Below are 115,343 nucleotides of genomic sequence, written 5' to 3' on the forward strand. Positions count from 1 at the left end.
TCGCCAAGAGTGCAATGAGATCACCGCCCGCAGCCGTGCCGTCATCCTTGGGCGCAGCTACCTAAGGCTTAACCAACAGGGCCGCAGTCGCTTTTTACTGCTCCTCGCCGAGCACTACGGAATCAATAACGAACAGGTCGAAACCTGTTTCCAACAGTGGCAAAACGCACCGGCAGAACAACGTGCCGAAGCCGTGCAACAATTAAGAGAGTCACTGGACCCACCTCGATTACGCCTACTAACCCAGTTTAATGGTTTACCAGAGGGGGTTAAATTTCTGGTGGATATGCGCGCCGAACTCCTGACGCTGAAAAAAACTTATCCACAGCTAGCCGAATTAGAAGGCGATCTAAAACGCTTACTGATCGGCTGGTTTGATATTGGTTTACTGCAGCTAGAGGAAATTAACTGGCAATCCAGTGCCGAACGGCTAGAAAAACTGATCGCCTATGAAGCGGTACACGAAATTCAAAGCTGGGATGACCTGAAAAACCGACTCGATTCCGACCGTCGCTGCTTTGCATTCTTTCACCCCAACATGCCCAACGAGCCACTGATCTTCGTTGAGGTTGCACTGGTGCAAGGCTTAGCCGATAACATTCAAACATTATTAGATGAAAGCGCGCCTTTACAGGATATACAGCAGGCCGACACCGCGATTTTCTACTCTATCTCGAATGCTCAACAGGGATTAGCCGGTATCAGCTTTGGCAACTTTCTGATCAAGCGAGTAGTTGCCAGACTGCAACAGGAATATCCTCAGCTAACACAGTTTTCAACCCTCTCACCTATGCCCGGCTTCTGTCGTTGGCTAGCTAAACAGGATAGCGCCGAACTCGAACATCTGCCCGGCGGTAAACAATGGCTACAGCTCAGCACCGATCTCGATATCACCGTTGATGAACCACCCGCTGAAGCCCGCGAACCTTTGTTGAATCTGGCCTGCTATTACCTTAGCCAAGCCAAAAAACGAGGCCACTTCAGTGCTGATCCTGTGGCCCATTTTCATCTGACCAATGGTGCTCAGATCGCCCAGCTGAACTGGCTGGCTGATTCCTCTGCAAAAGGCTTACAGCAATCCGGCGGCATCATGGTCAATTATCTCTACCAATTACCGCATATTGAATCGCGCAGTCAGGATTACAACCAGCAAGGTTCGGTCGCACTGGCTCAGAACCTGAAATCAAGACTCAAGCGATAACCTCAATACGCAGCCATAACCAATAAATATAATATCGATAGGAGAACAACATGACCCAACGTATAGCAGTCGTCACCGGAGCCAACGGTGGTTTAGGCGAAGCCATGTGTAAAGCGATGTCCGATCAGGGCCATAAAGTAGTGGGAAGCTACTTACCGGGCACCGATAGTGACGCCAAAACTTGGCAACAAGCGATGCAGACAGCGGGCTATGACATCACAATCTATCCCGTTGATGTCACCGATTACGATAGCTGCTGCAATTTTGTCGCGCAGGTGGAACGCGAACTTGGACCGATCGATATTCTGGTGAACAACGCCGGTATCACCCGTGATGCTCCGCTCAAACGTATGCAGCCAGAGCAATGGCAGGCAGTATTGCGCACCAATCTCGATTCCATGTACAACATGTGTCAGCCGGTGTTTGACGCCATGTGCAACCGCGGTTTTGGTCGTATCGTCAATATCTCATCGCTTAACGGTGAACAGGGTCAGTTCGGTCAAGCAAACTATTCTGCCGCTAAAGCAGGTATCTACGGCTTCACCAAGGCAATTGCCAAAGAAGGTGCCCGCAAAGGCGTTACCGTTAACGCGGTATCACCGGGCTTTATCGATACTCCGATGGTGCGCCAAATTCCGGCAAATGTATTAGAGTCTATTGTCGCTGGCATCCCTGTCGGTCGTCTTGGACAGCCGGAAGAGATTTCCCGCGCGGTGGCATTTTTAACCGCTGAGGAAGCTGGCTATATCACCGGGACGAATCTCTCGGTCAATGGCGGCGAGTATATGAGCTAACCTCAAACCACTAAATTAAGGCGTTCCGCTCAGCTGTAAGGCTGTTACAATTCGCGCATGATATCGTCGAATAAACACCTTACGCTGGACCTACGCAGTTACAGCGCTGAGACTAACTGCCACCAGCATGATTACCATCAGTTGGTGCTACCGGTTGCGGGGTTGTTGGAAATGACCGTTGGTCACCGAGCTGGCAAGGTTTCGTCCCAGTCTGCTGCGATTATTGCGGCGGGAGAGGATCATGGCTTTGCGGCCTCGGATGATAACTGCTTTGTGGTCGCGGATATTCCTGCGGCCTTAGCGCCTGAGCTGGAACGCTTGCCCGCCTTTATTCACCTCACACCGGCGTTAATCCAATATGTAGGTTTCCTGCAGCTGCAATTACAACAATCGAACTCCGCCACCAGCCAACGGCAGATGTTGCTCCTATTGATACAGTTATTGCATGAGCAACAGAACGAACCACTCAACCTTGACCGACGTATCACCACCGCACGCCGCTATCTAGATGAACACTATTGTGAAGCCGTCAGTTTGGCCCAGTTAGCGAGCATCGCAAACCTTAGTCCACGTCAGTTAAGCCAATTGTTTCGACAACAATTGGGCATGACGCCGACGCAATACCTGATCGAAAAACGGATGCAACGGGCGTGGCAACTGCTGGAACAACAAAGCCTCAGTATCCAACAGGTCGCCGATGCCACCGGTTATAGCAATCTCGCAGCCTTTAGCGACCGGTTTCGCAAGCACTTCGATATCCCGCCGAGCTACTTCCGCCGTTTCGGCAAATAAAAACGCCATCCGAACAAAGCCTCTCACCAACGAAGCCGCTATGCTAGTGTCATCCTTTACTGAGTGTTCCTTATGCAAAGCAAAACGATACGTGCCACCCTTATTGGCTCAATCTCCATTTTCCTCTGGGGTACCCTTGCCCTATTGACCCGTTTAACCGAAGGCCGAATACCGCCTTTTCAATTAATGGCGATGACCTTTACCTTGGCATTTCTACTGATGTCCGCTAATTGGTGGCGTCAAGGCCATGTTGGACTGCGCCACCTACGACAGCCTGTATTGGCGTGGGTCTTAGGTGTGGGCGGCTATTTTGGATATCACTTTTGCTATTTCCTCGCCATGACCAAAGCACCTGCGGTGAGCGTTAGTCTGCTTGCCTACCTATGGCCGTTACTGATCGTGTTACTGGCGGGACTACTGCCCGGTGAAAACCTGCTCAAACGGCATATGATCGGCGCAGTCATTGCGCTTTTCGGCTGTTGGTTACTCATCGGCCAGGGTGCTGGTGGCTTTAACCCGCAATATCTTGGTGGCTATCTATTGGCCCTGACCTGTGCCTTCATATGGTCGGGTTATTCGGTACTCAGCCGCTTGGTCAAACAGGTATCCACCGATGCCGCTGGCTGGTTCTGCGCCGCCACCGCACTGCTGGCATTGCTCTGTCATTGGCTCTGGGAAACGACGGTTTGGCCGGCATCGACAAGCCAATGGGTCGGTGTCATAGGGTTAGGGGTCGGCCCGGTAGGCATCGCATTCTTTACTTGGGATTACGGTATCAAACATGGCAACTTGCAGTTGCTCGGGGTATTAGCCTATTCGGCGCCGCTGATCTCGGCGCTACTACTAGTGCTCGCTGGACTCGCCCCAGCGGATATCACCTTAGTGCTGTCCTGCCTAGCAATCGTGATCGGTTCATTGATTGCCGGATATCGCCGCAGCCAACCATAATGCTTATTCTCAGTGGGCTTGAATCGGTTTTTCCGGTACGCCCGCACTATCGTCGGGCTTATCCGGCACCCAGTTAGCAGCCACCATGACCCGTTGCAACATATGCTCGAATGAATAGCGTTGTCCTGGCGGCAAGCTGAGGGTCATACCCTCACCTTCCGCTGGAAGCATCACTAACATCACTAACTTATCGACCGTTTTAATATCGATGCGCTGCACCAAAATACCGTTTTCACCGAGGGGATAATCGGCAGCATCGGACTGGAACGGCGTCGAAAAATCCGCCTGCTGAACCGCACCATGCTTTTCAATATCACCGAGGTTCTGGCGCTGCTCCGGCTGCAGATGGCTAGCGCTATTTTCCGTGGGAAAAGTATGCTCATTGAATAAGTTATGAATCCGTAACGCCAGACGGCGCGTCCACCAAGCCCGATACTCTTTGCCATTTTCATGTGCGCGAATCAAAATCCGATCTTCGACGGAGTTGTAGCTCAGATTTATCTGATTCTGCGTCACCGGCGTCGTCTGGCTAGAGTCGGTCATATAGGCTCCTATAGGGTTGCTCGATGATGGGCGTTAGCGGCAATCTGAGCGATACACTCAGGAATATCCCGTAAACAGGTGACATCACCATCCGCCGGATCGGCCTCGGGCCAGACTCGCTGAGTCAGGTTAACCCAGATCGTCCAAAGCCCAGCGTTTTTTGCGCCAACAATATCGTGATGTGGGTTATCACCAATGTGAATCACTTGCTCTGGACGCAGTTGCTGTTGATGCAGCATCTGCTCAAACATCAAAGGGTGTGGCTTCTCTTTACCAACGCCATCGGCATTGAGCGCAAAATCGAAGATGTCCCCTAAGCCGACCCGATTAACATCGGCATTACCATTGCTCAGTGCCCCGATCAGATAACCACTCGCTTTTAACTGCTCCAGCATCGAGCGGGCATGTTCAAACAACTCAACCTGATTCCGCGCTTCGATAAAAACCTCAAAGGCCTGATGGGATAGCGCCACCGCTTGTTCGGCGCTATAGCCGGCCTCTATTAGACCAATCTCAAGCTGTTTTAACCGTATCTGAGTCACACTGTGGCTGATGTCGGGAAACACCTCTAAGGCCCTATGCTTTAGCTGCTCGAAATCGCTCAACTGATAGCATTTAACGAACAGTTCTGCGTGTTCAGCCAGCCACTGATACAGTGTTTTATTGGCTTCCACAATAACCGGATCAACCGCCCATAGGGTGTCATCCAGGTCGAAGGTTATGCATTTAATCATCGTCTTGTTGCGCCTTCTTTGTTGACTGTTTATGCGCCCTAGGATGGGCCTTATCGTAAACATCCATTAGGTGTCTAAAATCAAGATGGGTATAGATCTGCGTGGTTGAGATATCGGCATGCCCCAATAGTTCCTGCACCGCGCGCAGATCACCACTGGATTCCAACATATGGCTAGCAAAGGAGTGGCGTAAACGGTGTGGATAAACCTTACCTTGGGTATGTTGCTGTTTTGCCCGCTGGTCGATGCGCAGTTGCACACTGCGGCTGCTAATACGGCTGCCTCGCTTACTCACAAACAATGCCATCTCTTCCGGGTGGGCCATGTTGTCACGCAGATCAAGCCAACGATCCAGCGCCTGCATCGCTTGACGACCAATCGGTAGCAGTCGCTCTTTCGAGCCCTTACCCACCACCCGCAAACTCGCATCCTGCCAATCGATGCTGTGCAGATCCAGACTGACTAGTTCGGATAAACGCAGCCCTGATGAGTACAGTAACTCCAGCATCGCCTGATCTCTGCAGGCCAACGGATCAGTGCTATCCGTATCACTTTCCAGCAGATGATTAAGCTGATCAACATCCAATGTTTGTGGTAATCGACGCGGACTTTTCGGGGCTTGAATACCCAATGCAGGGTTTTGCTGTACACGCCCTTCACGATGGAGGTATTTATAGAAACTGCGAATCGCCGAGAGTAGCCGCTGAATACTTTTGCCGCCAAGCCCTTCACGATGAACCCAGGCGACAAAGTTGCGAATATGTTTAGCCTCGATGCGGGCCCAGTCGACCCGGCCATCAGGAAACATAGTGCTGTGTTGCAGATAATCCAGCAGACGCGCTAGATCGCGCTGATAATTGCTGAGAGTGTGGCGCGAGTACTGCCGTTCGCTGCTCAGATAGGTATAAAACCCATCTAAGTCAGCGTTACCTGAACTCATGGATCAGGCCTTTCGTCCTTGCAACAGCGGCGAGACGACACGATTTAGCGCTTGGCCAATATAATCCAGAAACAGAGTACCCTGATTACTCTGGAAATAGCTGGCATCGTAACTGCCGATCGCTAAGATTCCCAGCGTTTCGCCTTTCACCAGAGGTACCGCTGCCGCCGATTTCACTCGGAACGCCTGATCACGAAACAGAAACTGGTTTTGCAGTTCGGTCAGATTGCCACAGCGGGTCTGTGATTGATCTAATAGAGCATCGATCGCCGCTGCGTCAGCGCGCGGTAGTAGGCGCAGGTTGTTCTGCTCTTCCCGTTGCTCGCTGAACAGCACCAATGCCGTGGTATCACTATTGAAATCCTGACAGAGGCTTTCATCGATCGCCACCGCGACATCATCGAGGGTTTCCGCATCCATCAGCGTCAAAATCATCTTTTTGGTTTTACTGAATTGAATATCGTTTTCCCGGGCAACGCCGAGCATATCGCCGAGATAATCGTGTAACTCCCGATTTTTCTCCCGCAACAGGCTGGTCTGACGTTCAACCAATGACACCGTCGAACCCCGCTGATGGGGCACATAGAGTTTTTCGAGTAGGTATTCATTACCACTAAAAAAATCAGGGTGTTGCTTTAAATAGTCCGCCACCTGCTCGGCAGTGATTGCCGAAGCATTAACATCGGTCGCTTGATCGAGCTTAGGCTCGACAGAGTTAGAGTCGCTCATATGAAAATCTGTCCTTCATATACCGTTGTTGCCGGGCCGGTCATCAATAGCGGTTCACCTTCACCGGCCCACTCAATCTGAAGTGTGCCACCGGGTAGGTGGACGGTCACTTTATCATCTAACAAGCCACGCAAACGGCCTGCAACAACCGCCGCACAGGCTCCCGTACCGCAGGCTTTGGTTTCACCCGCACCTCGTTCATAAACCCGTAGACGGATCTCGGCACCGCTAATTACTTCCATAAAACCGATATTCGCTTTTGCAGGAAAGTGTGGATCTGACTCCAGTACCGGCCCCCAGGATTCAACCGGCGCTTTATCCACCGCATCGACCACCAGCACGCCGTGCGGGTTGCCCATGGATACCGCGCTTACCTGCACAGTTTGGCCGTCAACGTCGATGGGATAAGTTACCGCCCGCTGGTCCGCGTTAAACGGAATAGCCTGTGGCTCAAGCACTGGCACGCCCATATCCACAACCACCTGCTTATCATCGGTGATGGTGAGATAGATCGGCCCTTTCTGAGTTTCCACCGCCACGGTTGCTTTAGCTGTCAGGCGCTTATCCCGGACAAACTTAGCAAAACAGCGGGCACCGTTGCCACAATGTTCAACTTCACTGCCATCGGCATTGAAGATGCGGTAACGGAAATCCATATCCGGATTGGTAGGCGGCTCGACCAGCAAGAGCTGATCAAAACCCACGCCAAAATTACGGTCGGCCAAACGGCTCACGATCGCTGAGTTCACCTTCACTTTCTGGGTCACCGTATCGAGCACCAGAAAGTCATTGCCCAGGCCATGCATTTTTGTAAATCTAACTAGCATATTCATCTCGTCAGGCGCACTGTTCGGACAGTGCTTTGCCTCATCTGTCGGGCTGCTCAGCTGATCTTATCCGTTAACCGGTTAAGACCTGAGAATTAGCCCGGTAAAACCGCTTCACCGCGAAGCTGATCAACAATGGTCTCTCGCTTACGAATTAGGTGAATCTGATTATCGTCGACCATCACTTCGGCGGCCCGGTTACGGGTGTTGTAGTTTGAGCTCATACCAAAACCATACGCACCGGCGGAACAAACCGCCAGCAGATCACCGGCTTCAATATTTAAGGCGCGATCTTTACCCAGAAAATCCCCCGATTCGCAGACCGGTCCAACCAGATCAAAACGACGGGCCTCGCCTTCCTCACGCACATCCACCGGAATAATGTCCATATAAGCACTATAAAGCGCTGGACGGATCAAATCATTCATCGCCCCATCAATAATGGCAAAGTTTTTGTGCTCAGTGCATTTCAAAAACTCGACTCGGGTGATCAGAATACCTGCATTGGCCGCAATTGAGCGACCCGGCTCAAAAATCAACTTCAGTGGACGGTCACCCAGCTTATCAATCACCGCCGCAATATAAGCCTGAGGGGTTGGTGGCACTTCATCGGTGTAGCAAACACCCAAGCCGCCACCCAAATCGAGGTGTTTAATGGTAATGCCTTGCTCGGCAAGGTTATCAATCAACAGCAGTAAACGGTCTAAGGCGTCGAGAAACGGCGCAATTTCAGTTAGCTGTGAGCCGATATGGCAATCAACACCCTGCACATCAAGATGGCTCAGGCTATAGGCATAGGTATAGATTCGTGCGGCATCATCAATGGCCACACCAAATTTATTATCCTTCAGGCCTGTGGAGATATACGGGTGCGTACCGGCATCCACATCGGGATTAACCCGTAACGAGATCGCAGCGACTTTATCCAGCTCGCTAGCGACTTTATTCAGTCGATCCAGCTCCGCTTCGGATTCGACGTTAAAGCAGTGGATACCCAGTTCTAATGCACGACGCATCTCATCTTCACGTTTCGCGACACCCGAAAAAACAACTTTTTTAGGGTCGCCACCGGCCTTAATGACCCGCTCCAATTCACCGAGCGAAACAATATCAAAGCCGGCACCTAGGCGGGCCAGCACATTGAGTACGCCAATATTCGCGTTCGCCTTAACCGCATAGCAGACCAATGCATCGCGCCCTTCCAGCGCTTGTGCATAATCCAAATAGGCACGTTCCAGCGCATCCCGAGAATAGATGTAAGTGGGTGTCCCATACTGTTCGGCAATGCGGCTTACCAGGACTTCTTCGGCACATAGATGGCCGTTCAGGTATTGAAAATTATCCATTGTCTACTATCTGCATTAAATAGGGTTACTGCTCAGCAGTGCTGAGCCTGTTTTAACAGCGTTATAACCGCAGTCATAACACCCCGATGATGGGACTGTGACTGAAGTAACGTAATAGCCGTTACTGCTGCGCCTGTGTTGGCGCTTGATCGGGCAGATAAAGCTTACCTTTCTGGCCGCAACCACTGATTAACAAAGCACTGAAAAAAATGGCAATCCAACAGGCTTTCACGGTGTTTATTCCTGATCTTAAGTTAATCGTCCGATTATACAGCGCTGTTGCCTTGATGAGTACCTGAACGAACTGCTATATACTCTGTCCTAATGATAAATTTCGCCTAAGAGTACAACACTGTGAACGAATCTGAATTTAGCCAGAAAGTTGATGACACCCTCGAACAGATTGAAGAGGTTTTAGATACGGCGGAAACCGATATCGATTTTATGAATAACGGCGGCGTGCTCACGGTTGTCTGTGAAAACAAAACCCAAGTCATTTTCACCCGCCAAACACCGGTTAAACAGCTCTGGCTAGCGGCTCGCAGCGGTGGTTTTCACTTCGACTTCAATGGTGAAACTTGGGCCCGCGACAGTGACGGCGCACTGCTGAATGATGTGCTAACCACTATTTTCTCAGAACAAGCTGGCGAACAATTCAGCTTTGACCTGTAAGGATCTAAATCATGTCATTTGAAAGCGCGCTGCAACGTCATATGCAAACGTTTAACCGCATGCCGGAAATCCAAGCCGATATGCAAACCCTAGCCGACCAAGTCGCGGCAACCTTCACCGCCGGCGGTAAACTACTGTTTATGGGTAACGGCGGTAGTGCCGCCGACAGTCAGCATCTAGCGGCCGAATTTGTGGTGCGCTATAAAGCGGAACGGCGCGCGCTGCCCGCTATCGCACTAACGGTGGATAGCTCAATACTGACCGCCCATTCAAATGACTACAGTTTCGATTCGGTGTTTACTCGGCAGATCGAAGCCCTCTGTCAGCCAAAGGATCTGGTTATTGGCCTGTCCACCTCAGGCAATAGCGCGAATGTGATCAACGCTATCGAAGCGGCACAAAAAATCGGTGCCACTTGCTGGGCTTGGACCGGCGAGAGTGGTGGCCAATTAAACGCCATCGCGGATCATCTGATTAAGGCGCCTAGCAGCGAAACGGCAAGAATTCAGGAAGCCCATATCTTTGTTGGCCACTGGCTCTGTGAAGAGATGGATAGACTACTCAGTACCGATTAGGCTGAGCTTGTTGACACGATATTAGCGCAACATAGCTAAACGAGAGTTACTTAAACGAAAGCTGCTTAAACCAAGCCTAGCAGAAAGCAAACTAATGATTTAAACGTGGCCGCTCACTGAATCCCCGCTTGTTGCTTAAGCAAGGCCAATTGCTGATCCAGCGCCCCGCGATTAGCATCAATATAGTTGCGCCCTCGCACCCCCATCGCCCGGGCATGTTCCGGGTGATCCAGCAGTTCGGCCAACACCTGTTGCAACCCTTGCGCGTCGTTAACTACCTGTAGCGCTAACTCTTGCTCCATAGTCGCAACGATATGCTGGAAATTATACACGTGCGGCCCCATCAGCACCGGCTTAGCTAACACGGCAGGTTCCAGTGGATTATGGCCGCCTCGCTCGATCAAACTACCACCGACAAATACGATATCCGCGGCACTATAGAGCATCATTAACTCGCCCATGGTATCGCCCAAATAGACCTCGCAATCAACACTAGGCGCCGACACACTGCGCCGATAGGTGCGAAAACCCGCTTTAACACTCTGATCATAGATCGTCGTAAAACGCTCGGGATGACGGGGCACCAAAATTAATAACAGATTATGATAACGGGACTGTAGGTTAGTAAAAACCTCGAGCAACTGAGCCTCTTCATCCTCATGGGTGCTAGCGCCAATGATCACCGGTCGATCAGCTCCCCAAGCAGCCCGTAGTGTTTCCGCCTCATCCATATGCTCCGGCACAGCGATATCAAACTTAATACTGCCGGTCACCTGCAATGCTTTATCGGCAACACCCAGCGCCATAAAACGCGCACTATCGGTCTGATTTTGCACCGCAATCACGCTGATCTCTTGCAGCATGGGTTTGGTCAGCCATTTAAAGCGCTGATAACCCGCCGCCGAGCGCGCCGATAAGCGCGCATTAGTCACCAACACCGGCACCGCTCGTGTTGCACAACTGTGGATAAGATTGGGCCAGAGTTCGGTTTCGACAATCACACAACTGCGGGGTTGGACACGACGATGAAAGCGACTTAGCGCATCAGGCAGATCATAGGGACAATATGCATGGCCGACCCGATCGCCAAAATGAGTCGTGACACACTCACTACCGGTGGGCGTCATACTGGTGATAAAGACCGGTATCTGTGGATTCTCCGCCAGTAGCCTTTCAACTAGCGGAATAATCGCCATGGTTTCGCCAAAGGACACCGCATGGACCCAGATCGGCCGTTCGCCGATGCAACGGGGCACAAAGCCAAATCGCTCCCTCCAGCGACGACGATAAGCCGGACTCTGACGTCCACGCTGCCAAAGCTTCAACAAGATAAGCGGTGTCAGGCAGTAAAATAATAGCGAATATAACAATCGGGCCATGGAGATAAACGAATTCCAGACATAAAACATCAGTTTACCATTATCAGCCTGTGATACCGAAGGTATAATGACCGCTGTTAACCGGCGGAATATTTCATGCAAACGATAAAGACAGATCTAGTCATTCTGGGGGGCGGTATCGCTGGCCTGTGGCTACTCAACCGCGCTCAGCAACAGGGATTTGACGCGCTATTGCTGGAAACCGGCGACCTCGGCGGCGCTCAGTCGGTTCGTTCCCAAGGTATTATTCATGGCGGTACAAAATATGCGCTCAATGGCGTGCTGACTCAAGCCTCCAGCAGTATTGCCGATATGCCCTCCCGTTGGCGCGCCTGTATTGACGGACAAGGAGAGCTGGATCTAAGTGCCGCCAAGATTCTCTCTGAAGCGCATTATATGTGGTCTAAAGCCTCCTTAGGCTCAAAAATGACTACTTTCTTTGCCAGCAAGGCCCTAAAAGGTCGGGTGGAAACCATCAGCGCCGATGAACGCCCGCTGGTTTTCAAGGACCCTAAGTTTCGCGGCAACCTCTATAAGCTGAATGAGATTGTGCTGGATGTGCCATCGGTCATCGACGCGCTGGCAAAACCACTGTTGCAACGTATTATCAAAGTCACGGCTGAGGATATTCAGTTTGACTCGACAGATTGCGGTATCCAAGCGCTCCAACTGCCACAGTTACGTATCGAAGCCCAACGCTATATCACCACCGCCGGAGAAGGCACCGAGGCGCTCCTGCAGCAGTTACAGATAGACCAACCGCAGATGCAGCGCCGACCGTTACACATGGTGATGGTACGTCATGAAAGCCCGCTGCCCACCTTTGCCCACTGTATCAGCAGCGGTAGTAAGCCAGTGGTCACTATCACCACACACCCGACAAACAATGGTGAACAGGTATGGTATCTCGGGGGCGATATCGCGGAAACCGGGGTTAACCTGCCAGCGGCACAACAGATTCAAAAAGCCGAGAAGTTAATCGCAGAACTACTCCCTTGGATAAAATTGAAAAACCCTCGCTGGGCTAGTTTCCATATTAACCGAGCAGAACCCAAGCAATCATCCCTCACCCGCCCCGATTCTGCCTTTGCCCAAGCGAGAGAAAACTGCATTGTCAGTTGGCCTACTAAACTGGCTCTGGCCCCCGATCTTGCCGATCAGATTCTTGCCATGCTGAACCAGCAGCAGATTACCCCTCAGTACTGCGCCAATACCGCCATACTTGAGCAACTGCCTCGTCCCGCTATCGCACAGCCGGTCTGGGAGACGCTATTTTGCTAAGCCTTAAACAGATTGCCGGCACCGACTTACAGGTCAGCCCCATTGGACTTGGCACGGTCAAACTCGGGCGTGATAAAGGCGTTAAATATCCAGATCAGTTTACTATTCCCGATGACACTGCCGCACGTTATCTACTGGATATCAGCAAAGCGCTTGGCATCAACCTGCTGGATACTGCCCCGGCTTACGGCAATAGCGAGATACGGCTGGGTAAACTATTAAAAAATCAGCGTCATGATTGGCTCATCTGCAGCAAGGTGGGGGAGGAGTTTGACCCGCATACAGGCCAGTCACACTTTGACTTTAGCCCAGAACATATCCGTTTCAGCGTCGAGCGAAGCCTACAACGACTCAACACCGATGTGATCGATATCCTGTTAGTGCATTCTGACGGCAACGATCTAAAACTTATTCAGCAGGACGGCGTGCTGCAACAGCTTGAACAACTCAAAGCTGAGGGCAAAATTCGGGCGGGGGGAATGTCGACCAAGACGGTAGAGGGAGGGATTGAAACCCTAAAACAGTCGGATATCGCGATGATCACTTACAACTTAAATCAGCAAGAAGAGCTGCCGGTTATCGACTATGCCTTAGCACAACAAAAAGGGATTTTTATCAAAAAAGCGCTGGCCTCAGGACATATCACTCAGGGGCTAACAACAGATCCGGTGCGCGCCAGCTTTGATTTAGTGCTAGGACACCCCGGCGTAAGCAGTGCCATTATCGGCACTATAAACCCAGATCATCTGCGGGCTAATGTCAGCGCCGTGGCTGACTGCCTAGCCCGCCACACCGTTTAGTTTAAGCAAACAAGACAGGGCACAGTGTTGGTTTAGTGGCCTTGAATCTTCTCAACGATCGCCGTGGTGGAACAGTTATCGAGGAAGGACAATACTTTCACCTCGCCGCCATAGCTGCGCACAAACTCGCCACCGACCACGCCATCAAGACCATAGTCGCCGCCCTTCACCAGAATTTCTGGACGGACCTGCTCCAGTAAACGCTCGGGGGTATCCTCAGCAAAGCTGACCACCCAATCGACCGCTTCAAGCCCCGCTAGCACCGCTTTACGGCGCTCGACGGGATTAATCGGACGACCTTCCCCTTTCAGTCGTCGCACCGACTCATCATCGTTAATCGCTAATACCAGCCGATCTCCCTGAGCCCTTGCCTGCTCAAGATAGCCGACATGCCCAGCATGTAAGATATCAAAACAACCATTGGTGAAAACGATCTTTTCACCGGCCGCTCGGGCATCAGCCAACGCAATTAAGAGTTGTTCGTCGGTCACAACACCCCGTTCGGAGCCCTGCGCCTGATTCACGGCCCGCCGTAGTTCCGGCCCACTGATCGCCGCCGTTCCCAACTTACCCACCACAATAGCCGCGGCAATATTGGCCAAACCGGTTGCTATCTCAAGGCTTTCACCGGCCGCCAGCGCGGTGGCCAACGTAGAGATCACCGTATCGCCTGCACCGGTAACATCAAAGACCTCACGGGCATGGGCAGGAAAATGGATTTCATTCTGGCCCGGTTTAATCAGGGTCATACCCTTCTCACTGCGCGTCACCAGTATGGCCTCGAGCCCAAGCTGTTGCACCAACAACTGAGCCTTTTCGACCAATTCCTGTTCCGATTGACAGACTCCAACCACCGCTTCGAACTCACCCATATTCGGCGTCAACAATGTCGCCCCACGGTAGCGCTCAAAATCGGTTCCCTTAGGATCGACTAGCACCGGCACACCGACCTTGCGGGCAGCATGGATCAGGCTTTGAGAATCACTGAGTGTGCCCTTATCGTAATCGGATAATACTAACACGCCGACGTTCCCTAACAACGCTTCGACCTGCTGCTGTACTAACGCTCCATGATCGGCACTAAAGCGCTCTTCAAAATCCAGCCGAATCAATTGTTGATGGCGACTCAGCACCCGCAATTTAGTGATCGTAGGCTCTTGCTGGCTATGACAGAACTGGCAATTCACCCGCGCCGACTCTAGCTGCTGCTGTAATGCCTGCCCGGCTTCATCCTCTCCCACAATACCTACTAATGACACACCACCACCGAGGGCGGTGATATTCAATGCCACGTTGGCCGCGCCGCCTGGACGATCCTCCCGTTGATCGACTTTTACCACCGGCACTGGCGCTTCCGGAGAGATGCGCGATGTCGGTCCGTGCCAATAGCGGTCCAGCATCAGATCGCCCACCACCAACACCTGTGCTGTATTTAATCGAGGCATTACCAATTTCATTGTGCGGGCTCCTGATCGGAAGATTGTTCTATCTCTGTGTCGGTGACTACAGCGGCTTCAGAAAACTGTAACCGGTGCAAATTGGCATAGATGCCTTGTTGCAGCAATAACTCGGCATGCGAACCTTGCTCGACAATCCGGCCCGCTTCCATCACCAAAATACGGTCAGCATTCTCAATGGTCGACAAGCGGTGAGCGATCACCAAGGTGGTACGCCCCTGCATCACATTTTCCAAGGCATCCTGAATATGACGCTCAGATTCGGTATCCAGCGCTGAAGTAGCCTCATCGAGAATTAAAATCGGTGCATCTTTAAGAATCGCACGGGCGATCGCAATTCGCTGTCGTTGTCCACCGGACAATAACACGCCATTCTCACCGACCATGGTGTCCAAGCCATCCGGCAGCTGTTGCACAAACTCCGCCACGTGGGCGGCCTCTGCTGCCGCTTCAATCATATCTCGGGAGCAGCCAGCCATGCTGCCGTAGGCAATATTTTCGGCGATGGTGCCATTAAACAAAATCACCTGCTGATTCACTAGCGCGATCTGACGCCGTAAACTGGTCAATTTATACTCTTGTATATTTTGCCCATCGAGGAGGATTTCCCCCTCAGTAACATCATAAAAGCGCGGCAATAACCCGGCCAGAGTCGACTTGCCACTGCCGGACTTGCCTACCAAGGCAATGGTTTCACCCGGTTGAATATTCAGATTAATATTATCGAGTACTTTCTGGCCATCGGCCTCGTAACTAAACCCTAGATCTCTTATTTCCAGCGCACCCTTAACGCTATCAGGATCATGTAACCCAGTATCTTTTTCCGGCGGAGTATCGACAACCTCAAAGACACTTTCAGAGGCCGCGAGCCCCTGCTGCACCATACTGCTGATCTCGGTTAATGAGCGCACCGGTTTTGCCATCAATGCCGCCGCTGAGATAAAGGCAATAAACTGCCCAGTGGACATCTCTTTGATCAACTCAGGGTCCATCGCTAAAAAGGTCATTAGCGCAATGACACCCGCCACCATCATTTGCACTACCGGCGTAGTGACTGACTGAGTCACCACCATTTTCATCACTTGGCGACGATTCTGCTGACTGACTTTCGTAAAGCGATCAATTTCTAGGTCCGTCGCACCAAAGATCCGTACAACCTGATAGCCTTTGATCGCTTCTGAAGCCGACGAGGTAATATCCCCCACGCTTTTCTGTACATGTCCGCTAATACCACGCATACGGCGGGCAGCAAAACCCACCACCACTCCCACCACAGGCCCGATCACCAAGAACAATAGGGTTAATTTCCAATTGAGGTAAAGCATATAGCCAAACAAGCCAAGTACCGTAAAACCTTCACGGATCGCCACTTTAAGCGCATTGGTTGCCGCCCCTGTCACCTGCTCAACGTTGTAGGTCAGTTTAGCCAGTAATTCACCACTGGAGTGCTGATGGAAGTAACTGCTAGGTAGAAGTAATAGATGTTTGAACAGATCGGTGCGTAAATCATGCACTACAAACCGGGCAACATAGGACAGGCCATAGTTGCCTAAGAAGGTGCCTAAGCCCCGAATAAAGAAGATCCCTAACACCGCCAACGCCAGCACGCCGCGGTTGTCTAACTGTCCCGAGCCAACGGTGTCAACAAACGCCTCAAGCCACTTAGCCGAAGCTGTCTGTGAGCCGGCATAAATAGCGAAACCGACCACACTGACCAGAAAGGGCGCCCAATACTTTTTGACATACTGCAGCAGGCGTAGATAAACCTGTACGCTGTTATCTTTTTTCACAAATAAGAAAGCTCTTATTGATTCACTATCACCCCCGAAACAAACACCATCAAGCCTCACAACCAGTAAAGCTGATCTGACTAGATGCTAGTGTTCCTTGAGCACGAACATTATAATTGCCTGATTTTACAGTATCTGGATACATTTGGGATATAAAGATGTCTTTGTAGGTGTGGCTAGCGCCGCCATAAAGATATCAATCGATAGAGGCTGAAGAATATTATGGTTCATCAAAGCATAACGCCCAGCTAAGATGAGCTAAGGTTACCGAACCCAACGTTAAATGATCAGAGTATCTCATGGCAACGATTCGCATATTTCAAAACGAAGGTAACTTAAACTTACTAAAGCACCTTCCTAGCTACCAGCGTTCGTCTACAACAAACACCGGGAACTGGAACGAACACACCTTCATATGTGAAGAAGATGGCCCCTGTGACTATGCGATAGTATTTAACCGAGTGGGTAAAAAAAGCCGCTATATTCATTGTGCGAAAGAAAATGTCTGGCAGGTTACTCAAGAGCCTTTCGTTTTCCATAGCCATGATTGGATGATTGATAACCAAGAGCAGTACAGCCGCGTCTACACGCATTACTTGACCAACGATGCAGCAAAATATGTCAGGTCCTATCCAATGCTAACCTGGCATGTGGATAAAACCTACGATGAACTCAGCTCAATGGAAATACCTGAAAAAGCCAATGATATCTCATGGATAACCAGCACGAAAAGCAGTTATCCAGGACATAAGCGCAGACTTGAGTTTCTTGATTTCATCAGGGCATCAAACTTAGAACTCTCACTTTTTGGTTCCGGTATTCAATATATCGAGGACAAATGGGATGCATTAGTAGGCCATCGATACTCTTTAGCCGTAGAAAACGAATCTCAAGATGATTACTGGACTGAAAAACTAGCCGATTGCTTTCTTGCTTATACTTTGCCCATTTATTACGGTTGCACAAATATTGATAGTTACTTCCCTGCTGAATCTTACATACTTATCGATATCAACAAACCTGAAGAAGCCTTAGACATCATTCAAAAAGCAATCGAAAGCAATGAATGGGAAAAAAGACTGCCCGCGATAATTGAAGCTCGAAATTTAGTACTTAATAAATACAACCCAGCAGCAAATATTGTCAAAGAGATAGAGCGTTCAGCAAACTCACCGTCTAGCCCACAGGTCGATATAGAACTCCGACCGTACAAAAGAACACTAAAACGAAGGCTCGCCAATAAGTGCCAGCAACTATGTGCTCTGCTAAGAGCTTAAGAGCCTATCATTGTTCAGCATTGAGACAAGATCACTTTAGGAGCACTCTTGAATTCAAGTAAAAACACGCCGTCCTGGTCTGATTTTCTAGCGCCTAAGTACTGGCTTATTTGGGTTAGTATCGGCCTTTTACGTTTTTTTCTGCGCTGCCATTCCCTTGGGGACTCGGGTTGGGGAAAAAATTGGTCGTTTGTTATACCGTCTTATGAAGACCCGCAGACACATCACCGAAGTCAATATACGCCTCTGTTTTCCAGAACTCTCGCCAGAACAACAGAATCAACGAGTTATCGAGGTTTTTGAAAACAATGGCATAGGACTTATTGAAACCGGTTGGGCCTATTGGAAAGATGTGGATTTTTTTCGCCAACGAACAGAATTTCGTAACTTTGAACTATTAGATCAACAACTGGCGAAAGGTAACGGCGTCATATTGATGGGCTGGCATTTCTCCTGCCTTGACCTTGCGGGGCTGCTTTTCTCGCTGCATGGAACCCCCTGCAGTACCCTTTACAGAAAGCATGATAACCCCATGCTCGAGTGGTTCTTCACCCGAGGCCGACAACGCTTCAGCTTCCCGGTTGAGCGGAAGAAAACCCGGCAAATGCTGCGGGCCATGCGCAATAATCACTGTATCTGGTATGCACCCGATCAAGACTTAGGACGAAGAAACGCTACTTTTGCACCCTTTTTTGGTCAACCTGCCGCCACAACGCTGGCGACGACAAAGATGCATAGCTTGAATGGATCACCCTTGATTAAACTCGACTGCTGGCGAAAACCAGACAACTCAGGTTATATTCTCGAATGTAGCGAGGTTGCAGGATTCCCGTCGGGCTCTGAAGAAGTTGATGCCGCTTTAATTAACGAAGCCATTGAAGCAGGCATACGAAAAGCCCCATCACAATATATGTGGGTTCATAAGCGTTTTAAAACAGCGCCGGTTCGTGGTGATAATATTTACAAAAGATCAAAATAGATAACCGCATCAGCCAATAAGCCCTATGCATTCTTAACATGGGCTTTATTAACACACACTTTTGGTATTTAACACTAAACTTAATCGTTCAATCTAGCCCATTTACCCAAGATATAATTTTTAACTCGATATTTAAGTACAATATCCATATGGCTAAATAAAGATGATGATCGTAACTCATCATAAGCAACGTAGCCTAGCTTACCTAAATTCAGCTTATACAGTTCATATAAGACATAGGCACATGAGGAGATAAAATGCTCCTCAACAAACTTGCCCGTAGTGCTATTTTTCTCGAGCAACTGACTAACAATAGATATAAAAATTTTAAATTCAGCAAGCCCTTTAAAGCGATAGCCGACATCAAAAAGATCTTTTATATCAAAACCATTATCAAGAAAGCTCATCTGAATAAGCATAATTTTATGTCTATACATCTCTTCACGCTTTTTAGAAAGGTTGTTCCCATGCTTGCGATAATAAAGCAGAATTTCATCCACATTTGAGACTTTAGCGACTTGGCTCATTCGATACCAAAGATCCCAGTCCTCACTCACTTTGAGTGTTTCATTGAAGAGTAGGTTATGGTCATTCAAAACAGCGGTACGCATCATCGCTGAAGGGCAGCAGATAACACTTTGAAATGGCAACCGGGCAGCGATGTAATCGGAGTCGAGAGGAACCTTTTTAACGCTCTGCTTGCCCGTCTTCAGATCCTCTTCAAAGGTGATGAAATGAGAGCTAACCAAGCCAACATCAGGATGCTTTTCTAAGAGGTTAACCTGTGCGGATAACCGATTAGGAAAGCTCACATCGTCACCATCCATCAAGGCAATATATTTCCCCTCAGCCGCTTTTAATCCTCTATTTCTTGTAGCAGCAAGACCGATATTACATTCATTGACAATAATTTTAATCTTATCCGAACAGAAACCCTTAACAATATCGAGACTATTATCAGTAGAGCCATCATTAATGATAATGATTTCTATATTTTCATACGTCTGACTCAGTATAGACTCTACCGCTTCAGCAATATACGCGGCGCCGTTATAGACAGGAATTATCACTGACACTAGAGGAGAACTTACCATATTCATTACCTAAACCTGAACCCAGTCACGAGGAATCATCATTTTACTTAAATACTGTTTCTGTTCATCGGCATACCAATTTTTGGGTGCCACGATGAGTTTATCTACATGCGTGTTGAGCCAAGCGCCCCACCAACTAAAAGAGCTATTCGCTATCACATTATGATCGCACTGACTCATCAAAAACACATCTTCACCGGAAAAACGTTCTTCTTCTGAGTCAATATAGAAAGCATTATCAATAATAAGATTGTTTTTAACCCAATCAATATCATCAGAAAAAATATAATATGAGACATTATCAAACTTAGCATTAACTAACGCTACCGCCTGTTGATAATAATCTAAAGAACATACACCATGGGTTTTAAGTGCTTCAGCGTTAGTAACATAATCACCTCGACGAATATGAACAGACACACTAACTTCAGATTTATTTATACTATCAAGTGTTTGTTTTGTGTAATCTGAAAGAGATTCCTGTAACACCAGAGACTCTAATAACTCACCTCTTATTTTTTGAAAGTATCTCTCACTCTGAAAATAACCAACCAAATAATGATTATCCTCAGGAGATAGCATTTTCTCATCAAATGCGGAGTTTGCTTCCTTGGTAACAGGCCGGCTCTTCTTGCCTTGCAACTGTCGCATCAACTTTTTTACCAAAGCCGATATGAGTCATTGCTGTCACCTCTTCCGAAGAGGCATTATCAACCAGCTTATTATAATGGTTAAGACTGTAGCCACCATGCAATGTATAGGTATCAAATGCTGATGTATCCAACTTTACATCGTAGCCCTTCTTAACTAAAGACAACGCATACGCATACTGAAAGAGTTGGTTACCAAGACCTCCAATCAAACGAACAATAACCATACCAACTCCATCAAAAAAACCATACAAATTCTCAGAAAAACCATCGATAATTAGACACTTTGTCACATTCGACCTAACCTATATCTGACGACCTTTCTACACTATTTTTAGTTAATGAAATTAGCGGCCACTACTGCTAATTAACGTCTGCAATGCCTGCCAAATAACATCACCCGGTAAACTGCCGTAACAAGGGGGAACACCATTTTCAGGACGAGGACAAACTTTCTCTCTACAAGGAGAGCACTCAAACTTAGCTTGTAAATTTGTCACGTTTTTCCCCTGTGCACCGGTCAGAGCAACGCTGGTACTTCCAAAGATCGACACGGTTGGAACCTCCATTGCCGCTGCGACATGCATTAAGCCAGTATCAACACCAACAGCCCCGCGACTTCTTGCAATAATACCGCATAGTTCCCATAGCGGCATTTTGGGCAATACTTCACCCCAGCGAGCCTGACGAACAACTCTCTCGGCACGACTTTTTTCTTCTTCGTTCGCCCAGGGTAACAACACCCCCTGACGCTTATCTCTTGCAAGCTCAAGAAGACGAATCCATTCGCTCTCTGGCCAATGCTTTGATTGCCAGGTAGTGCCATGTAAGAAAATATACTGCCCCTGCCATTGCTCAGGGCATGGAGCGAGCTTCTCAGCATCAATGCCGAATTGAGCGGGGCCAGAGAGCTCATAACCTAAAGACTTAGCAAAAAGCAGACGGACTTTATCAACCGCATTATCAACCGATTGAGTTGCCACCCCCTGCTTATAAAACATTCTTGTTTCTGAATCGGTGGCACTATTTTTATCGGGCCCGTAAACCGGAGCACCGGATAACCAAGCTACTCGTGCAGACTTAATTCGCCCCTGAGCATCGATCACAAGATCATAACGCTGCTGTCTCAATGACTTATAAAACAACCACTGCTCTTTCAGAGTTGCAAAAGCCAAGCGACGTTTCTTCCAACGCAATCGGCCATGAGGGACAACCCTCACGCCAGGGTGCAACCGGGCAATATCAACAAAAGGTTCTTCACAAAGCCAATCAATCTGCAAACCATCGACATTCTCTAAAGCATCACTCACCGCAGGCATCGTATGCAGCAGATCTCCCAAAGAGGACATTTTTACCACGAGTATTTTCTTTATCATCATATAACTTCTATGCAGCAAGGCCGATGGAAGAACAATAAGTATTATCAGAATAGCCTATCAGTTCTCTGACTTATTAGTTTAAGCAGCTTTGGTTATTGTTCGGCAATTATTTTTTCAAGTTCAGCTAAGCGTACATGGCGTCGTTTCAGCAACTCTTCTTTACTAACTTTTAGACCGAAAAATTTCTTAAGTTTGTTTTTAAAACCACCCATTTCATTGCGGCAATATATTTCTCGACTCGCCTGAAGGTGTTCAATAATAGGTTTATCTACCTCATCGTACTGCCGGTCAAATATATAGGTATATGCAGAAGACATACGATGAATTTTTAAACCGTGATCATAATCCTCAACCGCTTTCTGTAAGTTTTGCTGATCGATAAGTTCAGGATTACGCTCAATCAAGCTAATCCACAATTCAATAAATTCAATAACTTTATCATTGTAATCGAAATAAATTGTGCCGGAGAGAAGCTCTTCACCCCCTTCTTTTTTATCGATAAAGTTAACCGCCATATCACACGCCATGCTACTGAAGTGCTCATCAAGGTTTTCATGCACAAAAGCATCAGCATCGATATACAAAACAGGCTCTTTATACTTGTTAAGACTTTCCAATATGATTCTTGGTTTCAAATCAGTCATCGCTTTCCACTCGCTTGGTGGGAAACTATGAAAATCGTACTTATGCCCTAGCCGATCCAATGAACGAGCCAGTAATTTATAAGCTGAGCTATAGACGGGATCCGTTGTATAAAAACCAATAACAATCATATTATGCTCTCATAATTTCTAACAAGCTCACTATAACCTTCATGCCGTATAAAGAGTGCCAGCCTCACGGATTAAAGCACTTCAATATTAAGATCATGGAACAACTGTTCAAACTTCTTGTTCTCGGTGCCATTACGATAGGAGACAGTCTTAATCTCCGGCCTCAACCACCGAGTTAACAACAGGGTTGAGGAAACATCACCCACCACCGTAACGTCACTACTTAATAAAGGCAGAATCGCTTCATAACTAATTGATGACGGTAACAACTGTATGCCCAAGGGCTGCAAATTAAGCGCATCTTCACCACTATTACGAGGGTGATACTTAACGGCAATGCTACCTTCTAGACCATCAATAAGCGCTAAAATCTTGTCTCTGTAACCGGTGTTTTTTTCAAACAACGATTCATGAGGAAGCGTGATTAGCACATCCAGCCCGTAAATCTGTTCTTTAGTAACACCGTTCACCTGTAACATCATCTGTGATAACTGCTGCAGCGCATCCGCTTGAAAGCTCGCGGCGGAAAGACAATGCTTTTCTTTGGCGTAAAGACGGCTATCTATTAGCTCGGGAAAAGCCACATGGATCTCGTTTATCCAACCGGAAGCCCCTACCGTAACGGGATTCCGCCACCACAGACCATAAAACATTTTTTTCAGTAGGTTATCGACTATAACATCACCCACGCCACTAGAGGCTTCTCGACCAACATAGGTAAAAGTACCCTCATCCATATAATGCCCGGTCACCGTTTTACCCTGTGAGCTAGCAATATGCATGGCGTACTGAAACTCGATGCGACGATCATTACCAACAAAAAGATGATCCGGCGCTAAACGTTCAATCAACGCTTTAAGATTATGAAAAAGACGCCGTCGCTTTTTAAGCTTACTCAGTCCTCCTTTTAGACGGCCAAAAAACAGGTGTTGTTCAGCAAAAGGGGATAGTTTCCATTGTTGAACTAGCGTCACAATTTGCGGCGTTGCTCCTTCGGGCTGATCAATAAACACCAAGACCGCTGTTTCATTTTTACGCTCGCCGGCAATGGCGGTCGCGGTAAACAGGTGCAACAGAGTAGAGACGAAATACACAGAGCAGGGCACAGACTAATCCTCAGAGTAAAAACATTGTGAGGTCAGCGTCTGCCACACAATATCTGGCGTAAGGTCGGCAAACACAGCGGGCTCAACCATTCGACCGCTCGACTGTTGCTGGGACGCTTCGAGGCAAATTTGATCTTTACCATAGCCGCCAACAAGCCCAGGATCGGTAGGACCAAATAGGATCACATTGGGGCGATCAAGAGCCGCGGCCATGTGGGATAAGCCCGTATCTACAGAAACACAGGCCGCCGCGCCGGCTAATACCTGAGTCACCTGAGCAAGATTAAGTTTATCTAACACCTCAACGCCACTTTGACCTTGGGCCAGCCTTTCTGCCCGCGCCTTCTCGTTAGCATTACCCCAAGGTAACTTAACAATCCAACCAGCCGCAGTCGCTTTAGCGATCAGTTCCAACCAATACGCTTCTGGCCAGTGCTTATCAAAACGGGTAGTGCTATGTAAAAACACCAGATAATTCGTCCCGTCATGCTGATCAGCCATAAAGTGCTGACGAATCGCAAAATCACCACGACCTTCAAGTTCATAACCCAATGCTTGCGCAAATAACTGCCGAGTGCGCTCCACCGCATGCTGCTGTTTATCAACATGATAGCGACGCTGATAAAAATGGGCGGCCAGCAACTCTCTCACCGAAGCTTTATCATAACCACAGCTCACACCTCGACTATAGCGAGTCACCAACACCGCACTTTTTAACAACCCTTGCGCATCAATCACCAAATCGTAGTTTATCGCCGATAGCGACTGACGATAGCGTTGCCACTCACCGCTGGTAAAGGTTTGCCAAAGATTTTTACGCCAACGGCGAATAGCCACCGGAATAACGCGATCGACCGCCGCATGCCAGCTCGGAATTTCCGCAAAGGCTTCTTCCACCACCCAATCAAAACGGATTCCCGGAATCGCCTTGACGGCATCGGTCAATGCGGGCAGCGTGTGGATAACATCCCCCATGGATGAGGTTTTCACAATCAGAACTTTCAAGGGATCCCTGTCGGCCAAAGAGGATATTTTATAAAGGCGCAGTATAGCATTTCTCGTTAACACGTCACCCATCGGCTGCTTTCACTTAGCACCCGCAGACAGCAGAATCGCCTCATTTATATCAACATAGAGTAACTTTTCTGCCCTTTCACTGATTTTATTATTGGGTAGCCGATTCCCTTTTTCGCGTTTGCTGATTACAATCGTTAGCCTGAAAATTCTCTGAATCACGCTGCGTGCAACAGATCAATCTACTCAGACCCATCAATTTTTATATGTTCGAGGTAACCAATGGCAGCTTTTGGAACTGTGTTTGTACCGGAAATGGCAATCTCCTGGTTTGACGGCAATAGCTGGAGCAAATCAGAGATCGTCAGTAGCGAAAGCCTACAACTGCACCCTGGGGCTCATGTACTGCACTATTCCAGCACCTGCTTTGAGGGCCTTAAAGCATTCCGTCATGCAGACGGATCGATCAATATCTTCCGTATGGACCGTAATATCGCGCGATTCACACAAAGCAGTGAGCTACTGGCACTGCCGGCAATCGACAAAGCGGCAACGGAACAGATGATCATCGATATCGTAAGCCGCTATAAAGACGAAGTGCCCGAGCCTCCAGGTTCGATGTATATCCGTCCGACTCACTTCGGTACCGAGCCGGCTATTGGTAAAGCAGCCTCCCCATCCGTGACCTCGTGCCAATATATTTTATTGTCCCCGGTTGGCGATTACTTTGCAGGGGGCGATACCACCCTACGCCTGTTGCTGGAAGAAAATGGCGCTCGTTGCGCGGCCCATATGGGTATGATCAAGAGTGGCGGCAACTACGCCAGTGCTCTGCGTCCCATCATGAAAGCCAAACAAGAGTTCAATGCGGATCAGGTGCTGTTCTGCCCCAATGGTGATGTACAGGAAACCGGTGCCGCCAACTTCCTGTTAATTGATGGCAATCAGGTCATTACCAAAGCACTGGACGAAAGCTTTTTGCACGGCGTAACTCGTGATTCAATCTTGACTCTTGCTCGGGATCTCGGCATGGACGTTCAAGAACGCCAACTCACCATCGATGAATTGCTTGAGCGGGCCGCTAAGCCCGGTTGTGAAGCAGCACTGTCCGGCACCGCCGCCGTACTGACGCCTGTTGGTACACTGATTCATAATGGCAAAGACTATCCCGTGGGTGACGGCGGCATTGGTGCGACAACGGTTAAATTGCGCCAAGCCCTGAACGACATCCAGTGGGGCAAAGCTGAAGATAAGCATGGCTGGCTAACACGGATCTAATTCGTGTCTGTCGATGAGGGACAATCTGGTTGCAGCAAACCCGCTCGATAACCTCGGTTACCTAAAACCATCCAGTTAGACAAACGTACAAACCCCGCAAATTGCGGGGTTTTCTTTTTAAAAGTCCACCGATATTACCGTCTTTTATATTGCCCTTAAAAGCTGCACAATAACCGCATAACTTAATAATAAACGGATATTGCCATGCGCCCTGCCACGCCCGAGTTGCTCACCATGCTGACCGAACTGATCGCTACCCCCTCTGTGAGCTGTACGGCGGCACATTGGGATCAGAGCAATTTGGCCGTGATTGAAAAGCTCGAGCAATGGTTGTCAGGCTTAGGATTTCACACCGAAATTATGCCGCTCCCCGGACACCCCGAAAAAGCGAATCTTATCGCCACCCTCGGCAGCGGCCCCGGTGGTTTAGTGCTAGCAGGGCATACCGATACCGTGCCATTTAATGCGGAACGATGGAGCAGCGATCCCTTTAAACTGACTGAAAAAAACAATCGTTTCTACGGCCTCGGTACCTGTGACATGAAAGGGTTCTTTCCCATCGCTATTGAAGCCGCACGCAAATTCGTTGATCAAACACTGCAACACCCTCTCATCATCTTGGCGACCGCCGATGAAGAAAGCTCCATGAATGGCGCACGAGCGCTAGCCGAAGCTGGCCGTCCTAAAGCACGCTATGCCGTGATTGGCGAACCCACCAGCTTACGACCGATCTATATGCATAAAGGCATTATGATGGAGCAGGTTAAAATAAAAGGCACCGCCGGTCACTCATCCGATCCGGCATTGGGCGCCAGTGCACTCGAAGCGATGCATTCGGTGCTGGGCCAATTAATCAGCTTTCGGCAGGAACTCCAGCGAGATTATCAAAACAGCGATTTCAAAGTATCGGTACCGACCCTCAATCTCGGCTGCATTCATGGCGGTGATAACCCCAATCGTATCTGCGGTGCCTGCGAACTCGAATTTGATCTGCGCCCATTACCCGGCATGTCTTCCGATCTGTTACGAGAAGCCATTAGTCAACGCTTACAACCGCTGGAAAACCAGTTTGGCGTCTCTATTTCGACCTATCCTTTGTTCCCCGAAGTGCGCCCGTTTAGCAACGATAAACATTCGGAGCTGGTTCGTAGCGCTGAAAAGTTAACTGGCTATCAGGCTGAGGCAGTGGCTTTCGGCACGGAAGCGCCGTTTATGCAGGATTTAGGCATGGATACCATTGTGATGGGGCCCGGTTCAATCGATCAAGCCCACCAGCCGGATGAATATTTGGCTTTTGATCAGATTAAGCCTACAGTAGCGGTATTAGAACAACTGATTGCAAGGTACTGTTTTTAATCGTGAATAATGATAGCAACCAATACGTAAACTGGTTCCGTCACAGCTCCCCCTATATCAACGCTCACCGGGGGAAAACTTTCGTTCTGATGTTAGGAGGAGAAGCGCTCGCCGATCCTAATTTTGCCAACATCATTCACGATATCGCTCTGCTCAACAGCCTCGGGGTCAAGCTAGTTTTGATCCATGGTTCACGACCTCAAATCGGGGCGCGCCTAGAAGAGCAAAACATAGTCGACCGAGTTCATCACCACCTGCGCGTCACCGATACTGAGACCTTACGTTATGTCATCGAATCAGCCGCCAGCCTGCGTACCGAAATAGAAGCCAAGCTCTCCATGGGCCTTGCTAATTCGCCGATGCATGGTGCAAAGATTCGTGTTTGTAGCGGCAATTTCGTCACCGCGCGCCCATTTGGGGTCTATAACGGTGTTGACCTTTGCCATACCGGCGAAGTGCGACGGATTGATCAAGAAGCGATCCGCCAGCAACTCAGCATGAATAATATCGTGCTGTTGTCACATCTCGGCTATTCACCCACCGGGGAGATTTTCAATCTAGCCGTTGAAGATGTAGCGACTCAAGTAGCCATCAGCCTTGATGCTGATAAGCTAATCCTGTTCGGCGAAAATGGTGGGGTACGTGACAGCACTGAAGTCCTGCGATCAGAGCTACTGGCCGATACGGCAGAACGGCTGGTAAGCCAGTATATGACTAAACATAGCGCTCCGGATCAAGTCCCCTCAGAACTTTGTCGTCACCTTCAGGCGGCGGTTAAAGCCTCCCGCCACGGTGTCGCCCGCAGCCACTTAATTAGTTATCGTGAAGACGGCGCATTAGTATCAGAACTGTTCAGCCGTAACGGTATCGGCACCATGGTGATCGAGCAGTCTTACGAACAAGTAAGGCCTGCCACCATTGAAGATGTGGGCGGTATTTTGGAACTTATCCGCCCCATGGAGGAAGCCGGCATTCTGGTTCGTCGCTCTCGGGAATTACTGGAAGCAGAGATCAATCAATTTACCGTGGTCGCCCTCGATGGCGCCATTGTCGGCTGCGCCGCCCTCTATCCATTTCATGAGGAACAGATAGGAGAACTGGCCTGCGTTGCGATATCGCCGGAGTATCGGGGTGGTGAACGCGGAGAATCCCTACTACACGCGATCGAAGCGGCTGCTCGGGCACAACAGCTTAACCGCTTGTTTGTCTTAACAACCCGGACCGCCCACTGGTTTATCGAACGCGGCTTTGAGCCAACCGAGATCAGCAGCCTGCCCAACCGCAAACAAGAGATGTATAACTTTCAGCGCAACTCTAAAGCGTTCTCTAAGCCGCTTTAATCATCATCCAAAGCGGCTATTCAGGGGCGAAACGCTAATTTAATGGCATTCTGATCGAAAACAACGCGCCACCTAATATTGATTCACCTATTGCCAGCTCGCCGTCGTAGCTACTGAGAATATCCACCGCCACCGATAAACCAATCCCTTGTCCCGGTGCGGAGGTATCCGCCCGCTCGCCCCGCTTAAGAATCGTTTGGCGCAGTTCCGGGGAGACTCCCTCGCCATCATCGGCAATATCGATCTGCAGCATCCCGCCGCCGTTACTGAAGCTAACAGCCACTTGATGATGCCCATACTTAAAGGCGTTCTCGAGAATATTGCCCAGCAACTCCATCAGGTCACGCTCATCCGCCGGTAGCTGGTAATCGCCCTCGAGCTGAAGTGTTATCTCGATCTGCTTATCACGATAGACCTTATTCAAAGCCGCCGTCATGCGCTCAATCAAGGGCGCGACCGGCGTTTTTTGCGCCAAGGTTCGTCCCTGGCTCTTAACCGCTCGGGAAAGTTGATATTGAACAATTTGATCCATCCGGTCGGCTTGTTCAGTCACTAAGGCCTGATAGTCATCAAAGCTCAGCTTCTCTTGACTAGCGCCCCGGATAACCGCTAATGGCGTTTTAAGACTGTGGGCCAAATCACCTAAAGTATTGCGATAGCGTTCTCGTTGCAGCCGCTCATTAACAATCAACAGGTTAAGGTTATCGGTAACCGCCTGTACTTCGCTGGGATATTCGCCGGTGAGCTTATCACTCTGCCCAAGCTCAATGCGCTTAAGATCCCCAGCCAAGCGAGTTAAAGGCTTAAGCCCCCAACGAATAAGTGCCGTTTCCACCAGTAAAAAAAGGAAAATCGCAGCACTGAGCCAGCCCCATAAGCGGGTATTGAAGGCATGTTGTTCCGTTTTGACGGCGCTATCGGATTCCAGCACGGTGAATACATAGTTATGTTCGCGCCCGGCGATCTCCCATAACAATGCAAACTGATAGACAAACATATTGTGCTCGGGCAATCGATAGAAGCGTGACTCACCAGTACTCAAGCCTTCGGCATCAAGCTTCTCAAGCAACGCGTCGGTGATGAGCTTGGCCGATTCGGAATACCACACCAGCATGTCATTGCCGTCATTCAGAAAACCATAGAGCCCCGACTCAACTTGGTTATAGCGCGGCTCCTGCAAATCGTCAGGGATCATAATCCGATCCCCTCGCAACTCGGCGGCCCCCAGAATCAAATAGACCTGTAGCTTTAGTCGCTCCTCTTCCGCCGCCTCTAAGCTATGGTGAAACGCCTGCTGCAAAGCAAAACCAGTGAGTCCAAAAAACACCGGAAGTAACAGCAAAGAGGCCAGCATTAGACGGGCGCGAAGCGCTCTAGGCATCATACGGTGTCAACAGCTCCAGCGGGAAGATCGAAGCGATAGCCAAGCCCACGCACAGTCGCAATCGGTTGCAAAGACTGCTGTGGATCAAGTTTCTGTCGCAAACGGCGAATAAAAACCTCTAAAACATTACTGTCCCGGTCAAAATCCTGATGATACAGATGCTCAGTCAACTCACTCTTGGAGATCACTTTTCCGGCATTCAGCATCAAATATTCGAGGGTACGATATTCATAGCTGGTGAGCTTAACCGTAACTTCATTGAGATAAACATTACGACCACTGCTATCGAGCTTTAAAGGGCCAAACTCGAGCATCGGTTTCGCATGCCCCGCCGCCCGACGCAGCAGCGCATTCAAACGCGCCATAAGCTCTTCGATATGAAACGGCTTAACGAGATAGTCATCAGCTCCCGCCTCTAAACCTTCGACCTTATCTTGCCAGTCACCCCGAGCCGTTAAAATAATGACAGGGAAGTTAATACTGCCCTTACGCCAACGGCGAATAACATCAACCCCAGACATTTTCGGCAAACCGATATCCACTACAGCGAGATCATAAGGAAACTCACTCCCCAGATAGAGCCCCTCTTCTCCATCTTCGGCTTCTTCAACGGTGTACCCACTGTCCTGCAGCGCTGTAACCAACTGCCGACGCAGATCACTATCATCTTCTATAACCAGTATTTTCATTCATTTACTCCATGTCCACCGAGGGTGAGGCCACCCTATGGGGATATCTCCTGACCAGTATTTGCATCAATCAGCACTGTTTTAACACGGCCACTATTAATCAACCGGATATGATGCACTAATCGGCCATTACGGTTTTGTGTTTCCGCCTTTACCACTTTGCCCCCGTGATTCTGCTTTGCCATCTTTGCCGCTTGCTGTAACGACACAATATTGCCGGCCAGCATCATCGAGGCAACGCTGAATTCAGGCTTTATCTCAGCCACTCCTGCCGTTGCAATACCGCCTGCCGTCATCGTCAGCAGCAGTGCTAAGAGTGTATATGAGAACGCTCTGAACATTATTATCACCCATTATTTACAACGTAGATTGATCGCTTCTTAAGAAACTGGACTTACATTAACCCGCACAGGAATCCGCTTACCCGGATGATGATCCATACGAGTATTATAGGTGCGGCCATTATAGCGGTATGTCACGTTATAACCGGTGACCGTTTCATAATATTCCACATCGTGCTGCACGTTGCACCGGGTTTCCGTACGATAGCTCACATTATTGCCGCGTGGCTGGTTATGAGAGATATCATTGCCAATCGATGCACCGAGCACCGCGCCGACGACAGCCCCCACCTTTTTATTGTCCTGCCCATGACCTAAGCCATTACCGATGGCTCCGCCGATAATACCGCCAAGTATCGGTGCGGTGTAGGATTTTCGCTGATGCCGAGGGGTTTCATAACGTACCTCTTCTTCCCAGCATTCCCGCCGAGGAGTGCGCCGTTCAGATTGCACCACGATGGGCTTCACCTTGATGACCTGAGCATAATCCTGGTGATGGCGGTTCTCTTTATAACGAGAGTCGGCCTCCACTGAGGTGGCAAAAAGCCCAAGGGCCATCAGGCTGCATGCAATTATCTTTTTCATGATTACTCTCCTTCTCTATGACTGGAGTCTGGCTTCCATTGTCGTGTCATAGGACTGAACCGATCCTGAACTAGATTTACAGGTGTGGGGCTTTACCTATCTTTACAAACACTATAAATATAACCTATTGAATCACAATGAATTTATCTTCAGCACTGAAACGATTATCTGATTAAATAACTTAAGCCTAACCTGTAAAGACAAAAACTCAGGCGAAAAAAACCGACTTTGTGAGCCGGTTTTCTTCATTCGCGTGTTATCCACGCCGTATCTAAATATTATTTAGAGTCACATTTTTTGCAGCTGCTGATTCCTAAAACACGGTATAACGGACACCAGCCAAACAGTGCAATCGCGATGATAGGCACACCGATCCAACCCCACGGGGTTTGAGGACCAACAAATACCAACGCAATCAGGATGAGACCTACGACAATGCGTACGACTTTATCCACAGATCCTATATTCTTATCCATTTTCCTATCCTCTCATCAATCAGGTTTGGATAAAGTATGGTCAGTCCTACGCTTAAAGTCTGTGACAAAGTCACACAGCCCGATGATTGTGTCACTTTAATGATCTAGGGCAGTATTTCGCAGCGCACCTTTATTAAGAAACAGTACCTGATTACGCCCTAGCGCGACCCACTCTTTCTGTTCAAACGCTTTTAGCTGTCGACTGATGACCTCCCGAGCGGTACCCAGCTCGTCCGCGATCTCTTGATGAGAACGTAATAACACGGACCCTGGACCCACATGCTCAATCAGATAACGAGCCAACCGCTTCTCTATTCGCTCGAAAGCGATCTCCTGTACGAGGGTAATCAGTTTAGCCAACCGCTCTCCATAGGAATCAAAGATAAATTGCCGCAGCCCGGAAGAATCCGTCATTGCTCGCTGAAAATCAGACAAGGGCATTAAAAACGCCGTCACATCTGTTTCAGTAATGCCTTCAGCAGGATAGGCTTCACCACCAAGTAAGCAGGACGTGGTTAACACACAGGTACCCTGATTTTCGATACGGTACAGGATCAACTCCCGGCCATTGGCATTACGCCCCAAGACCTTCACCACACCCGAGGTTACGATAATAAAGTGATGACAAGCATTACCCTGCTGAAACACCACCTGACCGGCGGGGAGATCCACCCGCTTTGCTTGGCTCAGAATCTTAACCCCGGCATCGTCTAGCTGTTCTAAGAGCGGAAACGATGCCGTTAGTTGGCTAACATCATTCATGCTCGGTCGACTTATCCACCGCTTGACGTCGTGCCCGCACCGCCAACATTACATAACGAATGTTGTAACTAAAACCAATCACCAGCGCGATAGGCATCGTCACTAAAAATACGCTACCCAGTGCCGGAGATGCCATCAGCTGCCCCAACCACAGGCACAAAATGCTGACTATCGCCACGGGAACCCCAGTTCGCATCATCCTCTTCAGCCAACGGTCAGAACGTATCTGTTTTCTATCGATTTCCATTATTGCCTCCACGGATGTTAATCCGTTAAGAATACGATGTTATAAAGCGAAACAATAGTACTGCTTAGGCTTGTATTCATGCTTCAGACTAAAGAATCGCTGCCGCCCAATAGCCCCATAGTCGATCCGGATACTCGCCACCCGATTCAATCAACCCGGCCGGATATGGGCTAATCAGATCCATTTTCCTGAAACAGACGCACTTATTGTCAGGATTGTTAGGTATTACCGCGCAGAGTTTTGCTATAATCGGCGGTCTTATAGACATACCCACTTCAACCGCAGAGGATCTGTGCATGCCACAATATCGCTCCAAGACCTCCACCGCAGGTCGTAATATGGCCGGTGCCCGCGCACTTTGGCGCGCCACGGGGATGAAGGATGACGATTTTCAAAAGCCCATTATCGCTATCGCCAACTCATTCACGCAGTTTGTTCCGGGCCACGTTCACCTGAAAGATATGGGTCAGCTGGTCGCCCGTGAAATCGAAAAGGCGGGCGGGGTCGCGAAAGAGTTTAATACCATCGCCATCGATGATGGTATCGCCATGGGTCATGATGGCATGCTCTATTCTCTGCCATCCCGAGATATCATTGCAGATTCCGTTGAATATATGGTCAATGCCCACTGTGCCGACGCACTGGTGTGTATCTCCAACTGCGACAAAATCACACCGGGGATGCTGATGGCTGCTATGCGCCTCAATATTCCGGTCATTTTTGTCTCGGGTGGCCCAATGGAAGCGGGCAAAACCAAACTATCCGAGCACAAGCTGGATCTGGTTGATGCCATGGTGCTAGCGGTTGATCCAAACAGCACTGACGAAATGGTCGATGCAGTTGAACGTTCAGCCTGCCCAACCTGTGGTTCATGCTCTGGTATGTTTACCGCTAACTCAATGAACTGTCTTGCCGAGGCCTTGGGCCTTGCCCTGCCGGGTAATGGCACCGTTGTGGCGACCCATGCCGACCGAGAACGACTGTTCTTGGAAGCGGGCCGTAGCATCGTTGAGATGGCGAAACGCTATTACGAGCAGGATGACGACTCGCTACTGCCTCGCTCAATGGGCTTCAAAGCGTTTGAAAACGCGATGACCCTCGATATTGCTATGGGTGGCTCAACCAACACCATTCTGCACCTATTGGCGATTGCGCAAGAAGCCAATATCGACTTCACCATGAGCGATATTGACCGCCTCTCACGCACTGTACCTCAGCTGTGTAAGGTAGCCCCGAATACGCCGAAATATCATGTTGAAGACGTACACCGTGCGGGCGGCATCATGGCGATTCTCGGTGAACTCGACCGGGCTGGCAAACTGCACACAGATACCCCAACCGTTCACGCACCGACAATGAAAGATGCGCTGGATAAATGGGATATTATGCGCAACCCATCACCTGAAGTGATGGAGTTCTATAAAGCAGGCCCTGCCGGCATTCCAACTCAAGTAGCCTTTAGTCAAGCGACGCGCTGGCCAACACTGGATGGCGATCGTGAGCATGGCTGTATCCGCTCTATCGAGAACGCCTATTCACTAGAGGGAGGCTTAGCGGTATTACACGGCAACATTGCGGTCGATGGCTGCGTAGTCAAGTCTGCCGGTGTCGATGAATCTATTCTGGTCTTTGAAGGCCCAGCCCATATTACTGAATCTCAGGATGAGGCGGTTGCCAATATTCTTGACGATAAAGTTAAAGCGGGTGATGTGGTTATCGTGCGCTACGAAGGCCCTAAAGGTGGTCCGGGTATGCAAGAAATGCTTTACCCAACCTCTTACATCAAGTCTAAAGGCTTGGGTAAAGAGTGTGCCCTACTCACCGATGGTCGTTTCTCCGGCGGCACTTCTGGTCTATCTATCGGCCATGTGTCTCCTGAAGCAGCAGCTGGCGGCGCGATCGGCTTAGTCCGTAATGGTGACCGTATCCGTATCGATATCCCTAACCGAACCATCGATGTATTGCTGTCCGATGAAGAACTGGCACAACGCCGTGCTGAACAGGATGCCATTGGTTGGAAGCCCGTCGAGTTCCGTCCTCGCAAGGTATCTGCAGCACTGAAAGCCTATGCGCTGCTAGCAACTTCAGCAGACAAGGGCGCCGTGCGCGACCTCAGCAAGCTAGACTAAGCCAAAAAGGTTAATACCTTGGATCAAAAAAGCAGCCATCTCGGCTGCTTTTTAGTATCCACAGGGCGTCATTAAACGCCGCTATAAACTTGCCAAACCAACCGTAGCGCCAGCGCGGTCACCAACAACCGAAAAATCAGCTGAAACCGCTCAGCAGGTACTTTCTTCAAGATATGCAAGCCAATCCAAGTTCCTGCAAAACCGCCAGCGATCATCAAGATAATCAGCAGTAGCCAATCGCTAAAGGCAAAACCGATCAAACCAAAGACAAACATCTTCAACAGATGCTGGGCCGTCATACAGGCTGCAAAAGTCGCTACAACGCGATATTTCTCATATCCTAAGCGATGAACAAAGGCCGCTACTAATGGCCCCGTGGCGCCGACAAACATGGTTATTAATGTCGTTCCTGCACCGGCCAGCAGCAAACCTGCCGGGGGCATCTCTTGCTTGCCCAATTTCGGCCCCCAGACCAAGAATAAAATAAAACCCGCCACGCAAAGCTGAATCACCTCAACCGGTAGCTGCACAACCACAAAGTAGGCGATCACCGCACCAATAACGGCACCCGCGAAAAACAAACGAAGCAGTGACCAATCGATATGTTCCCGGGTGAGTATGGCTCGATTACCATTCGAGCCTAACTGCACTAAGCCATGCACCGGAATAAGCGCCGCCGGTGGCACAATAGTGGCCATCACGGCGAGTAACAGCACTCCACCACCAATCCCCATGGCGGCCGTCAACATTGAGGTAAGGGTACTGGTAAGAATGAGTAACAGTGCCGTATCGACACCCATAAGATCTGGCAACCCGATCACAATTATTCCTCAAACAGCTATTAATCAGTAAATCAGAAGAGACACCCAACCAGTGTCATGATTAACACCGCACTAAAACCTAAAACGCACGGTCATTACCGTGCGTTTATCTGCCATTGCGCATCACCTAACGCGGCTCACTTTTCTTCTAATGAGGCCAATACCTGATCGGCCCATTGCATACTGTGGCGATAAGCAACTTCGTAAAACGGTCGATCGAGCAGGTTACGCATATCATCCCACTCGCCTCGCTCGTAATGCTGCACTTCCGTTAAAATCTCACCTTTCTGGTTAATCTGCGACAAGATCGCATCCTTGATAGAATCATCCAGTGGGATCTGATCCAACAGCACACGCATATCGGTATCCATCATCGCATCAAGCTGCGATAACAGTCCGACCATAAAGAAATTGATTGTCTGTGGATAACTCAGCATCTCCGCCAACAGTTCGCACATACGCCCACGAATCAACATCACGCGTGTTAACTCTACCGGCTTATCGGATTGACCGCTTAGCAGGAACAGAGTGGCCCATTTCTTCACCTGATCCATGCCAATCAACGATATGGCGTGGGAGATCGACTCAATCTGTTTAGGTGTTCGGAACGCAGCCGAATTAACCAGTCGCAAGATCTTATAGGTCATTGCCGGATCATTGATAACAATCTGCTCGACCGACTCAGCCGTCGCAGCAGGATTATTCAGCTCAGAGAGCAACTCTAGAATCAAAACCTTCGAGCTGCCAAAGCTCTTACCTTTAATGGAAACAGGGCGGCAGAGAAAATAGCCCTGATACAGATTAAACCCTAACCCGATAGCCCGGCGAAAATCCTCTTGGCTCTCGACTTTATCCGCCAGGAGATGAACCCGATATGGTTTACAAAAAGTGACGAGCTGTTTCAGTTCGGCATCATCATGGCGTTGCAGGTCGATCTTTACCACATGCATCAGATCCAGTAGCGGTGTCTGAGCTTTATCACCAGTAAAGTGCGTCAGGGCAAACTTATAGCCTTGCTCTTTGCGTTTGCGTAACACCGCCAACAGCTCTTTAGATATGCCATCCTCACGCAATAGTTCGAAGATGACACTGTCACGGGGCAGGTTCGGCAACATATCCGAAAGTAACATACTCTGGGTTAACTTCACGAACAGCGGCAAGCGCTTAGTTTTTCCACCATTTGAAGCAACCGCATAGTTATTAAGAATAACGGATGCAGTGGCCTGCTCATCGGAAAACTCTAAGGGCATCGTGCCATTATCGGAGCGATATAGCAGGCTGTAGGCTTGCACATCCTGACCTTTATTGAAAATAGGCTGGCGAGCTAACAGAACAGAGCCGTCAGCCAATACATCATCATCTAGCGCAATACTCACAAATTATCCCCTGATCAGATATTACCCCAGTATAACTCAACCTTTTACGGGGTAAGAGGTACCGGTAAAAAAACTATTAACTGTTTATACCATTTAACCCATGCGGGGGCATTTTTCATCTCCCAATTTAGGTACTGATTATATTGACCCAACCACCTATCAGCCATAGTCTGATAGGTGGTTTAAACGGAAATGCTAAATTTTATACCCAAGTTTTGCACTAAACCCATCCAGCTAGGGATTGCGCCTAATATTTTTGACAAAAAGACGCTATGCCACTGAAACCATTTATTATGCTCTGTTTGTTGTTGCTAAGTATTGGACTGCCTCAAACAGTATTATCAGCCGAGCGGCTCGATGTCGAGATTCGCTCAACCGTTCTCAACATCAGACAATCCCGTTCAACAGATAGCCCTGTCGTGGGCATACTCCATAAAGGTGAACGCCTTTCGGTAATTACCACGGATGAACGAGACTGGGTCCTCCTTGAAGATAATCGCGGTTTTATCTCTATTCACTATGTCAACATTCTCTCGAGAAGCCCCACCGAGGCTGAAATAGCATTATCAACAACCACAGAACCGGATCAAGCGACGCAAACGACAAGCACCACCCTCGTCGACTCCCACATACCAGCATCGACACCCCTGACCAATAGCCAACCGCTAATCATTCACTCAGTTAGCAAAACTTGCCGTAAAAACCTACAGACCCAAGGGTATGAACTCTGCCAGTTAATGTTCAAACTTCGGTTGACCGAGCGCAATAACACCTCCGAAACCGCTAAAATAACCTGCTATGCAGAAGCCCTAACAACTGATGACCGTAACATCGAGAAACGTTATGAACTGTCCAATACCCGCACAGTAAACTCCGCAACCTCGGACACTCAGGTTATCCTCGAATGGTTTCCCGCCATTGAACCCGTTGTCATGCAGATCATCCTTCGAGAAGGCACCTGCCACCTATTCCATTAAAATAATGGCCTAAATTCTAGTTCGAGGATTCAATTTTATTCCGGCGGCAGATATAATCCTCAAACAGTTGTTTGAATACATGGAGGTTATTCGTCAATGGAAAAGCAAAGGATTTGCAGCGATTGTTTTATGCTGGTGCAGAACAAACGAACATTCGCACACCCACATCTGGTGGAAATAAATCACGTCTATAACGATACGTTATTTGAATGCAATAACTGTCACAGCTTACTTCGCCTCACCCATGTACCTCATCAATGGCATTTGATCGAGGACGAACAACAAGAGCCAAAACCATCCCCCAAATTTTTTGTTGTCTAAGCCTGTACGCGAAACGACGCGCATACTTCCCGACAGCTGAGTCTCAAGCTGACTCTATCGAACAATGATGAGATTCACACCATGTTGGATCATTAAGAGCAATCCAAAAGACGGTAACCAGTGCCCGCTAGTCGAGTAAAATCCTGACATTTCTTTGCCTATAGGCTTCTGTTAAACTTAGGCCCAATCACGTACCGGCCGATTGCCGGACATTCAACCCGTCAGTCCGGAAATAAAGAATGCCCTCTGCGTCTTCCGTTTCAGCGTCCTCATCACTCTTTACTGCCCATCCATTCCGTTGGTTTCTAGCGCTATTAGCCGTGCTGTTTTTCTATCGTGAGTGGATCGTTATCAGCACCCCTATTACGCTATTTTATGATGAAGCTTACTATCTAGGCTGGGCGCAAACACTCGACTGGGGCTACTACTCCAAACCACCGATGGTGGGGTGGCTCATTGCGCTCACCACTTCGCTATTTGGCAATGCTGAGTGGGCAGTTAAGCTCGCAGCACCGGTACTCTACAGCGGCGCGGCTATCATTATCTATCGCACCGCAGAATATCTATCAGGAAGCCGGGCTGCCCTGATTAGCGGCGCCGTTTTTCTCTTAATGCCACTGGTCGGATTTAATAGTCTGTTTATCACCACCGATGCGCCACTTATCTTTTTCTGGTGCCTATGCTTCTATGCCTTTCTTCAGGCTAAAGACACCAATAACGGTCTTTGGTGGCTACTGGCAGGGGTTGCCGGCGGCCTCGGACTATTATCGAAATATACTTTTATTATACTCCCCAGCACCTTTCTGCTTTATGCCGCCTTAAGCCCCGTCGGGCGGCAATTGCTACTTAACCCTCGGTTTTGGTTCACCTGCCTATTAGCGCTTAGCTTTCTACTGCCTAACCTTTACTGGAATTATCAGCACGACTTCATCAGCTTTCAGCATACCGCTCAGATCTCGCACCAAAATAGCAGTTCAATAAGCCTCTCTCGATTATTGGAGTTTTGGGGCGGGCAATTATTTGTCTTTAGCCCCGTATTACTGGTCTATATGCTACTACGAGGCAAGCGCCGCCAGCCTCGTAGTGAAACTGAAAAGTTGCTTTGGAGCCTCTTCTGGCCCACCTTTGCGGTGCTATCCATACAGGCGCTTATGGCGAAGGCTAACGTCAACTGGGCAGGGCCTGCATATGTCGGCGCTTCGCTACTCACGGGTTATTACCTCAGTCAGGTTAAAGGTTATCGCCTGCTGCTGATCGGCCTATTCGCTAACCTGCTGCTATCCATGTCCTTCTATCATTATGGCGTTGTAACCGACGCCCTTGGTATCGAACGAAAAGCGGGAACAGATCCCTATAAACGTCTGCTTGGCTGGCCCGAATTTGTGCATCAGTTTCAGCCTTGGTTTGATGAATATCCAGACTATAAACTGGCGAGTGACTCACGCAAGCTGTTGGCGTATTTTGGCTATTACATTACCCCACAAGATTTCAAAGGGGTGGCGTTGAGTGACGATAGCTACATCGAAAACCACTACGAGCTTCAGTATCCATTGTCTAATAGTCCGGCGAAACAATTTCTCTTCGTCAGCGAACATGATGCACAAGCAAAATTGATGCGCTATTTCAGTGACGTTACCTTGCTCACCGAACAGGTTTACCCTCTATATAGCAACTTCTCCCGCACAGCACGACTCTATAAAGTCAGCGGTTTTAAAGGCATCCCGCAAGAGGCAACACAGCAAAATCATGAATAACTCATCCCGATTTGCACGGTTGCGCGGCTTTCGCTCATTGATCCTGTTCCTGCTCTGCATGGTCCTGTTTATCGGCTTTCCACAGATCGATTTGTTGGTCGCAGGCCTGTTTTACGACCCTAAGACCCACAGTTTCATTCACAATGACCACCTGCTGATTCAATTTTTCTATCGCCTGTTTGCCGTTATCCATATCCCTCTGCTACTTGGGCTGATCGTTGCCGGACTACTGATCAAGTTTAAAAAACTGAACTTCAAACACTATAAAAAGTGGAGCGTTACCTTCCTGCTCATCGCTCTTATAATCGGGCCGGGCTTGCTGGTTAACACCGTGATAAAAAACAACTCTATCGGCCGACCAAGACCGGTACATGTGGAAAACTTCGGGGGCGAGCAGCAATTCACAGCTGCTTTCGTCTATTCAGGCGCCTGTCGTACAAACTGCTCGTTTGTCAGTGGCCACGCAGCCATGGGATTCTACTTCATGATTCTCGGCTGGTTATTCTCTTCACGCCGAGCCTTCTGGGGCGGTTTTATGGTAGGCGTTGCACTGGGTATTACCCGTATTGTGCAGGGGGGACACTTTCTCAGTGATGTTGTCTTTGCATTCTGGGCAGTCTACTTCGTTATCTGGGCAACCGGCGCAAGACTAGGCTTCAAGCACCCTTTCAGCAGCCAACCAGAGAAGTAAGACTAAGATTCCTCATCCCTAGCGCTCCGGCACATGTGACAAAACGAGATTAATCACTCAACTTGTCACTAATTGATTTCGGCCAAGCCCTTTCGCCTGATACAGCGCTTGATCTGCCCGGTTCACTACCTGTTTGTTAACATCATCGGGCCGAATAGTCGTCATGCCCGCCGTTACACCCACCTCCAGCCCGTCAATTTTCAGATCGACGGCCAACGCGGCAACTTCGGCACGAAAGCGTTCATAAAACAGTATCGCCTGCTTCTTTTTGGTATAGGGCATCAACACAACAAACTCATCGCCGCCGATACGAATCAGCCAATCAGTGCGCCGTAAATGTCGTCGGCATAACCGGGTCATAGCCACCAATACCTCATCACCCTTAACATGACCAAAGGTATCGTTAACCCGCTTGAAACGATCAATATCCCAGATCAACACGGTCACTATCTCAGAATAGCGTTTCACACGATCGAGATACTCCGTTAGTAGTTGATTCAACTGACGCCGATTCGGCAACTGAGTTAATGGATCGGTCATGCTCAGTGCACGTAGCCGCTCCTGCAGTAAGTGCTGCTTAGTCCGATTCGTTGCCACCCAGAGCACCGCATCTTCATCATTCACCTTAAAGCTCAGCGAACTCACTCGCCCTTCAAACCAGATGGTTTCATTCGGCCCATCGCTGCTTTCAAGCCCTTTTATATCGCTATTCGACAGCTCATACTCGATCACCTGCATGCTATTGCGGTTCAACACCCTAGCGATCTCTTTCAGAAACCACTCGGCTTTATCCGGTACCAGTACATCATTAAGACGCTTGCCGATAAGATCTCGTCCATCGTGGTAATAACGTTCATCCCGCCCACCATAAATCGCCGCATAAAGCCCACTACGGGTCATTACAAAGGCCGGATCAGGCAACTGCTCTAGCAGCTCACTCAAATTAAGTTTGTCAAAACTACTCATCCATATGTTCTCTCATAAAGCAGCTCTACACACAGAATAGGCGTTAATTTCAGGCGCAACCATGCTCCTAATACGCAAATAGCAGATCATCAGAAAAACAAACCAATACATTGTCTTGGGGCAAATAGAGTGAGGTATTTAGTTTAACAGCACAGCAAAAAGCCTGAGGTTCTCAGGCATATTCAGCAATACTGTGGTTATCAATTTAGCCCACTTAGGTATTGAAGCGCTGCACACTAACCCGCTGTTCAATCGGGACAACCGCCGGGCCATACTGATTAAAAATAGCCACATCCGCCGCATCACGGCCATAACCAATGGTGACGTAGCCACCTTTACGGTAGGTGTCGTATAGCTCGTGCTGGGTCGCATCGAAGGTATACCAGCGACCATCAATATAGGCCTCAAACCAAGCATGTAGATCCATCGGATATAGATCATGAAGATAGCCCACTACCATCCGGGCGGGAATGCATAAGCTGCGACAGAGGGCGATACCCAAATGAGCCAAATCACGACACACACCGGCAGGCTGTTGATTCACTTCCTGAGCCGATAACAGCAGATCACTGACACCCGGCTCATAACGAAACGTCGTGCGTAACCAAGTCTCAATAGCAGCGACCTGATCATAACCCGGTAAACAGTCGGCGGTTATCTGGCTGGCCATCTGGCCAAATCGATCTGATTCACAATAACGGCTAGGCAGTAAATAGCTCAGCACCGCATCCGGTAGCCATTGCACTTCAACAAAAGGGGCGCCGGGGGCACGGTCTAGGGTGTCCGCAATCATAACCCGAGAAGAGGTGTGAATAGAGAAATGCCCTTCCGGGGCCACCATGCGCTGACACAGATTGCCATAGCTATCGGTAAATTCAAACACCGGTACACTGGGCTCAATTTTATACTCTTCCCGGGCGATCCATTGCAGCGCACCACTGCGGGGACGCAGCATCAACACAAAAGGTGTCGGCACAGAAATATCAAAGACAAGATCACAGCTCGTTTGTAACCACATAAGTCCATCCTTGCGGTTGTATTAGCGAAACCTTCGCAGATCAATCACCCGCCCTTGAGCGATGGCTCAAGCACAGGACAGTAAACTATTAAGCCGGAGTGGGTAACCTTCTAACATCAACAGAAACACTTAATTTTTGCCCTTTACCACCGTCGAAGAAGACACCTTTTAGCGGCGATACGTCGCCATAATCCCTTCCCCAAGCGGTCGTAATGTGGTGTTCTGCCGGCATATTGTTATTGGTTGGATCAAACTCAAACCAGCCCTCACCCGGGGAGAAAACCGCAAACCAAGCATGGGACGCATCACTCCCCACCAGCTTTTCTTGTCCCGGCGGCGGCAATGTTTCCAAGTAACCGCTGATATACCGCGCCGGAAACCCTAGCGAACGTAGACAGCCTATCGCCAAATGGGCAAAATCCTGACATACACCACGCTTATTACGTAATACCTCATCGAGCGGTGTCGCAATGCTGGTGGACTCAGGATCATAGGTAAAGTCGGTGTAGATCCTGTGGGTCAGCTCTCGTACGGCAGATAATAACGGCCGGTTGCTCGCAAAAGAGGGCCGTGCATACTCTCTCAATGAGGTCGCCGTTTTAATCATCGGCGAGTTCAGCACAAACTCCCGAGCTTCTAATACCGGCAATTCTCGGCTTTGCTGCAACGCGACCAGCGCCTGGCCACAGGTATTACCAAGGTCGAGGTCTAGCTCACACTCATGAATATACTTACTATCATGTACCTGAATGTCGCTGACAACATCGATTTTCAGCTCTTTATGAGGCTGTTCCAAGGAAAAAAAGTACGCTTTATTACCAAAATAATCAGTCCGCTGCTGACCCAGTGTATGCGCAGGGTAGATCTCAATGCGACTCTCGGTACAGCTCTGATAACTGGTATTGCGGGGTAGCAAATAGGCGCGGTTGTAACACAGCGTTACCGGCTTCTCATATTCATAATGGGTGATATGACGAATACGGTAGTTCATAGTTCTTCATCCCAATCGGTCCGTACCAACTGTTGATGCACCTTAATCTGATCAAAGTATTTAGTACTAATTTGGTTCGATGTCTCATGCAGGAGATGCTGCAAACGAGACAATAACTGATCGAGCCCTACCCGTGTGCCCGCATCCTCATCTTCGGCCACTAGCTCTTCCAATTGACTCAACTGAATCGCAGAAGAGGCTTCCAACATATAGCGATCTTCATCTGCTAAGCCCGAACCATTTGTTGCCGATGGCAGCTCAGCCAAATGTTTACGTAATTGATCAACCTGATAGAACACAGAACGAGGATTACTGCTGTCTGATAACAACAGTCCTAAGCCTTGCGCCATATCGCTGCCGGAACGATCGCGACGACGGAAGGTGATCAACACTTCAGAGCTGAGCAGCACAGATTCTAAGACCTGCTGTTGCTGATATTTCGGCAAGACAGGCACCAACGAAGCGCGAATCAAAGACACTGCCTGCAATGCTTTCTCAACCCGCAGCCCCATATCAATAAAGCGCCAGCCTAATCCACGGACCATGCTTTCCTGCCAGAGACCCGACAGCGCTAACAGTGTGGTGACGAGTGGATCCAACGCCTCTTCAGGTGCAGCGGTAAGGCCCTGCTTCAGGGAGTCGGCCAAACCACCAAGCTCGTCCCGCAGGTCGTTAATGACTCGCTGGGTATCCGCCGACAGCATCTCACGCACCTGATCGGAACACTCCAATAGGGCATTCAAGTTGGCCGTAACACTACCCGCACGCTTGCCATCGAGTACGACCGATAACAACTCAGCTTCAGGCTGTGCCGATATAGGTGACCCTGACAAGGTAAAACCAGGATAGGTGGTGGTCAGTTGCGTCACGGTTTGTAACAGCACCTGCTCGGTCTCTTTCGGCATATGATAGGTACTGTTGATCTGAACAAAAACGGTCCGTAACAACCGTAGCGCCGCTTCAGCCCGCACCGCATAACGCCCCAGCCAATATAGGTTTTCCACAACCCGACAGGGGAACGCGATACGTGGTTGCGTAGGCGTCGGTACCGGCAACGGTTGTGACTCGAGTAACGAGACTTGTCTTTCAGGTTCTGAAGCCAAGATCCAAGTATCTTTACTGGTCGCGCCTCGAAGATTACTCAGGTTTAGGCTATCCGACTGACTGCCCACCCGCGTTAATCCACCTGGCATCACGTGATAAGAGGAGTCCATCGCGACAGAGAAGCCCCGCAATATCGATGGACGCGGTAGCAACTGACTGTCTTTCCACGACGGTGTCGTCGATGGGCGGATATATTCTTGAGCGGTATAATACAGCGGCTCTTGGCGTATTTTGTTAATCAACGCCAAGCGTTTAGGCTCATCAAGCTCGGAGCCAAAAATACTGTGTTCCGAAGGCCGACGAAAACACTTTTTAATCACTAGCTGATCAATATGCTCGATCACGTAGGTTAGATCCTGAGGATCACCACACCAATAGGTTTTGACGGATGAGAGCTGTGCTTCGCGTCCGAGAAAGTGATTAGCCACTTGCGGTAGATAGCGTAATAACGCGGGATTTTCCAAGAAGCCGGAACCCATCGGGTTAGCAACGATTACTCGTCCCGAACGCACCACTTCCAGTAAACCGGGCACCCCTAAACGGGAATCGCTTTTAAGCTCGACCGGATCACAGTAAAAATCATCCACCCGACGCAACACGACATCGACCCGCTCCAGACCACCGAGGGATTTCATCCACAGATAGCCTTTGCTCACCCGCAGGTCGCTCCCCTGAACCAGAGGAAACCCGAGGTAATTAGCCAGATAGGTATGTTCGAAATAGGTTTCGTTATAAGAGCCCGGCGTCAAAATCACAATACGCGGCTGTTCTTGCGTAATTTGGCTCGCTAAGCTGTTGAGTTTTAGCCGTAACGACTGAAAAAATAACGATAAACGATGTACATGACTATCGCGAAATAACGAAGGCAGCACCCGCGACATCACCGTGCGGTTTTCTAACGCATAGCCGGAGCCACTGGGTGCTTGAGTACGGTCACCAATCACCAGCATATTGCCTTTATGATCTCGCACCATATCGGTGGCATGCATCACCAGTTGATGTTCACCGGGTAATGACAGGCCATCACAGGCGCGTAGAAAACCACCATGACTGAATAGCAGTTCCGGCGGTAAGACCCCGTGGCGAATCAGCTCGCGACCGCCATAGAGATCCTTTAATACCAGATCTAACAGCTCGGCACGTTCCTGCAGACCCGATTCGATATCGGCCCACTCTTCACTCACGATCAGCGCAGGTACGGGATCAAGCTGCCAAGTGGCACTCGATGGGAAACCGCTATTATAGGTTGCACCATCATCCCGCAGAATACGCTCAGCCTTTTGCTGGCGCTCATGAATCCCTTGGGCACCCAAGGTTTTCAGACCGTCCAGCAAATATTGCCAATGCGGCTGGATTTCAGACTGGCTACCATAGACCTCATCGTATCCAGAGCCGACGGCTTTATAGTGCAACCCGTCAGGGCTTTCTGCGGCTCGAGTTTCCATTAAGTATCTATACCAACATTATTTCGGCTGCATAGTATGCCATGACTGCGCTAGGTTTCCATCTGTCTACGCAAATCAAGGGTATGTGGGTACTCATTTGTAGGCATCTCCTGCGGCGGTGCCATCGGCCGTGGTGGCGCATGATTGGCAAAGAACTCACGTAACCCATTGAATTCAGGCATATGCAGCTTAGTATCAAGGGTCGGCGTATGCTCAGTATTGCCAAAACGATTAATTCGGCGAGATTCAGCCTCAAATGCATTTACCGGGAAAGTTTCGTAGCTACGGCCACCAGGATGCACCACATGATAGCTACAACCACCAATGGTTTGTCCATTCCAAGTATCGATCAGATCGAAGATCAGTGGTGAATGCACGCCAATGGTCGGATGCAATGCCGATTGTGGCGCCCAAGCTTTATAACGCACCGCCGCTACAAATTCACCCTGCCGCCCAGTTGACCGCAGCGGCAAGCGACGCCCATTACAGGCTAGCACATAACGATCCGGCGTCAGCCCCTCGACTTTAACCTGTAGACGTTCCACCGATGAGTCGACAAATCGGGCGGTGCCAAAACTACCCACCTCTTCACCCAAAACATGCCAAGGCTCAATCGCCCAGCGCAGTTCGATTCGCACATCATCAATATTCACGCTGCCGTAATGAGGGAAGCGGAACTCTTCAAAGGGTGCCAACCACTCTTGCTGAAAAGGAATCCCGTGATCTTGCAAATCCTTAACTACTTCACGAATGTCCGCCCAAACATAGTGCGGCATCATAAAGCGATCGTGCAGTTCGGTGCCCCAGCGAACCAATGGTTTTTTATACGGTTCTTGCCAGAAGCGTGTCATCAAACAACGAATTAATAACGCTTGTACCAATGCCATCTGCGGATGCGGCGGCATCTCGAAACCACGAAACTCGAGCAACCCCTGTCGTCCGGATGATAGTCCCGGCGAATAGAGTTTATCGATACAGAATTCTGAACGGTGAGTGTTACCGGTAATATCAACCAACAGGTTACGCATCAACCGATCGATTAGCCATGGCTGATCAACAATACCGTCGGGCATCAGGTCAAAAGCGGTTTCCAGCTCGTAAAGCATCTCTTCACGGCCTTCATCCACACGGGGTGCCTGACTGGTAGGGCCGATGAACATGCCGGAGAATAGATATGACAGCCCCGGATGATGCTGCCAATAGGTGACAAAGCTGCGCAGCAGATCGGGCCGCCGCAGGAATGGACTATCGGCCGCAGTCGCCGCACCCAAGGTGATATGGTTACCACCACCGGTGCCAGTATGTCGGCCATCAAGCATGAATTTTTCAGCCCCGAGTCGAGATAAGCGTGCCTCTTCATACAACATCTGCGTATTATCAGAAAGATCACGCCAGTTATCCGATGGATGAATATTCACCTCAATAACACCCGGATCAGGAGTGACCTTAAAGCAACGTAAACGATCATCTTTCGGGGCTTCATAGCCCTCAATAACAACCGGCAGCTCTAACTCCGCCGCAGTATCTTCAATCAGCTCGATCAGCGCAATATAATGCTCTAAATGTTCCAACGGCGGTAAGAAGAGATATAAACAACCATTACGTGGCTCAATACACAGCGTGGTGCGCACCACTTCTACAGGTTGAGTTACTCTATCCTCAGACTCGTCCACACAGGCCATCGTTGAACTTTGCCCCGACTCAGGAAGTTCTTCAGCAGGCGCAAAGGGGTCTCGCGCCTGATCTCGATGCAGCTCTTCATCGGTCATCACCGGCAATGAATTAAGCGGCAAACGCAAACCGATCGGTGAGTCACCGGGAATCAGCGTCAAGGTATCCCGACGCAGAGGCCAAGGACTAGAACGCCAATGCTGGGCACTATAATCCCAACCTAATGGCAGACAGAAGCCCACCGGTTTTTCTAACCCTTGAGATAATAGTTGCGCCAGCTTCTTGCGCTCTAGGTCATCTTTCAAATCCGCCTTAAGAGGATCAACATTATCCGGCAAGCTCTGCTCTTTCCACAGGTAATAAAGCGTATCTTCATAAGCAGGCATGACCCGCGAAGTCGGTAAACCCGCTTTTTTTGCCAAACTTTTCGCAAACTTTTTCGCTATCTTACGCGTAACACCATAATCTTTATCAACCCGCGCCAACAGCTTAGGTTCACGCCACAACGGCTGGCCATCGGTGCGCCAGAAACAGCCTAACGCCCATCGAGGTACCTCTTCTCCGGGATACCACTTCCCTTGGCCGTAATGCAGCAGTCCACCGGGAGCAAACTTTTCTCGCAAGCGGAACAGCAGATCTTTCGCGAGGCTCAGTTTTTCATCGCCTAGCGCTTCCGTATTCCACTGAGCGCCATCCATATCGTCGATAGACACAAAGGTCGGTTCACCACCCATGGTCAAACGTACATCTTGGTCAATCAGCTTCTGATCGACCGCCTCGCCGAGCGCTTCAATATAGGCCCATTGCTCCTCGCTGTAGGGTTTCGTCACCCGCGGATCTTCATGTATGCGAATAACTTCATTACTGAATGAGAACTCGACTTCACAAGGATCAATACCACCGGCAATGGGCGCCGCTGAACGAGGGGATGGAGTACAGGCCAACGGAATGTGGCCTTCGCCAGCGAACAATCCAGAGGTCGGATCTAGCCCGATCCAGCCAGCACCGGGAATAAATACCTCACACCACGCATGCAAATCGGTAAAATCGACCTCGGTTCCCGATGGCCCATCCAACGCTTTAACATCCGCTACCAGCTGCACCAGATAACCGGAAGCAAACCGTGCCGCCAAGCCTAAATGACGCAGAATCTGCACTAACAACCAAGCGGTATCACGGCAGGAACCCCGTTTAAGCTCTAGCGTCTCTTCTGCGCTCTGCACCCCCGGTTCCATCCGGATGTTGTAATCGATCTCTTGCTCTAGACGCTGGTTCAAATAAACCAAGAAATCATTGGTCGGCATCGGCTCACGGGGCACCGAACGAACCCATTCACTCACCAACGGGCCTTGATCGGCAACTTCTAGGTAGGGCTTGAGTTCAGAATGCAGTTCTTTTTCATACTTAAAGGGGAATTTTTCAGCGTACTCTTCTAAGAAAAAGTCAAACGGATTAATCACCGTCATATCGGCGATAACTTCAACCTCAACCCGCAAATGGTCACTTTTCTCGGGGAAAACGATCCGCGCCAAGAAATTACCAAAGGGATCCTGTTGCCAGTTTATAAAGTGATTTTCCGGGCTCACCTTCAACGAATAAGCCTTAATCGGCGTACGGCTGTGCGCCGCCGGTCGCAACCGGATCGTATGCGGAGACATTTCAACCGCCTTGTCGAAGCGATACTCGGTAATATGATGGATTGCGGTTCGTATAGCCATTCGGTACCCCGTAGATCGATATAAAACCAATGCTGAATAAAACAAATAAAATAAGACTGGATTCAACGACTGTCGCTTAAGTACTTATTAGACAGACCTGAACCCTATCATCGCCATTCACTATGACAAACTATGTTGATTTACAGCATAGTGCTTCCCTTGAATATTAATAGCTCAGCCAAAAAAGTAGCTGATCTCATGGCACTCTGATGACCTGCGCTCGGCGTTAACTGCACCAAAACAACGCAAACAAGCCATCCAAAAACCCAAAAACATCACCGCCTTCGAACACACCGCCCTTAAACAGCGCATAAAACAGTGACGACTGATTCAATCTATAAGGTAGAGCAATAAGCAGGCCAGCGACAGTCATTTACGCTGCGGGCGAGAAGAACTTACCCCGTCCGTCTAGGCAGACCTTCAGTCGCAAATATCAGCGCGACAAATTCACCTCACCTGAGGACAGCTTTATCACTAAGTTGTATCATTCCCCGCCTGCGAACGCTATAAAACACATCGGCCTGCCAACGCTGCCCTAACTGGATCGACAATGAATCAACCCGCCACCCCTCTGTCATCGCCAGCCACCTCCGTCACCGGTTGGATATTACTGAGCCTATTAGTACTGGCACTAATCGCAGCACTCACCCAAGCGATCCCCGGTTATATTGCGGGCATTCCAGCGTGGGCCGCTGCTGCCGTGCTCTGCCGACAACAGAAACGTAATCAGATGATTCAGAGCGCCATACTCTTCATCATCGGCGTGTTGGGTCTTATCATCGGCTTGTTCAGCGGTGTCGATCACCGTTACCTCTTAAAAGCGCTTGAGGCGAACCAACTGGTGATCGCGATGCTCATTGGGGTTAGCTTTCTTCGCCTTGTTGCCGCCAATAATATCCGCTGTAACGAACAACTCCCTTTGGGCCGCAAAGCAATGCTACACACTCTTTTCGGTAGTCATCTCATTAGTGCCGTGATCAATATGTCAACGGTCATGATCGTCGGCGACCGACTCAGCAGCAAGCAACCACTAACGCCATTACAAGGGCTCACCCTGCTACGCGCGTTCAGCCTTTGCGCTGTTTGGTCACCTTTCTTTGCTTCGATGGGGGTTATTCTCATTAGTGCCCCCGGTTCTCAGCTCGGCACCCTTATGTTATTTGGCTTGCCCGTCGCGCTAATCGGTTTATTACTGAGTAGCTGGCAACTGGCTCGCCATCCGGAGGTAACGACAACGCAGGGCTATCCAATGCACTTTAAAGCCCTATGGATGCCCCTATTACTGGCCATCCTCGTTATGTTGGCACATTGGCGCTGGCCAACCCTGCCGGTAATGACCTTAGTCACACTGATTTCAGTCCTCTTTGTCTTAACCTACCTTGCCACTAAACAGAGAAGTAACGGTGTCCGTCTACTAACCCAGCATATCAACGAGGGCTTGCCAAAACTGGGGAGCGAGATCACCCTATTTCTGGCCGCCGCCGTAATGGCTGCAGGCGTTGCCGCCCTGTTGGAGTCACTACAAATACGCCTTGCCCCCGAGCACTTCACCGCCCCGGAAGCCTGCCTAACACTGCTCGCCTTAGTGGGCCTCGCCCTGATAGGCATGCACCCGGTCACCACCGCTGTACTCGCCGGTAGTATTCTGATGCCCAGCGTCAGCGATCCTAACCTTTTAGCGATTACCTTGCTGTTGAGCTGGTCAATTGGTGTGGGTGTCTCACCATTCTCCGGCGTGCAGCTAAGCCTGCAGTCCCGTTACGGCATTTCATCCCTAACATTGATGAAATTTAATCGTTACTACAGCCCAACCATGCTGACGGTGGGTTTTGCCGCCATCTGGCTCTATTCGGCAATAGCAGAGATCGCCTAAATAACCACAGAAGTGAGCTAAACTAAACCTTTGTTCATTTAGGCTGGTGGTGAAAAATCCGTCGCGGTAAAGAAGTGAATATTATTCCGCCCTTGGTTCTTCGCAGCGTACATCGCCGTATCCGCATTTTTAATTAGATCTGTCGCCGTCTGCCCGTCGGTAGGATACATCGAGATACCGATGGACGCGCCGATATGAAGCACTTCACCACACACCTCAATTGGCTCATTAATAGAATGAATAACCCGCTTAGCAATATCTAAAATTTCCTCTTTACCTTGTGAGTTACTCAGAATAAACATGAACTCATCACCTCCTAAGCGAGCCACAGTATCTGACTCACGCACCAACGCCTTGAGTCGCTTTGCGACCTCTTTTAACAGATAGTCACCGACATTATGACCAAATCGATCGTTAACCAGCTTAAATCCATCTAAATCGAGAAACATCAGCGCTAAATTACAGGTCTCACGACTCGAATTGATAAGTTTCTGATTGATCCGATCCATCAACAGGGTACGATTTGGCAAGTCGGTAAGGGCATCATGAAAGGCTAGATGCTTTATATGCTCATCTTTACGTCTCAATGCAGTAATATCACTAAAGACCGACACATAACGCACCGGTTCGCCATCCAAGTCACGCACCATACTGATGGTCATACGCTCTAAATAAAGATCACCATCTTTGCGGCGATTCCAAATCTCACCGTTCCAGCGACTGTTAGTGGTTATATCTTCCCACATCGCCTTATAAAAGGCCTTATCATGCCGGTTAGATTGCAATAAGCGAGGGGTCTGACCGACGGCCTCTTCCGCGGTATAACCCGTAATTTCTGTAAAGGCCGGGTTAACCGATAAAATAATCCCGTCGGTATCGGTAATCAGTACACCATCCAGTGTGTTATCAAACACGCAAGCGGCAAGCTTAAGCTTTTCGGCCGTCTCCTTAAGTACGGTGACCTCACTTGCCAAGATAGAAAAACCTTTAACCCTACCATCGGTATCAAAGTCTGGGATGTAATGCCCGATAATATGCCCTTCACTACCGTCGATTTTGCCCAGCGTTCGCTCAAAGCGTTGCGGCTCGCCGGCCAATACTCTGCGGATATAAGGCTCATTTAGTGTAAAGAGCTGCTCGCCCACCAAGTCCTCAAAAGCGAGACCAATGATGTCCTCAGGACCTTTGCCAAACCATTCATGATAAGCGTCGTTCGCTTCTCGACAGCGTAAGTCACGCCCCCAATAGCCGATCATACTTGGCACCGAGTTAATCACCGAACGAGTAAACGCCTCCCGCTCACGACTCCCCTGCGCGTCAAGTTCAGCCTGACTCAGCGCCTTGCGAGTCCGCCGCACAAGATCAATAAGGTAAAGGCTAAAACCACTGACAATAACAAACAAAACCATTTCCAGCAGGCCAAATCGATTTTCAATAGAGGAATCAAGCAGCAGTGAAGGCCAGAGCAAGGTAACTGCTAGACAAGCCAGCGCCGTAGTCATTAAACCCGCCGAAAGGCCTGCATAGAAACCCGCAACAACCACTGCGGGGTAAAATGTCAGCCAAGACAGCTCTGATGCTAAGCCCGATAGTGGCCACAACCTTAACATTGCAGCCAAACCGACCAACAAAAGCGCTGTGAGTGAAGAGGCGATGAGACCTGAGTTATTTCCCGTTTTAACCTTCATCTAATGCCTATGAGCATGATGGCTTTTTCCAATATCCATAAATAGTCAGTAAAAACAGTATAAGTCAGTCTACGCTGTTTCCAAGGATTAAAGAATCATTCTCATTCGCAGAGTTCATTATCGATTAACACAATAAAGGCTGCCAACTTCATTCAAGCCTAATAGATTAGATTAAACAATCGATATTTAACAAAGAGTGAAAGTCTTCGCTTATTGGGAATCAAGTCAATCCAATTCAGCATCGAGCAGCACTCAATGAGAAAAAGATAAGACAGCCAGAAAGAGAAAGATAAAACCAGAAAAGAAATGGTGCCGCCACCAAGAGTCGAACTCGGGACCTACTGATTACAAGTCAGTTGCTCTACCAGCTGAGCTATAGCGGCTTAACAGACGGCTAACAATCGTTAACCGGATGAGATAACCGTTAATCAGACTAACAGTCTCTCTGAAAAGTGGCGGAATGGACGGGACTCGAACCCGCGACCCCCTGCGTGACAGGCAGGTATTCTAACCAACTGAACTACCACTCCGCAGTGGCTTACTGTACGGGAGTCAAACCCGCGACCATCACTCCCACAAGAGTGACAGACATACTAACCAAACTACCATTAGGCAATGGTTTGGCTTCAATTAAGAAACCAGATAAATGGTGCCGCCACCAAGAGTCGAACTCGGGACCTACTGATTACAAGTCAGTTGCTCTACCAGCTGAGCTATAGCGGCACTGGATTTGCCTAAAGAGTTAAACTCTTTAGGCTCTTTATTAAAGACTATGGATTAACTCGCAATCTATAGTGCTCAATAAATTGTGGCGCGCCTGGAGGGATTATACGGCTACGCCGTACCCTTCGGGCTATGCCTACGGCATGTTGTCTCGCTGCGCTCGGCTCAAACCCCATCGAGGGCTCTCACCCGCCAGGCGGACAATGCCTTATTAAAAACTACCGATAAACACATAATCTGTAGTCTTTAATAAATTGTGGCGCGCCTGGAGGGATTCGAACCCCCGACCAACAGGATCGGAACCTGCTACTCTATCCAGCTGAGCTACAGGCGCGCAATTCATCAGTAAAGATGAGGGCGTGTATATTACCGATCTAGCGAAGTACTGTCTATCGCTAAAACATATTTTTCGAGCATTCTGTACGACAAAAATTGATGTTTTAAATCAACACCATTGCAGAACTGTTTAATCGGTAAACTGATGCTTTTCAAATTTAATGATAGGTACTTCACGTAGCTGATTTTCACCCGCATCAGGAATGAGTGCCCCCATCCGCTTTGCCCGCACCGCATGGCTAAAGTAAAACCCCTGAAACAGCTTACAGCCCCACTCTTCAAGATATTCCAGCTCTTCGCTTTTTTCGACGCCCTCAGCAACCACATTGATCCCCAATGTTCGCGCCATCGCTATGATGGTGGAAACAATAGCGGCATCATTACTATCTGTGGTGATATCACGCACAAAAGACTGATCGATCTTTAAGGTATCCAATGGCAGCTGTCTTAAATATTGCAGCGAAGAATAGCCGGTGCCAAAGTCATCCAATGAGAAGCGAATGCCCAACTGGGAAAGGCGCTTCATCTTCTTCCTAACACCGTCGATATTGGTTAAAAGGATACCTTCCGTCAATTCAAATACTAGGTATTCAGCCCTTACACCGGTTCCCAAGACGATATCCTGTACCTGTTCGACAAAATCATTCTGCTGGAACTCTCTCGGACTAATATTAACCGATACAACCAGCTTTTTACCTCGCTCCTCCCACGCGGCCATCTGCTTGCAGACGTGAGTTAACACCCAGCGACCTAAATGACAGATTAAATCTGTCATCTCAGCAATCGGTATAAATGATGCAGGGTTGATCAACCCCTTCTCATCATCCGCCCAACGAACCAACGCCTCTGCGCCAACAATAGAGCCATCACTGCGCACTAACGGTTGATAACAAATGAAAAGCTTCTCGTCCTTGATAGCTTGACGTAAATTTTCTTCCAACTGCTGACGATGATCGGCATGCTCCTGCATCTGCTCAAGAAAGAACTGTACTCGGTTACGCCCCTCTTCTTTGGCCCGATACATAGCTAAATCAGCCTGCATCAACAGGTTTTCAAGTTGGTTATTTTTACCATCGAACAAGGCGATACCGATACTCGGCGTAACATGTAAAATCCGCCCACCGATTTCATGCGCTGTTGAGATCGCATATCGAATTTTTTCAGCAATACTGAGGGCATTATGGGTGGCTGAAGACTCAGTCCGCCCTAGTTCCGGCAGTAATACGACAAACTCATCACCACCCAGGCGAGCCGGTATATCTGCCTCTCTGACTGATTTTCGTATGCGGGCAGAGACGCTATTTAATACGTCATCACCAACATTGTGGCCCAGTGAGTCATTAATGGTTTTAAAATGATCCAAATCGAGATACACCAGCGCTCCGATCTGCCCTGAGCGCTTAGCCCGCACCACCTCCTGTTCCATACGCTGGATCAGCAAACGGCGATTCGCTAAGCCGGTCAGTGGGTCAAAGTAAACATGCTGTTCTATCGTCTTCTGGTGACTCTTCAGTTCCGATGCGTTTTTATTAATCTGCTCTAACATCCGATTAAAACCGGTGATCAGCTCGTGAAGCTCTCCGTGATGATCCCTGACCGGAATTTTTAAAGCATAGTTCTTCTGAACGGTGACCTTTTCCATAGCCTCTAAAATCAGATCAACCGGCTCAGAAATACCCCTCTGAATCCGCCTAGATAGCAAAGAGACTCCTAGCAGAGACAAGCAATAAATCATTAGACCAAACAATAGATAAAACAGCATCTGCCGCTCAATCGCGGCCAGCCCATATTGGAGATACAACTGCCCCACTAACTTCCCGTCATATCGAATCGGCACACTGTATTCAAACAGATCAAAACTGATCTGATGAAACTCTTTGAGCTGCGCACGGAGTTTAAATGAGGGTTTTGGCAGCGGCTGCTCAAGCTCATTTTTCACCGCACGAATAAATTCAGAACCATCCGTTCGATAAACATAGACACCTAACAGATCAGGCTCAGAGAAATAACTATCCAATAATAGCGTCGCCAAGACCGGCGATGAATCGGTCATCAAGACGTTAGCAAGGTGGGGAGAGGTGAGTTCGGAAAAAACATGGGCCCGATCGATCAAAAGATTTCGGTTGTTATAAAGCTCAAAACTCATTACGACAAAACCAGTGATCAATAATACCACGGCAACAGAGGTGACAAATAAACGATGCAGCCTGCGGGTAACAGACACAAAAGGTCGCGAGCTCATCAGAATATCCCGCTAGATCGACTATGACGGCATAGAGCAGTGGCAAGGAAAAGGAGCACTAGTGAAAAAACAAAACCCGTTACCATTATAAGTCCTTTTACGGTATGTAAGTAACGCGACATCTAGCTGACATTGCAGCCCTGCAGAACACGAGATAATAATAAAGACAACACCCCCTTAATAAAACACCAAAAACCGTATTCTAGCCACCTAAAACGCCTCTTTATTCATCTTTTGTCTCTTTTTAGCCCTCTATCACTAATTATTTAGTCCCGATAAGAGCAACACCCATTTTCGTTGTGGGTAATTACCGCTATAATGCCCGCCGAAAAGAATTTACAGACGCTGTATCAGGTCCATTAGAGACATCCCTGCAGCTACCCGTTTTTAAAATTAGCGATGATGAGGTCGTGACTGTGAGTAAATTTGCTGCCAAAGCTATTTCTACCCTGTTTGCTGTAGCACTGGGATTTCTGGCCACTTCAACAATGGCCAACACTGATAATGACGCCATTATCGAACGTATCCAAAAAGTTGGTTCCGTCTGCGTCGAAGGCGATGACTGTGCTAGTGCTCCCGCGCCTTCAGCCTCAGCCGGTGCACGTTCTGGATCAGACGTTTACAACGCTAGCTGTACTGCTTGTCACGCATCTGGCGTATTGGGCGCACCTAAGTTTGGTACTAGCGATTGGACTGACCGGGGCACCAAAGGCTTAGAAACACTGATGCAAAGCGCACTGAATGGCCTTAATGCAATGCCTCCTCGTGGCACTTGCGCTACCTGTTCTGACGATGAAATCCAAGCCGCTGTACAATACATGCTCGACAGCGCTAAATAATAGTTGAGCTGTCGCAAAAAAGGCCGCTGATGCGGCCTTTTTTATGCCTTAAATTTCGCCACTATAGATCATCTAATAAGCCACGCAAACCACTCAACGTGGCGTTACCACGGGCTTTATTGGTTGCCTCACAGACCTCGCCTCGCCCTTCATACTCGAGATCATCTTCTGGCAACTCATCCAAAAAGCGGCTGGGCTGACAATCAATCAATTCACCAAACTGCTTTCGCTTGCGCGCTAACGTCATGGTTAATGTCTTTTTTGCCCGCGTGATGCCAACATAGGCCAACCGTCGCTCCTCTTCAATATCGCCATTTTCGATACTGTTACGATGCGGCAGGATCTCTTCCTCCATCCCCATCAGATAAACATGATCAAACTCCAGCCCTTTGGATGCATGTAGCGTCATCAATTGCACTCGGTCAGAATCATCTTCCTCCTCCTGCCGCTCCATAATATCCATCAGAATCAACCGCGCAATCGCCTCCCGAATGCCCGCATCAGGGTCATCCTCCTGTAATCGCTCCAGCGTATTACGTAACGAATCAACCAAAATCCAAACATTTTGCATACGCCGATCTGCGACCGTATCACTGGAACTGTTTTGCGCTATCCAGCCCGCAAAATCGATATCCTCAATCATTTTACGCACGGCATCGATCGGGTCACCCTGCTCGCACTGCTGATAAATTCCTTCCAACCAATTTTTAAAGCGCCGCAAACGCTCAACCTGAGCGGGTTTTAAAATCTGCTCGAGCCCTAACTCACTACAGGCATTAAATAAGCTGGTATGCCGCTCCGAGGCGTACTCCCCTAACCCTTGCAAGGTTGTATGACCGATCTCTCGGCGAGGTAAGTTAATGATCCGCAAGAAGGCATTATCATCATCGGGGTTCACCAACACTTTCATATACGACATGATGTCTTTGATCTCGGCGCGGGCAAAAAACGAAGTACCCCCGTTGAGCTTATAGGGCACTTGATAACTTTGTAGCTTAAGTTCTAACAGGCGCGCCTGATGGTTACCCCGGTAAAGAATGGCGAAATCCTTAAACTGGTACCGCTTACGCAGATGCAGATCCAATATCTCGGTAGCAATCCGTTCACACTCGCCATCTTCGTTGCGGGTAAATACCACCCTCAATGGATCACCAAACCCCATGTCACTCCATAGCGTTTTATCAAACACGTGGGGGTTATTGGCGATCACCGTATTGGCCGCCTTTAGGATACGCCCGGTGGAACGATAATTTTGCTCCAGCTTCACGACTTTTAACGAAGGAAAATCTTCCTGTAACTGCACTAAGTTTTCCGGTCGAGCACCCCGCCAAGAATAGATCGACTGATCATCATCCCCGACCACCGTCAACATTCCTCGCGTACCCACCAGCATCTTAACCAGTAGGTATTGTGTCACGTTGGTGTCCTGATACTCATCAACGAGCAGATAACGGATCTTATTTTGCCAACGCTCTAAAATCTCATCATGCTGAATAAATAGCTGCACCGGCAACAAAATCAGATCATCAAAATCGACCGCATTATAAGCCTTGAGGCTCTTTTGATAAGCCTCATAAGCTCTGGCCGCCAGCACTTCGGCAGGCCCCTCAGCACTGGCTAACGCCTGCTCAGGCACCAACATATCGTTCTTCCAATTTGAGATCGTATGTTGAATAAAATCGACCTGATCAGTTTCTTCTTCTTGATGCAGCAGTAAGCTTTTTAGTAACGCTTTACTATCCTGATCATCAAACAGCGAAAAACCCGCTTTAAAGCCCAATGTTTTGTGCTCTTTGCGGATAATAGTGAGCCCAAGGTTATGAAATGTAGAGACCGTTAGTCCACGGGTCGCCTTACCTTTCACCAACGCATTGACCCGCTCTTTCATTTCCCGGGATGCTTTATTGGTAAAGGTTACCGCTGCAATATTGTGGGCTTTGATGCCACAAGCCTCAATCAGATAGGCGATCTTGCGGGTAATCACACTGGTCTTACCGGAACCCGCTCCGGCCAGAACCAATAATGGTCCGCTGATGTAATCGACAGCCTCGCGCTGCTTCGGATTAAGTCTCGACATTTTAAAATACTAACTCTTAAGGCTAAAGTTTTACCTGCAAGCAGCCGATAGCGTATTGTTAACGTTCCTATAAAACACCACAAAAACACGATAATTTATTGTTTTTTAAGCAATAATTCATCAAACAGATGTTTAACTATAAAATTTTGCATGCTACTCTTGATTGGCTTACAGGGGGACAATTATCGCATGGAATGAATTGTCTTATCAGTAGAAAACAGAGGGAATGGACATGGCGGTTTACTCTCTAGTGTATTTGATATGTTGTCTGTAGCTCCCAACAACCCAGAATGCCTGATCATTGATAGCTGTGGTATTGATACCTCCGGGATTGTCAATTTACTCGAACGGCATCAGTGCAAACTCCAACAATGTAACTTTGATCAAGCGTCTGAGCGATTGGCACAGCACGATTTTCAGCTGATTTTTTTGCATACCTGTTATACCGACACTAACGCCCTCTCCGAGCTACATTACCTGCGTCAGCAATGCTCCATGATCCCAATCATCCTATTTGATGACCATATAGACGCTGAACGGATCAATGAATCGATGCTCTGGCGCGCCAATGACTTTATCTCTATCTCTCAATGTACCGATGAGATACTGAAGCGGGTTCTCCGTTACAACCTCAAAGTCCACCAGTATCGTACTGAGCTCGATAGGCTTAATCTGCTCGACCCATTAACCGGCACAATGAACCGGCAGCAGTTTTATAAAGAGCTGGGGGAACAACTCTCACCGCTAAAAAAGTCCCAACCGGCCAAACACTTCGCACTAATCAGTGTCGACTTGGATGGCTTTAGACGGTTCAACAATCTCAATGGCTATTCTGCGGGCGACATCATTGTAAAAAAGATGAGCAAGCGGCTTGCTAAACTGTCTCCCGGACTTATCTCTCGACAGGGAAACGATGAGTTTATCATGTTGCAAGAAATTCCCGCCAATAACGACCTCACCGAACATACCACCGCACTTTGTAACCAGATTATCCATAGCCTAACCGAACCCTACAGATACCATGATTTGGAAGTTATCCTCCCCTGCAGTATCGGTGTAGCGCTCGCCCCAAAGCACAGTTGCGAAGCGGATACCCTGATCAATCAGGCAACACAAGCAAGAATAAAGGCGAAAGAAAAAAGTTGCTGTAGCTATGTGGTGTTTGACCAAAAAAACCAATTTACCAACCAACCTCATATGGCCATCGAGCCTGAGTTGATTAATGCTATCCGCCGTAACGAGTTCGAACTCTTTTATCAGCCGCGGGTTGATATTATGTCAGGCGAAGTGATCGGTGCAGAAGGACTCATTCGCTGGCGACACCCCGATAAAGGGTTGATCTACCCAGACGAATTTATTCCAACCGCCGAACGAACCGGCTTAATTGTGCCCATCGGTTATTGGGTTATTCAACAAGCCGGGCTAGATATACAGCGCATCAAAGCCAGTGGACTGAGCGTCAAAAATCTAAGTATCAACCTTTCGTTCAGGCAGTTCCAGGACAGCTATCTGTGCCGGACTATCCAGCGATTGATTAACAAATATGCCATCGATACCTCGATTCTCGAGTTTGAGCTAACCGAATCAGCCCTGTTCAACAATGAATTACATGTCCGCGAGGGCATTGAGGAGTTACACACCCTCGGTATCAATTTCTCGCTAGACGACTTCGGCACCGGCTATTCATCATTCTCGTTATTACAGAAACTGCCTATCAGCAGCCTAAAAATCGACCGTTCCTTTGTTTCTGGGGTCACCAAAAACGCCGATGATCGAGAGATCGTCAAGGCATTGATTCGCCTCGCCCACAGCCTCAACAAAGAAGTCATCGCCGAAGGCGTCGAGACAATCCAACAGCTTAACTTCCTTGCCAGCTATGGCTGTCATCAGGCGCAGGGATATCTTTACAGCAAACCAATCACCTACGAAGAGTTTGAATACATGCTAAAGCATGGCTATGAGCTCAAAGTGGAGAGCGCCGCAACCCTATAGCTTCCAGCAGAGCGGCACTACTAATACTCTCCTCTCCTTGCAAATCAGCGATGGTTCTAGAGACTTTTAATACCCGGTGTGTGGCCCTAGCAGATAAGCCCATCTGACTCATCGCCTGCATCAGTAACTGCTCTTGCTCCGCCCCCAGCGAGCAGTATTGCTCCAAGCCGGTGACATTCAGCTGATCATTAATACAGCCCTGTCGCTGCTGTTGAATGGCTCTAGCACTGATGACCCGTGCCCGAATCTGCGCGCTAGTTTCACTGCTTTCAGCCGGCCCCATCAACTGCTCCGGCGTCAACCCCGGCACCCAGCTCTGAAGATCGATACGATCTAACAGCGGGCCGGAGATCCGCGCCTGATAACGCTGCACCTGATCCGGTGTACAGCGACAACGACCACTCTGATCCCCACGATAACCACAGGGACAAGGGTTCATTGCTGCAACTAATTGAAAGCGTGCTGGAAAACAGGTCTGTAGAGCCGCCCGAGAGATATTAATCACGCCGGACTCCAGCGGTTCACGCATCACCTCCAACACTTGCCGGCTGTACTCCGGCAGCTCATCGAGAAACAACACCCCTTGATGGGCCAATGAAATTTCCCCGGGACGGGGATTACTACCACCGCCGACCAACGCAACCGCCGAGGCAGTATGGTGTGGCGTGCGAAAGGGCCGAATACCGGCAAATAAGCGGTTATCTTTCACTCCAGCAATGGAATAGATAGCGGCAACATCCAATAGCTCATCCGACACCAGTGGCGGCAAAATACCCGGCAACCGACTCGCCAACATGCTTTTACCGCTGCCCGGTGGCCCACAGAGCAGTAAATTATGTCCCCCTCCTGCAGCGATCTCGAGCGCCCTTTTTGCCTGATACTGCCCCCGGACATCCGCCATATCTGCACCGACAAAGCCATCAACCGCTCGCTCAGGCACTGTTGCAGGGGATAACAAGCTCGCACCGGCCAAGTGATTACTTACTTCCAGTAGAGATCTCGCTGCCCATAAATTCAACCCCGTGACTAATCCCGCTTCTTGTACATTATCTGCCGCTAGCCAGAGACTCCGACCAGCCTTACGGCAACTCAGGGCGACCGGTAAAACCCCAGCAACCGCGCGCAACTCTCCCGACAACGCAAGCTCAGCCAGAAACTCATACCCCTCGGCACATTGTTGCGGCAGCTGACCGCTGGCAATTAGAATGCCCACCGCAATCGCCAGATCATATCGCCCCCCTTCTTTAGGCAGATCCGCCGGTGCCAGATTCACCGTAATCCGTCGCGCAGGAAACTCAAAGCCGCAATTCAGCAACGAGCTACGCACCCGTTCACGGCTTTCTTTTACACCGGTTTCCGGCATACCTACGATAGAAAAACTGGGCAGACCGCCCGAAAGGTGGACCTCTACCGCCACCAGCGGAGATTGGATACCCAGTTGAGCCCGGGTGTGTACGATTGCTAACGCCATAATCCATCCCTGGATCTGTTTGATAATAGGAATTTTAAACGCTATTAAGCATAGCCTATTCGGCAATATTACTCAGACTAACCATAAACCGGCACAAAGAGTTTCTGTGCCATTATTCACAATAAAACCGTCTCGCTTCCCGAAACCGTGCGAACGTGGAAGCTCAGGCCAGATCAAGACAGCTCATAGCGTGATCAGTTCTCCAGCTCTAATCGCTCGATTAGTTGCTTAATACTCAGGTCCGAGCCAACATATTTACCGCTCATCCGCAGGCAGCCTTGCTGAGTAAGCCGAGCCATCTGGCCAGTTGTGCGTACTCCTTCAGCCATCACCCCAAGATCGTTCTCTTGGGCTATGGTCAACAGCTTACTTACGGCGCGGATGGCATCATCATCACGCATCTGCTGTTCCACCAGCGCGGCGTTCATTAACAACATATCGGGCAATAGCCGGGCAGGCAATCGATCGAGCGGGTGCTGCTGCGGGTCGAGTAAAATCAACACCCCCAGCGCTTTAAACTCGTCCACCTCTTCGGGAAAGAGTTGTAACTGTTCATAACTTAAGCTGATCATCAGCCGCTGGGGTGGAATCTCTGCTTTGACCATCTGGCGAATGATCTGGGCGATAACATCAGCTGAAAAGAGTTCTTCATCTTGCAACCGAAGACAGAGATGATTAAAGGGTTCAAAACGATGCCAAAGGCTGATCAAGGGTAACAACTGCTGTTCTAGCTGTTCATGGTAATCATGTAACAAACCATAGCGGGACAACTGCGGGATAAACTGCTCGGGGGTCAAAATACCCTGCGTCGGATGATTCATCGTTAGCGCAACATCGGCGGCCACAAGGTGATGCCCCTGAAGCGAATAAAACGGATTAAAGCGCAGTTGCAACCAACCATCGGCCACTCCCTGGCTCAGGGTCTCCCGACTGAACACCGTACCACTGCCCAAGGTGGCATCATACATCCGAAAGCCGTTATGGCTATCGGGGGTACGTAATACCAATCGCGCCCGATCAAGCATTAATTCAGCACTCAGACTGCCGCCCTCCGCCAAGACACCACCCATAGCGTAATCTGCCAATGCCGGTTGTTCTGTTTCATCAACTCGTTCGAGCAGCACTCCCGACATACGTTCCGCAAACTGCTCAAGCACCATTTCATCCGAGCAATCATCCAGCACAAACACAAAGTTGCGCTCCTGATCTATCGCCAACAGATCGCCCTCTCGCACCTGAGCGCTCAACTTAGCCGCAATCGCCGCCGTCAACGATTCGCGGTCCTCCTCGGCCACCTGCAGTTGTAAGAGGATAATGCCTCGCCCTCGATGCCCCAGACTATCGCGCAATAACTGCTGATTAAGCCGTTCAAGCAACATATATTCATCTGGCAAGCCGGTCAGAGAATCATAACTAACATGACTAAAGCGGCTTTGATCACCATAAGCGCTACTGATATCGGAAAACTGAGCCACAAAACCATCGATCTCACCACTTTCATCTCGCTGGGCCATCAGACTGTACCAAGCGGGATAGCTATGACCATCTTTGTGGCGGTTCCATAACTCACCTTCCCAATAACCTTTCAACATCAGTTGCTGCCACAGATGGTCAAACATTTCTGCGGCGATATTCCGGTTCGTGACAATACCAGGGCCTTGACCAACAACATCCTCAAAGGCGTAGCCGCTAATTTCAGAAAAGCTCGCATTCACGCGATAGATACGGTTATCTTCATCCAGCAGCATAACCGCCTGCGGGGTATAGTCGAACAACCCCTGTTCCGGGTGCTGAGCAAACATCCGCCCGGCGGCTTGACCCGTGCGCATCGCATTAACGATAAACAGCTCAGCCACCGAGTTCCAGCAAATTTCTAGCTGTAACCATAACCCAGCATCTTCAACAAACGGCTGCCACGAGAGTGTGGCCGTGCCTTGAGAACGCGCCAACATCATGCCATGCTGGAGTTCAAAGAGGCTTTCTTCCCCATGCACTCGAGCCAAGGGAACGCCATTCAGCTCTCCCTGCCACCCCACCATGCCGGTGTATTCCTGAGTAGCAAACTGATAACTGAGATCAGGCAAGATGCAGGCATACATGGGCAGATGCATAAAGACTCCTTAAAGCGGCGCGATAATATAGTGGCTTAAACGTATGTGATTGAGACGAGTGGATTTAACCGCCGGCTTGATTTAACTGCTGTTCCAGTCGCTCAATCTCTGACTGTAACTGCTCTAGTTTAGCGCGACTTCGAGCTAACACCGCACTTTGGGCGTCAAACTCTTCACGGGTGACCAGGTCCATCCGGTTGAACGCGCCCTGCAATAGCGCATGAAGCTGTTGCTGCCGTTCTGATTCAGCGGAACTTTGTCGGGTTTGCTCGAATAACTGCCCGATCTGCTCACTGATACCTTCCAGTATTTTATGATTAATCATATTTTATATGTCCACATAGTATCTGCTGATTATCGTCATAACACTATAACAATAAACGGAAAATTAGCCGACTCTCCGCTTTCTAAAGATTGATTTTTCGCACTTACGCACCAAAACAGGGCCTGCACAACAATTGTGCACCAGCACCTCCTCAATAAATACTACATTCCTCCGGAAAAACCGGCCAGACTCAAACAAATAACAACTAATACATTGTTTTACATAGGTATTTAAATTTATGGCACGTGCAGTGCTTTGTATCAGCCATACCGTTTATCGCTACGTTGATAACCAACGTGGCACTTTACAACAGTTTTATTTAGTGGAGATCAGATCCCATGAAACTCATCTCAGCAATTATCAAACCATTCAAACTGGATGACGTGCGTGAAGCACTTTCCGAAATCGGCGTACAGGGTATTACTGTCACCGAGGTGAAAGGCTTCGGCCGTCAGAAAGGTCATACAGAACTCTACCGTGGCGCAGAATATGTTGTCGATTTTCTGCCCAAAGTAAAGGTCGACGCGGCTGTGGAGGACGGCATCGTTGATCAGGTAGTTGAAGCGATTAGCAAAACGGCGCAAACCGGAAAAATCGGCGACGGTAAGATTTTCGTTATGCCAGTTGAAGAAGTGATCCGGATTCGTACCGGTGAAACAGGCAACAGCGCTCTGTAAGCAACCTTTTTACAACCGAAAACAACTCTAAGCATAGGCTTCAGGGGGAAGTGATGGAAAACCAAATTTTTGAATTACAATATGCAATGGACACCTTTTATTTCTTGGTGTGTGGTGCATTAGTTATGTGGATGGCGGCAGGTTTCGCCATGCTCGAAGCCGGTCTAGTACGTTCGAAGAACACCACTGAGATCCTTACCAAAAACGTAGCCTTGTTTGCTATCGCTTGTATCATGTACTTGGTCTGCGGTTATGAACTGATGTACGGCGGCGGTATCTTCCTGAGCGGCATTGAAGAAGTTGATGTCACTCAAGTATTAGCTGACTCAGCTGAAGAAGGTTTTGATGGCGGCGCAGTATACTCCAGTGCTTCTGACTTCTTCTTCCAGGTGGTATTTGTTGCTACCGCAATGTCGATTGTCTCTGGTGCGGTTGCCGAGCGTATGAAGCTCTGGGCTTTCCTCGCATTCGCAGTGGTCATGACCGGTGTCATCTACCCTATGGAAGGTGCATGGACTTGGAACGGCGATGACGTTTTCGGCATGTACAACCTAGGTGACCTTGGTTTCTCTGACTTTGCCGGTTCTGGTATCGTTCACATGGCCGGTGCTGCTGCAGCGCTTGCTGGTGTACTACTGCTAGGCGCTCGTAAAGGCAAATATACTGCTAACGGCGTGAGTGCTATCCCTGGTGCCAACCTACCATTAGCGACACTGGGTACATTCATCTTGTGGATGGGTTGGTTCGGTTTCAACGGTGGTTCTGTACTGAAACTCGGTGATGTCGCTAGTGCACACTCTGTTGCCATGGTATTCCTTAACACCAATACTGCTGCTGCCGGTGGTGCTATTGCAGCACTGATTACCGCTCGCCTACTGTTCGGTAAAGCAGATTTGACCATGCTACTGAACGGCGCGTTAGCCGGTTTGGTGGCTATCACTGCTGAGCCTTCTACCCCAACCGCACTGCAAGCAACGCTGTTTGGCGCGATCGGTGGTGTACTGGTTGTGTTCGCTATCATTACTCTGGATAAACTGCGCATCGATGATCCTGTAGGTGCCATCTCTGTTCACGGTGTTTGTGGTCTACTGGGTCTGCTGCTAGTACCTGTCACCAATGGTGATTCAAGCTTCAGCGGTCAGTTGATCGGCGCAGCCACTATCTTTGCCTGGGTATTCGGTACCAGCCTGATCGTTTGGGCCATCATTAAAGCGGTTATCGGTCTGCGTGTGACTGAAGAAGAAGAGTATGAAGGTGTCGATATCGCTGAATGCGGTATGGAAGCTTACCCTGAATTTACCAACGGTAAATAAAACCGACGGTCGAAAATAAAAACAATACGGTATAAGGGGAGCCTCGGCTCCCCTTCTGACGTTTTATTAACTTATTGATTCTGGGTATACTAGGCCCAAGATTGATCTCCAACCGTCTGAGGCCTGCAGGAATACCCTGTCAGAACAACAGATCCAAGCGAGGATATAAATGATGAAACTGGTAAGTGCGGTAATAAAACCGTTCAAACTGGATGATGTACGTGAAGCCCTGTCAGAAATTGGCATTCAGGGTGTCACTGTCACAGAAGTAAAAGGCTTTGGACGTCAAAAGGGGCATACCGAGCTTTACCGCGGCGCAGAGTACGTTGTAGATTTTCTCCCTAAAGTGAAAATTGAAGCGGCTATCGCGGATGACTTGGTTGATCAAGTAATTGAAGCGATCGCCTCAACCGCCAATACCGGCAAAATTGGTGATGGCAAAATTTTTGTCACACCTCTTGAGCAAGCGATCCGTATCCGTACAGGTGAAACCGGTACTGACGCGCTTTAAACCACCCGATAATATGATTTTTTAAAGGCACTCATTGAGTGCCTTTTTTACGTCTGAAAAATAAAATTTCCGCCCCATTCGCCGCCAGCGTCTAAACTGAAAGGCAAGTCTCTGACAAGCGAGGGGGATGGATACAATGATTAACCGTAAAATGTTTGCTGATGTGATGGTGCCCAACTATTCGCCAAGCCAGATGATTCCGGTTAAAGGCGTCGGTTCACGGGTTTGGGACCAAGCCGGCAAAGAGTACATCGATTTCGCCGGCGGTATCGCAGTTAACGCGTTAGGCCATTGCCACCCGGAAATAGTGAAAACATTACAACAGCAGGGCCAAGCTCTCTGGCACCTGAGCAATGTATGGACCAATGAACCCGCACTAACACTCGCCCAGCAGCTATGCGATGCTACCTTCGCCGAGCAGATTCTATTTGCCAACTCAGGGGCGGAAGCCAATGAAGCCGCGCTAAAATTGGCCCGCATCTACGCCAAACAGCACTTTAGTCGCGATAAAACCAACATCATTGCATTCGACAACAGCTTTCACGGTCGCACTCTGTTTACCGTCACCGCTGGGGGACAAGCGAAATATACCGAAGGCTTCGAGCCTCTCCCGGGGGATATTACCCACCTCCCCTTCAATGGCCTCGCCGCACTTAATGCCCACATATCAGAAAAAACCTGCGCCGTGATTGTCGAACCGATTCAAGGTGAAGGTGGAATTATCCGGGCTCAGCCGGCTTTTCTCGAAGGCTTACGGACACTCTGCTCCCAACATAACGCGCTGTTGATTTTTGATGAGATTCAAACCGGCATGGGCCGTACTGGCGAACTATTTGCCTATCAGGGTTATAACGTTACACCCGACATCCTCACCTCTGCCAAAGCATTAGGCGCCGGCTTCCCTATCGCGGCGATGCTCACCACCCGAGAAATCGCCGCCAGTTTTACCGTTGGTACCCATGGAAGCACCTATGGCGGTAACCCGCTGGCCTGCGCCGTCGCGTCTAAAGCATTGGAGCTCATTAATAACCCCACCCTGTTAGAGGGGGTAAAGCAACGACAGCAACTATTTGCTAATGGCCTGCAGCAGTTGAATAACAAAATCGGGCTGTTCCAAGATATTCGCGCAGAAGGCTTACTCATCGGTTGTGAGCTGAAACAAACTTGGCATGGTAGAGCCCGGGATTTGCTAACACTCGCAGAAGAGCAAGGAGTGCTTATCCTCACCGCTGGGCCTAATGTGGTGCGGCTAACCCCTTCGCTTATCATTCCCTATCCCGATATCAGCAACGGCCTAAAACAATTGGCCCAAGCAATGCTAGCCATGAAAGTAGGTTATTAAACCGACTCACTGACAGCCCCGATCAGGTAACGATGATGAATACCCGACTCAGCTCTCTGATACAGCCATTAACACAACAGCAACCGGCATTAACCGCGTCGCTCATTGAGCTGGCGCAGATCAATTCTCACACCCTTAACCCTGCCGGAGTGGACCAAGTTGGGCAGCTATTGAGTCAACGCTTCTGCCAACAATTAGATTGCGACCATCAGCAGATTAGCCTGCCGCCCTATCAGCTCTACCGCACCGATGGCAGCGTCATGGAACACCCTTTGGGTCATCTTCAACTTTTCAAGAAACGCCCCGATGCGCCACTACAACTATTGCTCACCGGCCATCTGGACACCGTATTCCCCGTTGATTCAGGGTTCCAACAATGCCGTTGGCTAGATGATCACACCCTAAATGGCCCCGGGGTAAGTGATATGAAGGGAGGTCTACTGGTGATGTTGACGGCCTTGAGCACTTTTGAGCAATCTCCTCAAGCCCAACAGGTCGGTTGGACCGTCATACTTAACCCCGACGAAGAGATAGGCTCCCCCAGTTCTGCCGCTTTACTGGCAGAGCAGGCCGCACAACATGATCTGGGCATGATCTACGAACCCGCCCTACCCGATGGCCAACTCGCTGGCGAACGTAAAGGCAGCGGCAACTTCACCGCTATTATTCAGGGTGTCGCCGCCCATGCCGGACGAGAGCATCACCTCGGTCGTAATGCAATCTGCGCAATGGCGGAATTCATCACCGCCGTCGATCAGCTAAATGGTGTGCGTGAAGGTGTCACGGTGAATGTCGGCGTGATGGACGGTGGCGTGACCACCAATCAAGTACCGGATCAGGCCCGCTGTCGCTTTAATATTCGTACCCGAATCACAGCAGATGAACACTGGTGCCAACAAAAGCTAACAGAGATTGAAGCCAAAATTAATCAAAAAGAGGGGATATCCCTTAGCTTGCACGGCCACTTTGGCCGCAGCCCTAAATCATTAGATACGGCGCATCTCGCCCTTTATCAACTGGTATCCACCTGTTCGGCGCAACTTGGCATACCGCTGCAGTGGCAGGCCACCGGCGGGTGCTGCGATGGTAATAACTTATCCACAGCCGGATTACCCAATGTCGATACCCTCGGCGCGCTCGGCGGCAATATTCATAGTGACAAGGAGTTTATCAATATCAGCAGCCTCGTCACCCGCGCCCAACTCAGTACGCTGATATTACTAACACTGGCAGAGCAGGCCGAACGCTGGCGTAGAACACGCTAACCTATCCACTAAAAAGGATTCCGCCGTGCCATTAAATCAATCATGAGGAGAGTAGGGATGAACGATATCAATATAATTCGCCCGATCAGACGATCAGATCTGGATCGCCTCTATGAAATGGCCAACAACAGCGGTCCGGGGTTCACCTCACTACCCGCTAACCGAGACCTCTTGGAAGCCAAAATTCTAGCCTCAGAAAAATCCTTTCAACAACCCGTCGCTGACCCTCTCGGTGACAGCTATCTGTTTGTCCTAGAAGACTGTTCGCAGCAGCGAGTCATCGGTGTTTGCGGTATTGAGTCGGCCGTGGGTTTACGAGAACCTTTCTATCACTACCGCATCGGCACCGTGGTTCATGCATCGCGCGAACTCGGCGTGCATAATAGCTTTAAAACTCTCTATCTATGCAATGACTACACCGGCTGCACCGAGGTCTGCACCCTTTATTTAGAGCCACAATACCGACAGGATAATAACGGCGCCTTACTGTCTCGCTGCCGCTTCCTCTTTATCGCTCAATTTAAAGAGCGCTTTGCGGCAAAGGTAATCGCTGAAATGCGCGGCGTTAGCGATCCTCAGGGGCGCTCGCCTTTTTGGGAAGGATTAGGGCAACACTTTTTCAGCATGGCATTCTCTGAGGCTGACTATCTCACTGGCATCGGTAATAAGGTCTTTATAGCCGAGCTGATGCCCAAGCATTCTATCTATATTCACCTGCTGCCAGAGAACGCCCGTAAGGTGATTGGTGAGGTACACGAGAACACCGTGCCCGCGCGTAAAATGCTAGAAAGTGAAGGTTTTCGCTACGAGGAATATATCGATATTTTTGATGCGGGGCCGACGCTTGCCTGCAAACCAAAAGATATAAGAGTGATCCGCAAAAGCCATTATGCCGAGGTCGCTAGCGATTCCTATCATGCCGGTAACACGCCCTACCTAATCAGTAATACATCCCGGCAAGCCTTTCGCTGCGCCATCGTTTATAGCACCCCAGTTGCCGGCAAAATCCCCCTCCCAACAACACTAGCCCAGCAACTACAGGTCGCCCAAGGCGACCAAGTTCGGGTTGTGCCTCTCAAGCGCAGGAGTTGAACCATGAAAACCCAGGCATCACTCTATATCGGCGGGCGCTGGATAGCCGGTGACGGGCCATTGTTAACCTCTAACAGCCCCACTTCCGATGAACCGCTCTGGCAGGGCCGCGGTGCCTCAGTCTCACAGGTGAATAATGCCGTAAACGCTGCCCGAGCCGCCTCATTGCATTGGCGCGAACTCACACTGTCGCAACGACAACACTATATCCTCCGCTTTACAGAGCTACTGCAACAGCACTCAGAGTTACTCGCAGACAGCATCGGGCAGGAAACCGGTAAACCCCTGTGGGAAAGCCGCACTGAAGTTAGCGCAATGATCAGTAAAACCGAGATCTCCTTTCAGGCGTATGCCGAGCGCTGCCCCACACGGCGCGAACAAGGGCCACAGGGGGAGCAGGTATTACGGCATAAACCCCACGGGGTCGTGGCGATATTCGGCCCCTACAATTTTCCCATGCATCTACCCAATGGGCATATCATTCCCGCGCTATTGGCGGGCAATACCGTAGTATTTAAGCCCAGCGAATTAACTCCTCGATGCGCTGAACTCATGGTTCATCTATGGCAAAAAGCGGCGCTTCCCGATGGTGTGCTCAACCTAATTCAAGGTGATAGCGAAACCGGTAAAGCACTCGCCGCCTCAGCGGACATCGACGGACTCTTTTTTACGGGCAGTGCTACCACCGGCCAACTGTTGCACCGTCAGTTTGGCGGACATCCCGAAAAGATCCTAGCACTGGAAATGGGTGGCAATAACCCCTTGGTAATCACCCCCGTCGAGAACTTGAAAGCCGCCCTGCATGACACGATTATGTCCGCTTTTATCAGCGCCGGGCAACGCTGTACCTGCGCCCGACGCTTACTGCTACCCGCATCCCCTTGGGGGGATCGTTTCCTTGAACAGTTAATCCACGCCTGTCGCAAACTCAAGGTCGGTTTATACAATGCCGATCCGCAGCCCTTTATGGGTAGCCTAATCAATCAAGCTGCGGCCGATAATATCCTTGATGCACAACATCACTTACATCAGCACGGGGCTAGCATACTACTCGAAGCACAGCTGTTGAATGACAGCGGCACTCTGCTGTCACCCGCCATTATCGACACCACGGCGATGACTCAGAGACCGGATGAAGAGTATTTCGGACCACTCTTACAAGTAATCCGCTACGACCATTTTACCACGGCCATCACTCTGGCGAATCACACCGCTTACGGCCTATCAGCTGGCTTATTCAGTGATGATCCTGTGCAATATGCATATTTTCAACGCCATATTCGTGCCGGCATTATCAATTGGAACCGTCCGCTCACCGGTGCCAGCAGTGCACTCCCTTTTGGCGGCTGCGGTAGCAGTGGCAACCACCGCCCTTCAGCCTACTATGCGGCGGATTACTGCGCCTATGCGGTGGCTTCCATCGAAAGCAGCGAACCCAAGCTACCGGCGAATCTCAGCCCAGGCTTAACCCTATAGCGACTCATGGAGGTTGTATGCCGTATCAGGAAGTTAACTTTGATGGCTTAATTGGCCCTAGTCATAACTATGCGGGGCTATCGCCTGGCAACCTCGCATCTAACCAGCATAAAGGTCAAATCGCTTCGCCCCGTCAGGCGGCCCTTCAGGGGCTGGAGAAAATGTGGCGTTTAGTGCAGTTGGGGCAAACCCAAGGCGTATTGCCACCCGCTTGCCGCCCAGATTTTGATACTCTTAGACGTCTAGGCTTTCACGGCAACAGCGAACAGGTTCTCAGCCAAGCCCACCGTCAGGCACCACATCTATTAGCGGCTTGTTATTCCGCCTCTTCGATGTGGGCGGCAAATGCGGCAACCGTATCCAGCAGTCTTGATAACCCAGACAAACGCATACATTTTACCCCGGCCAACCTGATAACCACCTTCCACCGTGCCATTGAAACAACCTCCAGCGGCACGCTATTACAACGCATTTTTCCCAACCCGAAACATTTCTGCCATCATCCATCACTACCTGCACAAAGCCACTTTGCCGATGAAGGCGCTGCCAATCACACCCGCCTTTGCCCAACTCACAGCCATCCGGGCCTGACATTGCTGGTTTATGGCCGCGGCAATCAGACCGCCACACCTCAACGCTTTCCGGCGCGGCAAACCCAGGCCGCCTGTGAAGCGTTGATTCGGCAGCATAACTTATCTACATCCCATGTATTACTGGCACAGCAAAACCCAAAGGTGATCGATCAGGGCGTTTTTCATCATGATGTTATCGGTGTCGGACAGCGTAACCTATTATTGCTACACCAAGACGCTTGGGTTAATCAGGCATCCCTCTTGTATCGCTTACAGCAGCAGTGGCAACGCCTAGAAAGCGATACGCCGCTGATTATTCATCAAATCAACCGTCAAGATCTAAGCGTTAAGAATGCCGTCGATAGCTACTTATTTAATAGCCAACTAATTAGCCTTGCAGATCAAACTATGCTGTTACTCGCCCCCGCCAACTGTCTCGCATCGCCTCAGGCACAAAACGCCATAGATCAGTTAATTGACGGCCCTAATCCGGTTAATGCGGTAGAGTATATCGACCTGACACAAAGCATGAATAACGGTGGAGGACCTGCCTGTCTGCGCTTACGCGTGCCGATGAGTGAAACAGAACTGGCCGCCGTTCATTCCCCAGTATTACTCAATGAACCGCTATATCAGCAGTTGAAAAACTGGATTAACCGTCACTACCGGGATCAATTAGCACCGGAAGACCTTGCCGACCCTCATCTAGCGAATGAGATCTGCACCGCACTGGAGCAACTCACAGAAATCCTCGCCTTGCCGCATTTGTACTCGTTTCAGGTATAGGAGTAATAACTTTTGTTGCAATTCTACCTATACTCTCACTATGACATTTAAAACGACTAACAAAGTATATCTCGCCGTCCTGATCTATATTATCTGGGTTGCGATCTACGTCGTTTGGGGTTATTCACAGGAACATGACCGAATTTACCAACAGATTGATACCGATCTAGTCCTCAGTGCCAGAACCGCACCATTAATATTACCGCCGGATTTTCATCATAAAGACATGAAGCCCGGCGATATTGACCACGCCACTGATCTAAATAACACCATAAAACTATCGCGTTTTACCCGAAATATAGATGTTATCTACGTCTATACGCTAATAAAGCAGGAGGATACGATATTTTTTACCAGTTCTGGCAGCACTAATGATGAGCTTCAATCAGGCAAATACCTCTACAATTATTTTTTACCCTATGACGATGCCGACCCTCGTATAGATCAGGTCTTCACCGAAAGAACACAACAGTTCTTCGAAATAACGGACGCCTGGGGGCACTTTCGTAGCGTATTTATCCCGCAACTCTCCTCTGATGGCCGCCTGTTTGTCACCGCGGCTGATATCGAAATCAGCCACATTCATTCACTGTTAACCCAATACCTCATACAACAGATAACGATCGCAACGATCTTTTTACTCTTTTTATTACCGATCCTGTTCACCTTCTCTGCCGCTCAACGTCGCTGGGCGAGAGAGCTTGAGTGCAGTGTCAAAGAACGCACCGAAGAGTTGCATAACAGTGAAGCACGCCTCTCCTCAATTGTCGAGCACTCACCGGTGGGCATTTTTCACTATGATCAGGCGAGTAATATCACCATGATCAATCAGCGTTTTACCGATATTATCGGCTCCCCTAGCTCAGCCATTGTTGGCCTTAATTTACGTGAAAAACTGACTAACCAGCAGGTTATCGCCGCGTTAAACGAAGCACTGGAAGGTAATATTGGTTATTTCGAAGGCCCCTATGTGTCCATTATGGGCCATCGTTCCATGTACCTGATGGCTGAGTTTGTTCCCCTACGAGACCATACCGGCGCAGTGAATGGTGGCGTAGGCGTATTTAATGACATTACTGAACAGCAGGCGGCCACCAGCACCCTGAAGAAATTATCACGGGCGGTCGAACAAAGCCCCAATATGGTGGTCATCACCGACCTTAGCGGCAATATCGAGTATATTAACCCGCGTTTCACCGACATTACTGGCTATTCGGCCGATGAGGTCATGGGCAAGAATTCTCGTTTACTCAATTCCGGCGAAACCTCCAAAGAGGTCTACCATGACCTGTGGAAAACCCTGTTATCCGGCCAAGAATGGCGCGGTGTGTTTCATAATAAAAAGAAGAACGGCGAGCTATATTGGGCCGAAGAGATCATTTCACCTATTACCAATAACCTCGGCGAAATTACCCATTTCGTGGCCCTACAGGATGATATTACCGAAGTCCGTAAGATCAACGACCAGATCGATTTCCAAACCACCCATGATTCACTAACCGGTTTGCTCAATCGACAACAGTTTGAAAATGAACTCACCCAAACCATCGAACATGCCCATAAATACCTCTCCCACCATGTACTCTGCTTTATCGATATTGATCAATTTAAGATCATCAATGATACCTGCGGCCATATGGCCGGGGATGACATGCTACGACAGGTCAGCAACCTCATTCGCGATAAACTACGCAGCCGCGATACCTTGGCCCGCCCCGGTGGCGATGAATTCCTCTTGCTACTAGAAAACGCCAGCCTAGCCAGAGGAGAACATGTCATCCAGATGATTATGGCCGACCTTAAACAGTTCCGTTTCCAGTGGGAAGAACACACCTTTAAGGTCGAAATCAGCGCAGGTATCACGATCGTTGACCATCATACGAACAGCGCTGTTGCGGCCCTTCAAGATGTTGATACGGCCTGTTATACCGCCAAAGATGCCGGCCGTAATCGTATCCATATTTACAATGACCATGATGAACAGCAACTGATTCGTAAGGGCTATATTCAGTGGGCCACAGAGATCCATCGCGCCCTAGAAGAAAACGCCTTTAAGCTCTATGCACAGCCGATAGTGCCGCTACAAAGCGACCAGAAAATTGGTTATGAAATTTTGCTCCGACTGCAATCTGACACCGGGAAGATCATCGCTCCGGATGCCTTTCTACCCGCCGCTGAACGTTACAATATCGCCCCTCAAATCGATCGTTGGGTCATTCGTAATAGCTTGCAGTGGATGGCGAACAATATTGATAACCTAGATCATATTTCCAGTTTAGCGATCAACCTATCCGGTCAATCTCTCGGGGACGATTCTTTATTGGGATTCATTATCCGCAGTATTCAGCAAGGCCCTGTGCCGGCGAACATGATCAAGTTCGAAATCACCGAAACCGCAGCGATTGCTAACCTTAAAAATGCGCAAATATTTATCCGCTCGTTGAAAAACCTTGGCTGCCGCTTTGCCCTCGATGACTTTGGTAGCGGCCTGTCGTCCTTTGCCTACCTGAAAAACTTGCCGGTCGACCTCCTGAAAATCGACGGTATGTTCGTGCGCAATATACTGACCGACCCCATTGATGAAGCGATGGTCCGCTCCATTAACGAGGTGGGTCATATTATGGGAATGAAGACTATCGCTGAGTTTGTCGAAACCGATGAGATGATGGCTCGCCTTAAGAGTATCGGGGTCGATTATGCACAGGGCTATGCCATTAGCCGCCCAGTGCCGATCGATACTATCTTGCAGCAAAGTCCGCAGACGAGCTCAACCACTTCATAACTCTTTAAGCGACCTCGCAGATCACTCATAACCTGTCAGCCCGTATACCTCAAGCTTTGGGGAAACTCAGAATCAACTCGAGCCCCTCCCCCGTAGGGCTGCGCGCGGTAAGCGTGCCGCCTAACAACTGAGTTGCACGCTGCGCAATACTCAAGCCGAGGCCATAACCGTTCTGCTGCCCGGTAAAGCGTACAAAGGGTTTAAACATCCGTGCTAACTGCTCCTCATTGAGGCCAGGACCTTTATCGGCTACCCGAATTAACACCTTGCCGGCCACTAACTCAGCTGAAATACGAATCTGCGTCCCCGTTGGCGTGTGTTTCACCGCATTACCGAGAATATTACTCAAGGCCCGCTCCAATAGCACTGGGTTACCTTTTATCCGGTAATCCACAGGCTGCCATTGCAGCGGGTGCTGTGGCGCACTAAAGCTAAAATCGTCCACCAAGGTATCGATCACGCTATTAAGCGCAAAGGGCTGATCTGACAGCTCCATTTGCTCCAGCCGAGATAAGCGCAGAATCTCATCGATCAACCGATTAATACGATCACATTCCTGATTAATCCGCTCAATATATTGCTGATCCGCATCCGACATCTTCTGCCCGGCCAACCCCGCTGCCATCTGCAGCCTTGCTAAAGGCGCTCGCAGCTCATGAGAGACATCCTGTAATAAATGGGTATTCGATTGCAGCGTTTGCTCAACATATTCCGCCATCTGATTGAATTCACGACTCAGTTCACCAATCTCATCGCCTCGGCGACTGAGACGATCATCGGTGCGGGCGCTCAAGTCGCCGTTATACAGATCACGGGCATACTGCCGTAAACGGTTCACCGGACGCACCACCATCAGACTAATCAACAACGCGGCAATACCCGCCACTACCATTAACAGCGCCACTTGAACCGAGAGAAAGAAACCAAACAGTTTGCCAACTAAATCAGGTGGTAGGTGGGTTTCAGCCACTACCCTATATTCACGATTACTATCAGAAATAACCTTAAAAATCATAGGCTCACGGAATTTTCGTAGATCACTACGGCCAAAAATAACCTTGCCGTTGGGCAACTCAGCAATTTGAATTTGAACCGGAAACGGCCGCTTTTCTTTGTGATCATCATGAATTCGTCGCCATTCCTTTATCGAAGGTAGTCGACCATTTCGTTCATAACGATCAATCAATAGCTCCGCCTGCCCCAATGCTTTGGCACTCAGCACATCACGATCACGCTCTTGCTCTGAAAGATGCCCAATAACAAAGGCCGTCAGTGTAATCACCAGAAAACTGGTAACCCACACGGTCACAAATATTTTCAGAAACAATCGTTTATACCAGCGAATCGCCATTAACCTACTACCTGCCTTAATTTTGCTCTGTACGAGACGTTATTCGTTGACCAACATATAGCCCGCACCACGTACGGTTTTAATCAGTTCACTACCGGGGATCGCCGCCGCCAGTTTTTGGCGTACCCGGCTCACGTGGACATCGATCGCCCGATCATAAGCGGTCAACTTACGGTGTAACACTTTCTCGGTCAGCTCATCTTTACTGATAATAGAGCCTACGCCACGCATCAACTCAGCCAAGACATTAAACTCGGCACTGGTTAATTCGATCTCGCTGCCAGCCACCAGCACGCGGCGCTTGCCGGGATCCAACTGGATATTGTGTAGGCTCAGCATATCCGAACGACTGTCTTCCGGTTCTGGGGAGTGAACACTGCGCCGTAATACCGCACGAATACGAGCCACTAATTCACGGGGGTTGCAAGGCTTGCCCAAATAATCATCGGCGCCCATTTCTAAACCGATAATCCGATCGATATCATCGCCCCGCCCGGTGAGCATTATCACCGGGGTTTTAATTCGAGGCCGTACCTGTTGTAACAGTTCGAGGCCCGTCTGCCCCGGCATCATAATGTCAAAAATCAGCAGGTCGTAACGGCCATCTTGCTGTAGTAACGGTAATGCTTGCTCAACACTGTGGGCAAAACTGACCTCAAAGCCTTCGGACTGGAGGTACTGTCCCATCAGTTCACAAAGTTCCTGATCGTCATCGACTAATAGTAGCTTCACGTTCTCACTCATAAATAGATCTCTTTCTGGATGAACCGCTTCAATATGAACCACTTCAAGATAATGCCAGAGTAATCAAGCCACCGAGTAATTTCATCTGTCTTAAACACCCTTTACCAAACTTTACACCTCCTTTACCCAACTTAGCAGGGGGGCAGGACATACTGTATCCATCAAAACAAACAACGCTTTCGGAGAACGACCATGCGTAAACAAATCATTATAGGAATTACCGCTGCTATCATTGGTGCAGGTGCACTTACCGCAGGTATCGCTTCAGCTCACGATAAAGACCGTTGCGGTGATCGTGAAGAAGGCCATCACGGCAAACATGAACAGATGGAAGACGGTAAGCATGCCGGCAAACGTCTGCACGCTATGGTCAAAAAATTAGACCTGAGCGAAGCGCAAGAAACGCAGGTGAAAGAACTGTTCAAAGATCGTCGCGACGAGATGCGTGATCAGCGTGATCAAATGAAAGAGATGTATACCGCGATGCGGGATCTGGATGTCAATGCCGCCGATTATGATCAGCAGGTCGCTGACCTTGTCGCTACCGCACAGGAAAATACAGCTAAGATGATCACCATGCGTGCCGAACAGAAAAAAGAGCTATTCGCGATCCTTACTCCTGAGCAACAGGAGAAATTTATGGAGATGCGCCCAGACAAACCACGTCACGGTGATAAAAAACCCCGTCACGACGACTAATATCGATTCAACCCCGTTGATCGGGTCGGCTGATTCAGGCTCCAGCCGGCCCACCTAAACCCCGTTACATCGATTTATCGCTATTCACCATCGCCTTTAAACAGGCTTCTTACCCTGCCCTTGTGCAGGGCTTTTTTTGTCTTACAAAACAACTTAGCTCATAGCTGTGAACGTAGATCGGCTTCCAATGTGGTGAGATAACGCGCTTCCCTATCCACCTCATGCTGTTGTTGCATAATATGTAAGGCACGCAAATGAATGGCTCGGTCCAACCCTCGAACCTCATTAAGTAACAAAGCACGCCTGCTAGGCTCAAGTTTATCCGCCAATAATGCATCCCGAGCTTGGTTAAGCTGATGTCTATCGGCATGTTGCGCAGCTTTCAACGCCGTTAACCGCTCCTTAGCATCGGCCAACCGCTCTACTTGCCGATGAGCCTCGACACCTAGCTCAAAACCATACGCAAACGCTGGACGCAGGTCACCACTACAAACGGCATTGAACACCTTCCCTGCGCGGGCGGTTGCATAGCCATTAACAGCAGTGCAGTAGCGTATCACTCCGCGATCGTAGCCTTGCAAATAATCATCGATCTGTGGCACCACACCATATTCAGCACAGGCGTCTCGATGCTGCTCTAAACGCTTAGTTTCATATCCTGCCGCACCATCATTAAAGCCAATCAATTGCCAATCCGCCGACAAACAATCATCTTTATCGAGCGTGGCACAGCTTGCCAACCCCACACTTAGCAAGACCACTAACGATCGCCTTATCATGTACATCGCTCCCTCTTTTGATTAAGTGGGCATTGTGCCCAATCGTCGCTGAATACCAACCGAACATGCCGCTAGTATCGGATTATTCAGCATCCAGCGCATCGATCATTGCCGCGCAAATAAAATCATTTTCAGACAAACCACCCAGAACATGAGTGGTGTAACGTACCCGGCAGCGGGCATAACTCACCTCGAGATCGGGATGATGGTTTTCTCGCTGGGCGATCCACGCCAATGCATTGACGAATGCCATCGTGTGATGAAAATCGTTAAACTGGAATAGTTTGTGGATAACTTTAGCCCCATCACCGATAGACCAGCCAGACGCTAGTTGCCCTAAGCGCTGCTGCGCCTCTTCTGGACTCAGCTCAGCTAACCCTTGGTAGGGAAGACAATGACGTGTTTTTAAACCACTCGACTGGTGCATAGGCCACTCCAAAAATTAAACATCGATGAGTCAGTATAAACACCTATCCGCTAACGTCGTGTATATTGATTACCTCCGCCGAAAAACCATGCTAAGGTTCGGCCTCGGAAAGGCAGAAACGACAAGGAAAGAGATTATGCCAACTTATGATTATCGCTGCGAAACAACCGGCGAGATTTTTACGGTGCGCCACCCAATGGCACTCAAGCTCTCAACCTGGGCTGATCTATGTGATATCGGCGGCTTTGACGAGGGTAATACCCCCATTAATGCCGCCATCACCAAACTACTTAATACCGGTGGTGTCATTCGTCATAAAACCCTTAACGACCCCGAAGCCCCTCCCTGCCTGGGTAGCGCGGGCTGCTCCGGCCATTGTGGAAGCTAATATGTTGTTCAAAAAGCTGTATAAAACTCCTATATTCGTATTACTCATCAGCCTGCTATTGATTAACACCGTTAGCGCCGGGCCGCTCAAGCCCACCATGAAAGAGATGCGCCTGCATTATAAGCAAGCCGTCGACACTCAAGATCCAACTATTTTTAACGCTAAAATCGCACTATTTTTAACCGAGTTGCAAACCGCTCGGGCATACAAATTTTCACCCGAGCGCAAAGAACTATCACTGGAAGGCCTTAATAAGGTACAAAACATAGTTAGCAGCCTACCAACAGCCACCGATGCCAACCTTGCTGAGCTACAAGGCCAACTAAAAGAGGTGGATCAGCTACGTTTGGAATACCATAAAAAAGTAAAGCCGGGGGTGTTTGATTTACTCCTCGACACGTTTAAAAAAGCACTAAATCTGTAGCACAATCTATGTATCAGTTTTAACCGAAACCGCTGTCGACATTTCATCTATCTGTGGTATAGATATTATTCATCATTCACATAGACAGCGGCGTTATATGTCCGGCAAAATTGTTACCCTGTTATGCACAACCTTCATATTACTCTCCGGGTGCGAACAACAGCCTAGTGGAAAAGCGCGTCAAGCGAAGCCTCACCTGGTTGAGGTCATGCAGGCAGCCCCCGCCGATATTGAACTAGAGCGGATTCGAACCGGCACCCTTGAAGCCTTTCAAACCATCAATATCTATACCCAAGAAGAGGGTATCGTCAAACAGATATTGCCCCGTGAAGGCGACCGGGTGACACGCGATCAGCTGTTAGTCACATTGGATGATCAGCTACTCAAGGCGCAGTTACAACGGGCCCGAGCTGTTCGCCAGCAGGCCGAGACCGAATTAGCCCGTATCAAAGGGCTTATTAAGCGCAACCTCACTGCCCGTTCAGAGCTCACCAGCCGAGAAACCGATCTCGCCGTTGCCCAAGCCGATGAAAAAGTGATCGCCACGCGGCTTGGCTATACCCGTATACGCTCTCCCATTGACGGTGTCATCACTGGCCGACATACCGAACCGGGAAATCTGGCGGAGCAGTCCTCTCACCTATTAACCGTTGCTGATATCAATAGTCTAAGGCTGAAGGTCGATGTCTCTGAACTGCTCATCAATCAACTAACGATCGGTATGCCGGTCGACATTCAGATCGATGCTCTACAAACAAGCCAACAACGGCAGCCCTTTGCGGTGCCCGGTAAAATCAGCCGAGTCTACCCCACCATCGATCCGGCGACCCGCAGTGGCACCCTTGAAATCAGCCTGAATCCTGCACCAGAGGGCGCACGCCCGGGCCAGTTTGCACGAGTCAAATTCAGTATCGCCCGCCAACAGGTGCTGCTGTTACCTTTCGGCAGCCTGCGACAATCCACCAACGGCAGTTATGTCTTCATAACCGACAGCGAGAATAAGGTGCAGATACGGCCACTCGAAACCGGTCTAAAAACCGGCGAACAGATCGAAATTATCGCCGGACTTCAGCCAGGAGAGCGGGTCATTACCCGGGGCTTCACCAACCTCAAACCGGGGATGCCGGTGACTATCGTTAACCGGACAACGGACTGAGGCTAACCCATGAGACACTCCAAAGGGTTAGCCAACTGGTCTATCCGCCACCCCGTTGGGGTGATCATGCTGGCTCTATCCGTGATTGTGATCGGCTCTTTTGCCCTCAACCGTCTATCGGTCGATCTATTACCCCATATTATCTACCCTGAGATTCGTGTCAGAGTGCTAGACAGTGGCGTCCCACCCACGGTGATGGAAGACCGGGTCACCCGTAAATTAGAAGAGCAGTTGGCGATCACCGAAGATGCCATCCATGTGCAATCAACCACCACTCAAGGCACCACCACCGTCGATCTAGCCTTTGAATATGGTAAAGATATTGATATCGCCCTGCGGGATGCCAGCACTCGACTTGATCGCGCGCGGCGTACCCTGCCAGACTCGATCGACTCCCCCGTGATCTATAAACTTGACCCCGCCCAAATTCCGGTGATGGAATTTGTTATCAGTTCTCAGATTCTTGATAGTGCGGCACTACGGCAGTGGGCCGATGATGTGATCGCCAAATGGTTGATCAACTTGCCTGGGGTGGCAGCCGCCGAAGTGGGCGGTGGGGTGGTGCGCGAGGTGCACATTATTCCGGATCAACAACGGATGGCCGCCTACGATATCAGCTATAGTACCCTGACCGATGCGGTAACAGAGGGCAACGGCGATCAAGCGGCCGGGCGCATCACGATGCCTGGCAATGAACTCAATAGCCGCATCAGTGGCCGGCTCATCTCGCTCGAACAACTACGCCAACTACCCGTTGCCCGCCGGGGGGATACCAGTCTAACCCTAGCAGACCTCGCCAGTGTCGAGTTCAGCACCGAAGATGAGCGCATCCTGATCCGGGCCGACGGTGTGCAGGGCATCAAGCTATCGATTCAAAAACAGCCTGCCGCCAACACCACTTATGTGGCCGATCAAGTCAAAGAGCGCTTAGCATGGCTCAAGCAACAGCAGATTATTCCCGACGATATCAGCGTCACCCAAGTATCCGATCAATCCATCTATGTTAAACAGTCCCTCAATAATGCCACCACAGCAGCAATCAGCGGGGCGCTACTGGCGATGGCCGTGGTCTACCTGTTCTTAGGTAACCTGCGCCATACACTAATTATCGGTAGTGCGATCCCGATTGCGATTATGTTTACCTGTATATTGATGGGGCTTGGCGGCCTAACGCTTAATATCATGACCCTCGGAGGGTTGGCATTAGGTATCGGCATGTTGGTGGATAACACCATCGTGATGCTGGAAAACATCAGCCGCCATCAGCAAAATCATGAGCACCCACTCGCGGCGGCCAACAATGCCGCCACCGAGGTTAATAGTGCGATTATCGCCTCAACCTCCACCAACCTCTGCGCCATACTGCCCTTCCTGTTTATCGGCGGGCTAACAGGCTTACTGTTTCAAGAACTGATTATCACTATCTCTGCGGCTATTTTTGCCTCGATGGTGATCGCCCTGACCCTCGTGCCGGCACTCGCCGCCGCGACCAAGCCTTCTCGAAGTGGCGGCATCCGTCAGTTAACCGACCGCGCGGTAAAAGGCCTACAACGAATTTATAGCGCCATCCTCAAACGTTTTTTACAGCACCGGCTGCTCACCCTGTTCGCTTTTATTCTGGCGCTGTTTCTCTCCATGCCGGTTTTCACCAGTGGCAAACAGATCTTTCTACCGCCACTCGATGATGGCCGAATTACCATCAGGATCACCGCCGATACTGGTATATCCCTAAGCGAAATGGACGCCAAGGTCAGTCAACTGGAAGCGCTTTTTGCCCAGCAACCCGAAACTGAAACGGTGTTTACTCTGGTCGGCGGCTCGGTATTTGGCCGCTCGCAACGGGAGCAATCCAACCGCTCAACAGTGGTAGTACAACTCAAATCGGTAGCTGAACGCCAACTATCGAGCCATCAGTGGATAGAGAAGCTACAGCGGCAAATAGCCGCCCTACAACTGGCCGGGTTTACCGTGAGAATGACCCAACGCGGTATCCGCGGTATCCGTACTAACAGTGGTAGCGAAGATATCAGCCTGCGATTGCAAGGACCGGATAATAAAACGCTGATCAGTCTAGCGGATGAATTAACCGCCGAACTCAAGTCACTACCTCAACTGCGTAACCTGAGTCACTCGGCAGAAGACCGACTGAACGAACTATCCATTAGTCTAGACCGAGTACGTGCGAATCAGCTCGGCATAGACCTGGCGGATCTTATAGAGGCGACCCAGATCGCACTGCAGGGCAAAATCATCAGCGAATACATTACCAACGATCACGCCTACGATATCCGCCTGCGTCTGGCAGAGCAGCATTTCAATACCCCACAATCGATGGAAACCCTACTGCTGTTTCCCGGCAACGGTGCATCACCCCCGGTACATCTGTCGGATGTTGCCAGCATTCAACTGATTGAGTCGCCAGCCAGTATTCAGCGGGATAACCAGATGCGTATCGTTGAGATATCCGCCTCCCTCGCGCCGAATATGACCCTCGGGGAGGCCTTGAGCGCAATTAAAAGCGTGCGTGATGAACTGTCCCTGCCTGAGGGCTATACCGTCTATGATGGTGGTTCAGAAAAGGTGCTAGCAGAGCAGAGCAAACTCACTACGATGTTGCTGGGATTAGCGCTGTTTTTGGTGTTTGTGGTGATGGCGATTCAGTATGAATCACTGCGCAACCCGTTGATCATTATCTTTGGCGTGCCCTTTGCTGCTATCGGCGTGGCCGGCGGGCTTTGGCTAACCGCCATTCCCCTGTCGATGCCGGTCTGGCTAGGTATGATTATGCTAACCGGTATCGTGGTGAATAACGCGATTCTGTTGGTGGAATATGTCGAGATCGCCCGCGATAAAGGCAGCGATCTCTCTGCAGCGATTCTCGAAGCGGCCAGACTCCGGTTGCGGCCAATTATTATGACCACCCTGAGTACCGTTGCCGGCATGTTGCCCCTTGCTCTCGGCTGGGGTGATGGTGCCGAGATGTTGCAACCCTTGGCGATCACCGTCATCTGGGGGCTCAGTTTCTCAATGCTGGTCAGCCTCGTTTTGATTCCCGTGACCTACCATCTGGTCAATCATCGCCGCTCATCTAAGGCGTAAAAGTCTAGGCCGTAAACGTTAAACCGGCAGAATCCGGTTTAACTTAATTTTTTTAGCGATGACTTATGTTTGCGGCCATTCTCAACATACTTATCCGCATTATTATGCATATTCGCGATAGCATCGGCACTCAGCTCTTTAACCACCTTCGCCGGCACACCCAGAATCAGTGAATTATCAGGAAAGACCTTGCCTTCGGTCACAACCGCACCGGCTCCGACCAAGCAGTTTTTGCCAATCACCGCGCCGTTTAGCACAACCGCCTGAATCCCGATCAACGACCCCGTTCCGATATGACAACCGTGCAACATCGCCTGATGGCCAATGGTCACCCGTTCTTCAACCATCAACGGATAACCCGGATCGGTATGCAGCACCGCACCTTCCTGCACGTTGCTCCCCTGACTGATCACGATCGGTTCGTTATCCCCTCGCAATACCGCCTGCGGCCAAATACTCGCCCCCGCCTCTAAGGTGACATTACCAATAACCGTCGCCTGATCGGCCACATAGGTATCCGCATCCACTTGCGGCTGCTGACCGTCAAATTCATAAATCGCCATCGCTGCTCTCTCCTGTTGTTATGTTATTACACTGGTACTATATTACGTTACGGCTACTCACTTTAAACTTAGTTTCATGCGTGTATTAGTACTGCCAGTAAAAGAATTTTATACTTTTTTAGGTAGAGTATTCTTATCATGAGTGATTTAATTAAACCTACATCGCTGGTGAGTGAAGATAAAAATCAGACGAGAGATCTGTATGCTTTAAGATACCACATAGTGGAAATTTTATAGTGGAATAAAAAGAGGTCAATTAAATGGATGTTAGAATGTCTCTTGATAAATTCGAAAAAAACATTATCCCATTAACTTCAAATAAAGATTCATTAAAAACTTTAAAGAAATCAAACGTCATTAATCTATTAATGGAAGATGAAATACCAAAATCAATCACAAATGGGACGAGAAAAGGAAATGAAGCACTCTTAATTGTAACGAACATTCGCATAATTTTTATTTTTAAAAGTACTTTTTTAAGAAAGTCAGAAATTACAGAGATCCCTCTAGAAACCATTACCTCCTGTCGAATAAAAAATGGAATTTTATTTAGTGATTTTTTCATAAGCACAGCAAAAGAGGAGTTTTTCATCAATAATGTTCAAAAAAACCTCTGAAGCTATCAGAGAACTGATAAATAACCTAAGACAAAAAAGAAAAGAAGCGCCGAGCACAGACAACTCTAATTTAATTGATCAGCTTGATCGACTTGCAGCATTATATGAAAAAGGTTATTTACCCAAAGAAGAATTCGAAAAACAAAAAACAATAATCCTAGATAAAAGCAATTCAAACAACATTAACAGCCCTGCAGCTATAACTGAAGAGTTCGAGCTAATCGATGATGACGTTAATGACCAAAAAGAATATTTAAAACCAAATTCAAGAGATAATAAAAAACCACTAGAATGTTCTAATACTAAGCCTCACAGAGAGTCTATCTTTTCATTTCTTCATACTGACAAGAAGGGAACTGGTCTTGGGCGAACAGAGTTTGGTTTATCCATATACGCCGATGGGTACGCATACCCCATAAGATACTTAGTATCTCTTATCTTGCTGATAATATCAGCAGGTTTCTTTCTACTATTGCTAGCAACCATCTTTATTAACATTTTCACATCAAACGGCAGGGATGATTATAATAGAAATTCCAAGAATAACTTTTCAGATATTAATATATGTAAATCAACAATTTCAGCAATGATGGGAAGGCCAGTATCTATAATCAACTACGACGGAAAAAGTGGTGATGTAATACATGTATCATACACAAGAAGTATGGATGGAACTAATTGGTCTCAAAAATGTAAAGTTAATAACAATTCAGTACTATGGGGAACCACTGATGGCAGGTGGAGAAATCATAAACTTGACACCAAAATAAAATATAAAATCCACTCGGATATTCTTGAAATACATCTAATTTTTAGTGATGGTTCAAGTACGATCAAAAAATATTATTCAAGCCATTTCTGAAAACATATCAAGGAATAATTTAAAAATTAATTCATATGAACATTCTATTACAAAATAAAGTTCGACGACCTATAGCAGTAGATAGCTTCCATGACCCCTTAATTAAAATCTATATTATTTTTTAACAGTCAAACCATATCGGCAGTTAAAATATAGATAAAACAGCTTAACTCTTCTGCTCAATGGAGGCCCGGTTCATCTCCCCGCGCCAATTCCCCGTCAGGTGCTCTTGGTACGCACAGGCTTTAATCAGCTCAATCACTTTGAGGGTGATATTTCGCACCGGGCGCTCATGATTAATGGCCAGATACACATTGCGGGTCATTGCCGGTTCAATAATTTTTAATGCTTTCAATTGTCCGGCCTGCTCTAGATGAAAAAAAGCCGAGGATGGCAAAATCATATTGCAGTGCCCCTCACAGACAAACCGCAGGCTGGTGAGTAACTGCCCATAGGGCATTTTTTTCTTTAGCTCGATTCCTTCACGCTTTTCATACTCGCGAATCTTACGCCCCAGGGATTCTTTTTCCGAGGTAGTGACTATTTCATAATCGACCAGATCTTTAAAACGAATCGTATCGAGATCTCGGTTTTGATCATTCAGCTGGGTAGTGAAATAAAGGTCTTCACGGATCAAGAGTTCGCGGGAGATACTCTTATTATCCGCCCCCTCCTCATAGGTGATCGCCAGATCCGCTTCACCACTGGCAAGCTGTTCAACCACCTGATAAGACAATCCCATGCGCAGATCTAGCTCAACATTGGGGAAGGCGTTCTCAATCACCTGAGACACCGGCATCGCCAGCAGGTTAACCCCAGCCTGATTCATCACGATAACCAGTTTGCCTTTGGGGCTGCCCTCAAGCTCTGAAATATCGCTGATCGCTCGATTTAGCTGCCCCACCACTATCTGCACATGTTTTTCAAATAACAGGCCCGACTCCGTGAGCTGCACCCCTTTAATGCCGCGAGAAAAAAGCTGCGATTTCACTTCATGTTCTAACTTAGAGATCTGCAAGCTTAACGCTGGTTGGGCGATATTCAGTTGTCGAGCCGCCGCCGCGATACTTTTCATCTCTGCCACTTTGAGGAAATACTGCAGCTGTTTAATATTCATAACGGCCCCAAGATCGGTTTTACACCGGCTAATAACGACAACTAAACGCCTTACCTATAACGAATTAATTATAGCCTATAAACATTATCTATAGTTTTATTATAACCAGTGCTTTTCTAGTATAGGTCTAAAGCAACTAATAAAAGCAGTGGTACCCATGAGCAACGCGACAGATACAATTCGAATGAGCGGCGGTGAAGCGATCATTGCCGCTGCTGCAGCCAACGGAACAGAGACTATTTTTGGCATTCCTGGCGCGCAGATCTACCCGATGTTTGATGGCATCTATAACAGCTCCATTGATCTGATCGTTCCCCGCCATGAGCAGAGCGCCGCTTATATGGCCATGGGTTATGCCAAATCGACCGGCAAAACCGGCGTCTTCTCGGTGGTACCGGGGCCAGGCATTCTCAACACCACGGCGGCATTATGTACCGCCATGGGTAACTGTAGCTCTATTGTCGGCCTGACCGGTCAGGTGCCTAGCTCATTTATGGGACAGGGACGTGGTCATCTGCATGAACTGTCAGACCAAGCGGGTACACTCAAAACGATTATCAAAGATGCGATCACCATCCATCAGCAGAATAATGTGTCCGACAAGGTCAATCAGGCCTTTGCCACCTCCCGCAATGGCCGTCCCGGCCCCGTGACCGTTGAGATGTGCTGGGATGTGATGGCTGAGCAACAGGATGCTACCATCCATACACCGGAAGCCGCGGACAGCCCATCCATCAATCCGGATGAGATTAGTGCCGCCGTCAAACTGATTCGCGCTGCCAAAAAACCGATGATCATGTGCGGGGCGGGCACGCAACACGCCGCCGCCGAGGTATTGGCACTAGCCGAACTCTTGAATGCTCCAGTCACCGGTTTTCGCAGTGGCCGAGGCATCGTCGCTGAAGACCACCCGTTAGGTGTCCCGCCGGTTGCCGCCCGCGAACTCTGGGATGATACCGACCTGCTTATCGGCATCGGCTCCCGCCTAGAGATGCCCTATATGCGCTGGGGCAACTATATGGAATATCAGCAAGTGCCAACTTCCGGCCCCAAGCTGATTCGTATCGATATCGACCCCGCCCAGATGGACATTTTTACCCCAGACGTCGGTGTCATTGCCGATTCAGCCGCCGCCTGTCGCCTCTTAACCGACCAACTCGCCTCGCAGGTATCACCGGATAGCAAACGCATAGATGAGATCGCCACCGCCAAAGCCGTGGCTTGGCAGGCGATACAAAAGGTGCAGCCACAGATGTCCTACCTCTCGGTTATCCGAGATGTGCTGCCACGCGATGGATTCTATGTGCCGGAACTGTCACAAATGGGTTTCACCACCTGGATTGGTGGCTTGCCGGTACTCGCACCACGCACCTACATCGAAGGCGGCTTTCAGGGCACCCTTGGATATGGCTTCCCCACTGCGCTGGGAGTAAAGGTCGCCAACCCGGATAAAGCCGTTGTGTCTGTCTGTGGTGATGGCGGTTTTATGTTTGGTGTACAAGAACTGATTACCGCCGCCGAACATAATATCGGTCTGGTCACCTTGGTCTTCAACAACAATGCCTATGGCAATGTGCGCCGCGATCAGGATATGCACTATAACAGCCGTTACAGCGGCTCCGAGTTACTCACCCCCGACTTTATTAAACTGGCTGAAAGCTGCCATGTGAACGCCTACCGCGTGACTTCTCCGGCAGAATTAAAGCCCGTGCTAGAAAAATGCATCAATAACAACGCACCGGCTCTGATCGAAGTCGTATGTGAACGGGGTGAAGAGACCTCTCCTTGGGAGTTTATCCACATGCAACAACGACTATCCCAGCCACAACGCTGACACGGTGACCTTCAGCACTTGGGCGTTAATCAGTTGACGTCCCGGTGTTACTGGCCAATGATGAAACAAAAAAATACGTAAGGAAGCCCTATGTCCGAATTCAATCTCACCATCGATGGTGCTGCCATCAACACCGGCGAAACACTCGATGTGATTAACCCATCAAACGGCGAACCTTTTGCCCAATGCCCACTAGCTAACCCCGCGTTAGTCGATCAAGCCGTCAATGCTGCCCGACGCGCTTTTCCTCAGTGGAGCGCCACCTCAGATGAAGCCCGCAGCGGGCTAATCCATCAGTTAGGGCAGTTATTGGAACAACATCAAGAAGAGCTGGAAACGCTCATCTGTCAGGAAACCGGCAAACCCCGTGGCGGCCTGAATTTTGTTGGCGCAACGATGGAACTGATGGGCTCGATTGGCTGGACCCACGTCACCGCTGATATCACCTTAGCCGATGAGATCATTCAGGATGACGACGAACTGTTCGTCAAAGCCTATCGCAAGCCACTAGGTGTGGTCGCTTCGATAACCCCTTGGAATTGGCCGCTGATGATTGCCATTTGGCATGTTATCCCCGCTCTGCGGGCCGGCAACACCGTCGTGATCAAACCATCGGAGAAAACGCCATTAGCCACCTTGCGCTTCGTCGAACTGGCCAATACAGTGCTACCCAAAGGCGTTCTGAATATCGTGACCGGTTATGGGGATGTGGGTGGCGCACTGGTCGCACATCCTGAGGTGAATAAGATCATTTTCACCGGCTCGACACCAACGGGCAAAGCCATTATGGCATCAGCGGCCACTAGCCTAAAACGACTCACCCTCGAACTCGGCGGTAACGATGCGGCTATCGTGCTGCCAGATATCGATATTAATAGCGTAGTGCCACAGCTGTTTGGCGCGGCCTTCCACAACAACGGCCAAACCTGCGCCTGCCTAAAGCGGCTTTATGTGCATGAATCCATCTATGATGAGGTCTGTCAGGCATTAGCAGAACAGGCAAAAGCCGTGGTGGTTGGCGATGCACTCAATGCTGACAGTCAATTAGGCCCGCTACAGAACGAAGAGCAACTCAACATTGTTGTTAAGCTTGCTGCAAGTGCCACCAAAGCTGGCGGACAGATTCTCGCTGGCGGCAAACGTATCGGTACTCAAGGGTTTTTCTTTGAGCCAACCATTGTGGCTGGGCTGAGCAATGGTGATGAACTGGTGGATGAGGAACAATTTGGGCCGATTCTACCGGTGATTAAATACACCGATATCGACAGCGCCATTGCCCTGGCCAATGATAATCCAAATGGTTTAGGTGGCTCGGTCTGGTCTGCCGATATTCAACAAGCCGAGGCGATAGCACAGCAGTTAGAGTGCGGCACGTCTTGGGTTAACACCCACGGTGCAGTACAACCGGATGCGCCCTTTGGTGGGACAAAGCAATCGGGATTCGGCGTTGAGTTTGGCCATCATGGCCTCGCCGAATACACCTCACTGCACACTCTTAAAATCCAGAAACAAGTATCCTAACTAACACTCCCGATATCCACTTTAAGGGATATCGGGAGTCTATTATCATTAAGCCCGTAACACCGAGAACAGAAGGGGATGTCTCGGTTAACAGTTGCTATTAATCAGCCGCAGACGCTCAGAAATGCCACTTCAGCAATAGTGCAGGGTTCCGCTCATCGGCACCATCAATACCATACTTGTTGCTCCAATGAGAATACTCGATACCCACATAAACCGGCGACGCTGTACCGATCAACTTTCCCGCATTCCATTTCAACTGTGAAGTAAAGTTGGTTTCTGATGCGTGATCATCTTCTTCGCTAGACCAGTCGATAAAACCATCGTAGAGAAAATCCGCATTGCCGATGCTAAACGGCACGCCCCATGTCAGGGTGACCATAATATCGTCGTCAGTATTTTCATTATTCACTTGATAGATATTCGCGTTGGCATACTGGAAGCCGGGCAGATCTAAACCTACACCCAGGCCTGCCATATAATTATCGAAACCTTCACCACTCTCCCAAGTACCAGCAAGATAGACATCATTGACCAAGCCAAACGAGAGATCTGCACCTGTTACATAACCAAGGCTTAAACGGGGTGACAACTCAAAATAGGTGGATGTATCACCATCATCGGATTTCTGACGGTCGACGAAGAAAAAGGTATCACCCCAATCATGGCCGCTGGCATGTTCGACAGTAATGGTCTGCTGATCCGGATCAACCACTTCAAAGTTATTTCCTTTTACATAGCTCAGACTAAAGTCGCTCCACTGCTGTTTAGCGGATACCCCGGTTGAAACTAAAGCACAGCATAACGTGCACATTATTTTAATTTTCATCTATGACCTCTATCTTTATTTTTATGCGTCAATTTACACATCGAAGCATCGATACTAGAGGTTTTTTTACCGACCGGTAAATACATCTTTATAACCAAAAACCTACCTAATTACTTAACTAACGCACTTAAGGTTAAGCAAAAAAAAGCCTGGATATATCCAGGCAATTATGATGTAAACAAGCAGGTGATTTATTAACTAAGCGGCAGCATCAAGATCATCGACCCGACCAGCGATGACTGAAGAAAGATATTTTTCTGGCAAGTTTTTATATTGTGGATAGATTGCCAATCGCTCTTTAAGTCGGTAGCCACATTCAGAGGATTTAAACTCCAAAGATTGGATCTTCGGCCATGCTCTTTCCGGGTTAATATGGTCAATGGTTACCGGAGACACACCTCCCCAGTCATTAATACCAGAGTGGAGATAGTCCCGATAATATTCCTGAAGATTTGGCGGTGCCTGAATACTAATCGTATGATCAAGAATTAATCGAGCGACCGCGAGGGTTTTCAACATATCCTCATGGCTCGGCTCTGGTGCATCCGCCATCGCCGTTCCGGGCTTCGCTTTAAAGTTCTGAATAATTACTTCTTGAATATGACCATACTTTTTATGGATCTCATTAATCGCAACTAAGCTATCAATGCGTTCCTGCCAAGTTTCGCCGATACCGATCAGAATCCCGGTTGTGAATGGTACATTATGCTTGCCGGTCAATTCGAGGGTGCGCAACCGCTGCAGCGGCACTTTATCAGGACAGGCGTAGTGCGCTTCTCCCTGCTCCATCAGGCGACGGCTAACATTTTCGAGCATCATCCCCATACTGGCCGACACCGAGCGCAGCTTGATAACGTCCTGCTCGGATAGGGTGCCAGCATTCACATGCGGTAGCATACTGGTGTTCTCAATCACCATCAGGCACATATCATAGAGATAATCGATAATGGTGTTATAGCCCCGCTCCGCGAGAAATTTACGTGCTTCTGGATAGGTTTTTTCCGGCTTTTCACCTAGGCTAAACAACACCTCTTTGCAGCCCATTTTTTCACCCTGATAGACCACTTCCATGACCTCTTCCGGCGTCATAATATTCGCTTCAGGCGAGCCTGGTGCTTTGACAAAGGTGCAGTAACCGCAAGTATCGCGACACATATTCGTCAAAGGCACAAACACTTTTCGGGAATAGGTAACAACATCTCCCCAATGCAGATCACGTAACGCGGATGCCTGATTTCTGAGTAACTGAATCTGGTGACTATCAGCATGTTCAAGGTTATATGCTTGCTCAACAGAGATCATTTGAACGTCTCCCGGTTTATTTTTTTATTTATAATCAGGCGAGATGACAACGCCGCTAAACAATAAGTAACTTCAATATAGAATAATTTTACCACTTGGTCAATTTTATTATAAAAACAATTATTCTATTATTTTCAATAACTTAAGCTAACAGCTAACTGAGTTCTGTTTTGTACTCGAAGTTTTTTAAAGATATCTGACACATGCCGCTTAACTGTCGACTCACAAATCCCCATCTCAAAAGCGATCTCTTTATTCATCAAGCCAACTTTCAGATAGTCGAGCACATCCCGTTGCCGGCCGGTTAAATAATCGAGTTTTGTTTTAACACCAACATCTTCCAAGGGGAGGTGTGGCGCAGAAAAACCGGTCGGATAAGGACTAATCGAGCAGCTTCGATTTAAGCCACTATCGACATCGGTCAGTAAATCAGCGATGCGCTTGGCGATAATATCGACCGGCTCAGTCTGTTGAATCACGCCCGAAATATTGAAAAATTTCAGCTTTACTTGCAGCTTTTCACTGACCTGATCACAAATAACCGCAATCGGATTCTGCGTTTTATACAGATGGGATAAAATCAGCCCATGATCGCCAATAGAGAGAAAGCTTTCATGCACCAAGATAAGGTCGAACTCTTTCTGTTGCCGTAACCCCTGAACAAAGGCGTAATCACTCCCGGCATCAGTAAAATCGATAGCATCAAGTGTTAAGTTCAGCACGCTCTTCAAGCCTTCTCGACATAGAGGCCTGGCATCAATAATCAAAATTTGCTTACGTCGCATGGGATCACCTTTGTTGTTATAAGAAAACGGTGTCTTGCTAGTAGGTAGGACAATCATCAATCGAAATAGATAGGCAGGCTCGCCAGCGTTAAACCGACCAAGCCTGCGTTGCAACCGGAAAGGCTAATCTGCAGAGATCAGCCTCGGTTAACGGTATCGTTAGCTTGGGAAGGCGAATGAAACACCTTCACGTACACCACTGGAAGGCCAGCGCTGAGTGATAGTTTTACGTTTGGTGTAGAAGCGCACGGCATCTGGACCATAAGCGTGTAGATCACCAAACAATGAACGCTTCCAACCACCAAAGCTGTGGTACGCCACCGGTACTGGTAACGGTACGTTAATACCGACCATACCCACTTGAATATTGTCTGAGAAGTAACGCGCCGCTTCACCGTCGCGGGTGAAGATACAGGTACCATTGCCATATTCATGGTCATTGATCAGCTGCATCGCTTCTTCCATGGTATTTGCACGGACCACCTGCAATACTGGGCCGAAGATCTCCGCTTCATAGCTGGACATGCTCGGGGTTACATTATCAATCAGCGTCGCGCCGACAAAGAAACCATTGTCAAAACCATCAACGACCGGATTGCGACCATCGACCACAACCGTCGCACCATCCGCTTCGGCGCTATCGATAAAACCGTTCACCTTTAACTGATGAGCACGGGTAATAACGGGGCCAAAGTCGTTTTCGCTGTTGCTGTAGGCACCCACTTTCAGTGGTTCCATTGCCGCTTTCATTTTCGCGACCAAGGTATCTGCCGCCGCATCACCAACGGCAACCGCAACGGACAGCGCCATGCAACGCTCACCGGAAGAACCAAAGGCCGCGCCTAACAGCTGGTTAACGGCGTTATCCATATCCGCATCGGGCATAACGATGGCATGGTTTTTCGCGCCACCCAGTGCCTGACAACGCTTACCGTTGGCATTGGCCGTGCTGTAGATATATTCCGCAATCGGCGTAGAACCGACAAAGCTCACGGCTTTAACACGGCTATCTGTCAGCAGTACATCCACCGCTTCTTTATCACCGTTAACCACGTTGATCACGCCTTTAGGCAGACCCGCTTCTTGCAGCAACTGAGCGATAAACAGCGTGGATGATGGATCACGTTCAGACGGTTTGAGGATAAAGGTGTTACCGCAAACAATCGCCATGGGATACATCCACAGTGGCACCATCGCGGGGAAGTTAAACGGCGTAATACCCGCCACCACACCTAGTGGCTGAAATTCACTCCAAGAATCGATACCGGGGCCAACATTGCGGCTGTGCTCGCCTTTTAACAGTTCTGGCGCACCACAAGCATACTCAACATTTTCAATCCCGCGCTGCAACTCACCGGCGGCATCATGGGAAATTTTACCGTGTTCTTCACCGATCATTTCACAGATTTTAGTAGCGTTTTCTTCTAACAACACTTTAAAACGAAACATTACTTGGGCACGTTTCGCCGGTGGCGTATTACGCCATGCGGGGAACGCTTGCTCCGCAGCGGCAATCGCCTCTTCAACGGTGGCTACAGATGCCAGTGCAACCTGCTTGCTCTCTTCACCCGTCGACGGGTTAAATACTGCCTGTGTGCGAGCCGCATCTGTGCGCATCTCGCCATTAATCAAATGACCTAACGTTTGCATAATAGCCTCATCAATAGTTATATTTTTTATCGGTACAACATGCATTCAACGGCAGCGATTAATCCAGCTCCATAATGGATTCACCAATCGCGTTAATAACGTTGTCGATCTCTTCCCGCTCAGTAATAAACGGCAGGCCCAACTGAATAGTGTCGCCGCCATAACGAACATAAAAGCCCTTCTCCCAACACTTCATGGCGATCTGATAAGGACGCAAACCCGGTTCACCAGGCGCAGACGCAATGGTAATTCCGCCGGCCAAGCCATAGTTACGAATGTCGTTGATATACTTTGTGCCCTTAAGGCTGTGCAGCGCCTGTTCAAAAATCGGGCTAATCTCATTCACCCGAGGAATCAGCTTGTCATTCTTTAACACATCCAGTGATGCTAACGCCGCAGCACACGCCACAGGGTGACCTGAATAGGTATAACCATGTGGAATTTCCATCATGTATTCCGGGCCACCGTTATCCATAAATGTTTGATAAATTTCAGCTTTAGCAATAACGGCACCCATCGGAACGGCACCATTAGTGAGCTGCTTAGCCACATTGATCATGTCCGGTACCACACCAAACTCTTCGGCACCTGTATACGAACCCATGCGGCCAAAGCCAGTAATAACCTCATCAAAAATCAACAGGATATTGTGTTGATCACAGATCTCACGCAATCGTTGCAGGTAACCTTTCGGTGGTGGAATAACACCGGCAGAGCCGGCCATCGGCTCAACAATCACTGCGGCGATATTAGACGCATCATGCAGCGCGATCAGCTCAAGCAGTTCATTCGCTTTTTCAACACCGTTCTCGGGCATGCCTTTGGTGAAAGCATTTTCTGGCAGCAGCGTATGTGGCAGGTGATCGGCATCCACACCCAGACCATAGAGAGTGCGGTTAGCGCCGATGCCACCCACACTAAAGCCACCAAAGTTAACCCCGTGATAGCCTTTAGCTCGGCCGATCAGCTTGGTTTTAGTGCCCATGCCTTTCTTACGCCAGTAAGCCCGAGCAAATTTCAGTGAGGTATCCGCGCTTTCAGATCCAGAGCCCGTGAAGAACACATAATCTAATCCATCAGGGGTTAGCTCTTTGATTCGGTTAGCCAATTCAAACGCCTTGGGATGGCCATACTGGAAAGCCGGAGCATAATCTAACTGTGTCAGCTGATGCGCCACCGCCTCCGCGATCTCTGGCCGACAGTGCCCTGCACCACAGGTCCACAATCCCGACAGACCATCAAAAACCTTCCGGCCGCTGGTGTCGGTCAGGTAAGCCCCTTTGGCTTCTACAAACATCCGGGGATCATTTTTAAACTGGCGATTGGCGGTATAGGGCATCCAGTAAGCTTCGAGCTGCTCGCGAGTCATACTCGCGGCTTTGCTAGGATCAAATTCATGCATATTCATCACCTCGTTAAGGTTTTTATTTTCAGGTTATGCCTCAGACACCGTGCTGTGTTACTTGAAACCACGCCGCTTCAGTTATCCCATCATCTACTGGCTCGAAGGTTGGTTAAATCCAAAAGAATTTACCTTCAGTCAACTAAATACTTACCATATGGTAAAACTTATGTATATTGTATAACCATTGATCAATCTTCAGTCAAGCCTGCAGTGAGGTGGATATGACACAGAAAAATATAATAGGCCATATTGCCGGTGCCGATATCAGGATGATAAAAATCTTTAAAGCGGTGGTTAAATGCGGTGGTTTTTCAGCGGCAGAATCAGAGCTTAATATCAGCCGGGCGGCGATTAGCATTGCTATGTCTGACCTAGAACAGCGACTGTCACTTAAACTCTGTAATCGCGGCAGAAGCGGTTTCTCGCTTACCGATGAAGGCGAGCAAGTTTACCTTGCCGCCCTAACACTACTGTCTTCCCATCAGGAGTTTCAGCAACGGATCAATAGTATTCATTCCGAACTTAAAGGCGATCTCGCCATCGGCATTACCGATTGCCTGATAACACTGCCGAGAATGTATATAACCGATTCACTTAAGGCTCTGAAGCAACAGGCTCCGAACGTTAATATCAATATTGAGATGGTACCCGCTAATCAAGTTATAAAGAGTTTACTCGATGGGCAGATACAGATTGGCGTTGCACCGGTGTTCAGTAAAAACCTCAGTCTCAAGTATGTTCACCTCTATGATGAGGAATCTTATTTATACTGCAGTCATGAGCATCCACTGTTTCATATTCCCGAGAACAGCCTACAAACGGAACATATTGCCAGCCACGATATGGTTTGCCCCTCTTATCAACATCCGGCAGAAATCAAAAAGCATCTAAAACAATTTAATAAAAGCGCCCGGGCATCGGATCGAGAAGGCACGGCTTTTCTTATTCTAACCGGTTGTTATCTCGGTTATCTTCCGGCGCATTTCGCCCACCCTTGGGTAGAAAAAGGCTTAATGAAACCGCTGCTCAAAAAACATTTTAATAGCTTAACCCCCTACGCTGCGATCGCCCGAAAAGACCTTGCGCCAAACTTAATTCTCTCCTGCTTTATGGACAGGTTACATCAACTCATTGATTCACCCGCGGCAGAAAATAATGCTGAAATAAAATCAGCTTAGCGGCTAATTAATCCAGACAAGCCACAGAACTTATAGAATTAACCTAAATATATCAGTCACTTAATTAATAAAAATACTATTTTTACCAAGCGGACAAATAAATTTGCTAAGCATCTCAATAAAATCTATATTTACCAAGCGGTAAATTTTTGATTGCCGTAAACACTCTTTACAACATAAAAGTTCATTAAGAACTTTAAAAATAAAAATAAGAGGAAGACCCATGAAGAACGCATCAGCTGACTCTTCATCCGCCATCAAAGTCGGTGAGTTCTACGAGCTTGAAACCCGCTCTGATGTCTCCAACAGTGCCCACTACAACGAAGACATTGCCCCGACTCAGGTAAAAGAACGGACCTGGAATGTCTGGAATGTCGCCGCCCTTTGGGTCGGTATGGCTATCTGTGTCCCTACCTACACCCTCGGTGGTGTATTAACTGCTTATTTCGGTTTGTCCGTGATGGAAGCGCTGATGGCTATTCTAGTAGCCAATATTATCGTGCTAATTCCACTGACACTGAATGCTTTTCCGGGAACTAAGTTCGGCATCCCCTTTCCCGTTTTACTGCGCTCTCCCTTTGGTATGATCGGCTCTAACATCCCCTGTTTAATCCGGGCGATGGTCGCCTGTGGCTGGTTTGGTATACAGACCATGTTCGGTGGGCTTGCCATTCATATCATGTTGTCAAACCTGCTGCCTGGATGGGAATCCCTGGGCGGTACCGGTGAAGTCATCGGCTTTTTCACCTTTCTGGTGATCAACCTCTATATCGTTATTAAAGGGGCCGAGTCAATTAAGATTCTAGAAACCATGGCGGCACCTTTGCTGCTCGCCGTTGGTATCGGTTTGATGATGTGGGCTAGCCCTAAAATCTCTTATGAAGCGCTATTAGCTATTCCACCGAGCCGCCCTGAAGGTGCCTCATTCTGGGGATACTTCTTCGCTGGAGTAACCGCGATGGTGGGTTTCTGGGCCACCCTGTCCCTTAACATCCCGGATTTCAGCCGCTATGTGCGCTCGCAAAAAGATCAGATCGCGGGACAGATTATCGGTCTGCCACTGACGATGTTCTTCTTCGCCGCTTTGGGTGTCGTGTTGACGGCGGCATCCACCACACTGGTCGGTGAAACTATTTCCGATCCGGTATCGTTGATCGGTAAAATTGATAGCCCTTTCTGGGTGGTGATCGCGATGATCATGATTATTATCGCTACACTCTCCACGAATACTGCTGCCAATATCGTTTCACCCACCAATGATTTTCAAAATATCGCACCGAAGAAAATCAACCAAACCCGTGGCGTACTGCTCACCGGCCTGATTGGTGTGTTACTGATGTCTTGGGAACTGCTGAAAAAGCTGGGACTGATTGAGTCCGATGTCAGCGTTGAAGCGATGTACAGCGGTTGGTTGCTCGGTTATTCATCACTGTTAGGCCCCATTGCCGGCATTATGATCGTGGATTACTTCGTGATTAAACGTCAGCAGCTTAACTTGCCGGACCTGTATAAAACCCACGGCATCTACAGCGGCTTTAACATCAATGGCTTTATCGCCTTTGCCATTCCTGTTGCCCTAACGCTGTATTCACTGATGACCGATCAACTGAGCTGGTTCTATCAGTATGGCTGGTTCACCGGTTCGATTCTCGGCGGTATCACTTATTGGTTCTGCGCCCGTAATCAGACCGTTAATGCTGCCGATCTCGTCACTCAAAACGACTAACAATAACCCCCTGCGCTGTCGTAGGGGCTTGGTTTTACCGATTTTTAGCGGCAGAAATTAATTCTGCCATACAGCAATACACTGAGGAGTTGTGCCTATGTCTATCATCATCCGAAATGGCACTGTCGTTAACGCCGACCAGACGTTTAGTGCAGATATCTATTGTGAAGAGGGGAAAATCGTCGCCATCGGCACCGATCTCGACGTGCCCGCCGATGCGGAAACTATTGATGCCACGGGGCAATATATTATGCCCGGCGGTATCGACCCTCATACCCATATGCAACTACCGTTTATGGGCACTGTCGCTTCCGATGATTTCTATACCGGCACGGCAGCAGGTCTCGCCGGTGGTAACACCACCATTATCGATTTTGTCATCCCCGCACCGCAGGAATCGTTACTCGATGCCTATAAAAAGTGGCGTGAATGGGCTGAAAAATCCGCCTCCGACTATAGCTTTCATGTTGCCATTACTTGGTGGGACGACTCCGTCGCGGCAGATATGGAAACACTGGTCAAAGAGTATGGCGTTAACAGTTTCAAACACTTCATGGCCTATAAAAATGCCATCATGGCCAATGACGAAACCCTCGTAAAAAGCTTCCGTCGCTGCATGGAGCTGGGAGCTATACCGACGGTACACGCCGAAAATGGCGAACTGGTTTTCCAACTGCAACAAGAACTACTGAATAAAGGCATCACCGGGCCAGAAGCCCATCCGCTTTCTCGTCCCCCCGTGGTCGAAGGCGAAGCCGCTAACCGGGCCATTCAAATCGCCCAGGTGATGGATGTGCCAATCTATATCGTCCATGTGTCCTGTAAAGAGTCCCTTGAAGCAATCACCCGCGCCCGCAGCGAAGGCCAGCGCGTATATGGGGAGTGCTTAGCGGGGCATCTAGCTATCGATGATAGTGTTTATCGCAATGAAAGTTTCGAGTTTGCCGCCGCTCATGTGATGAGCCCACCATTCCGTTCGAGTGAGCACCAAAACGCGCTCTGGAAAGGACTTCAAGGAGGCAACCTACATACTACGGCTACCGACCACTGCTCTTTTTGTGCCGATCAGAAAGCTGCAGGCAAGGACGACTTTACCAAAATACCCAACGGCACCGCCGGGGTCGAAGACCGTATGGCAGTACTTTGGCATGAGGGAGTTAACAGTGGCAAGCTAACCATGAATGAGTTTGTCGCTGTCACCTCGACTAATGCGGCCAAGATCTTTAATATCTACCCGCAAAAAGGCGCTATCGCGGTCGGCGCAGATGCCGATATCGTGGTATGGGATCCAGCAGGCAGCCGCACGATTTCCGCCAAGACCCATCACCAGAATGTCGATTTCAACATTTTTGAAGGTAAAACAGTTAACGGGATTCCAACCCACACCATTAGCCGAGGCAAAGTAGTCTGGGCCAATGGTCAGCTCAATGTCGAACCCGGTAGCGGGCGCTATATCAACCGCCCCGCCTTTAATCCCGTGTTTGAAGCGCTGGCTAAGCAAGCCGAACATCACGCACCGGTGGCCGTGAAACGTAAATAATAGGGCAACATAAGTCGGGGCGGATGAATCCTGTTGCCGACTCAGCCAGCATGAATAGAGAGATATCATGATCGTTTGGATAAGTATGCTAATCGTACTGCTCGCCGGTAGCATGTTGCCACTTCAAGCAGGGGTGAACGCACAACTAGCCCGAGCCGGTGGCAGCGCACTCTGGGCATCGGGTATCTCCTTTCTGGTGGGCACTCTGACCTTAATGGTGGTTTACAGCAGTCTCCGTTTACCTTGGCCAGCTCTCCATGAGCTGAAAGCCGCTCCGTTATGGGCTTGGAGCGGAGGTCTAATGGGTGCCTTTTTTGTGACCTGTATGGCTTTTTTCGCCCCTAAGCTAGGAGCCACCACCCTACTGGCCCTGATTATTGCTGGTCAGATCATTGCCTCATTGCTACTCGATCACTTCGGCGCACTGGGCTTTAACGTCCATGAGATCAACCCTTGGAGAATTTTCGGGGTTATCTTGATCGCTGCCGGTATTATTCTCGTCCGCAAATTCTAAAGCTATCCACGAGGGCCGCACAGTAGGCCCTCTCCCACGCTTTACCCTCTAGTTCTTTGCTCATAAAACGCACAGCAACAGCGCAGCCCGCACCAAAACACGGCAGCATTGCAGCTCAAAAAGATTAACCCGCTTCTCTCGCCTACCATTAATACTCGTAACTATTTGATATTTAATAGCTTTATAAAATAATTTATATTTTTTACATTTGGTAAAATACTGGCATATTATCTGCAATCCTCTTACTAAGAACCTTACTGGCTCAACAAGAGGAAAAATAATGAGTAGACATACGTCAGGCGCATCAGCCGCCATTAAAGTAGGTGAGTTCTACGAACTTGAAACCCGCTCTGATGTCTCCAACAGTGCCCACTACAACGAAGACATTGCCCCAACTCAGGTAAAAGAACGGACCTGGAATGTCTGGAATGTCGCCGCCCTTTGGGTCGGTATGGCTATCTGTGTCCCTACCTACACCCTCGGTGGTGTATTAACTGCTTATTTCGGTTTGTCCGTGATGGAAGCCCTGATGGCTATTCTAGTAGCCAATATTATCGTGCTAATTCCACTGACTCTGAATGCTTTTCCGGGAACTAAGTTCGGCATCCCCTTTCCCGTTTTACTGCGCTCTCCCTTTGGTATGATCGGCTCTAACATCCCCTGTTTAATCCGGGCGATGGTCGCCTGTGGCTGGTTTGGTATACAGACCATGTTCGGTGGGCTTGCCATTCATATCATGTTGTCAAACCTGCTGCCTGGATGGGAATCCCTGGGCGGTACCGGTGAAGTCATCGGCTTTTTCACCTTTCTGGTGATCAACCTCTATATCGTTATTAAAGGGGCCGAATCGATTAAGATTCTAGAAACCATGGCGGCACCTTTGCTGCTCGCCGTTGGTATCGGTTTGATGATGTGGGCTAGCCCTAAAATCTCTTATGAAGCGCTATTAGCTATTCCACCGAGCCGCCCTGAAGGTGCCTCATTCTGGGGATACTTCTTTGCTGGGGTAACCGCGATGGTGGGTTTCTGGGCCACCCTGTCCCTTAACATCCCGGATTTCAGCCGCTATGTGCGCTCGCAAAAAGATCAGATCGCGGGACAGATTATCGGCCTGCCACTGACGATGTTCTTCTTCGCCGCTTTGGGTGTCGTGTTGACGGCGGCATCCACCACACTGGTCGGTGAAACCATTTCCGATCCGGTATCGTTGATCGGTAAGATTGATAGCCCTTTCTGGGTGGTGATCGCAATGATCATGATTATTATCGCCACACTCTCCACTAATACTGCGGCCAATATCGTCTCCCCCACCAATGATTTCCAAAATATCGCACCGAAGAAAATCAACCAAACCCGTGGCGTACTGCTCACCGGCCTGATTGGTGTGTTGCTGATGTCTTGGGAACTGCTGAAAAAGCTGGGACTGATTGAGTCCGATGTCAGCGTTGAAGCGATGTACAGCGGTTGGTTGCTCGGTTATTCATCACTGTTAGGCCCCATTGCCGGCATTATGATCGTGGATTACTTCGTGATTAAACGCCAGCAGCTTAACCTGCCGGACCTGTATAAAACCCACGGCATCTACAGCGGCTTTAACATCAATGGCTTTATCGCCTTTGCCATTCCTGTTGCCCTAACGCTGTACTCACTGATGACCGATCAACTGAGCTGGTTTTATCAGTATGGCTGGTTCACCGGTTCGATTCTTGGCGGTATCACTTATTGGTTCTGCGCCCGTAAACAAACAGTAGACCTCGGTAAACTGGCGACTCAAGGGGAGTAACGCAGCAGACAGTATAAAAATAATAAAGCCCGGTCTGTTATTTAACAGCCGGGCATTCTTTTATCCTTGCTTTAGTTTACTAGAGCTTTAGCTTACGGAGCTTAAGGCTTAGAAGTTGACGTTAAGAAACCGTCTACCAACCGCTTAAGCCGCTTCATGCAGGGCCGCGGTCAGATCCATGATCGCCTGCTTGCCATCACCAAACAGCATCACCGCATTATCCATTGCGAATAACGGATTAGGTAAGCCAGCAAAGCCCGGACTCAAGCTGCGTTTAATAATGACAACACTCTTCGCCTCATCAACATTCAGAATAGGCATACCATAGATAGGGCTACCTTTATCTTCACGGGCCATCGGATTGGTCACATCATTGGCACCAATCACCAGCACCACGTCAGTTTTACTGAAGTTAGGATTAGATTGTTCCATGGTTTTCATCGCCTCATAGTCGACCTCGGCCTCGGCCAAGAGTACATTCATATGCCCCGGCATACGCCCGGCAACCGGATGAATGGCAAATTCCACAATAGCCCCACGGCCCACTAAGGTATCCGCCAACTCACGCACCGCATGCTGAGCCTGCGCCATCGCGAGACCAAAGCCGGGTACAATAACCACCCGCTGTGCATCTTCCAGCATCATGCTCACCTCATCCGGTGAGGCGGATGTTACCTTGCCCTGATAGACCTCATCGGCGTCGATAGTTGGGCCATCACTCGCCACCATTTTACCGAACAAGACATTCAGTAATGAGCGGTTCATCGCGACACACATAATCTGCGTCAAAATAAGACCGGAAGCACCCACCAGCGCGCCAGAGATAATTAGCACGTTATTGCCCATAATAAAGCCCGCAGCCGCCGCCGCAATGCCCGAATAAGCATTGAGCAAGGCAATCACCACCGGCATATCCGCCCCCCCTATCGGCATAACGAGAGTGACCCCCAGCAATAGTGCTAAACCCACCAGCAGCAAGAAACCGCCGCTACCCAGCTGGTTATTCACCAGCAGGAAAATAACCGCGACAGAGGCCAACAACAACCCCAGGTTAATAAACTTCATGCCGCTAAAGCCGATCGCTTGGCCCGGTAGAACCTCCTGAAGTTTGCCAAATGCCACCGCACTGCCAGAAAAGGTGACCGTGCCAATCAGCACCGCCAGCATGATCGCACTATTGGCGATAACCAGTGTTGCCCCGCTCAGTTCGGTGCCGCTCGCTAACATCGAGAAATAACTGGCCGCGGCCACCCCCAGCGATGCTCCGCCACCAAGGCCATTCAGAATCGCCACCATCTGTGGCATTGAGGTCATCTGCACCTTAACCGCCATCAAAACACCAATCAATGTGCCCACCGCCAATCCGGCAAACACAATTTCATAGTGAATGACCTGCCGATCCAGCAGGGTAATCACAATGGCCAGCAACATACCCAGCGCCGCTAAACGATTGCCTCGCACGGCGGTTTTTGGCCGCGTTAAGCCCTTAATACCCATAACAAACAGTAATGCCGCGAGCAGATAGAAGAGGTTAATCATTATGCTATTCATCATTAGCCCCTCCGCTTGAACATTTTAAGCATCCGATTAGTGACCATAAAACCGGCCACCACATTGATCGTGGCAAAAACAATCGCCACGAAACCTAACAATGGCACCACAGTGCTGGACTCATCACCGGAACCCGCCGCCAAAATCGCGCCGACAATGGTGATACCCGAGATCGCATTACTACCGGACATTAATGGGGTATGCAGGGTCGGCGGCACCTTGGTAATTAGCTCAACCCCAAGGATCACAGCCAACGCAAACAGCGATAACAAGACAATGAAGGCTTCCATTATGCAACCTCCTCTAACAGTGGCGTTGAAGCTAACGGCGGCAGATCTAATCTCTCGCGTAGACCGTTATTGATGATCTCGCCACCGTGGGTAACCACCGCCTGCTGGATAATTTCATCATCAAAATCCAACTCACAATCACCCTGCTCATTGAGTAGATGGTGTAACAGGTTCTCAATATTATTGCCGTACATCTGACTCGCATGGTGCGCCACCGTAGCCACGATATTATCCGGACCAATGATCGTCACGCCCTGTTCAACCACTACCTCACCATGTTGGGTCAATTCACAGTTGCCGCCCCGCTCTGAGGCTAAATCGACAATCACCGCACCAGGTTTCATCTGACCAACCATCTCAGCGGTAATCAATACCGGTGAACGAACACCGGGAATAGCAGCGGTCGTAATAACAATATCTTGTTCGCTCAGCACGGCGGTCATCAATTCACGCTGGCGCTGCAGAAAGTCCTCCCCCGCTGTTTGGCATAGCCTCCCTGCCCTTCGGTGGAGTCCGCCTCTAACGCCAACTCGACCGGTTTGGCCCCGACCGAAATAATCTGCTCCCGCGCGGCAGGCCGCACATCATAAGCCTCAACCACGGCGCCCATACGTTTAGCGGTGGCCGCCGCCTGTAAACCGGCGACGCCGGCCCCCATAATAAAGACCCTCGCCGGACTAAGGTTACCCGCCGCAGTCATCATCATCGGGTAGATTCTCGGGGCTACATTGGCGGCCAATAGTACCGCCTTATAACCGGCTAAGGTTGCCATCGAGGTCAACACATCCATACTCTGAGCACGGCTAATACGCGGAATCAGTTCCATCGCGATACTGCTGATACCCTGTTCCGCTAAGGCCGTAAAACGTTCAGGTTTGGTGAATGGGTCCATCATGCCGATCAGTAACGGGCTATTTTCCAGCCAAGCTGCCGCTTGATTCAACATCGCCCCAGACAGATTCACCCGCAACAGAATATCCGCTTGCTGATACACAGCCTGCGCCGAGGAATTTATCTGCGCCCCCACATCCCGATAATCCTGATCACTAAAACCTGCCGCCAGCCCCGCTCCGGCTTCAACCACGAAGGTGGCACCGGTGGCTGATAAATGGGTGATATTCTCTGGTGTTAAGGCAACCCTTAATTCGTTCGCCAAGGGCTCTTTTGCTAGACCAATTTTCATACCTATACTCCCCAAGCCACCTCTTATTTCAGACAACAGGACGCCTATACGCGTGTAAAACACGCGCAGGCATCGAGTATGAGAGAAAGTGTCCGGAAGCGGACTTAGTTTTTGTTAGATTTATTCTTAGAGTGTGCTGCAGTGATTAGAGACAAGCTTGATTAAGCACCGCTTGTAACAACACATTGCACCCGGCATGGAGGTCTTCGGGTTTAGCATTTTCTTCTTCGTTATGGCTGATACCGTTTTCGCAGGGCACAAAAACCATCCCTGTAGGCGCAACACGCGCGATATAACAGGCATCATGGCCAGCACCACTAACAATATCACGATGACTATAGCCTGCGTCTTCAGCGGCCTGACGTACTGAATCAACACAGCTGGTATTGAATGGCACCGGTGGAGAATACCAGATCTGCTCGAACTTCATCTCCAAGCCCATTTCATCGGCAATCTTGGCGCACACATCACGCAGCTGTTGATCCATTTTCGACAGCACATCATCATTCGGATGACGGAAATCGATGGTGAAAAAGACTTCACCAGGAATAACATTACGTGAGTTCGGGAAGACCTGTAGCAAGCCAACCGTCGAACAGGCATTCGGCTGATTCGCCAAGCCAATATTATTCACCTCTTGGACGATTTTAGAAGCCCCCAGCAAGGCATCTTTACGGCGTAACATCGGTGTTGGGCCCGCATGAGCTTCCTGACCGGTTAAGGTCACTTCATACCAACGCTGTCCTTGAGCATCGGTGACCACCCCAATAGAGGTCTCCTCCTCTTCAAGAATGGGCCCCTGCTCGATATGCGCTTCGAAAAACGCCTTAACCTGGCTGCCGACTTCATGTTCACCAGCATAGCCAATGCGCTGTAACTCTTCACCCATCGTCTTACCATCAAGATCAGCCCGACTTAAACCGTACTCTAGATCAAAGACCCCGGCAAAAACGCCCGATGCCACCATTGCGGGAGCAAAGCGAGAACCCTCTTCGTTGGTCCAGATGGACGCTTCAATCGGATGGTCGGTTTCGATGTTGTTATCATTCAGGGTGCGAATCACTTCCAACCCAGACAGCACGCCATACACACCATCAAACTTACCACCGGTTGGCTGAGTATCGATATGACTCCCCATCACCACTGGTGGCAGATCATTATTCTTACCCGGACGGCGAGCAAAAACATTGCCGATTTTATCAACCCGGACAGTACAGCCTGCAGCTTCACACCACTGAGTGAATAGATCTCGGGCCTGCTTATCTAGATCGGTCAGCGCCAGACGGCAACAGCCACCCTTTTCAGTACCTCCGATTTCGCCCATCTCCATCAGGCTGTCCCAAAGTCGCTGTTCATTGGTTTTTATGTTTTTCATCGATAAAGGCTCCTAATTAACGCTATTGGCAATGCCCGTTAAAGGGCGACAATAAAGGACTACAAATGATTTCCCATAGAGTAAAACTAGTTTAATTTTACCATGTGGTCAAATTAATTTTCGAGACGCCCTTTTAGATATATATTCTTTTTATTTTTTCGTTCATTCGATTGGGTAAAAATGGATCAAGAATCGATCCCGTGCTGTCTTAACTCGTCATCCTCGCTCGTCTAGCGTGCAGTTATAAGCTAACCAGATGACCCATTTTGCGCTGTTTTGCCTGCATATAAGGCAAATTATATGGTTGATAATCGACCTGTATCGGTAACCGGCTCACGACAAAACCTAATGTCTCTAAACTGCTGATTTTATGCGGGTTATTGGTTAGCAAACGCAGCGTCGAAATATTCAGCGCATGGAGTACTGCGGCGGCGATCCCATAGCAACGGCCATCGACGGGTAAGCCAAGCTGTAGGTTCGCCTCAACCGTATCCAACCCTTGATCCTGCAATTGGTATGCGCGCAGTTTATTCTTTAAGCCAATGCCTCGTCCTTCCTGACGCAGATAGATCAATACGCCACAACCAGCCTCGCCAATAATACTCAATGAACGATCCAGTTGTTCACCGCAATCACAACGGCAGGAGGCAAACAGATCACCAGTGGCACACTCGGAATGAATTCTCACGATCGCTGCCGATGCCAAATGAGGCTGCCCCATGACCAAGACAATGTGCTCTTTACCATCATCAGGATCGGTAAACGCCGTCATCAAAAATTCGCCATAGGCGGTCGGCATACGCACACTCACCGCGTCGTTCAGCGCTGCTAAATAAGCCTCTGTCGACATAGCTATCTCCGTGTAGAACCTTGCTAAACCGTTGCCTCTAGCACCTCGAACAAGAATGCATCGAAGTACTTCAACATAACCGGCTCAGGCCTCGAAAGGCCTGAGCACTGAGGTCTGCTTAGCTAAACTGAGGAATAATATGCTTACCGTATTTCTCGACGATATTCTCCTCATCACCGTTATCCAGATAGATATTGAACTGAGTCGTACCGGCGGCTTCAAGGGCTTTGAGTTTAGTGATATGTTCATCAACCGATCCCAAAACACAGAACTCATCAACAATATCTGGAGTAATGAAATCCAAGAACGGGTTATCACTCTGACCATGTTTAGAATAATCATAACCCTGACGGTTTTTGATATAAGAGGTCAAACTTTCTGGCACCTGACCGCTGCTATCACCATACTTTTCAACGATATCGGCCACATGGTTACCCACCATCGCCGGGAACCACTTGGTTGCTTCAAGGCAGCGCTCTTTGGTACCAAAATAAGCGGGGGCAGACGCAATAACCTGATAGTTACTCATATCACGTCCCGCCGCTTTACCGGCATTGATCGCCTGATCCTTAAACCATTCCACCAGTGTCGGAGAGCCAATCTGCAAAACTACGCCATCACCAACTTCACCCGCTGTTTGCAACGCTTTCGGACCGTACGCACCAATATAAACAGGCAGTTCATAGCCCTGCGCCCAAGGGAATTTTACCGGTGCCGGGCAATCGTCATACATCACCTCTTCACCTCGAACCAAAGCCTTAACCTTGGTTGTAAACTCGGCTACCCGGGCAAGGTTGGCCGGTTTTTTACCCAACACCCGCACACCGCTGTCACCACGACCAAGGCCAATATGAAAACGGCCATTACTTTGTAACGCCAAGCTACCGAAAAGACTCGCCGCCTGGGACCAATCACGGGCATTAGGATGAGTTACACAGGGACCAAAACTGATCTTAGAGGTATGCTCCATACACATTGCCATGGCCGGATATGATTCACGCCACAGAACGTGAGAATCGTAAAACCAGCAATGTGTAAAACCGGCTTCTTCCGCTTGTTTAGCCAAATTACGGGCGCGTTCAGGGCTAATAAAACCTTTAAAAGTAATACCGAAATCCATAATTATTCTCCTAGTAAGAATTTGTTGCGTATCAGTGATGATGCTTAATGATCAGGGGCCCAGATCTTCACTCCCGCATGGGAGAACGGCACCTTTTTCGAAATATTCAGACGAATTAGAATCGGGGTAATCGCTTCAATACAGCGAGCATTCACGGCAGGGCCGGCGTTATAGGCATTCACACCAAGGCTGGAAATCAATTCCATCACCGCTTCTTTTGCCTGCAGGTTGTTACCGCATACTAAAATATCGCAGTTAATCGGCTGACCAAGGTTGTTCAACGTAGCGGCAGAGACGTTATGCAACGCACCGACCACAGCAATGTCATCGCCTAATAAGGCTTGCGCGGCTTCTGTGGCCGAACCTTCAGCAGGCATATCCACCGCTTTCGGATCGCCATCGGCCAGTGGCACAACAATATCCACTAGGATCTTATTGCTCAGATCAGGCTTAATCGCGTTTAGCGTGGCGTTATGGGCAGCAAAAGGCACCGCCAAAATCACAATTTCATCAGCCGCCGCGGTCGCTTCTCGGTTATCGGCACCACTGATAACACCCGTTGCCTCAGGCTGTTTTTCGTTCAACTGTTGCGCAATCTCAGCCGCCCGCTCACCATCGCGAGAGCCTAGTGCAACATCAATACCCGCCGCAGCAAAACGCAGCGCCAATCCTTTCCCTTGCGGGCCTGTTCCACCCAAAATAGCAATTTTCATCGAAATAGATCCTCTTGTTGTGGGCGCACTAGGTCACGGGCAGAGCTGTCACATCGCTGCCAGTCAACGCCTTTAAATATCAAAACCGGCTTTTTACCGTTTTTACTCATCAGCAAGCCGGAAGCCGCTGCAATTTCATCTGCTAACGCGGGAACGGTGACCGACAGCACGCGGCCATAGGCATCCATATCTCCTGCGAGATCCACTTTAGCCGGCACATTGGCGAGACCAACGGCTACATTTACTAAGCCCATCCGCCAAGGGCGACCAAAGGTATCGGTAATAACAACACCTAATGATTTACCACTGGCCCGCTCTAAGTCTTGGCAAATGCCTCGGGCACTCTGATCGGGGTCATGGGGAAGGAGAATCACCTTACCGACCGCATCCACATTGGACTCATCCACCGCGGCATTGGCGCAGATAAAGCCCAATCGATGTTCGGCGATAATAGTGCCTTCATCCTGTTCAGGGCGTTTTGATGTCCGGACTAAACGTTTAGATTCCGATAACACCACCTGCACCTTGCGTGGATCTTTATTCAGCTCACGGCCCAACGTCTGCGCTTCGGCGGTTGGGCTAATGTCATTCAGATCAATAATTTGACCTTCCTGTTTGGACACTACTTTATGGGCAATCACGATAATGTCGCCGTCATCAAGCGAGCATTGGTTGCTATCGAGCGCCGCAAGGATCAAGCCAGACAGATCATCACCGGGGTGAATATCCGGAATGCCATCGAGCGCATGAATACTGACTTGGTTATGTGCATTACTATTCATAAGAACGTCCTATGCGGATATTTTTTCAAACCAGATTTCGGCTCGGTTTAGGTCATCGGGGCAATCGACATCGAAGGATAGATTTTCAAGAAACAACCGCTGCGTATGCAGCCCCGCTTCAAAGGCCGACAACAGGTGGATCTGGCAGGAGTTTGGCCCAAAGTTGAATGGCATCACATTCGGCGGGGTGGTCATAATGGCGTTGGTTCCACCATCATATGAGGGGCAAACCACCACCGACGGGCGTGCTTCCCGATGGTTTAGCAGACATTCAATCTCCTGATAATCCAGCGTTTCGATATCGCCGGGAATCACCAATTGAGTCTCAATTCCACGCTGGGCGTTATACTCAGCGGCTAAGGTGACAGCAGCATTCAAACCAGCCAGTTTCTGCTCTTCCAACAACACATCGGCGCCAAAACTGCGGGAAATATCTTCAATACGCTTCGATTCCGTCACCACCAACACATTGTGCTGTGGATATCGTTGACGCAAAAAACCGAGGTTCTTTTCAAATAAAGTCAGCGTTAGCTTTTTCCGCTGACTACGGCTCAACACCTTAGCCAAACGGCTTTTAGAACGCTCAGGGCTTTTCATCGGAATAACAATTGATAACGTCATAGCCAGCTCCTAGTTACACCGCAAGGCGAGGCACAGATTCACGGGTAGAATCATGGAGCGGCGCAGAGGCAGCAGCGACCTTCCCATTACCCGCCTGATAAAAATGAACAATGGTTTCCGCTAGGCTGACTTTCTGTTGTCGGTTAAACATCAGCGTATCGGTCGCCAATACGTATTCGATCTTGGCTGATAGCTCAGACATCATGTCGCGATCCTGCTGATCGATAATCATGCCGTCGATCAAGCCGTTATAGACATCCGCCACCCCGATCACATCACAGCGATAGCCTGCAGCCGTCATCATCTTATCCGCCGGACCTTTCACCGTTTGGCCATTCACTAGTGGAGAGACCGCTACCTTAAATGCAGAGGACTGCTGCAGCGCATCAGCGATGCCCGGCACCGACAAAATAGGTTTAATACTGACAATCGGATTACTCGGCGCAATCACAATCAAATCGGCTTCAGCAATAGCACTCAGGGCTTCTGGAGTCGCCGTGGCGGTCTCAATACCGACAATATGAAAATCCAGTATTGCCGGTTGGCAGGCGT

The 115,343-nt window shown here is 49.2% G+C and carries 102 protein-coding genes, 4 tRNA genes and 1 other RNA gene (2 of these 107 running past the window's edge); 43 read left to right on the plus strand and 64 right to left on the minus strand.

Features of this window, described 5'->3' with window-relative positions:
* From AC0L4K_RS18420 to yddG, 4 genes are all read left to right on the plus strand, one after another.
* Positions 1-1,201 carry the 3' portion of a malonyl-CoA decarboxylase gene (locus AC0L4K_RS18420; protein ID WP_473267487.1) on the plus strand. 179 nt of this gene lie to the left of the window's left edge, so only the last 1,201 of its 1,380 coding nucleotides appear in the window; the start codon falls outside the window, past its left edge; the stop codon is at positions 1,199-1,201.
* A 50-nt stretch (positions 1,202-1,251) separates the two neighbouring features.
* The gene (gene phbB, locus AC0L4K_RS18425) at positions 1,252-1,995 is read left to right on the plus strand and encodes an acetoacetyl-CoA reductase (RefSeq protein WP_417226762.1); all 744 of its coding nucleotides are present in this window, start codon (positions 1,252-1,254) and stop codon (positions 1,993-1,995) included.
* Between the two features lie 57 nt (positions 1,996-2,052).
* The gene (locus AC0L4K_RS18430; protein ID WP_473267488.1) at positions 2,053-2,787 is read left to right on the plus strand and encodes a helix-turn-helix domain-containing protein; all 735 of its coding nucleotides are present in this window, start codon (positions 2,053-2,055) and stop codon (positions 2,785-2,787) included.
* A 72-nt stretch (positions 2,788-2,859) separates the two neighbouring features.
* On the plus strand, positions 2,860-3,735 hold the full coding sequence (gene yddG, locus AC0L4K_RS18435) for an aromatic amino acid exporter YddG (protein WP_417226758.1): 876 nt from the start codon (positions 2,860-2,862) through the stop codon (positions 3,733-3,735).
* Positions 3,736-3,744: 9 nt separating this feature from the next.
* On the opposite strand, the gene AC0L4K_RS18440 is transcribed toward yddG, so the two are convergent.
* The 7 genes from AC0L4K_RS18440 to lptM all read right to left on the minus strand — a co-directional run bounded on the left by AC0L4K_RS18440 (position 3,745) and on the right by lptM (position 9,086).
* A complete protein-coding gene (locus AC0L4K_RS18440) occupies positions 3,745-4,278 on the minus strand; it encodes a hypothetical protein (RefSeq protein WP_417226756.1) in 534 nt (177 codons plus the stop codon).
* A gap of 8 nt (positions 4,279-4,286) precedes the next feature.
* Positions 4,287-5,012, minus strand: coding sequence for an HAD family hydrolase (locus tag AC0L4K_RS18445; RefSeq protein ID WP_473267489.1), 726 nt, complete (start codon positions 5,010-5,012; stop codon positions 4,287-4,289).
* Positions 5,005-5,952, minus strand: a complete 948-nt coding sequence (gene xerC, locus AC0L4K_RS18450; protein ID WP_417226752.1) for a tyrosine recombinase XerC — start codon at positions 5,950-5,952, stop codon at positions 5,005-5,007. The genes AC0L4K_RS18445 and xerC overlap by 8 nt, the downstream gene beginning before the upstream one ends.
* A gap of 3 nt (positions 5,953-5,955) precedes the next feature.
* Complete coding sequence (locus AC0L4K_RS18455) at positions 5,956-6,681, minus strand: DUF484 family protein (RefSeq protein WP_473267490.1); 726 nt, start codon at positions 6,679-6,681, stop codon at positions 5,956-5,958.
* Entirely contained in the window at positions 6,678-7,508 is an 831-nt protein-coding gene (gene dapF, locus AC0L4K_RS18460) for a diaminopimelate epimerase (protein ID WP_417226748.1), read from the minus strand. The genes AC0L4K_RS18455 and dapF overlap by 4 nt, the downstream gene beginning before the upstream one ends.
* A gap of 95 nt (positions 7,509-7,603) precedes the next feature.
* Complete coding sequence (gene lysA, locus AC0L4K_RS18465; RefSeq protein ID WP_473267491.1) at positions 7,604-8,854, minus strand: diaminopimelate decarboxylase; 1,251 nt, start codon at positions 8,852-8,854, stop codon at positions 7,604-7,606.
* A 121-nt stretch (positions 8,855-8,975) separates the two neighbouring features.
* Entirely contained in the window at positions 8,976-9,086 is a 111-nt protein-coding gene (gene lptM, locus AC0L4K_RS18470; RefSeq protein WP_473267492.1) for an LPS translocon maturation chaperone LptM, read from the minus strand.
* 122 nt (positions 9,087-9,208) lie between these two features.
* Here lptM and cyaY point away from each other — a divergent pair, with 122 nt between their 5' ends.
* Positions 9,209-9,526: an iron donor protein CyaY gene (gene cyaY / locus AC0L4K_RS18475; RefSeq protein ID WP_417226742.1), complete on the plus strand. Its 318-nt coding sequence runs from the start codon at positions 9,209-9,211 to the stop codon at positions 9,524-9,526.
* Between the two features lie 11 nt (positions 9,527-9,537).
* Positions 9,538-10,101, plus strand: a complete 564-nt coding sequence (locus AC0L4K_RS18480) for a D-sedoheptulose-7-phosphate isomerase (RefSeq protein ID WP_473267493.1) — start codon at positions 9,538-9,540, stop codon at positions 10,099-10,101.
* A gap of 113 nt (positions 10,102-10,214) precedes the next feature.
* Here AC0L4K_RS18480 and waaA read toward each other — a convergent pair whose 3' ends face one another.
* Positions 10,215-11,510 (minus strand): lipid IV(A) 3-deoxy-D-manno-octulosonic acid transferase, encoded by a 1,296-nt coding sequence (gene waaA, locus AC0L4K_RS18485; RefSeq protein ID WP_473267494.1) that lies wholly within the window; start codon positions 11,508-11,510, stop codon positions 10,215-10,217.
* Positions 11,511-11,576: 66 nt separating this feature from the next.
* On the opposite strand from waaA, the gene AC0L4K_RS18490 reads away from it, so the two are divergent.
* Positions 11,577-12,761 carry an FAD-dependent oxidoreductase gene (locus AC0L4K_RS18490; protein WP_473267495.1) on the plus strand — a complete coding sequence of 395 codons (1,185 nt, stop codon included), beginning with the start codon at positions 11,577-11,579 and terminating at the stop codon, positions 12,759-12,761.
* A complete protein-coding gene (locus AC0L4K_RS18495; protein ID WP_473267496.1) occupies positions 12,755-13,561 on the plus strand; it encodes an aldo/keto reductase in 807 nt (268 codons plus the stop codon). The genes AC0L4K_RS18490 and AC0L4K_RS18495 overlap by 7 nt, the downstream gene beginning before the upstream one ends.
* A 32-nt stretch (positions 13,562-13,593) precedes the next feature.
* Here AC0L4K_RS18495 and hldE read toward each other — a convergent pair whose 3' ends face one another.
* Complete coding sequence (hldE, locus tag AC0L4K_RS18500) at positions 13,594-15,018, minus strand: bifunctional D-glycero-beta-D-manno-heptose-7-phosphate kinase/D-glycero-beta-D-manno-heptose 1-phosphate adenylyltransferase HldE (RefSeq protein WP_473267497.1); 1,425 nt, start codon at positions 15,016-15,018, stop codon at positions 13,594-13,596.
* On the minus strand, positions 15,015-16,808 hold the full coding sequence (gene msbA / locus AC0L4K_RS18505) for a lipid A export permease/ATP-binding protein MsbA (RefSeq protein WP_473267498.1): 1,794 nt from the start codon (positions 16,806-16,808) through the stop codon (positions 15,015-15,017). Before msbA ends, hldE begins: the two co-directional genes overlap by 4 nt.
* Before the next feature lie 299 nt (positions 16,809-17,107).
* On the opposite strand from msbA, the gene AC0L4K_RS18510 reads away from it, so the two are divergent.
* Both AC0L4K_RS18510 and AC0L4K_RS18515 read left to right on the plus strand, forming a co-directional pair.
* Positions 17,108-18,085 carry a glycosyltransferase family 10 domain-containing protein gene (locus tag AC0L4K_RS18510; protein WP_417226728.1) on the plus strand — a complete coding sequence of 326 codons (978 nt, stop codon included), beginning with the start codon at positions 17,108-17,110 and terminating at the stop codon, positions 18,083-18,085.
* Between the two features lie 205 nt (positions 18,086-18,290).
* Positions 18,291-19,064, plus strand: coding sequence for a lysophospholipid acyltransferase family protein (locus AC0L4K_RS18515; RefSeq protein ID WP_473267499.1), 774 nt, complete (start codon positions 18,291-18,293; stop codon positions 19,062-19,064).
* An 80-nt stretch (positions 19,065-19,144) separates the two neighbouring features.
* Here AC0L4K_RS18515 and AC0L4K_RS18520 read toward each other — a convergent pair whose 3' ends face one another.
* The 7 genes from AC0L4K_RS18520 to rfaC all read right to left on the minus strand — a co-directional run bounded on the left by AC0L4K_RS18520 (position 19,145) and on the right by rfaC (position 25,071).
* Complete coding sequence (locus tag AC0L4K_RS18520; RefSeq protein ID WP_473267500.1) at positions 19,145-20,164, minus strand: glycosyltransferase family 2 protein; 1,020 nt, start codon at positions 20,162-20,164, stop codon at positions 19,145-19,147.
* Positions 20,165-20,167: 3 nt separating this feature from the next.
* The gene (locus AC0L4K_RS18525) at positions 20,168-20,809 is read right to left on the minus strand and encodes an alpha-1,2-fucosyltransferase (RefSeq protein ID WP_473267501.1); all 642 of its coding nucleotides are present in this window, start codon (positions 20,807-20,809) and stop codon (positions 20,168-20,170) included.
* Positions 20,748-21,101 carry a hypothetical protein gene (locus AC0L4K_RS18530; RefSeq protein ID WP_473267502.1) on the minus strand — a complete coding sequence of 118 codons (354 nt, stop codon included), beginning with the start codon at positions 21,099-21,101 and terminating at the stop codon, positions 20,748-20,750. Before AC0L4K_RS18530 ends, AC0L4K_RS18525 begins: the two co-directional genes overlap by 62 nt.
* Positions 21,102-21,155: 54 nt before the next feature.
* Complete coding sequence (gene waaC, locus AC0L4K_RS18535; RefSeq protein ID WP_417226720.1) at positions 21,156-22,187, minus strand: lipopolysaccharide heptosyltransferase I; 1,032 nt, start codon at positions 22,185-22,187, stop codon at positions 21,156-21,158.
* A 92-nt stretch (positions 22,188-22,279) separates the two neighbouring features.
* Positions 22,280-22,960, minus strand: a complete 681-nt coding sequence (locus tag AC0L4K_RS18540) for a putative nucleotide-diphospho-sugar transferase (protein WP_473267503.1) — start codon at positions 22,958-22,960, stop codon at positions 22,280-22,282.
* 71 nt (positions 22,961-23,031) lie between these two features.
* On the minus strand, positions 23,032-24,066 hold the full coding sequence (locus AC0L4K_RS18545; RefSeq protein ID WP_473267504.1) for a polysialyltransferase family glycosyltransferase: 1,035 nt from the start codon (positions 24,064-24,066) through the stop codon (positions 23,032-23,034).
* A 3-nt stretch (positions 24,067-24,069) separates the two neighbouring features.
* Positions 24,070-25,071: a lipopolysaccharide heptosyltransferase RfaC gene (gene rfaC / locus AC0L4K_RS18550; RefSeq protein WP_473267505.1), complete on the minus strand. Its 1,002-nt coding sequence runs from the start codon at positions 25,069-25,071 to the stop codon at positions 24,070-24,072.
* A 291-nt stretch (positions 25,072-25,362) separates the two neighbouring features.
* Here rfaC and AC0L4K_RS18555 point away from each other — a divergent pair, with 291 nt between their 5' ends.
* The 3 genes from AC0L4K_RS18555 (at position 25,363) to argA (ending at position 29,054) form a co-directional block, all read left to right on the plus strand.
* Positions 25,363-26,358 carry a branched-chain amino acid aminotransferase gene (locus AC0L4K_RS18555; protein WP_417226712.1) on the plus strand — a complete coding sequence of 332 codons (996 nt, stop codon included), beginning with the start codon at positions 25,363-25,365 and terminating at the stop codon, positions 26,356-26,358.
* A gap of 204 nt (positions 26,359-26,562) precedes the next feature.
* Positions 26,563-27,714, plus strand: coding sequence for an acetylornithine deacetylase (gene argE, locus AC0L4K_RS18560; RefSeq protein WP_473267506.1), 1,152 nt, complete (start codon positions 26,563-26,565; stop codon positions 27,712-27,714).
* 2 nt (positions 27,715-27,716) lie between these two features.
* A complete protein-coding gene (argA, locus tag AC0L4K_RS18565; RefSeq protein ID WP_417226708.1) occupies positions 27,717-29,054 on the plus strand; it encodes an amino-acid N-acetyltransferase in 1,338 nt (445 codons plus the stop codon).
* Between the two features lie 34 nt (positions 29,055-29,088).
* On the opposite strand, the gene AC0L4K_RS18570 is transcribed toward argA, so the two are convergent.
* The 7 genes from AC0L4K_RS18570 to AC0L4K_RS18600 all read right to left on the minus strand — a co-directional run bounded on the left by AC0L4K_RS18570 (position 29,089) and on the right by AC0L4K_RS18600 (position 33,538).
* A complete protein-coding gene (locus tag AC0L4K_RS18570; RefSeq protein WP_417226706.1) occupies positions 29,089-30,438 on the minus strand; it encodes an ATP-binding protein in 1,350 nt (449 codons plus the stop codon).
* A complete protein-coding gene (locus AC0L4K_RS18575) occupies positions 30,435-31,127 on the minus strand; it encodes a response regulator transcription factor (RefSeq protein WP_473267507.1) in 693 nt (230 codons plus the stop codon). Before AC0L4K_RS18575 ends, AC0L4K_RS18570 begins: the two co-directional genes overlap by 4 nt.
* 35 nt (positions 31,128-31,162) lie before the next feature.
* Positions 31,163-31,468, minus strand: a complete 306-nt coding sequence (locus AC0L4K_RS18580) for a PepSY domain-containing protein (protein WP_473267508.1) — start codon at positions 31,466-31,468, stop codon at positions 31,163-31,165.
* A 39-nt stretch (positions 31,469-31,507) separates the two neighbouring features.
* Entirely contained in the window at positions 31,508-32,053 is a 546-nt protein-coding gene (locus AC0L4K_RS18585) for a glycine zipper 2TM domain-containing protein (protein WP_417226700.1), read from the minus strand.
* 278 nt (positions 32,054-32,331) lie between these two features.
* Positions 32,332-32,529, minus strand: coding sequence for a YgaP family membrane protein (locus AC0L4K_RS18590; RefSeq protein WP_417226698.1), 198 nt, complete (start codon positions 32,527-32,529; stop codon positions 32,332-32,334).
* Between the two features lie 96 nt (positions 32,530-32,625).
* Positions 32,626-33,291, minus strand: coding sequence for a Crp/Fnr family transcriptional regulator (locus AC0L4K_RS18595; protein WP_473267509.1), 666 nt, complete (start codon positions 33,289-33,291; stop codon positions 32,626-32,628).
* On the minus strand, positions 33,284-33,538 hold the full coding sequence (locus AC0L4K_RS18600) for a hypothetical protein (RefSeq protein WP_417226695.1): 255 nt from the start codon (positions 33,536-33,538) through the stop codon (positions 33,284-33,286). Before AC0L4K_RS18600 ends, AC0L4K_RS18595 begins: the two co-directional genes overlap by 8 nt.
* A 296-nt stretch (positions 33,539-33,834) precedes the next feature.
* Here AC0L4K_RS18600 and ilvD point away from each other — a divergent pair, with 296 nt between their 5' ends.
* Positions 33,835-35,667 carry a dihydroxy-acid dehydratase gene (gene ilvD, locus AC0L4K_RS18605; protein WP_417226693.1) on the plus strand — a complete coding sequence of 611 codons (1,833 nt, stop codon included), beginning with the start codon at positions 33,835-33,837 and terminating at the stop codon, positions 35,665-35,667.
* Between the two features lie 71 nt (positions 35,668-35,738).
* Here the strand turns inward: ilvD and AC0L4K_RS18610 are convergent, their stop codons facing one another.
* Together AC0L4K_RS18610 and AC0L4K_RS18615 are read right to left on the minus strand one after the other, a co-directional pair.
* On the minus strand, positions 35,739-36,488 hold the full coding sequence (locus tag AC0L4K_RS18610; RefSeq protein WP_417226691.1) for a sulfite exporter TauE/SafE family protein: 750 nt from the start codon (positions 36,486-36,488) through the stop codon (positions 35,739-35,741).
* A gap of 137 nt (positions 36,489-36,625) precedes the next feature.
* Complete coding sequence (locus AC0L4K_RS18615; protein WP_417226689.1) at positions 36,626-37,864, minus strand: EAL and HDOD domain-containing protein; 1,239 nt, start codon at positions 37,862-37,864, stop codon at positions 36,626-36,628.
* A 272-nt stretch (positions 37,865-38,136) separates the two neighbouring features.
* On the opposite strand from AC0L4K_RS18615, the gene AC0L4K_RS18620 reads away from it, so the two are divergent.
* The 3 genes from AC0L4K_RS18620 (at position 38,137) to AC0L4K_RS18630 (ending at position 41,607) form a co-directional block, all read left to right on the plus strand.
* Positions 38,137-38,841 carry an SH3 domain-containing protein gene (locus AC0L4K_RS18620; RefSeq protein WP_417226687.1) on the plus strand — a complete coding sequence of 235 codons (705 nt, stop codon included), beginning with the start codon at positions 38,137-38,139 and terminating at the stop codon, positions 38,839-38,841.
* Between the two features lie 560 nt (positions 38,842-39,401).
* A complete protein-coding gene (locus AC0L4K_RS18625; protein WP_473267510.1) occupies positions 39,402-40,916 on the plus strand; it encodes an ArnT family glycosyltransferase in 1,515 nt (504 codons plus the stop codon).
* The gene (locus AC0L4K_RS18630) at positions 40,909-41,607 is read left to right on the plus strand and encodes a phosphatase PAP2 family protein (RefSeq protein ID WP_417226685.1); all 699 of its coding nucleotides are present in this window, start codon (positions 40,909-40,911) and stop codon (positions 41,605-41,607) included. Before AC0L4K_RS18625 ends, AC0L4K_RS18630 begins: the two co-directional genes overlap by 8 nt.
* A 57-nt stretch (positions 41,608-41,664) precedes the next feature.
* Here AC0L4K_RS18630 and AC0L4K_RS18635 read toward each other — a convergent pair whose 3' ends face one another.
* From AC0L4K_RS18635 to AC0L4K_RS18655, 5 genes are all read right to left on the minus strand, one after another.
* Entirely contained in the window at positions 41,665-42,573 is a 909-nt protein-coding gene (locus AC0L4K_RS18635; RefSeq protein ID WP_473267511.1) for a GGDEF domain-containing protein, read from the minus strand.
* A gap of 214 nt (positions 42,574-42,787) precedes the next feature.
* Positions 42,788-43,591 carry a transglutaminase family protein gene (locus AC0L4K_RS18640; RefSeq protein WP_417226683.1) on the minus strand — a complete coding sequence of 268 codons (804 nt, stop codon included), beginning with the start codon at positions 43,589-43,591 and terminating at the stop codon, positions 42,788-42,790.
* A gap of 88 nt (positions 43,592-43,679) precedes the next feature.
* Positions 43,680-44,582, minus strand: coding sequence for a transglutaminase family protein (locus tag AC0L4K_RS18645; protein WP_417226682.1), 903 nt, complete (start codon positions 44,580-44,582; stop codon positions 43,680-43,682).
* Entirely contained in the window at positions 44,579-47,131 is a 2,553-nt protein-coding gene (locus AC0L4K_RS18650; RefSeq protein WP_417226681.1) for a circularly permuted type 2 ATP-grasp protein, read from the minus strand. Before AC0L4K_RS18650 ends, AC0L4K_RS18645 begins: the two co-directional genes overlap by 4 nt.
* Before the next feature lie 50 nt (positions 47,132-47,181).
* On the minus strand, positions 47,182-50,520 hold the full coding sequence (locus AC0L4K_RS18655; protein WP_473267512.1) for a transglutaminase family protein: 3,339 nt from the start codon (positions 50,518-50,520) through the stop codon (positions 47,182-47,184).
* A 550-nt stretch (positions 50,521-51,070) separates the two neighbouring features.
* Between AC0L4K_RS18655 and AC0L4K_RS18660 the strand changes: the two genes are divergently transcribed.
* Complete coding sequence (locus tag AC0L4K_RS18660; RefSeq protein WP_417226677.1) at positions 51,071-52,393, plus strand: hypothetical protein; 1,323 nt, start codon at positions 51,071-51,073, stop codon at positions 52,391-52,393.
* Between the two features lie 38 nt (positions 52,394-52,431).
* On the opposite strand, the gene AC0L4K_RS18665 is transcribed toward AC0L4K_RS18660, so the two are convergent.
* The 7 genes from AC0L4K_RS18665 to AC0L4K_RS18695 all read right to left on the minus strand — a co-directional run bounded on the left by AC0L4K_RS18665 (position 52,432) and on the right by AC0L4K_RS18695 (position 57,382).
* Positions 52,432-54,081 carry a diguanylate cyclase domain-containing protein gene (locus AC0L4K_RS18665; protein ID WP_473267513.1) on the minus strand — a complete coding sequence of 550 codons (1,650 nt, stop codon included), beginning with the start codon at positions 54,079-54,081 and terminating at the stop codon, positions 52,432-52,434.
* A gap of 307 nt (positions 54,082-54,388) precedes the next feature.
* A tRNA-Thr gene (locus AC0L4K_RS18670) sits at positions 54,389-54,464 on the minus strand.
* A 70-nt stretch (positions 54,465-54,534) separates the two neighbouring features.
* Positions 54,535-54,611 (minus strand) — tRNA-Asp (locus tag AC0L4K_RS18675).
* Between the two features lie 117 nt (positions 54,612-54,728).
* Positions 54,729-54,804 (minus strand) — tRNA-Thr (locus AC0L4K_RS18680).
* A gap of 86 nt (positions 54,805-54,890) precedes the next feature.
* Positions 54,891-55,013: non-coding RNA, RtT sRNA (locus tag AC0L4K_RS18685), on the minus strand.
* A gap of 48 nt (positions 55,014-55,061) precedes the next feature.
* Positions 55,062-55,138: transfer RNA gene (locus AC0L4K_RS18690), tRNA-Arg, on the minus strand.
* Positions 55,139-55,270: 132 nt separating this feature from the next.
* On the minus strand, positions 55,271-57,382 hold the full coding sequence (locus tag AC0L4K_RS18695) for a putative bifunctional diguanylate cyclase/phosphodiesterase (RefSeq protein WP_473267514.1): 2,112 nt from the start codon (positions 57,380-57,382) through the stop codon (positions 55,271-55,273).
* 416 nt (positions 57,383-57,798) lie between these two features.
* Between AC0L4K_RS18695 and AC0L4K_RS18700 the strand changes: the two genes are divergently transcribed.
* The gene (locus tag AC0L4K_RS18700; protein ID WP_473267515.1) at positions 57,799-58,221 is read left to right on the plus strand and encodes a c-type cytochrome; all 423 of its coding nucleotides are present in this window, start codon (positions 57,799-57,801) and stop codon (positions 58,219-58,221) included.
* A 61-nt stretch (positions 58,222-58,282) separates the two neighbouring features.
* Here AC0L4K_RS18700 and rep read toward each other — a convergent pair whose 3' ends face one another.
* On the minus strand, positions 58,283-60,298 hold the full coding sequence (rep, locus tag AC0L4K_RS18705) for a DNA helicase Rep (protein ID WP_417226671.1): 2,016 nt from the start codon (positions 60,296-60,298) through the stop codon (positions 58,283-58,285).
* 261 nt (positions 60,299-60,559) lie between these two features.
* Here rep and AC0L4K_RS18710 point away from each other — a divergent pair, with 261 nt between their 5' ends.
* Positions 60,560-62,290, plus strand: a complete 1,731-nt coding sequence (locus AC0L4K_RS18710; protein ID WP_473267516.1) for a putative bifunctional diguanylate cyclase/phosphodiesterase — start codon at positions 60,560-60,562, stop codon at positions 62,288-62,290.
* Here the strand turns inward: AC0L4K_RS18710 and AC0L4K_RS18715 are convergent.
* From AC0L4K_RS18715 to AC0L4K_RS18725, 3 genes are all read right to left on the minus strand, one after another.
* A complete protein-coding gene (locus AC0L4K_RS18715; protein WP_473267517.1) occupies positions 62,262-63,761 on the minus strand; it encodes a YifB family Mg chelatase-like AAA ATPase in 1,500 nt (499 codons plus the stop codon). The two genes, AC0L4K_RS18710 and AC0L4K_RS18715, sit on opposite strands and share 29 nt — an antisense overlap.
* Before the next feature lie 194 nt (positions 63,762-63,955).
* Positions 63,956-65,872 (minus strand): EAL domain-containing protein, encoded by a 1,917-nt coding sequence (locus AC0L4K_RS18720; RefSeq protein ID WP_473267518.1) that lies wholly within the window; start codon positions 65,870-65,872, stop codon positions 63,956-63,958.
* A 64-nt stretch (positions 65,873-65,936) separates the two neighbouring features.
* Positions 65,937-66,197 (minus strand): accessory factor UbiK family protein, encoded by a 261-nt coding sequence (locus AC0L4K_RS18725; RefSeq protein WP_473267519.1) that lies wholly within the window; start codon positions 66,195-66,197, stop codon positions 65,937-65,939.
* A gap of 338 nt (positions 66,198-66,535) precedes the next feature.
* Between AC0L4K_RS18725 and glnK (AC0L4K_RS18730) the strand changes: the two genes are divergently transcribed.
* From glnK (AC0L4K_RS18730) to AC0L4K_RS18770, 9 genes are all read left to right on the plus strand, one after another.
* A complete protein-coding gene (glnK, locus tag AC0L4K_RS18730; protein ID WP_417226661.1) occupies positions 66,536-66,874 on the plus strand; it encodes a P-II family nitrogen regulator in 339 nt (112 codons plus the stop codon).
* Positions 66,875-66,927: 53 nt separating this feature from the next.
* Positions 66,928-68,187 carry an ammonium transporter gene (locus AC0L4K_RS18735; RefSeq protein WP_417226659.1) on the plus strand — a complete coding sequence of 420 codons (1,260 nt, stop codon included), beginning with the start codon at positions 66,928-66,930 and terminating at the stop codon, positions 68,185-68,187.
* 172 nt (positions 68,188-68,359) lie between these two features.
* Positions 68,360-68,698: a P-II family nitrogen regulator gene (gene glnK / locus AC0L4K_RS18740; RefSeq protein WP_299197554.1), complete on the plus strand. Its 339-nt coding sequence runs from the start codon at positions 68,360-68,362 to the stop codon at positions 68,696-68,698.
* 127 nt (positions 68,699-68,825) lie between these two features.
* Entirely contained in the window at positions 68,826-70,040 is a 1,215-nt protein-coding gene (locus AC0L4K_RS18745; protein WP_473267520.1) for an aspartate aminotransferase family protein, read from the plus strand.
* Positions 70,041-70,072: 32 nt separating this feature from the next.
* Positions 70,073-71,305: a hydrolase gene (locus AC0L4K_RS18750; RefSeq protein ID WP_473267521.1), complete on the plus strand. Its 1,233-nt coding sequence runs from the start codon at positions 70,073-70,075 to the stop codon at positions 71,303-71,305.
* Between the two features lie 57 nt (positions 71,306-71,362).
* Complete coding sequence (gene astA, locus AC0L4K_RS18755) at positions 71,363-72,397, plus strand: arginine N-succinyltransferase (protein WP_417226654.1); 1,035 nt, start codon at positions 71,363-71,365, stop codon at positions 72,395-72,397.
* Positions 72,398-72,400: 3 nt separating this feature from the next.
* The gene (gene astD / locus AC0L4K_RS18760) at positions 72,401-73,873 is read left to right on the plus strand and encodes a succinylglutamate-semialdehyde dehydrogenase (RefSeq protein ID WP_473267522.1); all 1,473 of its coding nucleotides are present in this window, start codon (positions 72,401-72,403) and stop codon (positions 73,871-73,873) included.
* 17 nt (positions 73,874-73,890) lie between these two features.
* Complete coding sequence (gene astB, locus AC0L4K_RS18765; RefSeq protein WP_473267523.1) at positions 73,891-75,231, plus strand: N-succinylarginine dihydrolase; 1,341 nt, start codon at positions 73,891-73,893, stop codon at positions 75,229-75,231.
* A 40-nt stretch (positions 75,232-75,271) separates the two neighbouring features.
* Positions 75,272-78,013 (plus strand): bifunctional diguanylate cyclase/phosphodiesterase, encoded by a 2,742-nt coding sequence (locus AC0L4K_RS18770; protein WP_417226648.1) that lies wholly within the window; start codon positions 75,272-75,274, stop codon positions 78,011-78,013.
* Between the two features lie 49 nt (positions 78,014-78,062).
* On the opposite strand, the gene AC0L4K_RS18775 is transcribed toward AC0L4K_RS18770, so the two are convergent.
* Together AC0L4K_RS18775 and AC0L4K_RS18780 are read right to left on the minus strand one after the other, a co-directional pair.
* Positions 78,063-79,364, minus strand: coding sequence for a sensor histidine kinase (locus tag AC0L4K_RS18775; protein WP_417226646.1), 1,302 nt, complete (start codon positions 79,362-79,364; stop codon positions 78,063-78,065).
* Positions 79,365-79,403: 39 nt separating this feature from the next.
* Positions 79,404-80,108, minus strand: coding sequence for a response regulator (locus AC0L4K_RS18780; protein ID WP_417226644.1), 705 nt, complete (start codon positions 80,106-80,108; stop codon positions 79,404-79,406).
* 192 nt (positions 80,109-80,300) lie between these two features.
* On the opposite strand from AC0L4K_RS18780, the gene AC0L4K_RS18785 reads away from it, so the two are divergent.
* Entirely contained in the window at positions 80,301-80,807 is a 507-nt protein-coding gene (locus AC0L4K_RS18785) for a Spy/CpxP family protein refolding chaperone (protein WP_417226642.1), read from the plus strand.
* Positions 80,808-80,965: 158 nt separating this feature from the next.
* Here the strand turns inward: AC0L4K_RS18785 and AC0L4K_RS18790 are convergent, their stop codons facing one another.
* Both AC0L4K_RS18790 and AC0L4K_RS18795 read right to left on the minus strand, forming a co-directional pair.
* Positions 80,966-81,592: a DUF2799 domain-containing protein gene (locus AC0L4K_RS18790; RefSeq protein ID WP_417226640.1), complete on the minus strand. Its 627-nt coding sequence runs from the start codon at positions 81,590-81,592 to the stop codon at positions 80,966-80,968.
* A gap of 76 nt (positions 81,593-81,668) precedes the next feature.
* The gene (locus AC0L4K_RS18795; protein ID WP_417226638.1) at positions 81,669-82,013 is read right to left on the minus strand and encodes a 4a-hydroxytetrahydrobiopterin dehydratase; all 345 of its coding nucleotides are present in this window, start codon (positions 82,011-82,013) and stop codon (positions 81,669-81,671) included.
* 136 nt (positions 82,014-82,149) lie between these two features.
* Here AC0L4K_RS18795 and AC0L4K_RS18800 point away from each other — a divergent pair, with 136 nt between their 5' ends.
* From AC0L4K_RS18800 to AC0L4K_RS18815, 4 genes are all read left to right on the plus strand, one after another.
* Positions 82,150-82,401, plus strand: coding sequence for an FmdB family zinc ribbon protein (locus AC0L4K_RS18800; protein WP_417226636.1), 252 nt, complete (start codon positions 82,150-82,152; stop codon positions 82,399-82,401).
* Between the two features lies 1 nt (position 82,402).
* Positions 82,403-82,825: a cytochrome b562 gene (locus AC0L4K_RS18805; protein ID WP_417226634.1), complete on the plus strand. Its 423-nt coding sequence runs from the start codon at positions 82,403-82,405 to the stop codon at positions 82,823-82,825.
* 97 nt (positions 82,826-82,922) lie between these two features.
* Positions 82,923-83,981, plus strand: coding sequence for an efflux RND transporter periplasmic adaptor subunit (locus AC0L4K_RS18810; RefSeq protein ID WP_473267524.1), 1,059 nt, complete (start codon positions 82,923-82,925; stop codon positions 83,979-83,981).
* A 9-nt stretch (positions 83,982-83,990) separates the two neighbouring features.
* Positions 83,991-87,080 carry an efflux RND transporter permease subunit gene (locus AC0L4K_RS18815; RefSeq protein WP_473267525.1) on the plus strand — a complete coding sequence of 1,030 codons (3,090 nt, stop codon included), beginning with the start codon at positions 83,991-83,993 and terminating at the stop codon, positions 87,078-87,080.
* A gap of 38 nt (positions 87,081-87,118) precedes the next feature.
* Here AC0L4K_RS18815 and AC0L4K_RS18820 read toward each other — a convergent pair whose 3' ends face one another.
* Positions 87,119-87,643, minus strand: coding sequence for a gamma carbonic anhydrase family protein (locus AC0L4K_RS18820; protein WP_473267526.1), 525 nt, complete (start codon positions 87,641-87,643; stop codon positions 87,119-87,121).
* Positions 87,644-87,915: 272 nt separating this feature from the next.
* On the opposite strand from AC0L4K_RS18820, the gene AC0L4K_RS18825 reads away from it, so the two are divergent.
* Positions 87,916-88,260, plus strand: a complete 345-nt coding sequence (locus AC0L4K_RS18825) for a PH domain-containing protein (protein WP_473267527.1) — start codon at positions 87,916-87,918, stop codon at positions 88,258-88,260.
* Entirely contained in the window at positions 88,241-89,122 is an 882-nt protein-coding gene (locus AC0L4K_RS18830) for an SHOCT domain-containing protein (RefSeq protein ID WP_473267528.1), read from the plus strand. The genes AC0L4K_RS18825 and AC0L4K_RS18830 overlap by 20 nt, the downstream gene beginning before the upstream one ends.
* 166 nt (positions 89,123-89,288) lie before the next feature.
* Here AC0L4K_RS18830 and AC0L4K_RS18835 read toward each other — a convergent pair whose 3' ends face one another.
* Positions 89,289-90,239: a LysR family transcriptional regulator gene (locus AC0L4K_RS18835; RefSeq protein WP_473267529.1), complete on the minus strand. Its 951-nt coding sequence runs from the start codon at positions 90,237-90,239 to the stop codon at positions 89,289-89,291.
* A 157-nt stretch (positions 90,240-90,396) separates the two neighbouring features.
* On the opposite strand from AC0L4K_RS18835, the gene AC0L4K_RS18840 reads away from it, so the two are divergent.
* Together AC0L4K_RS18840 and AC0L4K_RS18845 are read left to right on the plus strand one after the other, a co-directional pair.
* Positions 90,397-92,073, plus strand: a complete 1,677-nt coding sequence (locus AC0L4K_RS18840) for a thiamine pyrophosphate-dependent enzyme (RefSeq protein WP_473267530.1) — start codon at positions 90,397-90,399, stop codon at positions 92,071-92,073.
* 90 nt (positions 92,074-92,163) lie between these two features.
* A complete protein-coding gene (locus tag AC0L4K_RS18845; protein ID WP_473267531.1) occupies positions 92,164-93,594 on the plus strand; it encodes an aldehyde dehydrogenase family protein in 1,431 nt (476 codons plus the stop codon).
* A gap of 118 nt (positions 93,595-93,712) precedes the next feature.
* Here AC0L4K_RS18845 and AC0L4K_RS18850 read toward each other — a convergent pair whose 3' ends face one another.
* From AC0L4K_RS18850 to aptA, 5 genes are all read right to left on the minus strand, one after another.
* Entirely contained in the window at positions 93,713-94,423 is a 711-nt protein-coding gene (locus AC0L4K_RS18850) for a DUF5020 family protein (RefSeq protein ID WP_417226618.1), read from the minus strand.
* 198 nt (positions 94,424-94,621) lie between these two features.
* Complete coding sequence (cofG, locus tag AC0L4K_RS18855; RefSeq protein WP_473267532.1) at positions 94,622-95,725, minus strand: 7,8-didemethyl-8-hydroxy-5-deazariboflavin synthase CofG; 1,104 nt, start codon at positions 95,723-95,725, stop codon at positions 94,622-94,624.
* Positions 95,726-95,859: 134 nt separating this feature from the next.
* Positions 95,860-96,510 carry a response regulator transcription factor gene (locus AC0L4K_RS18860; protein ID WP_473267533.1) on the minus strand — a complete coding sequence of 217 codons (651 nt, stop codon included), beginning with the start codon at positions 96,508-96,510 and terminating at the stop codon, positions 95,860-95,862.
* A 159-nt stretch (positions 96,511-96,669) separates the two neighbouring features.
* Positions 96,670-98,160 (minus strand): CoA-acylating methylmalonate-semialdehyde dehydrogenase, encoded by a 1,491-nt coding sequence (locus AC0L4K_RS18865; protein ID WP_473267534.1) that lies wholly within the window; start codon positions 98,158-98,160, stop codon positions 96,670-96,672.
* Between the two features lie 58 nt (positions 98,161-98,218).
* Complete coding sequence (gene aptA / locus AC0L4K_RS18870; RefSeq protein ID WP_473267535.1) at positions 98,219-99,562, minus strand: omega-aminotransferase AptA; 1,344 nt, start codon at positions 99,560-99,562, stop codon at positions 98,219-98,221.
* A gap of 224 nt (positions 99,563-99,786) precedes the next feature.
* Between aptA and AC0L4K_RS18875 the strand changes: the two genes are divergently transcribed.
* The 5 genes from AC0L4K_RS18875 (at position 99,787) to AC0L4K_RS18895 (ending at position 106,306) form a co-directional block, all read left to right on the plus strand.
* Positions 99,787-100,743 carry a LysR family transcriptional regulator gene (locus tag AC0L4K_RS18875; protein ID WP_473267536.1) on the plus strand — a complete coding sequence of 319 codons (957 nt, stop codon included), beginning with the start codon at positions 99,787-99,789 and terminating at the stop codon, positions 100,741-100,743.
* Between the two features lie 223 nt (positions 100,744-100,966).
* Positions 100,967-102,469, plus strand: a complete 1,503-nt coding sequence (locus AC0L4K_RS18880) for an NCS1 family nucleobase:cation symporter-1 (protein WP_473267537.1) — start codon at positions 100,967-100,969, stop codon at positions 102,467-102,469.
* 97 nt (positions 102,470-102,566) lie between these two features.
* The gene (hydA, locus tag AC0L4K_RS18885; protein WP_473267538.1) at positions 102,567-104,009 is read left to right on the plus strand and encodes a dihydropyrimidinase; all 1,443 of its coding nucleotides are present in this window, start codon (positions 102,567-102,569) and stop codon (positions 104,007-104,009) included.
* A 67-nt stretch (positions 104,010-104,076) separates the two neighbouring features.
* Positions 104,077-104,523, plus strand: a complete 447-nt coding sequence (locus AC0L4K_RS18890; protein ID WP_473267539.1) for a DMT family transporter — start codon at positions 104,077-104,079, stop codon at positions 104,521-104,523.
* A 280-nt stretch (positions 104,524-104,803) separates the two neighbouring features.
* On the plus strand, positions 104,804-106,306 hold the full coding sequence (locus AC0L4K_RS18895) for an NCS1 family nucleobase:cation symporter-1 (RefSeq protein WP_473267540.1): 1,503 nt from the start codon (positions 104,804-104,806) through the stop codon (positions 106,304-106,306).
* A 144-nt stretch (positions 106,307-106,450) separates the two neighbouring features.
* Here the strand turns inward: AC0L4K_RS18895 and AC0L4K_RS18900 are convergent, their stop codons facing one another.
* The 11 genes from AC0L4K_RS18900 to cofD form a co-directional block, all read right to left on the minus strand.
* The gene (locus AC0L4K_RS18900; protein WP_473269252.1) at positions 106,451-107,857 is read right to left on the minus strand and encodes an NAD(P)(+) transhydrogenase (Re/Si-specific) subunit beta; all 1,407 of its coding nucleotides are present in this window, start codon (positions 107,855-107,857) and stop codon (positions 106,451-106,453) included.
* 2 nt (positions 107,858-107,859) lie between these two features.
* Positions 107,860-108,147 carry an NAD(P) transhydrogenase subunit alpha part 2 gene (locus tag AC0L4K_RS18905; protein WP_473267541.1) on the minus strand — a complete coding sequence of 96 codons (288 nt, stop codon included), beginning with the start codon at positions 108,145-108,147 and terminating at the stop codon, positions 107,860-107,862.
* Positions 108,147-108,590, minus strand: coding sequence for a hypothetical protein (locus tag AC0L4K_RS18910; protein WP_473267542.1), 444 nt, complete (start codon positions 108,588-108,590; stop codon positions 108,147-108,149). Before AC0L4K_RS18910 ends, AC0L4K_RS18905 begins: the two co-directional genes overlap by 1 nt.
* A complete protein-coding gene (locus AC0L4K_RS18915) occupies positions 108,590-109,330 on the minus strand; it encodes a Rossmann-fold NAD(P)-binding domain-containing protein (RefSeq protein ID WP_473267543.1) in 741 nt (246 codons plus the stop codon). The genes AC0L4K_RS18910 and AC0L4K_RS18915 overlap by 1 nt, the downstream gene beginning before the upstream one ends.
* A 145-nt stretch (positions 109,331-109,475) precedes the next feature.
* Positions 109,476-110,705 (minus strand): Zn-dependent hydrolase, encoded by a 1,230-nt coding sequence (locus AC0L4K_RS18920; protein ID WP_417228559.1) that lies wholly within the window; start codon positions 110,703-110,705, stop codon positions 109,476-109,478.
* Between the two features lie 241 nt (positions 110,706-110,946).
* Complete coding sequence (gene ribA / locus AC0L4K_RS18925) at positions 110,947-111,555, minus strand: GTP cyclohydrolase II (protein WP_473267544.1); 609 nt, start codon at positions 111,553-111,555, stop codon at positions 110,947-110,949.
* A gap of 118 nt (positions 111,556-111,673) precedes the next feature.
* Complete coding sequence (locus tag AC0L4K_RS18930) at positions 111,674-112,675, minus strand: TIGR03842 family LLM class F420-dependent oxidoreductase (protein WP_126157060.1); 1,002 nt, start codon at positions 112,673-112,675, stop codon at positions 111,674-111,676.
* 44 nt (positions 112,676-112,719) lie between these two features.
* The gene (npdG, locus tag AC0L4K_RS18935; protein WP_473267545.1) at positions 112,720-113,388 is read right to left on the minus strand and encodes an NADPH-dependent F420 reductase; all 669 of its coding nucleotides are present in this window, start codon (positions 113,386-113,388) and stop codon (positions 112,720-112,722) included.
* The gene (gene cofE / locus AC0L4K_RS18940; protein ID WP_473267546.1) at positions 113,385-114,170 is read right to left on the minus strand and encodes a coenzyme F420-0:L-glutamate ligase; all 786 of its coding nucleotides are present in this window, start codon (positions 114,168-114,170) and stop codon (positions 113,385-113,387) included. The genes npdG and cofE overlap by 4 nt, the downstream gene beginning before the upstream one ends.
* 9 nt (positions 114,171-114,179) lie before the next feature.
* Complete coding sequence (gene cofC / locus AC0L4K_RS18945; RefSeq protein ID WP_417228551.1) at positions 114,180-114,791, minus strand: 2-phospho-L-lactate guanylyltransferase; 612 nt, start codon at positions 114,789-114,791, stop codon at positions 114,180-114,182.
* A 13-nt stretch (positions 114,792-114,804) separates the two neighbouring features.
* A protein-coding gene (gene cofD, locus AC0L4K_RS18950) for a 2-phospho-L-lactate transferase (protein WP_473267547.1) crosses the window boundary here: on the minus strand, positions 114,805-115,343 show its 3' portion. Its footprint extends 478 nt past the window's final position; 539 of the gene's 1,017 nt are visible here — the last part of the coding sequence; the start codon falls outside the window, past its right edge — the gene reads right to left on this strand; it ends in the stop codon at positions 114,805-114,807.

Source organism: Amphritea sp. GJ51-11 (assembly GCF_055808735.1).

Excerpts from the sequence above, each read along its gene's own strand:
- AC0L4K_RS18785 (WP_417226642.1), top strand. The coding sequence starts at position 80,301 with ATGCGTAAACAAATCATTATAGGAATTACCGCTGCTATCATTGGTGCA.
- AC0L4K_RS18845 (WP_473267531.1), top strand. The coding sequence starts at position 92,164 with ATGTCCGAATTCAATCTCACCATCGATGGTGCTGCCATCAACACCGGC.
- AC0L4K_RS18780 (WP_417226644.1), bottom strand. The coding sequence starts at position 80,108 with ATGAGTGAGAACGTGAAGCTACTATTAGTCGATGACGATCAGGAACTT.
- AC0L4K_RS18625 (WP_473267510.1), top strand. The coding sequence starts at position 39,402 with ATGCCCTCTGCGTCTTCCGTTTCAGCGTCCTCATCACTCTTTACTGCC.
- AC0L4K_RS18915 (WP_473267543.1), bottom strand. The coding sequence starts at position 109,330 with ATGAAAATTGGTCTAGCAAAAGAGCCCTTGGCGAACGAATTAAGGGTT.
- glnK (WP_417226661.1), top strand. The coding sequence starts at position 66,536 with ATGAAACTCATCTCAGCAATTATCAAACCATTCAAACTGGATGACGTG.
- cofC (WP_417228551.1), bottom strand. The coding sequence starts at position 114,791 with ATGACGTTATCAATTGTTATTCCGATGAAAAGCCCTGAGCGTTCTAAA.
- AC0L4K_RS18585 (WP_417226700.1), bottom strand. The coding sequence starts at position 32,053 with ATGAAAAAGATAATTGCATGCAGCCTGATGGCCCTTGGGCTTTTTGCC.
- AC0L4K_RS18750 (WP_473267521.1), top strand. The coding sequence starts at position 70,073 with ATGATGAATACCCGACTCAGCTCTCTGATACAGCCATTAACACAACAG.
- glnK (WP_299197554.1), top strand. The coding sequence starts at position 68,360 with ATGAAACTGGTAAGTGCGGTAATAAAACCGTTCAAACTGGATGATGTA.
- AC0L4K_RS18930 (WP_126157060.1), bottom strand. The coding sequence starts at position 112,675 with ATGGATTTCGGTATTACTTTTAAAGGTTTTATTAGCCCTGAACGCGCC.
- AC0L4K_RS18710 (WP_473267516.1), top strand. The coding sequence starts at position 60,560 with ATGTTGTCTGTAGCTCCCAACAACCCAGAATGCCTGATCATTGATAGC.
- AC0L4K_RS18840 (WP_473267530.1), top strand. The coding sequence starts at position 90,397 with ATGAGCAACGCGACAGATACAATTCGAATGAGCGGCGGTGAAGCGATC.
- AC0L4K_RS18525 (WP_473267501.1), bottom strand. The coding sequence starts at position 20,809 with ATGCGACAGTTGCAAGGCAAGAAGAGCCGGCCTGTTACCAAGGAAGCA.
- dapF (WP_417226748.1), bottom strand. The coding sequence starts at position 7,508 with ATGCTAGTTAGATTTACAAAAATGCATGGCCTGGGCAATGACTTTCTG.
- AC0L4K_RS18735 (WP_417226659.1), top strand. The coding sequence starts at position 66,928 with ATGGAAAACCAAATTTTTGAATTACAATATGCAATGGACACCTTTTAT.
- AC0L4K_RS18910 (WP_473267542.1), bottom strand. The coding sequence starts at position 108,590 with ATGACCGCCGTGCTGAGCGAACAAGATATTGTTATTACGACCGCTGCT.
- cofG (WP_473267532.1), bottom strand. The coding sequence starts at position 95,725 with ATGATCTCTGTTGAGCAAGCATATAACCTTGAACATGCTGATAGTCAC.
- AC0L4K_RS18480 (WP_473267493.1), top strand. The coding sequence starts at position 9,538 with ATGTCATTTGAAAGCGCGCTGCAACGTCATATGCAAACGTTTAACCGC.
- AC0L4K_RS18820 (WP_473267526.1), bottom strand. The coding sequence starts at position 87,643 with ATGGCGATTTATGAATTTGACGGTCAGCAGCCGCAAGTGGATGCGGAT.
- AC0L4K_RS18575 (WP_473267507.1), bottom strand. The coding sequence starts at position 31,127 with ATGAAAATACTGGTTATAGAAGATGATAGTGATCTGCGTCGGCAGTTG.
- AC0L4K_RS18665 (WP_473267513.1), bottom strand. The coding sequence starts at position 54,081 with ATGAAGGTTAAAACGGGAAATAACTCAGGTCTCATCGCCTCTTCACTC.
- AC0L4K_RS18905 (WP_473267541.1), bottom strand. The coding sequence starts at position 108,147 with ATGGAAGCCTTCATTGTCTTGTTATCGCTGTTTGCGTTGGCTGTGATC.
- AC0L4K_RS18850 (WP_417226618.1), bottom strand. The coding sequence starts at position 94,423 with ATGAAAATTAAAATAATGTGCACGTTATGCTGTGCTTTAGTTTCAACC.
- phbB (WP_417226762.1), top strand. The coding sequence starts at position 1,252 with ATGACCCAACGTATAGCAGTCGTCACCGGAGCCAACGGTGGTTTAGGC.
- xerC (WP_417226752.1), bottom strand. The coding sequence starts at position 5,952 with ATGAGTTCAGGTAACGCTGACTTAGATGGGTTTTATACCTATCTGAGC.
- astB (WP_473267523.1), top strand. The coding sequence starts at position 73,891 with ATGCCGTATCAGGAAGTTAACTTTGATGGCTTAATTGGCCCTAGTCAT.
- lysA (WP_473267491.1), bottom strand. The coding sequence starts at position 8,854 with ATGGATAATTTTCAATACCTGAACGGCCATCTATGTGCCGAAGAAGTC.
- AC0L4K_RS18795 (WP_417226638.1), bottom strand. The coding sequence starts at position 82,013 with ATGCACCAGTCGAGTGGTTTAAAAACACGTCATTGTCTTCCCTACCAA.
- AC0L4K_RS18715 (WP_473267517.1), bottom strand. The coding sequence starts at position 63,761 with ATGGCGTTAGCAATCGTACACACCCGGGCTCAACTGGGTATCCAATCT.
- AC0L4K_RS18515 (WP_473267499.1), top strand. The coding sequence starts at position 18,291 with ATGAAGACCCGCAGACACATCACCGAAGTCAATATACGCCTCTGTTTT.
- AC0L4K_RS18815 (WP_473267525.1), top strand. The coding sequence starts at position 83,991 with ATGAGACACTCCAAAGGGTTAGCCAACTGGTCTATCCGCCACCCCGTT.
- ilvD (WP_417226693.1), top strand. The coding sequence starts at position 33,835 with ATGCCACAATATCGCTCCAAGACCTCCACCGCAGGTCGTAATATGGCC.
- astA (WP_417226654.1), top strand. The coding sequence starts at position 71,363 with ATGAACGATATCAATATAATTCGCCCGATCAGACGATCAGATCTGGAT.
- AC0L4K_RS18860 (WP_473267533.1), bottom strand. The coding sequence starts at position 96,510 with ATGCGACGTAAGCAAATTTTGATTATTGATGCCAGGCCTCTATGTCGA.
- hldE (WP_473267497.1), bottom strand. The coding sequence starts at position 15,018 with ATGAAATTGGTAATGCCTCGATTAAATACAGCACAGGTGTTGGTGGTG.
- AC0L4K_RS18790 (WP_417226640.1), bottom strand. The coding sequence starts at position 81,592 with ATGTACATGATAAGGCGATCGTTAGTGGTCTTGCTAAGTGTGGGGTTG.
- AC0L4K_RS18490 (WP_473267495.1), top strand. The coding sequence starts at position 11,577 with ATGCAAACGATAAAGACAGATCTAGTCATTCTGGGGGGCGGTATCGCT.
- hydA (WP_473267538.1), top strand. The coding sequence starts at position 102,567 with ATGTCTATCATCATCCGAAATGGCACTGTCGTTAACGCCGACCAGACG.
- AC0L4K_RS18770 (WP_417226648.1), top strand. The coding sequence starts at position 75,272 with ATGACATTTAAAACGACTAACAAAGTATATCTCGCCGTCCTGATCTAT.
- AC0L4K_RS18645 (WP_417226682.1), bottom strand. The coding sequence starts at position 44,582 with ATGAACTACCGTATTCGTCATATCACCCATTATGAATATGAGAAGCCG.
- AC0L4K_RS18555 (WP_417226712.1), top strand. The coding sequence starts at position 25,363 with ATGGCAGCTTTTGGAACTGTGTTTGTACCGGAAATGGCAATCTCCTGG.
- AC0L4K_RS18725 (WP_473267519.1), bottom strand. The coding sequence starts at position 66,197 with ATGATTAATCATAAAATACTGGAAGGTATCAGTGAGCAGATCGGGCAG.
- AC0L4K_RS18600 (WP_417226695.1), bottom strand. The coding sequence starts at position 33,538 with ATGGAAATCGATAGAAAACAGATACGTTCTGACCGTTGGCTGAAGAGG.
- AC0L4K_RS18440 (WP_417226756.1), bottom strand. The coding sequence starts at position 4,278 with ATGACCGACTCTAGCCAGACGACGCCGGTGACGCAGAATCAGATAAAT.
- astD (WP_473267522.1), top strand. The coding sequence starts at position 72,401 with ATGAAAACCCAGGCATCACTCTATATCGGCGGGCGCTGGATAGCCGGT.
- AC0L4K_RS18880 (WP_473267537.1), top strand. The coding sequence starts at position 100,967 with ATGAAGAACGCATCAGCTGACTCTTCATCCGCCATCAAAGTCGGTGAG.
- AC0L4K_RS18890 (WP_473267539.1), top strand. The coding sequence starts at position 104,077 with ATGATCGTTTGGATAAGTATGCTAATCGTACTGCTCGCCGGTAGCATG.
- aptA (WP_473267535.1), bottom strand. The coding sequence starts at position 99,562 with ATGCATGAATTTGATCCTAGCAAAGCCGCGAGTATGACTCGCGAGCAG.
- AC0L4K_RS18540 (WP_473267503.1), bottom strand. The coding sequence starts at position 22,960 with ATGATTGTTATTGGTTTTTATACAACGGATCCCGTCTATAGCTCAGCT.
- ribA (WP_473267544.1), bottom strand. The coding sequence starts at position 111,555 with ATGTCGACAGAGGCTTATTTAGCAGCGCTGAACGACGCGGTGAGTGTG.
- AC0L4K_RS18895 (WP_473267540.1), top strand. The coding sequence starts at position 104,804 with ATGAGTAGACATACGTCAGGCGCATCAGCCGCCATTAAAGTAGGTGAG.
- npdG (WP_473267545.1), bottom strand. The coding sequence starts at position 113,388 with ATGAAAATTGCTATTTTGGGTGGAACAGGCCCGCAAGGGAAAGGATTG.
- cofE (WP_473267546.1), bottom strand. The coding sequence starts at position 114,170 with ATGAATAGTAATGCACATAACCAAGTCAGTATTCATGCGCTCGATGGC.
- AC0L4K_RS18590 (WP_417226698.1), bottom strand. The coding sequence starts at position 32,529 with ATGGATAAGAATATAGGATCTGTGGATAAAGTCGTACGCATTGTCGTA.
- AC0L4K_RS18655 (WP_473267512.1), bottom strand. The coding sequence starts at position 50,520 with ATGGCTATACGAACCGCAATCCATCATATTACCGAGTATCGCTTCGAC.
- waaA (WP_473267494.1), bottom strand. The coding sequence starts at position 11,510 with ATGTTTTATGTCTGGAATTCGTTTATCTCCATGGCCCGATTGTTATAT.
- argE (WP_473267506.1), top strand. The coding sequence starts at position 26,563 with ATGCGCCCTGCCACGCCCGAGTTGCTCACCATGCTGACCGAACTGATC.
- AC0L4K_RS18520 (WP_473267500.1), bottom strand. The coding sequence starts at position 20,164 with ATGAATATGGTAAGTTCTCCTCTAGTGTCAGTGATAATTCCTGTCTAT.
- AC0L4K_RS18875 (WP_473267536.1), top strand. The coding sequence starts at position 99,787 with ATGACACAGAAAAATATAATAGGCCATATTGCCGGTGCCGATATCAGG.
- AC0L4K_RS18455 (WP_473267490.1), bottom strand. The coding sequence starts at position 6,681 with ATGAGCGACTCTAACTCTGTCGAGCCTAAGCTCGATCAAGCGACCGAT.
- AC0L4K_RS18595 (WP_473267509.1), bottom strand. The coding sequence starts at position 33,291 with ATGAATGATGTTAGCCAACTAACGGCATCGTTTCCGCTCTTAGAACAG.
- AC0L4K_RS18835 (WP_473267529.1), bottom strand. The coding sequence starts at position 90,239 with ATGAATATTAAACAGCTGCAGTATTTCCTCAAAGTGGCAGAGATGAAA.
- AC0L4K_RS18570 (WP_417226706.1), bottom strand. The coding sequence starts at position 30,438 with ATGATGCCTAGAGCGCTTCGCGCCCGTCTAATGCTGGCCTCTTTGCTG.
- AC0L4K_RS18620 (WP_417226687.1), top strand. The coding sequence starts at position 38,137 with ATGCCACTGAAACCATTTATTATGCTCTGTTTGTTGTTGCTAAGTATT.
- AC0L4K_RS18660 (WP_417226677.1), top strand. The coding sequence starts at position 51,071 with ATGAATCAACCCGCCACCCCTCTGTCATCGCCAGCCACCTCCGTCACC.
- AC0L4K_RS18695 (WP_473267514.1), bottom strand. The coding sequence starts at position 57,382 with ATGAGCTCGCGACCTTTTGTGTCTGTTACCCGCAGGCTGCATCGTTTA.
- AC0L4K_RS18920 (WP_417228559.1), bottom strand. The coding sequence starts at position 110,705 with ATGAAAAACATAAAAACCAATGAACAGCGACTTTGGGACAGCCTGATG.
- AC0L4K_RS18805 (WP_417226634.1), top strand. The coding sequence starts at position 82,403 with ATGTTGTTCAAAAAGCTGTATAAAACTCCTATATTCGTATTACTCATC.
- waaC (WP_417226720.1), bottom strand. The coding sequence starts at position 22,187 with ATGATGATAAAGAAAATACTCGTGGTAAAAATGTCCTCTTTGGGAGAT.
- AC0L4K_RS18900 (WP_473269252.1), bottom strand. The coding sequence starts at position 107,857 with ATGAATAGCATAATGATTAACCTCTTCTATCTGCTCGCGGCATTACTG.
- AC0L4K_RS18430 (WP_473267488.1), top strand. The coding sequence starts at position 2,053 with ATGATATCGTCGAATAAACACCTTACGCTGGACCTACGCAGTTACAGC.
- AC0L4K_RS18640 (WP_417226683.1), bottom strand. The coding sequence starts at position 43,591 with ATGTGGTTACAAACGAGCTGTGATCTTGTCTTTGATATTTCTGTGCCG.
- AC0L4K_RS18445 (WP_473267489.1), bottom strand. The coding sequence starts at position 5,012 with ATGATTAAATGCATAACCTTCGACCTGGATGACACCCTATGGGCGGTT.
- AC0L4K_RS18810 (WP_473267524.1), top strand. The coding sequence starts at position 82,923 with ATGTCCGGCAAAATTGTTACCCTGTTATGCACAACCTTCATATTACTC.
- yddG (WP_417226758.1), top strand. The coding sequence starts at position 2,860 with ATGCAAAGCAAAACGATACGTGCCACCCTTATTGGCTCAATCTCCATT.
- AC0L4K_RS18830 (WP_473267528.1), top strand. The coding sequence starts at position 88,241 with ATGTTCAAAAAAACCTCTGAAGCTATCAGAGAACTGATAAATAACCTA.
- AC0L4K_RS18630 (WP_417226685.1), top strand. The coding sequence starts at position 40,909 with ATGAATAACTCATCCCGATTTGCACGGTTGCGCGGCTTTCGCTCATTG.
- AC0L4K_RS18825 (WP_473267527.1), top strand. The coding sequence starts at position 87,916 with ATGTCTCTTGATAAATTCGAAAAAAACATTATCCCATTAACTTCAAAT.
- AC0L4K_RS18650 (WP_417226681.1), bottom strand. The coding sequence starts at position 47,131 with ATGGAAACTCGAGCCGCAGAAAGCCCTGACGGGTTGCACTATAAAGCC.
- AC0L4K_RS18580 (WP_473267508.1), bottom strand. The coding sequence starts at position 31,468 with ATGTTCAGAGCGTTCTCATATACACTCTTAGCACTGCTGCTGACGATG.
- AC0L4K_RS18635 (WP_473267511.1), bottom strand. The coding sequence starts at position 42,573 with ATGAGTAGTTTTGACAAACTTAATTTGAGTGAGCTGCTAGAGCAGTTG.
- rep (WP_417226671.1), bottom strand. The coding sequence starts at position 60,298 with ATGTCGAGACTTAATCCGAAGCAGCGCGAGGCTGTCGATTACATCAGC.
- AC0L4K_RS18800 (WP_417226636.1), top strand. The coding sequence starts at position 82,150 with ATGCCAACTTATGATTATCGCTGCGAAACAACCGGCGAGATTTTTACG.
- AC0L4K_RS18775 (WP_417226646.1), bottom strand. The coding sequence starts at position 79,364 with ATGGCGATTCGCTGGTATAAACGATTGTTTCTGAAAATATTTGTGACC.
- AC0L4K_RS18720 (WP_473267518.1), bottom strand. The coding sequence starts at position 65,872 with ATGCATCTGCCCATGTATGCCTGCATCTTGCCTGATCTCAGTTATCAG.
- AC0L4K_RS18510 (WP_417226728.1), top strand. The coding sequence starts at position 17,108 with ATGGCAACGATTCGCATATTTCAAAACGAAGGTAACTTAAACTTACTA.
- AC0L4K_RS18865 (WP_473267534.1), bottom strand. The coding sequence starts at position 98,160 with ATGCAAACGTTAGGTCATTTGATTAATGGCGAGATGCGCACAGATGCG.
- AC0L4K_RS18745 (WP_473267520.1), top strand. The coding sequence starts at position 68,826 with ATGGATACAATGATTAACCGTAAAATGTTTGCTGATGTGATGGTGCCC.